Source organism: Acinetobacter johnsonii ANC 3681, assembly GCF_000368805.1.
In the GTDB taxonomy this organism is placed as follows: Bacteria; Pseudomonadota; Gammaproteobacteria; order Pseudomonadales; family Moraxellaceae; genus Acinetobacter; species Acinetobacter johnsonii.
This window is the reverse complement of the sequence record NZ_KB849709.1, coordinates 1-115,343: the sequence shown is the minus strand read 5'-3', so window position 1 is coordinate 115,343 and position 115,343 is coordinate 1. Positions and strand designations below refer to the sequence as shown.

Annotated in this window: 108 protein-coding genes, 2 tRNA genes, 2 rRNA genes and 2 pseudogenes (1 of these 114 running past the window's edge); 65 read left to right on the top strand and 49 right to left on the bottom strand. The window is 40.8% G+C overall.

Annotated features, from left to right (window positions below; translation table 11 throughout):
- Positions 1–1,008, bottom strand: partial view of a flavin-containing monooxygenase gene (locus tag F946_RS16350; RefSeq protein ID WP_004984811.1) — the 5' portion only. The gene continues 498 nt to the left of window position 1, outside the view; 1,008 of the gene's 1,506 nt are visible here — the first part of the coding sequence; it begins with the start codon at positions 1,006–1,008; its stop codon lies off the left edge, out of view.
- Positions 1,009–1,156: 148 nt separating this feature from the next.
- Here F946_RS16350 and F946_RS16345 point away from each other — a divergent pair, with 148 nt between their 5' ends.
- From F946_RS16345 to F946_RS16330, 4 genes are all read left to right on the top strand, one after another.
- Entirely contained in the window at positions 1,157–2,164 is a 1,008-nt protein-coding gene (locus F946_RS16345) for an AraC family transcriptional regulator (RefSeq protein ID WP_004984809.1), read from the top strand.
- Positions 2,165–2,249: 85 nt separating this feature from the next.
- A complete protein-coding gene (zapE, locus tag F946_RS16340; RefSeq protein WP_004984806.1) occupies positions 2,250–3,401 on the top strand; it encodes a cell division protein ZapE in 1,152 nt (383 codons plus the stop codon).
- Between the two features lie 362 nt (positions 3,402–3,763).
- On the top strand, positions 3,764–5,926 hold the full coding sequence (locus F946_RS16335; RefSeq protein ID WP_004984804.1) for a malate synthase G: 2,163 nt from the start codon (positions 3,764–3,766) through the stop codon (positions 5,924–5,926).
- Between the two features lie 260 nt (positions 5,927–6,186).
- Positions 6,187–6,849 (top strand): SOS response-associated peptidase family protein, encoded by a 663-nt coding sequence (locus F946_RS16330; protein WP_004984802.1) that lies wholly within the window; start codon positions 6,187–6,189, stop codon positions 6,847–6,849.
- A 5-nt stretch (positions 6,850–6,854) separates the two neighbouring features.
- Here F946_RS16330 and F946_RS16325 read toward each other — a convergent pair whose 3' ends face one another.
- Both F946_RS16325 and F946_RS16320 read right to left on the bottom strand, forming a co-directional pair.
- Positions 6,855–7,319, bottom strand: coding sequence for a MarR family winged helix-turn-helix transcriptional regulator (locus F946_RS16325; RefSeq protein ID WP_004696885.1), 465 nt, complete (start codon positions 7,317–7,319; stop codon positions 6,855–6,857).
- Between the two features lie 153 nt (positions 7,320–7,472).
- Positions 7,473–7,790 (bottom strand): hypothetical protein, encoded by a 318-nt coding sequence (locus tag F946_RS16320; protein ID WP_004984800.1) that lies wholly within the window; start codon positions 7,788–7,790, stop codon positions 7,473–7,475.
- 539 nt (positions 7,791–8,329) lie between these two features.
- Here F946_RS16320 and F946_RS16315 point away from each other — a divergent pair.
- Positions 8,330–9,856, top strand: a complete 1,527-nt coding sequence (locus F946_RS16315) for a TerC family protein (protein WP_004984799.1) — start codon at positions 8,330–8,332, stop codon at positions 9,854–9,856.
- A gap of 246 nt (positions 9,857–10,102) precedes the next feature.
- Positions 10,103–10,834 (top strand): hypothetical protein, encoded by a 732-nt coding sequence (locus tag F946_RS16310; RefSeq protein ID WP_004984797.1) that lies wholly within the window; start codon positions 10,103–10,105, stop codon positions 10,832–10,834.
- A 24-nt stretch (positions 10,835–10,858) separates the two neighbouring features.
- On the opposite strand, the gene thiM is transcribed toward F946_RS16310, so the two are convergent.
- From thiM to F946_RS16295, 3 genes are all read right to left on the bottom strand, one after another.
- Positions 10,859–11,734 (bottom strand): hydroxyethylthiazole kinase, encoded by an 876-nt coding sequence (gene thiM / locus F946_RS16305; RefSeq protein WP_004984795.1) that lies wholly within the window; start codon positions 11,732–11,734, stop codon positions 10,859–10,861.
- Positions 11,735–11,745: 11 nt separating this feature from the next.
- The gene (locus F946_RS16300; protein WP_035327309.1) at positions 11,746–12,903 is read right to left on the bottom strand and encodes a hypothetical protein; all 1,158 of its coding nucleotides are present in this window, start codon (positions 12,901–12,903) and stop codon (positions 11,746–11,748) included.
- Between the two features lie 186 nt (positions 12,904–13,089).
- Positions 13,090–13,347: a hypothetical protein gene (locus tag F946_RS16295; protein WP_004984791.1), complete on the bottom strand. Its 258-nt coding sequence runs from the start codon at positions 13,345–13,347 to the stop codon at positions 13,090–13,092.
- A gap of 424 nt (positions 13,348–13,771) precedes the next feature.
- Here F946_RS16295 and pepN point away from each other — a divergent pair, with 424 nt between their 5' ends.
- On the top strand, positions 13,772–16,381 hold the full coding sequence (pepN, locus tag F946_RS16290) for an aminopeptidase N (RefSeq protein ID WP_004984789.1): 2,610 nt from the start codon (positions 13,772–13,774) through the stop codon (positions 16,379–16,381).
- A 247-nt stretch (positions 16,382–16,628) separates the two neighbouring features.
- On the top strand, positions 16,629–16,844 hold the full coding sequence (locus tag F946_RS16285) for a hypothetical protein (RefSeq protein ID WP_004696898.1): 216 nt from the start codon (positions 16,629–16,631) through the stop codon (positions 16,842–16,844).
- A 66-nt stretch (positions 16,845–16,910) separates the two neighbouring features.
- On the opposite strand, the gene F946_RS16280 is transcribed toward F946_RS16285, so the two are convergent.
- Both F946_RS16280 and F946_RS16275 read right to left on the bottom strand, forming a co-directional pair.
- Positions 16,911–17,354, bottom strand: a complete 444-nt coding sequence (locus tag F946_RS16280) for a universal stress protein (RefSeq protein ID WP_004696899.1) — start codon at positions 17,352–17,354, stop codon at positions 16,911–16,913.
- Positions 17,355–17,439: 85 nt separating this feature from the next.
- Complete coding sequence (locus F946_RS16275; RefSeq protein WP_004696902.1) at positions 17,440–17,883, bottom strand: universal stress protein; 444 nt, start codon at positions 17,881–17,883, stop codon at positions 17,440–17,442.
- Positions 17,884–18,185: 302 nt separating this feature from the next.
- On the opposite strand from F946_RS16275, the gene F946_RS16270 reads away from it, so the two are divergent.
- From F946_RS16270 to F946_RS16260, 3 genes are all read left to right on the top strand, one after another.
- Entirely contained in the window at positions 18,186–19,199 is a 1,014-nt protein-coding gene (locus F946_RS16270; RefSeq protein WP_004984787.1) for an alpha/beta hydrolase, read from the top strand.
- An 82-nt stretch (positions 19,200–19,281) separates the two neighbouring features.
- Positions 19,282–19,626, top strand: coding sequence for a DMT family transporter (locus tag F946_RS16265; RefSeq protein WP_026056386.1), 345 nt, complete (start codon positions 19,282–19,284; stop codon positions 19,624–19,626).
- Positions 19,627–19,631: 5 nt separating this feature from the next.
- Positions 19,632–20,189 (top strand): TetR/AcrR family transcriptional regulator, encoded by a 558-nt coding sequence (locus F946_RS16260; protein ID WP_004696906.1) that lies wholly within the window; start codon positions 19,632–19,634, stop codon positions 20,187–20,189.
- A 67-nt stretch (positions 20,190–20,256) separates the two neighbouring features.
- On the opposite strand, the gene F946_RS16255 is transcribed toward F946_RS16260, so the two are convergent.
- The 4 genes from F946_RS16255 to aceR all read right to left on the bottom strand — a co-directional run bounded on the left by F946_RS16255 (position 20,257) and on the right by aceR (position 24,245).
- Positions 20,257–21,432 carry a benzoate/H(+) symporter BenE family transporter gene (locus F946_RS16255; protein ID WP_004984784.1) on the bottom strand — a complete coding sequence of 392 codons (1,176 nt, stop codon included), beginning with the start codon at positions 21,430–21,432 and terminating at the stop codon, positions 20,257–20,259.
- A 125-nt stretch (positions 21,433–21,557) separates the two neighbouring features.
- A complete protein-coding gene (leuE, locus tag F946_RS16250; RefSeq protein WP_004696909.1) occupies positions 21,558–22,208 on the bottom strand; it encodes a leucine efflux protein LeuE in 651 nt (216 codons plus the stop codon).
- A gap of 70 nt (positions 22,209–22,278) precedes the next feature.
- Positions 22,279–23,265: a transaldolase gene (gene tal, locus F946_RS16245; RefSeq protein ID WP_004984782.1), complete on the bottom strand. Its 987-nt coding sequence runs from the start codon at positions 23,263–23,265 to the stop codon at positions 22,279–22,281.
- A gap of 92 nt (positions 23,266–23,357) precedes the next feature.
- Positions 23,358–24,245, bottom strand: coding sequence for an HTH-type transcriptional regulator AceR (aceR, locus tag F946_RS16240; RefSeq protein WP_004984780.1), 888 nt, complete (start codon positions 24,243–24,245; stop codon positions 23,358–23,360).
- A gap of 99 nt (positions 24,246–24,344) precedes the next feature.
- Here aceR and aceI point away from each other — a divergent pair, with 99 nt between their 5' ends.
- Entirely contained in the window at positions 24,345–24,770 is a 426-nt protein-coding gene (aceI, locus tag F946_RS16235) for a chlorhexidine efflux PACE transporter AceI (RefSeq protein WP_004984778.1), read from the top strand.
- A gap of 217 nt (positions 24,771–24,987) precedes the next feature.
- Positions 24,988–26,103, top strand: coding sequence for an OmpW/AlkL family protein (locus F946_RS16230; RefSeq protein WP_004984775.1), 1,116 nt, complete (start codon positions 24,988–24,990; stop codon positions 26,101–26,103).
- Between the two features lie 129 nt (positions 26,104–26,232).
- On the opposite strand, the gene F946_RS16225 is transcribed toward F946_RS16230, so the two are convergent.
- Positions 26,233–27,750, bottom strand: coding sequence for an acetyl-CoA C-acetyltransferase (locus tag F946_RS16225; RefSeq protein ID WP_004984773.1), 1,518 nt, complete (start codon positions 27,748–27,750; stop codon positions 26,233–26,235).
- 240 nt (positions 27,751–27,990) lie between these two features.
- On the opposite strand from F946_RS16225, the gene F946_RS16220 reads away from it, so the two are divergent.
- The 5 genes from F946_RS16220 (at position 27,991) to dnaX (ending at position 34,587) form a co-directional block, all read left to right on the top strand.
- Entirely contained in the window at positions 27,991–29,382 is a 1,392-nt protein-coding gene (locus F946_RS16220; RefSeq protein ID WP_004984771.1) for a 3-oxoacyl-ACP reductase, read from the top strand.
- A 147-nt stretch (positions 29,383–29,529) separates the two neighbouring features.
- The gene (locus F946_RS16215; protein WP_004984769.1) at positions 29,530–30,384 is read left to right on the top strand and encodes a MaoC family dehydratase; all 855 of its coding nucleotides are present in this window, start codon (positions 29,530–29,532) and stop codon (positions 30,382–30,384) included.
- A gap of 68 nt (positions 30,385–30,452) precedes the next feature.
- Entirely contained in the window at positions 30,453–31,703 is a 1,251-nt protein-coding gene (locus F946_RS16210) for a serine hydrolase domain-containing protein (RefSeq protein WP_004984767.1), read from the top strand.
- Positions 31,704–31,774: 71 nt separating this feature from the next.
- The gene (locus F946_RS16205; protein ID WP_004984759.1) at positions 31,775–32,230 is read left to right on the top strand and encodes a copper resistance protein NlpE N-terminal domain-containing protein; all 456 of its coding nucleotides are present in this window, start codon (positions 31,775–31,777) and stop codon (positions 32,228–32,230) included.
- Between the two features lie 260 nt (positions 32,231–32,490).
- On the top strand, positions 32,491–34,587 hold the full coding sequence (dnaX, locus tag F946_RS16200; RefSeq protein ID WP_004984758.1) for a DNA polymerase III subunit gamma/tau: 2,097 nt from the start codon (positions 32,491–32,493) through the stop codon (positions 34,585–34,587).
- Here the strand turns inward: dnaX and F946_RS16195 are convergent.
- A pseudogene (locus F946_RS16195) lies at positions 34,580–35,117 on the bottom strand (acyl-CoA thioesterase). The gene dnaX and the pseudogene F946_RS16195 sit on opposite strands and share 8 nt — an antisense overlap.
- A gap of 51 nt (positions 35,118–35,168) precedes the next feature.
- Complete coding sequence (locus F946_RS16190; protein WP_004984750.1) at positions 35,169–36,329, bottom strand: iron-containing alcohol dehydrogenase; 1,161 nt, start codon at positions 36,327–36,329, stop codon at positions 35,169–35,171.
- 114 nt (positions 36,330–36,443) lie between these two features.
- Here F946_RS16190 and F946_RS16185 point away from each other — a divergent pair, with 114 nt between their 5' ends.
- From F946_RS16185 to F946_RS16170, 4 genes are read left to right on the top strand one after another with little or no spacing between them, the layout of a single operon-like run.
- Positions 36,444–36,953, top strand: coding sequence for a low molecular weight protein-tyrosine-phosphatase (locus F946_RS16185; protein WP_004984748.1), 510 nt, complete (start codon positions 36,444–36,446; stop codon positions 36,951–36,953).
- Positions 36,954–36,966: 13 nt separating this feature from the next.
- Entirely contained in the window at positions 36,967–38,004 is a 1,038-nt protein-coding gene (gene murB, locus F946_RS16180; RefSeq protein ID WP_004984745.1) for a UDP-N-acetylmuramate dehydrogenase, read from the top strand.
- 4 nt (positions 38,005–38,008) lie between these two features.
- Positions 38,009–39,121 carry a YdcF family protein gene (locus F946_RS16175; RefSeq protein ID WP_004984741.1) on the top strand — a complete coding sequence of 371 codons (1,113 nt, stop codon included), beginning with the start codon at positions 38,009–38,011 and terminating at the stop codon, positions 39,119–39,121.
- Complete coding sequence (locus tag F946_RS16170) at positions 39,121–40,152, top strand: alpha/beta hydrolase (protein ID WP_004696940.1); 1,032 nt, start codon at positions 39,121–39,123, stop codon at positions 40,150–40,152. The genes F946_RS16175 and F946_RS16170 overlap by 1 nt, the downstream gene beginning before the upstream one ends.
- A gap of 57 nt (positions 40,153–40,209) precedes the next feature.
- Here F946_RS16170 and F946_RS16165 read toward each other — a convergent pair whose 3' ends face one another.
- On the bottom strand, positions 40,210–41,880 hold the full coding sequence (locus F946_RS16165) for an FMN-binding glutamate synthase family protein (protein WP_004984739.1): 1,671 nt from the start codon (positions 41,878–41,880) through the stop codon (positions 40,210–40,212).
- Between the two features lie 298 nt (positions 41,881–42,178).
- On the opposite strand from F946_RS16165, the gene F946_RS16160 reads away from it, so the two are divergent.
- Positions 42,179–42,865: a LuxR C-terminal-related transcriptional regulator gene (locus tag F946_RS16160; RefSeq protein ID WP_004696942.1), complete on the top strand. Its 687-nt coding sequence runs from the start codon at positions 42,179–42,181 to the stop codon at positions 42,863–42,865.
- Positions 42,862–44,760: a sensor histidine kinase gene (locus F946_RS16155; protein WP_004984734.1), complete on the top strand. Its 1,899-nt coding sequence runs from the start codon at positions 42,862–42,864 to the stop codon at positions 44,758–44,760. Before F946_RS16160 ends, F946_RS16155 begins: the two co-directional genes overlap by 4 nt.
- 25 nt (positions 44,761–44,785) lie before the next feature.
- Here F946_RS16155 and F946_RS16150 read toward each other — a convergent pair whose 3' ends face one another.
- Positions 44,786–45,952 carry a ribosomal protein uL16 3-hydroxylase gene (locus F946_RS16150; protein ID WP_004984732.1) on the bottom strand — a complete coding sequence of 389 codons (1,167 nt, stop codon included), beginning with the start codon at positions 45,950–45,952 and terminating at the stop codon, positions 44,786–44,788.
- Between the two features lie 193 nt (positions 45,953–46,145).
- Between F946_RS16150 and F946_RS16145 the strand changes: the two genes are divergently transcribed.
- Positions 46,146–46,568 carry a hypothetical protein gene (locus F946_RS16145; protein WP_004984730.1) on the top strand — a complete coding sequence of 141 codons (423 nt, stop codon included), beginning with the start codon at positions 46,146–46,148 and terminating at the stop codon, positions 46,566–46,568.
- A 115-nt stretch (positions 46,569–46,683) separates the two neighbouring features.
- Here F946_RS16145 and F946_RS16140 read toward each other — a convergent pair whose 3' ends face one another.
- Both F946_RS16140 and F946_RS16135 read right to left on the bottom strand, forming a co-directional pair.
- Complete coding sequence (locus tag F946_RS16140; protein ID WP_004984727.1) at positions 46,684–47,277, bottom strand: Maf family protein; 594 nt, start codon at positions 47,275–47,277, stop codon at positions 46,684–46,686.
- On the bottom strand, positions 47,274–47,660 hold the full coding sequence (locus F946_RS16135) for a DUF2237 family protein (protein ID WP_004984725.1): 387 nt from the start codon (positions 47,658–47,660) through the stop codon (positions 47,274–47,276). Before F946_RS16135 ends, F946_RS16140 begins: the two co-directional genes overlap by 4 nt.
- 139 nt (positions 47,661–47,799) lie before the next feature.
- On the opposite strand from F946_RS16135, the gene F946_RS16130 reads away from it, so the two are divergent.
- The 4 genes from F946_RS16130 to F946_RS16115 all read left to right on the top strand — a co-directional run bounded on the left by F946_RS16130 (position 47,800) and on the right by F946_RS16115 (position 51,525).
- Entirely contained in the window at positions 47,800–48,990 is a 1,191-nt protein-coding gene (locus tag F946_RS16130) for a phosphoglycerate kinase (RefSeq protein WP_004984721.1), read from the top strand.
- A 149-nt stretch (positions 48,991–49,139) separates the two neighbouring features.
- Positions 49,140–49,415, top strand: coding sequence for a hypothetical protein (locus tag F946_RS16125; RefSeq protein WP_004696954.1), 276 nt, complete (start codon positions 49,140–49,142; stop codon positions 49,413–49,415).
- Between the two features lie 121 nt (positions 49,416–49,536).
- Positions 49,537–50,574 carry a class II fructose-bisphosphate aldolase gene (gene fba, locus F946_RS16120; RefSeq protein ID WP_004984718.1) on the top strand — a complete coding sequence of 346 codons (1,038 nt, stop codon included), beginning with the start codon at positions 49,537–49,539 and terminating at the stop codon, positions 50,572–50,574.
- A gap of 93 nt (positions 50,575–50,667) precedes the next feature.
- Complete coding sequence (locus F946_RS16115; RefSeq protein ID WP_004984717.1) at positions 50,668–51,525, top strand: DMT family transporter; 858 nt, start codon at positions 50,668–50,670, stop codon at positions 51,523–51,525.
- On the opposite strand, the gene F946_RS17465 is transcribed toward F946_RS16115, so the two are convergent.
- Positions 51,485–51,718: a hypothetical protein gene (locus F946_RS17465; protein WP_004984716.1), complete on the bottom strand. Its 234-nt coding sequence runs from the start codon at positions 51,716–51,718 to the stop codon at positions 51,485–51,487. The genes F946_RS16115 and F946_RS17465 overlap by 41 nt on opposite strands.
- Before the next feature lie 100 nt (positions 51,719–51,818).
- Positions 51,819–52,472 carry an oxygen-insensitive NAD(P)H nitroreductase gene (gene nfsB / locus F946_RS16105; RefSeq protein WP_004984715.1) on the bottom strand — a complete coding sequence of 218 codons (654 nt, stop codon included), beginning with the start codon at positions 52,470–52,472 and terminating at the stop codon, positions 51,819–51,821.
- Between the two features lie 417 nt (positions 52,473–52,889).
- Between nfsB and F946_RS16100 the strand changes: the two genes are divergently transcribed.
- On the top strand, positions 52,890–53,117 hold the full coding sequence (locus F946_RS16100) for a hypothetical protein (RefSeq protein WP_004696967.1): 228 nt from the start codon (positions 52,890–52,892) through the stop codon (positions 53,115–53,117).
- Positions 53,118–53,178: 61 nt separating this feature from the next.
- Here the strand turns inward: F946_RS16100 and F946_RS16095 are convergent, their stop codons facing one another.
- Together F946_RS16095 and F946_RS16090 are read right to left on the bottom strand one after the other, a co-directional pair.
- On the bottom strand, positions 53,179–53,898 hold the full coding sequence (locus F946_RS16095; protein WP_004984713.1) for a UDP-2,3-diacylglucosamine diphosphatase: 720 nt from the start codon (positions 53,896–53,898) through the stop codon (positions 53,179–53,181).
- 118 nt (positions 53,899–54,016) lie between these two features.
- Positions 54,017–54,526, bottom strand: coding sequence for a peptidylprolyl isomerase (locus F946_RS16090; protein WP_004696971.1), 510 nt, complete (start codon positions 54,524–54,526; stop codon positions 54,017–54,019).
- Positions 54,527–54,761: 235 nt separating this feature from the next.
- Here F946_RS16090 and F946_RS16085 point away from each other — a divergent pair, with 235 nt between their 5' ends.
- The 3 genes from F946_RS16085 (at position 54,762) to F946_RS16075 (ending at position 58,054) form a co-directional block, all read left to right on the top strand.
- Positions 54,762–56,480: a glutamine--tRNA ligase/YqeY domain fusion protein gene (locus tag F946_RS16085; RefSeq protein ID WP_004984711.1), complete on the top strand. Its 1,719-nt coding sequence runs from the start codon at positions 54,762–54,764 to the stop codon at positions 56,478–56,480.
- An 80-nt stretch (positions 56,481–56,560) separates the two neighbouring features.
- Complete coding sequence (locus F946_RS16080; RefSeq protein ID WP_004984708.1) at positions 56,561–57,472, top strand: bestrophin family protein; 912 nt, start codon at positions 56,561–56,563, stop codon at positions 57,470–57,472.
- Between the two features lie 120 nt (positions 57,473–57,592).
- On the top strand, positions 57,593–58,054 hold the full coding sequence (locus F946_RS16075) for an SRPBCC domain-containing protein (protein WP_004696977.1): 462 nt from the start codon (positions 57,593–57,595) through the stop codon (positions 58,052–58,054).
- Here F946_RS16075 and F946_RS16070 read toward each other — a convergent pair.
- From F946_RS16070 to putA, 5 genes are all read right to left on the bottom strand, one after another.
- Positions 58,048–58,587 carry a lecithin retinol acyltransferase family protein gene (locus F946_RS16070; RefSeq protein WP_004984706.1) on the bottom strand — a complete coding sequence of 180 codons (540 nt, stop codon included), beginning with the start codon at positions 58,585–58,587 and terminating at the stop codon, positions 58,048–58,050. The two genes, F946_RS16075 and F946_RS16070, sit on opposite strands and share 7 nt — an antisense overlap.
- Positions 58,588–58,788: 201 nt before the next feature.
- Positions 58,789–59,037 carry a hypothetical protein gene (locus F946_RS16065; protein WP_004696981.1) on the bottom strand — a complete coding sequence of 83 codons (249 nt, stop codon included), beginning with the start codon at positions 59,035–59,037 and terminating at the stop codon, positions 58,789–58,791.
- A 207-nt stretch (positions 59,038–59,244) separates the two neighbouring features.
- Complete coding sequence (locus tag F946_RS16060) at positions 59,245–59,469, bottom strand: hypothetical protein (RefSeq protein WP_004984703.1); 225 nt, start codon at positions 59,467–59,469, stop codon at positions 59,245–59,247.
- 242 nt (positions 59,470–59,711) lie between these two features.
- Positions 59,712–60,794: a tRNA (uridine(54)-C5)-methyltransferase TrmA gene (trmA, locus tag F946_RS16050; protein WP_004984701.1), complete on the bottom strand. Its 1,083-nt coding sequence runs from the start codon at positions 60,792–60,794 to the stop codon at positions 59,712–59,714.
- Between the two features lie 267 nt (positions 60,795–61,061).
- Positions 61,062–64,817 carry a trifunctional transcriptional regulator/proline dehydrogenase/L-glutamate gamma-semialdehyde dehydrogenase gene (putA, locus tag F946_RS16045; protein WP_004984699.1) on the bottom strand — a complete coding sequence of 1,252 codons (3,756 nt, stop codon included), beginning with the start codon at positions 64,815–64,817 and terminating at the stop codon, positions 61,062–61,064.
- A gap of 117 nt (positions 64,818–64,934) precedes the next feature.
- Between putA and F946_RS16040 the strand changes: the two genes are divergently transcribed.
- Positions 64,935–65,429 carry an Lrp/AsnC ligand binding domain-containing protein gene (locus tag F946_RS16040; protein WP_004984696.1) on the top strand — a complete coding sequence of 165 codons (495 nt, stop codon included), beginning with the start codon at positions 64,935–64,937 and terminating at the stop codon, positions 65,427–65,429.
- 66 nt (positions 65,430–65,495) lie between these two features.
- On the opposite strand, the gene putP is transcribed toward F946_RS16040, so the two are convergent.
- Positions 65,496–67,019, bottom strand: coding sequence for a sodium/proline symporter PutP (putP, locus tag F946_RS16035; protein WP_004984695.1), 1,524 nt, complete (start codon positions 67,017–67,019; stop codon positions 65,496–65,498).
- Positions 67,020–67,578: 559 nt separating this feature from the next.
- On the opposite strand from putP, the pseudogene aspA reads away from it, so the two are divergent.
- The 5 genes and pseudogenes from aspA to F946_RS16015 form a co-directional block, all read left to right on the top strand.
- Positions 67,579–67,831 (top strand): annotated as a pseudogene (aspA, locus tag F946_RS17585) (aspartate ammonia-lyase); the annotation flags it as partial.
- A 352-nt stretch (positions 67,832–68,183) separates the two neighbouring features.
- Positions 68,184–68,549 carry a hypothetical protein gene (locus F946_RS16030; protein WP_004984693.1) on the top strand — a complete coding sequence of 122 codons (366 nt, stop codon included), beginning with the start codon at positions 68,184–68,186 and terminating at the stop codon, positions 68,547–68,549.
- A gap of 140 nt (positions 68,550–68,689) precedes the next feature.
- Positions 68,690–72,148 (top strand): transcription-repair coupling factor, encoded by a 3,459-nt coding sequence (gene mfd / locus F946_RS16025; protein WP_035327350.1) that lies wholly within the window; start codon positions 68,690–68,692, stop codon positions 72,146–72,148.
- Between the two features lie 231 nt (positions 72,149–72,379).
- On the top strand, positions 72,380–72,814 hold the full coding sequence (locus F946_RS16020) for an HIT domain-containing protein (protein ID WP_004696995.1): 435 nt from the start codon (positions 72,380–72,382) through the stop codon (positions 72,812–72,814).
- Between the two features lie 58 nt (positions 72,815–72,872).
- Entirely contained in the window at positions 72,873–74,336 is a 1,464-nt protein-coding gene (locus F946_RS16015) for an adenylate/guanylate cyclase domain-containing protein (protein ID WP_004984691.1), read from the top strand.
- A 75-nt stretch (positions 74,337–74,411) separates the two neighbouring features.
- On the opposite strand, the gene fdx is transcribed toward F946_RS16015, so the two are convergent.
- The 8 genes from fdx to F946_RS15975 form a co-directional block, all read right to left on the bottom strand.
- Complete coding sequence (gene fdx, locus F946_RS16010; protein ID WP_004697000.1) at positions 74,412–74,750, bottom strand: ISC system 2Fe-2S type ferredoxin; 339 nt, start codon at positions 74,748–74,750, stop codon at positions 74,412–74,414.
- 16 nt (positions 74,751–74,766) lie between these two features.
- Complete coding sequence (gene hscA / locus F946_RS16005) at positions 74,767–76,626, bottom strand: Fe-S protein assembly chaperone HscA (RefSeq protein WP_004984687.1); 1,860 nt, start codon at positions 76,624–76,626, stop codon at positions 74,767–74,769.
- A gap of 37 nt (positions 76,627–76,663) precedes the next feature.
- Entirely contained in the window at positions 76,664–77,179 is a 516-nt protein-coding gene (hscB, locus tag F946_RS16000) for a Fe-S protein assembly co-chaperone HscB (protein ID WP_004697004.1), read from the bottom strand.
- A gap of 119 nt (positions 77,180–77,298) precedes the next feature.
- Positions 77,299–77,619, bottom strand: coding sequence for an iron-sulfur cluster assembly protein IscA (iscA, locus tag F946_RS15995; protein ID WP_004697006.1), 321 nt, complete (start codon positions 77,617–77,619; stop codon positions 77,299–77,301).
- A gap of 36 nt (positions 77,620–77,655) precedes the next feature.
- The gene (iscU, locus tag F946_RS15990; RefSeq protein WP_004697007.1) at positions 77,656–78,042 is read right to left on the bottom strand and encodes a Fe-S cluster assembly scaffold IscU; all 387 of its coding nucleotides are present in this window, start codon (positions 78,040–78,042) and stop codon (positions 77,656–77,658) included.
- 104 nt (positions 78,043–78,146) lie between these two features.
- Positions 78,147–79,364, bottom strand: coding sequence for an IscS subfamily cysteine desulfurase (locus F946_RS15985; RefSeq protein ID WP_004697009.1), 1,218 nt, complete (start codon positions 79,362–79,364; stop codon positions 78,147–78,149).
- Between the two features lies 1 nt (position 79,365).
- Positions 79,366–79,839: an Rrf2 family transcriptional regulator gene (locus tag F946_RS15980; protein ID WP_004697011.1), complete on the bottom strand. Its 474-nt coding sequence runs from the start codon at positions 79,837–79,839 to the stop codon at positions 79,366–79,368.
- Between the two features lie 113 nt (positions 79,840–79,952).
- Entirely contained in the window at positions 79,953–80,600 is a 648-nt protein-coding gene (locus F946_RS15975; protein ID WP_004984680.1) for a hypothetical protein, read from the bottom strand.
- 193 nt (positions 80,601–80,793) lie between these two features.
- On the opposite strand from F946_RS15975, the gene F946_RS15970 reads away from it, so the two are divergent.
- From F946_RS15970 to F946_RS15960, 3 genes are all read left to right on the top strand, one after another.
- Positions 80,794–81,261: a phasin family protein gene (locus tag F946_RS15970; RefSeq protein ID WP_004984677.1), complete on the top strand. Its 468-nt coding sequence runs from the start codon at positions 80,794–80,796 to the stop codon at positions 81,259–81,261.
- A 168-nt stretch (positions 81,262–81,429) separates the two neighbouring features.
- The gene (locus tag F946_RS15965; protein ID WP_004697018.1) at positions 81,430–81,702 is read left to right on the top strand and encodes an HU family DNA-binding protein; all 273 of its coding nucleotides are present in this window, start codon (positions 81,430–81,432) and stop codon (positions 81,700–81,702) included.
- 131 nt (positions 81,703–81,833) lie between these two features.
- Positions 81,834–83,699: a SurA N-terminal domain-containing protein gene (locus F946_RS15960; RefSeq protein ID WP_004984675.1), complete on the top strand. Its 1,866-nt coding sequence runs from the start codon at positions 81,834–81,836 to the stop codon at positions 83,697–83,699.
- Positions 83,700–83,782: 83 nt separating this feature from the next.
- Here F946_RS15960 and F946_RS15955 read toward each other — a convergent pair whose 3' ends face one another.
- Entirely contained in the window at positions 83,783–84,652 is an 870-nt protein-coding gene (locus tag F946_RS15955; protein WP_004984674.1) for a DUF2797 domain-containing protein, read from the bottom strand.
- 34 nt (positions 84,653–84,686) lie between these two features.
- Between F946_RS15955 and F946_RS15950 the strand changes: the two genes are divergently transcribed.
- On the top strand, positions 84,687–85,154 hold the full coding sequence (locus tag F946_RS15950) for a DUF6231 family protein (protein ID WP_004697025.1): 468 nt from the start codon (positions 84,687–84,689) through the stop codon (positions 85,152–85,154).
- Positions 85,155–85,262: 108 nt separating this feature from the next.
- Positions 85,263–85,883 (top strand): YidB family protein, encoded by a 621-nt coding sequence (locus F946_RS15945; RefSeq protein WP_004984672.1) that lies wholly within the window; start codon positions 85,263–85,265, stop codon positions 85,881–85,883.
- Between the two features lie 103 nt (positions 85,884–85,986).
- On the opposite strand, the gene F946_RS15940 is transcribed toward F946_RS15945, so the two are convergent.
- From F946_RS15940 to F946_RS15930, 3 genes are all read right to left on the bottom strand, one after another.
- A complete protein-coding gene (locus F946_RS15940) occupies positions 85,987–87,027 on the bottom strand; it encodes a porin (protein ID WP_004984671.1) in 1,041 nt (346 codons plus the stop codon).
- 270 nt (positions 87,028–87,297) lie between these two features.
- Positions 87,298–87,711 carry an HIT family protein gene (locus F946_RS15935; RefSeq protein WP_004984663.1) on the bottom strand — a complete coding sequence of 138 codons (414 nt, stop codon included), beginning with the start codon at positions 87,709–87,711 and terminating at the stop codon, positions 87,298–87,300.
- Positions 87,712–87,741: 30 nt separating this feature from the next.
- Positions 87,742–88,011, bottom strand: a complete 270-nt coding sequence (locus F946_RS15930; protein WP_004697032.1) for a YARHG domain-containing protein — start codon at positions 88,009–88,011, stop codon at positions 87,742–87,744.
- Positions 88,012–88,681: 670 nt separating this feature from the next.
- Here F946_RS15930 and F946_RS15925 point away from each other — a divergent pair.
- Positions 88,682–89,401: an SDR family NAD(P)-dependent oxidoreductase gene (locus F946_RS15925; RefSeq protein WP_004984660.1), complete on the top strand. Its 720-nt coding sequence runs from the start codon at positions 88,682–88,684 to the stop codon at positions 89,399–89,401.
- Between the two features lie 73 nt (positions 89,402–89,474).
- Here F946_RS15925 and F946_RS15920 read toward each other — a convergent pair whose 3' ends face one another.
- Positions 89,475–89,780 carry a putative quinol monooxygenase gene (locus F946_RS15920; protein WP_004984659.1) on the bottom strand — a complete coding sequence of 102 codons (306 nt, stop codon included), beginning with the start codon at positions 89,778–89,780 and terminating at the stop codon, positions 89,475–89,477.
- Positions 89,781–89,982: 202 nt separating this feature from the next.
- Here F946_RS15920 and F946_RS15915 point away from each other — a divergent pair, with 202 nt between their 5' ends.
- Entirely contained in the window at positions 89,983–90,696 is a 714-nt protein-coding gene (locus F946_RS15915) for a transglutaminase-like domain-containing protein (protein ID WP_004984658.1), read from the top strand.
- Between the two features lie 71 nt (positions 90,697–90,767).
- On the opposite strand, the gene F946_RS15910 is transcribed toward F946_RS15915, so the two are convergent.
- Together F946_RS15910 and F946_RS15905 are read right to left on the bottom strand one after the other, a co-directional pair.
- On the bottom strand, positions 90,768–91,640 hold the full coding sequence (locus F946_RS15910; RefSeq protein WP_004984654.1) for an NAD(P)-dependent oxidoreductase: 873 nt from the start codon (positions 91,638–91,640) through the stop codon (positions 90,768–90,770).
- Between the two features lie 15 nt (positions 91,641–91,655).
- Positions 91,656–92,747 (bottom strand): alpha/beta fold hydrolase, encoded by a 1,092-nt coding sequence (locus F946_RS15905; protein WP_004984651.1) that lies wholly within the window; start codon positions 92,745–92,747, stop codon positions 91,656–91,658.
- Between the two features lie 142 nt (positions 92,748–92,889).
- Between F946_RS15905 and F946_RS15900 the strand changes: the two genes are divergently transcribed.
- The 9 genes from F946_RS15900 (at position 92,890) to trpB (ending at position 100,568) form a co-directional block, all read left to right on the top strand.
- Positions 92,890–94,077, top strand: a complete 1,188-nt coding sequence (locus F946_RS15900; protein ID WP_004697048.1) for an O-succinylhomoserine sulfhydrylase — start codon at positions 92,890–92,892, stop codon at positions 94,075–94,077.
- Positions 94,078–94,105: 28 nt separating this feature from the next.
- Positions 94,106–94,435, top strand: coding sequence for a YbaB/EbfC family nucleoid-associated protein (locus F946_RS15895; RefSeq protein WP_004984648.1), 330 nt, complete (start codon positions 94,106–94,108; stop codon positions 94,433–94,435).
- A gap of 16 nt (positions 94,436–94,451) precedes the next feature.
- Positions 94,452–95,048 carry a recombination mediator RecR gene (recR, locus tag F946_RS15890; RefSeq protein WP_004697052.1) on the top strand — a complete coding sequence of 199 codons (597 nt, stop codon included), beginning with the start codon at positions 94,452–94,454 and terminating at the stop codon, positions 95,046–95,048.
- Between the two features lie 207 nt (positions 95,049–95,255).
- Positions 95,256–96,398 carry a ribonuclease D gene (locus F946_RS15885; protein ID WP_004984645.1) on the top strand — a complete coding sequence of 381 codons (1,143 nt, stop codon included), beginning with the start codon at positions 95,256–95,258 and terminating at the stop codon, positions 96,396–96,398.
- Between the two features lie 129 nt (positions 96,399–96,527).
- Positions 96,528–96,836: a YcgL domain-containing protein gene (locus tag F946_RS15880; RefSeq protein ID WP_004984643.1), complete on the top strand. Its 309-nt coding sequence runs from the start codon at positions 96,528–96,530 to the stop codon at positions 96,834–96,836.
- Positions 96,837–96,858: 22 nt separating this feature from the next.
- Positions 96,859–97,242 (top strand): hypothetical protein, encoded by a 384-nt coding sequence (locus tag F946_RS15875; RefSeq protein WP_004697064.1) that lies wholly within the window; start codon positions 96,859–96,861, stop codon positions 97,240–97,242.
- 22 nt (positions 97,243–97,264) lie between these two features.
- Complete coding sequence (locus F946_RS15870) at positions 97,265–98,116, top strand: AAA family ATPase (protein WP_004697065.1); 852 nt, start codon at positions 97,265–97,267, stop codon at positions 98,114–98,116.
- A 13-nt stretch (positions 98,117–98,129) separates the two neighbouring features.
- Positions 98,130–99,317, top strand: coding sequence for a vWA domain-containing protein (locus tag F946_RS15865; RefSeq protein ID WP_004984640.1), 1,188 nt, complete (start codon positions 98,130–98,132; stop codon positions 99,315–99,317).
- Positions 99,318–99,359: 42 nt separating this feature from the next.
- A complete protein-coding gene (trpB, locus tag F946_RS15860) occupies positions 99,360–100,568 on the top strand; it encodes a tryptophan synthase subunit beta (protein ID WP_004984639.1) in 1,209 nt (402 codons plus the stop codon).
- 136 nt (positions 100,569–100,704) lie between these two features.
- Here trpB and F946_RS15855 read toward each other — a convergent pair whose 3' ends face one another.
- From F946_RS15855 to F946_RS15845, 3 genes are all read right to left on the bottom strand, one after another.
- Positions 100,705–101,136, bottom strand: a complete 432-nt coding sequence (locus F946_RS15855; protein ID WP_004984637.1) for a CBS domain-containing protein — start codon at positions 101,134–101,136, stop codon at positions 100,705–100,707.
- A gap of 131 nt (positions 101,137–101,267) precedes the next feature.
- Positions 101,268–101,648, bottom strand: coding sequence for a DUF2750 domain-containing protein (locus tag F946_RS15850; protein WP_004984635.1), 381 nt, complete (start codon positions 101,646–101,648; stop codon positions 101,268–101,270).
- Positions 101,649–101,787: 139 nt separating this feature from the next.
- Positions 101,788–102,021 (bottom strand): SEL1-like repeat protein, encoded by a 234-nt coding sequence (locus tag F946_RS15845; protein ID WP_004697075.1) that lies wholly within the window; start codon positions 102,019–102,021, stop codon positions 101,788–101,790.
- A 217-nt stretch (positions 102,022–102,238) separates the two neighbouring features.
- Here F946_RS15845 and F946_RS15840 point away from each other — a divergent pair, with 217 nt between their 5' ends.
- Positions 102,239–102,598: a hypothetical protein gene (locus F946_RS15840; protein ID WP_004984633.1), complete on the top strand. Its 360-nt coding sequence runs from the start codon at positions 102,239–102,241 to the stop codon at positions 102,596–102,598.
- A gap of 129 nt (positions 102,599–102,727) precedes the next feature.
- Positions 102,728–103,051, top strand: coding sequence for a hypothetical protein (locus F946_RS17130; RefSeq protein ID WP_004697080.1), 324 nt, complete (start codon positions 102,728–102,730; stop codon positions 103,049–103,051).
- Here F946_RS17130 and F946_RS15835 read toward each other — a convergent pair.
- Positions 102,975–104,567 carry a M16 family metallopeptidase gene (locus F946_RS15835; RefSeq protein WP_004984630.1) on the bottom strand — a complete coding sequence of 531 codons (1,593 nt, stop codon included), beginning with the start codon at positions 104,565–104,567 and terminating at the stop codon, positions 102,975–102,977. The two genes, F946_RS17130 and F946_RS15835, sit on opposite strands and share 77 nt — an antisense overlap.
- A complete protein-coding gene (locus F946_RS15830) occupies positions 104,567–105,946 on the bottom strand; it encodes a M16 family metallopeptidase (protein WP_004984628.1) in 1,380 nt (459 codons plus the stop codon). Before F946_RS15830 ends, F946_RS15835 begins: the two co-directional genes overlap by 1 nt.
- 190 nt (positions 105,947–106,136) lie before the next feature.
- On the opposite strand from F946_RS15830, the gene ftsY reads away from it, so the two are divergent.
- The 8 genes from ftsY to F946_RS15790 all read left to right on the top strand — a co-directional run bounded on the left by ftsY (position 106,137) and on the right by F946_RS15790 (position 115,272).
- Positions 106,137–107,243, top strand: a complete 1,107-nt coding sequence (ftsY, locus tag F946_RS15825) for a signal recognition particle-docking protein FtsY (protein ID WP_004984626.1) — start codon at positions 106,137–106,139, stop codon at positions 107,241–107,243.
- Between the two features lie 193 nt (positions 107,244–107,436).
- Positions 107,437–108,123: a nitroreductase family protein gene (locus F946_RS15820; RefSeq protein ID WP_035327290.1), complete on the top strand. Its 687-nt coding sequence runs from the start codon at positions 107,437–107,439 to the stop codon at positions 108,121–108,123.
- 173 nt (positions 108,124–108,296) lie between these two features.
- Positions 108,297–108,890 carry a nitroreductase family protein gene (locus F946_RS15815; protein ID WP_004984621.1) on the top strand — a complete coding sequence of 198 codons (594 nt, stop codon included), beginning with the start codon at positions 108,297–108,299 and terminating at the stop codon, positions 108,888–108,890.
- A gap of 198 nt (positions 108,891–109,088) precedes the next feature.
- Complete coding sequence (locus tag F946_RS15810; protein WP_004984618.1) at positions 109,089–109,751, top strand: DUF2057 family protein; 663 nt, start codon at positions 109,089–109,091, stop codon at positions 109,749–109,751.
- A 425-nt stretch (positions 109,752–110,176) separates the two neighbouring features.
- Positions 110,177–111,714 (top strand): 16S ribosomal RNA (locus F946_RS15805).
- A 61-nt stretch (positions 111,715–111,775) separates the two neighbouring features.
- Positions 111,776–111,852, top strand: a tRNA-Ile gene (locus F946_RS15800).
- A 68-nt stretch (positions 111,853–111,920) separates the two neighbouring features.
- Positions 111,921–111,996 (top strand) — tRNA-Ala (locus tag F946_RS15795).
- A 382-nt stretch (positions 111,997–112,378) separates the two neighbouring features.
- Positions 112,379–115,272 (top strand): 23S ribosomal RNA (locus tag F946_RS15790).
- The 16S and 23S rRNA genes sit together here with 2 tRNA genes alongside, the layout of an rRNA operon.
- Positions 115,273–115,343: the final 71 nt, after the last annotated feature.

Below are 115,343 nucleotides of genomic sequence, written 5' to 3'. Positions count from 1 at the left end.
GCAGTCAATTGCACGCTTTTTCCCATCTTTGGTGATGATACTGTCCTCAGTTAATTCCAAAATATCATCGGTAACCAATTCAACATTTTTACGGTTAAAGCTTGGGTAATACTTGTTGGAGACCAAAATGCGTTTACAACCCATAATATAGTTGGGAATTAACTTATCTGCGGTTACAGGGTCTTTGACTTGATGGCGAATATAGGCTTCTGCTAGTTTTTGTGCATATTTCATGACCTGTGGTTTCATAATGGGAACTACACGAGATTCATTTGTCCAATACAGACGAGCTCGATGAATTTTTCGAAACCAATCAAATCGATTAAACAGTGTTTTTTCAATGGGTAAATAACGACGTTCATCCCGAGGAATAACCCATGCAGCTGTCCTTTGTATTACGTAGAGTTGCTTCATTTTTTCTGCAATTTCAGGAATATATTGAATCGCGCTCCCCCCAGTGCCAATAGAGGCAACATTTTTATTGCGGAGGTCATAGTCATGATTCCACTGTGATGAATGGAAAACTTTGCCTTTAAACTTCTCGATACCCGCAATATGTGGAGTTTGCGGTACATGCAGGGGACCAGATGCAAAAATGACAAATTGAGCGGTCAGAGTTTCATTTTGATTAAGGGTGAGTTGCCATAAACACTGATTGTCTAAGTAATGTGCAGCACACACTTCGGTGTTAAAGCGGATATAAGGCTGCAATTGATGTTCAGCGGTAAGTGTTTGCATGTATTGATAAATTTCAGGTGCTTCAGCATAACGTTTAGACCAGTCGGTCTTGGGTGAAAAAGACAAGGAGTAGAGATGTGACTGTACATCACAAGCAGCGCCCGGATATTGGTTTTCACGCCATGTGCCACCTATTTCACTGGCTTTTTCCAAAATTACAAAATCACGAATATTATTTTGCAAAAGGCGAATAGCCATAGCTAAACCACCAAAGCCTGCACCAATAATGGCGATTTTTACCTGCGGGGGTGTTGAATTTGCTGCCTGCATTTGTTTTTCCTTTTTGTTTTACTTTATTGTAGAGCAACTATCCAGAAGGTCTATGATAGCCCTGACAAGAAAATTGATAGATTCGGCAATTGTTGTACGCTAGGTGACTGTAGTAAAACATAGGCCAATATTTTGCTTTTAATTGATTATGAAACGTTCTGTACTTGGCTTGATGTATTTGATTCAAGGAATGCGTAAAGCAGGAGTCGCAGTCGATCAAAAGTTACAAAGCATTGGCTTACGTGTGGAGTCGCTTGATCCGAATGCGATCATTCATCCTGCTCTAGAGTGGGATATTTTGAAAATCATTGCAGAGGATATTGAGCCTGAGCAAGGCTTGTTCATTGGTCAGCATTATGTCTTGGCAGGATATGGCCCCTTACTGATGTTATTGATGACCAGTCCAACGACGCACACCGCGTTAGAACAGGGTATTCGCTATCAAAGTTTGACGCATTTGAGTGGCTTATTGGGTTTAAAAAAACAAAATGATCAGGTCGCACTGTGTTATTTGCCGAGAGACTTGCAAACACCTGTGGGACAATTGCGTGCACATTCTGAAATAGCGGGAACCTATAAGTTTTTACAAGATATTTATAAGATGATTGGGCTGGAAATGCCTGAGATTCGAATTACTTTACCTGTTGCACGACCTGAAGATGCGAAAAAACTGGCGCTCTATCAGCAGGTTTATGGTCAACAAGTGAGTTTTGGTACGCAGCAAGCTGAATTTTGGTTTGATGAATGGGTTTTAAATGTACCAATTCCTTCAGCAGATTTGATGACATTTAACGTTTATGCAGGCAAATGTCAGGCGGAATTGCAGCGTTTGGAAGAAACGGCAGAACAGCCGAGTCTGATTCAGCGGGTACAGGATTATTTGGAGTTGCAACGAGGTTTACTGCCGACCATGGCTGAAACCGCGCAAGCGTTGAATTTGCCAGAGCGAACCTTAAGACATCAGTTGCAACAGTTAAATAGCAGTTATAAACAAATTCGTGAGCAATTAATGAAAGACCGTGCACTTCATTTGATGGAATATCAGGAATATTCCATTGAAATGATTGCAGAGTTATTGGGTTACTCGGAGCCTGCAGCCTTTAATCATGCATTTAAACGGTGGTTTGGTTACAGTCCACGACAATATGGGAAATAGCCTAAGCATAATTATGCCAAAGTGTTATATATTAACTTTTCCACTCCGCTATAATTGATATAGCCTAAAAACAGTATTAAATGATATGTCAGATTTTAATTCACCTACCGCATTCAGTCCTTTATCTCCTGCAGAGCGCTATGCGCAAGCCTTAGCATCCGGGCAGTTCATGTCTGATGAGGCACAAGCTCAGGCCGTTCATGAGTTGGATCGCGTTTGGCATGAATTAATTCAACGTTTTAAGGCATCTAAAAAAGCATTCCGTCGTTTCCGCCGTCAAACTTCTCCACGTGGTGTATATATGTGGGGCGGTGTAGGCCGTGGTAAAACATGGCTGATGGATCAGTTTTATGACTCAATTCCATTTCGTCGTAAAACACGGATGCACTTTCACCATTTTATGCAACATGTACATCGTGAGCTCAACAAGCTTTCAGGTCAGCGTAACCCTTTAGATGCGGTTGCGGATCAAATTTATAAAGAAGCAGTGGTTATTTGTTTCGATGAGTTCTTCGTCTCGAATGTGACGGATGCCATGATTCTTAGTGATTTGTTCCAAAAGCTTTTTGCACGTGGCATTACCTTGGTGGCAACCTCAAACATTGCGCCAGATGGTTTATATAAAAACGGCATTCACCGCGATCGTTTCATTCCAACCATTGAAATGGTGAAACAGCAGTGTGTGATTTTAAATGTAGATGCAGGCGTGGACTATCGTTTACGTGTTTTAAAGCAAGCGCAACTCTTTAAATCTCCTTTAACACATGAGCACCAACGCTGGATCGCACAGCGTTTTAGCGCATTGACTCAGACCCAAAGCATTTCAGATGAGCCGATTATTATTAATAATCGTATTGTAGAAACGGTCGGGCATACTGAAGATGTTTTATGGTGTGAGTATTCAGAGCTGTGTTTAAAACCACGTAGTCCTGCTGACTTTATCGAAATTGCAAATATTTATAATACGGTGTTGGTGAGTAATGTTCCGCATTTGACCGATTATCTTTCTGAAGGGACGCGTCGTTTTATTTATCTGGTCGATGAGTTTTATGACCGTGGGGTAAAACTGATTTTAACCTCAGAAGATACAATTATCGATTTGTACTCTGGTGATAAATTAGCCTTTGAAATTGAACGTACGCGTTCACGTTTATTGGAAATGCAATCAGATGATTACTTGAATGAAGCGCATCGACAAATACAAGCTGAAGCAAGTAAACAACAAGAAGAAATTTAAAAATATAAGCACCCAAAAGGGTGCTTTTTTTATGTGCATTTTCATCGATTAATTTATCGACTTTTTTGAATAATCATGGCTTAATCAGGATTGAAAATAGGGAGAATATTGGTTTTAAGTGTAAAAAATATACAAAACTGCACTTAAGTCTAATTTCGGCATTTCAAAAACTTAATAAACTACTAAAGAGCATTTTGTAAATTGATAATGCTTGTGCCTTGAGCAGTATTTTATTTGGTAGTTTGTATACTTTATTAAATAAAAAATGATCACTATTTCGCACGGTGATATTACTATTCAGCCAAGTTTAAATCGGTATACTAGAATCTCTTGTATAAAAAGTAGCAATATCAGGAAAGACAATGACTGCACGTATTCAAAAAGGCAAGTTAGCGATTGCTAAAGAACTTTACGATTTCATCGAAAATGAAGCACTTCCAGGTTCAGGTTTGGACAGTGAAACTTACTGGAAAAACTTTGAACAAGTCGTTGTCGATCTTAGCCCAAAGAACAAAGCACTATTGGCTAAGCGTGACGACATTCAAGCGAAGATCGATGAATGGCACCGCAACAACAAATTTGAACTTGGAGCTTACAAAGCTTTCCTTACTGAAATTGGCTACTTAGTACCAGAAGTAGAAGATTTCCAAATCAGCACAGAAAATGTAGATGAAGAAATCGCATTATTGGCTGGTGCGCAATTGGTGGTACCTGTGCGTAATGCACGTTACTGCTTAAATGCTGCAAACGCACGTTGGGGCTCTTTATATGACGCACTTTACGGTTTTGACGTGATCCCAGAAGACGGTGGCGCGGAAAAGGGTAAAGGTTATAACCCTGTACGTGGCGGCAAAGTTATTGCATTTGCTAAAAACTTCTTAAATGAAACCTTCCCATTAGCAAATGGTTCGCATGCTGATGCGACAAAATATGCAGTTGAAGGCAAAAAGTTAGTTGTGACGTTAAATGATGGTTCAACATCGACTTTGGCTAAAGAAGCACAATTTGTTGGTTTCAATGGTGATGAAGCTGCACCAACAGAAATCGTACTTTTAAACAACGGCTTACACGTTGTGATTGAAATTGATGCGAACAGCCCAATTGGTAAAACAGATGCCGCTGGCGTAAAAGATTTAGTTCTTGAAGCTGCTGTAACGACTATTCAGGATTTAGAAGATTCGATCGCTGCTGTAGATGCAGAAGAGAAAGTTGAAGGCTACCGTAACTGGTTAGGTTTGATGAAGGGTACGCTTTCAGAGTCTATCGAGAAAAATGGTAAAACTGTTACGCGTACTTTGAATAAAGACCGTACACACAAAAACTTGATCGGTGGTGAAACGAAACTTCATGGCCGTTCATTGATGCTTCTTCGTAACGTGGGTCATCTCATGACCAACCCTGCGATTCTTGTAGATGGTGCTGAAATCTACGAAGGTATCATGGATGCATTAATCACTCCGCTCTTGTCTTTTGCAGACATTAAAGGTGAAAACGAAAACAAGAACTCTCGTAAAGGTTCAATGTACATCGTAAAACCTAAAATGCATGGTCCTGAAGAAGTTGCTTTTGCGGTTGAGTTGTTTGAGCGTTCAGAACAAGCGCTTGGCCTGCCTGCAAAAACGTTAAAAATCGGTATCATGGATGAAGAGCGTCGTACTTCTGTAAACTTGAAAAACTGTATTGCTCAAGCGAAAGACCGTACGATCTTCATTAATACAGGTTTTATGGACCGTACAGGTGATGAAATCCATACCTTTATGGAAGCAGGTCCATTCGTTCGTAAGGGCGAAGTGAAATCACAAATTTGGTTCCCAGCATATGAAAACCGTAACGTGATGATCGGTCTTCAAGCGGGCTTACGTGGTAAAGCACAAATTGGTAAAGGCATGTGGCCAAAACCAGACATGCTTTTAGACATGTATAAAACCAAGATTGAACATCCAGAAGCGGGCGCAAGCTGTGCATGGGTTCCATCTCCATCTGGTGCTGTCATTCACGCGATTCACTACCACCAGTGCAACGTGTCTGAGCGTCAAAAAGAATTATTGAATACAGAGCCTTTATCTTTAGATGATTTGTTAACACCGCCTTTAGCAACAGATACCAACTGGACTGAAGAAGAGAAAACCAAAGAGCTTGAAAATAACCTTCAAGGGATCTTGGGTTATGTTGTACGTTGGGTTGACTTGGGTGTAGGTTGTTCGAAAGTTCCAGACATCAACAACGTTGGTTTAATGGAAGACCGTGCAACTTTACGTATTTCATCTCAACACGTTGCAAACTGGTTGCGTCACGGCATCGTATCTGCAGCGCAAGTTGAAGAAGTGATGCAGCGTATGGCGAAAATCGTTGATGAGCAAAATGCAAACGATCCGCTTTACACACCTATGGCGCCAAGCTTCGATGGTTATGCATACAAAGCAGCTTATGACCTTGTGTTTAAAGGTGGTGAGCAGCCATCAGGTTATACAGAACCACTTCTGCATGCTGCACGTTTGAAGTTAAAAGGTTATACAGGTGACTAATCTGTAAAGCTAAAAAGCCTCTTCGGAGGCTTTTTTTATTGGCTGGAACAAGTCGTACACTGTCTATAGGGGAAAACAATAAGACTGATTTAATTTTGGGTAATAGTGTTCTATAGATTAGCGCTTACTCAGAGCTATGAATGGGTTTAAGCGTAGGGCTAAACAATTATCTCAGCTAGACGCTGCAGATAAAAGCCTTATACAATTCGCTATATAAATCTCATCATACTATTGTTAACCATCAAGTTGGATGAAAATCCATGTGCGCTAATTTTAAGCCTTTAACCCTTGCTCAAGTACAACAGTTTGGTCTACCTGAAATTCCGTTTGATTATGTCGAAGAAGTCTATCCTGGTTATGAGCTACCTTTATTGTTCAAATCAAATATAGGTTTTGAGTGGCGAAAGGTACATTTTGGTTTAATACCAAAATGGGCAGAAGATAAGAGTATTGCAACGAAAACCTATAATGCTCGAAGTGAGACACTTCTGCAAAAGGCCAGTTTTATTGAGGCCACTTCCAAATATCAGTTTGGGGTGATTCCCGTTTTTGAATTTTATGAGTCCAAATATATAGAGCAAAAGCCGCAGAGATGGGGTGTTAGACGACAGGATGGGCAGGTTATTTTTGTTGCTGCACTTTATGAAATCTGTCGTATAGCAGGCGAGGTAGTGCGTTCAGCAACGATGCTTACGATGGATGCCATAGACCATCCAATGATGCGGGAGTTTCATGAGCCGGGTGATGTGAAGCGCTCAGTAATCGTGATTCCACATGAACGCTTAGAGGAGTGGCTCAGCTGGAAATCACCAAATATTCAATCCTTTGTACAAGGCTTTCCTGTTGAAGAGTTTGAATGTTCACATGTGCCTAAAATAAAAGTCGAAAAAGAGAGTCCCCAACTCAACTTTTTCGACTTTTAAACGGTTTAGCGAGCTAAATTTTTAAAAACGTGTTTTAAGCTTTCCATCATTTTTTCAATTTGCAAAGGTGTTAAGCCTTCAAATGATTGCTCAAGTACAACACTGGTGAGATCATTGATCTTATTGGTCATTTCAACACCTTTTTCGGTGAGAAGGACGCGGGTGATACGAGCATCGTCTTCACAAGAATAAGTTTCAACCAATCCTTCGTCCTTTAAGCGATAAACAATTTTGGTGGTTGTCGACATTTTAGAGACCACCATGTCAGATAAATCAGAAACACTGGCATGTGGCTTTGAGTCTAGAGCCAGTAAAATACGACGACGTGAGTTATCTAAACCATACTTTTTTAAAGCGTGATCGACATTGAGTACATACTGTGCATGTACTTGAGTTACCCAGTAAAATGGAAAACTTTCTAAAGAAAAATCTTCAGAACCTGGTAGGAACTTACTGTACTTTTTGGTCATGTGACGGATTCCCCGTGAATCGTATTTTTATTTTATAGATCATTTGAACACATTTTATGTGAACACTCATACACTTATCAATACAAAATTACTGGATTTATCACCATAAACGAAATTTGTTAATGGATAACCTTGGCCAGTAATCAAGAAAAGTTAAGCGTGGCTGTTTAGATGAGACAGGGTATAGCCGTCTTTATCTTGATGGAAGCTCACAATGCTTTGTGCAAATTGTACAACTTCATCTTCGACTTCAGCATTCTGGTGAGAATCTAAAGAGAGTTTAGCCATGGGAACACCGTCCTGTAGAACGATAGGCAAGTGCATTTCAAACTTTTGGTTATTATGCGAAACCACAACTTTAACTTGATGCTGATCAAATGAGGAGTCTAAATGCAGATATGCGCCTTCATAGCTAGTATTGGCAAGCATTTTTGACGTCTTATTGAAGGTCAATGCTTTTTCATTGTTCATAGCGATGAATCCTGTCTTCGATTACTTTGATCGGATTGTCAATCCGCGCATCCTTGGTTTGGGTGATTGACCACTTTTACAACAATGCTGGTCGTGTTTCATTTTAGTGAAAAAAATGGATTTGTGAACTAGTGTTTTTAACAAAAAGTGTCATTTGTGGAAATCATAAATGTAGTGAATTGATATTTTTTAACTATTATTAAAATAAATAATTAAATAAAAACAATTATTTGGTTTTTATTTGAGATGGGTTTAATTAGAAAAACTAAAAAATGACCGTGGCGTCTAATCTTTATAGAATGCGACAATTGGCATTAAGTGACAAAATTTCGAACAGTGATTTCGATATTTTTATGTATTTTTTGCATAATAAGTGGTCGAATATTAAAATTTTGTTAAAAACCATAAAAAAATTATTACAAGCCAAACATCTCAGGCATAATTATTTCATCTTTAGTTGAACAGGTCACAAATATGGATCCGTCGCCGTGCAGGTCTATGCTTTTAAAACAGAAACATAATTCTGGGGTAATGAAATAATGGAATTTTTATTAGATCCGGGAATATGGGTAAGTTTACTTACGCTTATTATATTAGAAATTGTTTTAGGTATTGATAACCTAGTCTTTATTGCCATTTTGGCTGAAAAACTTCCTCCTGAGCAACGCGATAAAGCGCGTGTCATTGGTCTGTCGCTTGCACTTTTAATGCGTTTGGGCTTGTTGTTTATCATCACTTGGTTAGTCACGTTGACCCGACCTCTGATTACTGTCTTAGATTGGACATTCTCTGGGCGAGATCTGATTCTTTTATTTGGTGGCTTGTTCCTAGTCTATAAAGCCGTTACCGAATTGCATGAAAAAATTGAAGGTAAGCCCGAAGTTAAGTTGACCACCAATGTGGTCTACGCAGGTTTCACCGCAGTTGTGGCACAGATTGTGATCCTTGACGCGGTGTTCTCACTGGATTCGGTGATTACCGCGATTGGTATGGTCGACAACATTAATGTGATGATGGTGGCTATGGTCGTTGCCATGGTGGTCATGCTGTTGGCGTCAAAACCATTAATGACTTTTGTAAATCGTCATCCGACTGTGGTCATATTGTGTTTAAGCTTCTTACTGTTGATTGGTATCAGCCTGATTGCGGAAGGTTTCGGCTTCCACATTCCTAAAGGTTATATCTATTCGGGTATTGGTGTTGCCATTGCGATTGAAGCCTTTAACCAGTTTGGTGAGCGTAATGCGGCAAAACATGAAGCGAAAATTCCACTGCGTCATCGTACTGCGGATTCTATTTTAAAACTCATGGGTGGCAAACTCCAAGCTGAAGACCCTGATCAGCTTCAAGCACAAGAAACTTTTGCGGATGAAGAACGTTATATGATTGGCGGTGTACTGACATTGGCTGAACGTTCAGTCGCGTCGATCATGACACCGCGTAGTCAAATTTCGTGGGTCAATCTTGATGATTCACCTGAGAAAATTCGTGAACAGGTATTGTCTGTACCGCACAGTTTATTTCCAGTGTGCCGCGGTAGCTTGGATAAAGTGATCAGTATTGCGCGCGCCAAAGAATTGCTCGATGTCTTAGATGATGAAGAGCAATTGAAAGACCTGATCAAACGTCATCGTCCAATTTACATTTTTGAAAAAATGAAAGTCATTGATGCGATAAATACGCTAAGAACGTCTAAAGGTTCATTGGTTTTGGTGAGCGATGAGTTTGGCAATGTGCAAGGGCTCGTTTCACCGCTTGACGTATTTGAAGCGATTGCTGGTGAATTCCCCGATGCCGATGAGCAACTTGATTTGGTGAAGATAGATGATCAGACGTGGAAGGCGACAGGCATGCTGGATTTATATCAGCTTGAACTGGAACTAGGGATGATCGATTTGGTTGAAGAAGATGCAGGCTATATCAGTGTTGCTGGTTTAATCCTGGATAAAACCCACGGTGATGTACACGTTGGGACTCAACTGGACTACCGTGGTGTTCACTTTGAAGTACTTGAATTAGATTCAAACCGAATTAAGACAGTCAATATCACCTATCGTACTGCTTAATCATTACAAAAATAGATTGTGATAAAAAAATGTCAGTTTCGCGCTGGCATTTTTTCTGCTTATAAAATAAGCGCTATGCACCTAAATAAAAAGCAGTTATTCTATGCTCGCAATTGGGCTGTCGTATTTGGTCCTTGAAATTACCTGTTTGGTGAAGACAGTTTTTTCTATCCCTGTGATCATCAAAGCATTGCATTTAGACTATAGCAGTAAAACAAGTGATCAAAATAAGAACGGAAACACTTCATGCAACTTATGGAAAAGGTCGTTGATTTTAAAAAGCTTTCAGTAGAGAAAAAACAAGTACTATTTGAAGAGCTTGAAAATTTTGATCGACAAATTTTCCCAAATGCAATCCCAGCAGAACTGCATCAATTGTTGTATAACCCTGATGTAGTGGCATTACCAATTATTCGTTTTTATCATCGCGGAAAAGTAGTTGGGCAAAATATTATTGCCATCTTGAAGCTTAAGACAGCGCATCAACCTTTATATATTCTTAGCTCGCGTGCCGCTTTTTTAACTGATTACCGAAATCAAAACAGAACACTTTTATCTGCAATTCGAGTAACTTTAGGTTATCGTTTAAAATATCCCACGCGTCAGTTATGGTTTGTTTCGAGTTTGATGCAGCCAAAAGTATATCGGCTTTTTGCTTCACGTTCAAAACGCTTTTATCCACGTGCAGAAGTGCCAATGCCTGAGGATTATTTACAGGTACTTGATCTAATGCAAAACCGTCATGTGAATGTGCAACAGCGCAGTGATGATGTGTTTGTGCATCCTTGTGTACTGCCACAGACCACGCCTGAACAATTGATTCGGCTTCGAAATCGAGCCAGTCGTCATATCAACTTTTATATGCAACATACGCCTGATTATTTTATTGGTATGGGCTTAATATGTATCTGTAAATTAGATGTGCTGACTCTGCTGGAAGCAGCGATGAACGTGTTTTTAGGGCGAGAAGTTGCCTAAGCAGAAACTCTCGCCATACTTTATTTAGGCTGAGGTACGGATAAGTTGTATATCCGTATATTCATAAATGGTTTCAGCTTTCATTTGATGAATGTGATCCATAAACGCTACATTAAAACTGCCTGTGCTTTGGCTTTGGGTATAAGCAAGTTGCCCAGCAATGGCAAAGTGGACATGGGCAGACAGCGCTGCAATGACAGGATTAGTGACTGCGCTATAGGCTGCGATCAATGCACCAAGGGCGCAACCCGTAGCAGTAACTTTAGGTTGTAAATGTGAACCACCATTGACTTGGATCACAGCATCAAGCTGTTTCGAGAGAATGTAGTCAGACTCACCAGAAATAGCAATGACTTCAGCCTGCGCTAAAAGTGTTTTTGCTTGATGGTAAACATCAGCACTGCTTGCAGTACTATCAACGCCTTTGGTTTCGATCTGGTTTCCCGCAAGTGTGCTGATTTCCGATGCATTGCCACGAATAACGGTGGGTTGAAAAGCTAAAAGCTGATCTACCATTTCAGAGCGCCATTTTAAAAATGGCCCATATCCTACAGGGTCTAATACCCAAGGTATGTTTTGCTGCTGCGCGGTTTGTGCCGAGATTTGCATGGCTTGCATTTGTTCAGAGGTTGGCGTACCTAGGTTAATACTGAGTGCTGCACTAATGCGTGTGAAACTTTCCGCTTCAAAGGGATTATCAATCATCGCAGGAGAGGCCCCCGCAGCCAATAAAACGTTGGCTGTATAGTTGGCAGCAACACTGTTGGTGATACATTGCACCAAAGGTTGTTGCGTTTGCAGGGCAGTCCAAGCTTCAGCAACATATGCCACCAAGACATCGGTTTGGTCTTGAATCGATTGTTTTGTGTTAAGCAAGGACAGGTCTAAAAGCTGGGTCATAGTGGGTGCCCTTATTTGGTGAAATAGTGGTCTTGATGCTTACATTTACGACAAAATAAAGTCACATATTGGTCAGCATCATAATCTACTGTGAGCTCATTTGACCCACAGTACATACAGCGTTTTTGTGAATAGAAGCTTAAACGCGGCTCAATTTTTTGCCATGAACGAGAGACAGGCTGGAAGAAAATAGCTTCGTCATAGCCTAAAAAGCGGAAAAATAAGACTTCGCTCATTTTGCTGAATGGTAGGTTATGCGGTCGAGGCAGCGTTGAAGTTTCCCATTTTTCAGCCACACTGCGTTCACGGTATTGTTGTAAAGTTTTTTTCAACAAATTGGTGTTGATGAAGTTTTCATTTCTGGGTTGTAAGGCTTTACGTTCATATAAATACTCCAATGCAGTTTGGATTAAATAATAAATTTGTCCGACCGCGAGTACATCGAGTAAACGATAACAAAACACTTGGAAACTATTATTTCCTGCAATTTGAATGCCCCAAGTACGGCAGTAAAACTGCATAAATTGGATAATTTCCTGATAGAGCAATTGGTACAAGGCATTTTTGACTTCATCCGCAGTCTTAAAAGGCACACCAAGGCTAAGATTTTCATAAAACCAATAACGTAACTGCTGCGTCACACTAAATAGGCTGGGTTCAGAATAGCCGTCCAAACGCACATTAATATAATACTGGTGGGCTTCACTGGCAAAATCTTTGGCAACGAGGATCTGTTCTTTTACCAGTTGTTTGACGAGGCTATTTTGAAACAGATAATTGGGGGTGATGCTAAAATATTTGATCTGTTCCCAATCAATAAACTCTTGATGTTGGGTATGTTCTTGTGCGTAGTCATCTAACAGGGACAATAAAAATAATTTATGCATAAAACTGAGTTGACCCAGTTCAAACTCATAAATGTCCTTGGTTTTGGATTTACGCTGTTCTTGCTGACGAGTTTCTTTCAATATTTTTTTGCGCTGTGCTAAGCAACTGTCGCAGTGGCAATTTAGATTTGAATTGCTAAAAACACGATGTTGGCAGTGGCTACATTCATGAAAGTTAATTTCTTTGTCGTATTGTTCAGCATCCACCCAAAACATGGCCGCCTGACAAAGTGGACAAGGCGTGCTTTCATCAAGTTGTTTGTGCAAAATTTGAAGCGACATAAGATGAATTTGAGACTCAGGATTTTCTCAAATTATACACGCTAAAATTTCAGAAAGGCGTTGTAAATTGCAGTGTAATTGAACAAGCAGAGGTGCTTTGTAAACGCTAGACGGGTGAAGCAACGCAGTGGCGAATATAGGGCAAAAAAAATACGGCATGCACCGTATTTTTTGTAGAAGTAGAATTTAAACGGGGCAAGGTAGAGAGTCATCTTCCATACCTAATTTTTTAGCTTCAATCATGGCTTGAACTTTTTTGCTCGGCAACTTTTTACTCCCTAGTGTGTCGTAGTGATTTAAAATGCTACTGACATCGTGTGCTTGTAAAGGCATTCCTTCACAGCTCATGAACAGGGCAATGACTTTATGATCAATTTTTGCAGCATGCATTGCTTGCAGCATTTTTATATTTTCGACGCGGACGGTATGGTCTTTTAAGTACATCTCACACCTCTATTTGTTTTGCTTAGGTTTTATCATGCGCTATGCATATCTAGATACAAGCAAAAACTGTGCACAAAATGTAGCCGATTTGAAAATTAAGTTAGATATTTGAAAAGAGCTGGCTTTATATCTTATCGATGTCTTTAAGTTTCTCAGCGTTTGAATGGTAGAGAGCTAATGGCACTGTGCAAGTCTAAAGGCTGGTGCAAATATTGCTAGACAAGCACGGCACGATGTGAGGAGTTGTTTGTTTATTATTCACTTGGTGCAGTCATATGCGCGGGATAAGAACAATAGAATTGAAAAGCCTGTTCAACGTGCCCATATAAATATCATTCAACATACACAGACAGTACGGCAAACTTGTCGTATGATCAAAACATACACAATATAAAGCTGTAGACCAATAGCATTAGGACATGACATGAATATTGCGGCAAATCCAATTATTGAAGCAGATCAAACCGTCTATTTAAAAGACTATCAAAAACCATCTTTTTTAGTAGATAGCATTCACCTCGATATTCAAGTCTATGATGAGCATAGCAAAGTTGATGCTGTACTGGAGCTGACGCGCCAAACTGAGGGTGATTTGGTTTTACTCGGTCGTGATTTAGAGCTGAAAAGTTTAGTGCTGAATGGTCAGCAACTTAGCCAAGAGCAATATGTGCTTGATGCAGAGCAGTTGGTGATTCGTAATGCACCAAATCAGATCAAGCTTGAGACATCGGTGATCATTCATCCTGAGTCAAATACACAACTTGAAGGCTTATACCAAGCCGCATCAGATTTGTTTGTTACCCAAAATGAGCCTGAAGGATTCCGTAAAATTACCTTTTACCCGGACCGTCCTGATGTCCTTTCAGTCTTTACCACACGTGTAGAAGCTGACAAAAAATATCCAGTGCTCCTTGCCAATGGTAACTTGATTGAAGCGGGCGAGGCAGGCGAAGGTCGTCACTATACCATTTGGCAAGATCCAACCAAAAAACCAGCGTATTTGTTTGCTTGTGTGATTGGTGATTTGGCTGTTTTAAAAGACCGTTATGTGACCTCTGAAGGCCGTGATGTGGCTTTGGAAATATATGCCGAAGAAAAAGATATTCCGAAATGTCATATTGCGATGGAAGCCTTAAAGCATTCAATGCGTTGGGATGAAGAACACTATGGTCGTCCCTATGATTTAGACAACTATATGATTGTGGCTACCAGTGCTTTCAACATGGGTGCGATGGAAAATAAAGGTCTCAACATTTTTAATACGTCATGTGTTTTGGCAGATGAAGAATATACGACAGATGCCGCGATCATGCGTGTACAGTCGGTCATTGCCCATGAATACTTCCATAACTGGACAGGTAACCGCATTACTTGCCGTGATTGGTTCCAATTGTGTTTAAAAGAAGGCTTAACGGTTTTCCGTGATCAATCTTTCTCAGAAGATTTGCAGTCGGCTGCGGTTCAACGTATTGACGACGTTGCGGTACTCAAAGCGCATCAGTTCCCAGAAGATTCAGGCCCATTGTCTCATCCACCGCGTCCAGACCATTTTGTGGAAATCAATAACTTCTATACTGCAACGGTCTATGAAAAAGGTGCGGAAATTAACCGCATGATGGCAACCTTATTAGGCAAAGAAAAATTCCGTAAAGGAACCGATGAATACTTTGAACGCCATGATGGTCAAGCTGTGACAGTTGAAGACTGGGTAGCCGCTTTAACCGCAGGTTCAGGCATAGATTTGTCCAACTTCTTAACATGGTATAACCAACCGGGTACACCAAAGTTAGAAGCTGAAGGTCATTATAATGCTGCTGCGCAAACCTATACTTTAAACTTTAAGCAAAGTTTAAAAGCACATCCTAAGTATCCGAACCTAAAAGCTGTTCCAATCCCTGTCGCTTTAGCGCTGTTCGATGCTGCAACAGGTGAGCAATTGGTTTTAAACTCAGACAGTTTATTTGAAAATGCAGTCAAAGACGGCGTGTATCTTTTTGATCAAGACCAAGCCAGCATTGTGTTTAGCGGTTTAAGTGCGAAACCTGTCGTGTCATTACTGCGTAATTTTTCTGCGCCCGTCAATTTAGAATTTAACTATACCGATGAAGATTTGGCGTTCCTGATTCAATACGAAACCAATGGTTTTAACCAATGGCAAGCGACGCAAACCTTACTTGAGCGTATTTTACTCAATGGTCATGATGCGCATATTTATATTCAAGCCATTAAAAACACGCTACCAGATCTCGTTGAACAAGATCCACTCTTGGCATCACGTTTATTTGATGTACCAAGCGAAGGTTATTTGGGTAGTCGTATCGACACTGACTACGAACCAGCGAAGATTAAAGAACAGCGTAATGCTTTAATTGAAAAACTGGCACGTGAGTTAGGTGATTTCTGTAAAGACACGTATTTGGCTTTAGACCCAGATTTGCAAAAAGAGTTCTCACAAGCCATGGGAGTCCGTGCGCTAAAAAACATCATGCTCAGTATGATGGCACGTCAAGGTGATGAAACCGCTTTTGAACTGGCATATCAGCAATATGAAGCTACAGCCAATATGTCTGAACGTTTAGGTGCCCTACGTGTCTTGGTTTGGAATGATGCACCGCAAGCAGAAGCGGCTTTACATGATTTTTATCAACGTTTTAAAGATGAGGCTTTGTCACTAGATCAGTGGTTCACACTTCAAGCGGCACATCCTTGTGCTACGACGGAAACCATTCAATACCTCACTTCACATGCCGATTATGATTTGGGCGTGCCGAACCGTATTCGTTCAGTGAGCGGTGGCTTAAATGCAAACCCAGTGAACACATGGAGTTTTGGTGTGGATCATTTTATTGGACTAGCAAAATATTTAGATGAGAAAAACCCAATAGTTGGTTCTCGTTTACTTCAGGTTTTGTCACGTTGGTACACATTGGCAGAGCCACAGCGTAGCGAAGTGAAAGCAAAGCTTGAGGCTTTAAAACCACAAGTGAAATCTAAAAATGTCAGTGAGACTTTGAGTAGCATGTTAAGTATTTAAGTGATCTACGCATAAAAAAAGCCAGTCTACTGACTGGCTTTTTTTATGCAAACTGAAGAATGACAGCATGAAGAGCTCACATTGGTATTTTTCTAAATAATGAACATTCATGTGAATAGTGTGAAATGAATCGCATTTTATGGGTATAATGTTATGGCATAACAGATGATTAGCTCAATATTCTGTATTTTTTTCGGCTTATGTATACAGGCTATTGGGCAGACAAACATGTAGAGTGTAAACAGATATGTTAGTTAAAATTGAAGATGGGTTTTATTTAAATACCGTTCATATTATTGCTATTCGTATTGCGAAAAGTGCTGAACTGGGAACATTTCAAGTCAATGTTGAGTATAGCCCGCATAACCATCAGGCTTCGGGTTTATTTCAAAAAACTTTTATGCAACAGTCGGCAGCAGAGCATTATTTGCAAAATTTGCATCAGCAGATTAGTAAAAGCTAATGAAGTGAACGAGTTCTGCTAAACAAAAAAGACTGCTTTGGCAGTCTTTTTTGTTTAAAACAATACTTAAACTTTTACGATCAGCACAGGTATCGGAGACTGTGTGAGAACATTTTGCGCCACACTACCTAACATCATCTTTTTAAAGCCTGTACGGCCATGTGAGCCCATCAAAATCAGGTCTGCACCGACTTCATCGGCCACATGAATAATACCTTCAGAAGGAGAGATGCCGCGAATCACTTTGGTATCCACCTCAATTTCATCACGGTCAAATGAGAGCTTTACTTCGGCTAAACGGTCTTGAGCGACTTTTTCAGCATGTAGGAAATAGTCGGTGATGGCTGGTGCAACTTTATAGAAGTCGACACCGACAAATGGATCGACCGCAATCACACTCATGAGCGTTACACGACTATTTAAATCTTTGGCTAACTCAAGTGCTTGTTCAACAGCAGCATAAGACATCGGGGATTCATCGACGGCAACCAAAATGTGTTTGTAGCTCATTATTTTCTCCTTAAGGGTACGTCTTTTTGCGGATCATTTTGCAGTACATGCGAAATCAGCTCACATAAAGACGCGTTATGGTTGATTAAGCTTTAACAATGAGAACTGGGAGCTCAGTAGACTTGAGAACATCTTGAGCAAAGCTGCCTAATAGGAATTTTTGAAAGCCTTTACGGCCATGTGAACCCATCACAATCAAGTCATTTTTTAGTGAAGCAGCCGCTTCGACCACAGCATCCTCAGAGACTTCACCTTTGATGATTTTAGACTGAGCTGTCACACCTTGTTCTTGTGCAATTTGAACTGCATCCTGAAGGGCTTTCTCAGCATTGTTATAGGCTTGTATGAAATAGTCTTTCATGATTGGAGACGTATAGTAAAAATCAGCATCTTTGAGAGGGTCTTCAGCAACTAAGCTAATCAATGTGAGTTGACTGCCAAAAACTTTGGCAATTTCAGCCGCTTGTTTCACCGCAGAAAAAGAAATTTGTGAACCGTCAACAGGGACTAAAATATGTTGGTAAGCCATCAGAGGGACTCCTTTTTGTATAAGATTTAGTTCTTAATTTATTGATAACACACTGCCATTAAATGTTCAATTTTGATCGGGCTAAAAATTGAAAATTCATGAAATTTAAAGAAAATAATTCAAAAAAAAGCCAATTTACGTGTCCAAAATCTTGAGTAAAAAACTCAAGTTTCAGATTTAAAGCGATATTCTTTAAAAGATACTTCTGGTGTTTAAATGAGGCTGAAATGAGATCTGTTTAATCATGCGGTGTGATAAAGATTGTATTAGAATCATTTGAAAAAAGGGTGGAGCCGAACAGTATGATTTTTCAACCAATAATAAAAGTACTTAGTACTGTTTTCATGATTGTGCTATTGAGCGCGTGTCAAAGTGTAGAAAAGAACACCAAACTGATTGCGGGTACATTTAACACAGCAACCAGTATTCAAATGAAAATGCTGGATCGTTTTGCTCCTCCCGATGTCATCGTACATAATAATATTCCATATCAAGCTAGTCCTGAGCTGAATGTTGACATCTATCAACCCAAAAATATTGAACAATTAAATGCAGTGCCCACGGTGGTTTGGATTCATGGCGGCGGATGGGTTTCGGGCTCAAAAGAGCATGCGCGAGGTTATTTCAAACTTTTGGCCAATCAAGGCTTTAACGTGGTCTCTGTACAGTATCAGTTTGCACCTGAGGCTATTTATCCCACTCAGTTACAGCAAGTCGATCATGCACTGAATTTCTTACAATTGAATGCTGCTCAGTATCATATTAACCCGAACCAACTGTATCTAGCAGGAGACTCTGCTGGAGCCAATATTGCCAGTCATTATGCTGCGCTTTTGACGAATCCAACATTTGCTCAAGCATCCAATTTTAAGCCGAGTATTCAGCCGAAGCAGCTTAAAGGGCTAATTTTGCACTGTGGTATTTATGACTTATATCGCTTTGTGAATACAGCACCTGAGGAACTTAGGCTTATTGAATGGGGCGTCTATAACCTGGTTCAAGCTTATACGGGGGAGCGTAAAGAGGATGCAGCTTTTTTAAAGTCAATTTCAACCAGTGAACATATTACGTCACAGTATCCACCTGTATTTATCAGTGGGGGAAATAAAGACTTTTTAACCAAGAGCCAGTCTTTACCTTTCGTCGAGGTGTTGAAGCAGCATCAGGTTGCAGTGACGGAGGCTTTTTATCCAGACTCTAAGGAGTTTTTGGTGCATGAATATCAGTTCATGATGAGCAAACAAGCGAGTCAGATCACCTTTGATCGAACCATTGATTTTATAAAACAGACCTCAAGGTCGGCCGAAACAAAATAAAAAAGTATACAGAAAGACTTGTTTAGTTTTTGCTATTTTAATAACATACCGACCGTTCGGTATGTTTATTATTGAGTTCCTGATGAATCCTATATTAATGGCTTATGCTTTGCTGGCGATGGCAATTATTTCTGAAGTGATTGGTTCGACTTTTTTGGTAAAGTCGGAAGGTTTTACCAAGCTATTGCCTTCACTGGCGGTGGTGGTTTTATTTTCGTTGGCATTTTATTTATTGTCTCAAGTGATTAAAGTGATTCCATTGGGTATTGCTTATGCGATTTGGGCTGGTGTTGGTATTGTTTTAACCGCTCTGATTGGTTACTTTGTTTTCCGACAAAGCCTAGATTTCGCAGTAATGATCGGTATTGCACTGATTGTTTCTGGTGTGGTCGTAATTAACTTATTTTCAAACTCAACAGGGCATTAAGTTCGATGCAACAAGCAAGTCCACGTAAAAAGGCACCAGAACAGGTTCGCCAAAGTATCCTACAACATGCGATCTGTTTGGCTGCTGAAAAAGGTGTGACTGGGGTTTCCATACAAGCTGTGGCTGATTTGGTTGGTGTGAGTAAGGGCGGGGTTTTTCATCATTTTCCAAACAAACAAAAGCTACTTGAAGCGATGGTTGTGGAACAGCTTGAACAATTAGATCGTGTTGTTGATGAGTTGATTAGCCAAGACCGAGATCGTTTTGGTTGCTTTACCCGAGCCTATATCGAGATTACTTTGGAAAAGCAGGTACTAGGTTTAGAGCATTCTTGGTCAGCTATTTCGATGATTATGCTGACGGATCGTACCTTTAATGAGTATTGGATTGAGTGGCTAGAAAAACGTTTAGCGCGACATCAGGATACAGACAATGATTTGGAGCTTAAAATTCTACGCTATGCTGCGGATGGCATTTGGCTCACAGCATTTACTGAGGTGGAAAATTTGTCTGAGACGATGCAGCTTAAGCAAGAATTGATTCAACGAAGTTATCAGCATTAATTTTTCAAGTTAGCAATATTTGAAAATAAAAAAAGCACCCTCGATGGGTGCTTTTTTATATGAGGGCTTAAACTTTTTTGGCTTTAAACTTAAATATAAGCATAACTGCAAAACCAAAGAGTAGTCCCCAAAAGGCAGAACCAATGCCAAAGAACTGTACCCCAGATGCGCTGAATAAGAATGTCATGAGGGCTGCCTCACGGTCTGATACCGCTTCAAATGCAATCGCGATGTTATGACTAATCGTGCCAAACAAAGCAATACCAGCCAAAGCGGTAATAAAGATTGCAGGGAAAGACAGTAAAAGGCTGGTCAGGGTGGCTGCGAATAGTCCCATTAAGATGTAGAAGAAACCGCAGCTCATGCCCGCAATATAACGTTTTGATGGATCAGGGTGAACTTGTTCATCTAAACTGACAGCTGCACTAATTGCTGCGGTATTGACACTATAACAGCCAAAGGGTGCGAGTAAGGCTTGAGCGGTGCCCGTCCATCCAATCAGTTGATTGACGTGGGGGTTATAGCCATAGCTTTTAATCATGGCAATACCCGGTAAGTACTGCGATGCCATATTGATCACAAATAAAGGCAGCGCTAAACCTAAAATAGCAGACATACTGAACTCAGGTGCCATCCAAACAGGTTGCGCTAGGCTCCATGTGATTTGAGGAGTATGGAAGTCTAAGAACAATGGGCAGAGTAACAAGCCTGCAATCACTGTAATGACAATGCAATAACGTGGGGTAAGTCGCTTAGAAACAATATAAGCCGCCAGCATGGATAAAATAAAACCCCAATGGTCTTGCATACTGGCGAACAATGAAATACCAAACTTCAATAACACACCTGCCAGCATGGCATTGGTTAGGCTTTGCGGGATATACGTCAGTACTTTTTCAAAGATACCGAAAAAGCCCAAAATGGCAGTAACTAAACCACAGACCAAAAATGCGCCAATCGCTTCATGCAAACTATAACCACTGCCTGTCGCAATAATTAAGGCCAATGCTGCCGTAGACCATGAGGTCGATACAGGATATTTAAGTTTCCAAGATAAAAGCAGGCCACTCAAACCAATACCCAGACCTAAAGCCCAAAACCATGAGTTGATTTGCGCGGTATTTGCACCTAAGACTTGGGCGGACTGAATGACCAAGACTGAAGACACACTAATGCCAATGAGGAAGGTAATAAAACCTGCGAATACTGCTGGAACTGAGAAATCTTGAAATAATTTTTGCATGAAGATCAAAACATAATTTGAATGAGTGAAAATTACTATTGTTCAAGGATCATACGCTGGTTCTTGAAAAAGAAAACAGCACATGATGGGTTTTTTATCGAAAATAATGAGATTATTCACGAAAATTACAGTGTAGAAAGCGCCAGTTTTAAGCCGAAGCCACAAAACAGCAGACCGACAGTCGCCACCGCAACGGCTGCAACTTTAAACTGTCGGTTGAAATAGCTCGCCAACTTAATACCTGAAAAAATCAGGATACTAAGATAGGCCATACTGATGATTTGTAGAATAATGGAAAGTAAGGCAAAGCTCAGTGCTGGGTAAGCATAATTTGGGTCGACAAACTGTACAAAAAAAGACAGATAAAACAAAATGGCTTTTGGGTTTAAAAGGCTAATGGTCAGTGCTGAACGAAAAGGATGTAAGGTTTGTAATGTGCTCTGGTCTGTACTTGCTGCAAGCTGTTGTGGGCTGGAGTTCCACGTTTTGACTCCTGCAATCAAGAGTTTTATACCTAAGTATGACAGGTACAGCGCACCAACAATTTTTAATAAAATAAACAGCCAAGGAAAAGCATGTAAAAGAGATGCTGCACCCAGCACGGTACATAGAATGAGAATCAAATCGCCTGTGAAAACACCTAATGCACCCCAGTAACCTGTCTTAATACCAAATCGTGAGGCAATGGACATCACATAAAGAGAATTTGGGCCTGGCAAAATCACAATTAGAATTGTACCGATGATATAAGTACCGATGTCGATAATACCAAACACAACGTATTCTCAATAAAAAAGCCGATGTTGCATGATAACAAAATCGGCTTTTAAAAGAAGAAAAATCAAGTTAAGCTGAAATTTCTTCATCTAAACCAAAAGACTGACGTAACAGTGTGTTCAGTTGTTGACGAGCTTTAATAAATCCATCAATCCCCCCTTGTAGCAGTTGCGTTGCCATGAGGTCATGTTCAATTTGATCTCTAAACTCAGTTTCACCGAGTGCGTTAAGTGCAGTTGTCGCTGGTGCAATATCACTTGCTGACAGTTGTGCTTTGACTTCACGCGTGTCTTGTTCAAGTGCAGCCAATAAATTAGGTGCAACAGTCAGCAGGTCACAGCCAGCTAGTCCCAACACTTGGTCAATACTACGGAAGCTTGCGCCCATAATTTCTGTTTTAACCCCATGTGCTTTATAGAACTGGTAAATTTGCTTCACAGACAGTACGCCAGGGTCTTTTTCAACGGGATAGCTGTCCACGCCTTCGGCCTTTTTGTACCAATCTAAAATACGTCCAACAAAAGGTGAGATTAAAGTGACATTCGCTTCCGCACAAGCATGTGCTTGATGCACACCAAACAAAAGCGTTAAGTTGGTATGGATACCTTCAGCTTCCAGCACTTTCGCTGCTTGAATACCTGCCCATGTCGAAGCAATTTTAATTAAAATACGATCTTGATCTACGCCGTAGTTTTTATATAACGCCAGCAGCTCTTTGGCTTTTTCAATGGTGGCATTGGTATCATAAGACAGCGCGGCATCCACTTCTGTGGAAACACGACCCTCAATCAACTTGAGAATTTCAACACCAAATTTGACGGTAAGAATGTCGATTGTGCGTTCAATAAGTAAGTCATCTTCAAAGCCTTCCGCTTTGGCTTGAGCGAAAGCATCTTCAATCAACTCTTTATTTTCAGGTTGACTTGCAGCTGCTGTAATTAGAGAAGGATTGGTGGTTGCATCGAGCGGGCGAAATTGGTTAATCGCCGCTAAATCGCTACTGTCGGCAACAATGGTGGTTAAGCTTTTTAATTGGTTTAATGCGGTTTGTGTCATTGATCGTTCGTTCTTAAAGTTATTACCCGTAAATTATTTATAACACAAACTGCTTTTAACCCAAGTGGATTCGGACGTTTTAACAGCAGTAATTATACTTTTTTACGCTGATTTCGGATGTGTTGGATTAAAAAACGTGCAGCCGCGCCCAATTCACTTTCACGACTCCAGACCAAGTCCACAAAATATTCAAACTTTGGTGTGAAATCCAGCAAATCTAATATTTTGAGCTGCTTTTTGAGCTGAGGGTTTTCATTCAACATTTCTAAGGGTAAAACGCCCCAACCAAAGTTTTGCATGATTAAGGCGCAAGCAGAGTGATGGTTGTCTGTCCGCCAATACTGCTTGGAATACAGCAACTCTGGCTTAATGCTTTTATCACGACTGGCAACCACGATTTGACGGCTGTGTTGAATTTGTTCAAAACTGACTTGTGGAAATTGCGCCAGAATAAAATCTTTATTGGCGACGGGAACTAAAGTCTCGAGTTTTAATTCTACAAACTGTTCGCTGCTTTCCAGTTGCTCACGTTCAAACATCAGTGCCAGTTGTGCTGTGCCATTGAGTAACATTTTCTGCGCATCTTCTTGAGGTGCAGAAAAAATATTGATTTGTAGACTGGGAAATTCGGCTTCTAATATTGCGATGTAGTCGATCCATTGCATATGTAGAAGCTCAGATACCACTACAATGTTGAGCGAGGACTCCAAACCGTGGCTTAGGGCATAGGCATGTTGCTTCCATTGATTCATTTCGGTCAGCAGTTGCTCGGTCTTTTCATACAAGGTCAGGGCTTGCGCTGTTGCTGTGGGCTCACGTCCTTCGCGTAAGAAGAGTTGTAAGTTTAAGTCTATTTCTAAGTTAGCAATTGACATACTCACGGCCGATGGTACTTTACCCAACTTGCGTGCAGCAGCTGAAAATGAGCCTGACTCAATTACGGTTTTAAAAATAATAAGTTGCTCTTGATTGATATTCATAATTTCCTATCTTTCAGTTTTATTGAAAGAACCTAACTCGATTAATCAATATTATAAAAATAAAATAGCCAACATCCAATCATGAAAGAGTAATTAAAAATGTTGATTTCCAAAAGAAGGATTATTCATGCGCTCAGCTATGAAATCATCCTATTGGTGATCATTGCTGTTGCCTTAAGTTTCATATTCCATATGCCTTTAGAAGTCACAGGTGTACTCGGTATTGCCATGGCTGTCACTTCGGTCATATGGAATATGGTGTTTAACCATTTTTTTGAAAAGTTTGAAGCGAAAAGAAAGCTAAAAAGAACCATCGGTGTGCGTGTTCTTCACGCGATTGGTTTTGAAGGTGGTTTGATGTTTGCAACCATCCCAATGGTCGCATATGCAATGCAAATGAGTATTTGGCAAGCCATCGTGCTCGACTTTAGTTTAACCATGTGTATTTTGGTTTATACCTTTATTTTCCAGTGGTGTTATGACTGCCTAGAAGAACAGTTAGGCTACAAACCAAAATATCATTAATAATTAATTAAAAAATCCATTAATTAGTCATAAAGGCCTTATCTGATAAAGTAAGGCCTTTATTGATATTAAATACTTTATATTTTAACAAAAGATAAAAATTGATCACAATTTGATCATATAAATAACTCCATTTATTACATAACTTCTAAATATAAAAACAAAGAAGTGTTTTTATAAAACTTAATAAAAAATATATCGTACAAGGAGTTAGACGATGAAAATAGGCGCTTTAGTTGTATCTATAGCTTTACTGAGTGTTACACAGTCAGGCTTTTCAGCTACAGGTGGAAGTTTTAAACGGTTTTCTGTTTCTGCGGGGTGGTTACATGCTATGCCTCAAGGAAAGGCCAATCCATTTAATATTTCGACTCCAATTGCAAATGGTAGGAATGCAAATATTGGATCGGTCTCATTGAATGCTGTTGTTAATTCAATTGATCCTTCGGATGTAAATGCAGATGCTATGAAAAGTATTCTTAATATGCTTGGAGATATGTATAAAGAAAATCCGAACGAACCTGAATTGAGCCAGTTCTTTGAGTTAAAAAATGTGAATGGCACAGATGAGGTCTATTTAAAAGATGCTTTGTCAGGTAGTGCAGACTTATACGGTTTAGAACAATGGACAGCAGGGGGGAGTGGCCTTGAAGTTCAAGATGCAGATACGCTCGGTTTAATGATGAATTATTATGTAAATGATAATGTTTCATTACAGCTGATTGGAGGAATACCGCCAAAAGTCGATATTAAAGGAAAAGGAGAAATATTAGCGCCTATGTCAGGTATAGGCCATACAGGTATAGGTCTTGATTTGCCTTTAGCACAAGATATTCCAATTACAAATTTAGGAAGTAAGTCTAAAGTTGCGACAGTCCGTGCTTGGACTCCTGCATTTGAAGCACAATATCAGTTTGGTAAGTCTGGGATAAATAAATTCCGCCCATATGTTGGCTTAGGCATCATGTATGCACATTTTGGTAGCATTAAAGTGAATGGAGAAACCAAGGCTGACTTAGTGGCAGCAGGCCATATGATTCAAAATATTCTAGATGGGAAAGCTGGAGCCGCTCTAGATCGGGGGCAATCAAGTGCATCTCCTTATGTAAAAGTAAAATCTGAAGATGCCTTTGCTCCAATCGTAAGTCTTGGTGCAACATATGACATAACTTCTAATTGGTACGGCGTGGCGTCTGTTTCATATTCAAAATTAAATAATAAAACGACGATCGATGTTATAGATAGAAATACAGGAAATCGTTTAATTCATTCTTCTACTAAAATCGATATCGATCCTTTAATTACTTACCTTGGCGTAGGTTATCGTTTTTAATCTAATCAGCGAAAAAGCATTTAGGAATGCTTTTTCTAACCATCATGTTTCATTTCAGCTATAAAAAATAAAAAGACCCTTGGAAGTACAATTTCCAAGGGTCTTTTTTTCAAAAGTGAAAACAGTTAATTATTTTTCAATAATTGCCGTTACACCTTGGCCACCAGCAGCACAAATTGAAACCAGTACGCGACCTGAACCTTTTTGGTTGATCAGCTTCGCAGCAGTAGCAATGATACGGCCACCCGTTGCGGCAAATGGGTGACCTGCTGCAAGTGAAGAACCTTTTACGTTGAGTTTAGTACGGTCAACTGAACCGAGTGGAGCATCTAAACCTAAACGGTCTTTACAGAATTTTGGATCTTCCCAAGCTTTCAACGTTGAAAGAACTTGCGATGCAAATGCTTCATGAATTTCGTAGTAGTCGAAGTCTTGAAGTTTAATGCCAGCGCGCTCAAGCATACGTGGAACTGCATAAGCAGGTGCCATCAATAAGCCTTCTTTTTTCTCAACGAAATCAACAGCAGCCGTTTCTTGGAAGGTTAAGTAAGCAAGCACTTCGTGACCGTTTGCTTTGGCCCATTCTTCTGACGCTAAAAGCACACAAGATGCACCATCCGTAAGTGGGGTTGAGTTACCCGCGGTCATGGTACGCGCATCGCCTTTACCAAAAGCTGGTTTGAGCTTAGCAAGTTTTTCAACAGTAGAGTCAGCACGTAAGTTGTTGTCACGCTCTAAACCTAAGAATGGTGTGATTAGGTCATCGAAGAAACCTTCTTCGTAAGCCGCAGCCATTTTTTGGTGTGAAGATGCAGCAAGTTCGTCTTGTGCTTCACGTGCAATACCCCATTCAAGCGCAGTAATCGCTTGGTGATCACCCATAGAAAGACCTGTGCGTGGCTCACCATTTTTTGGCGCATCCATCAAGTCTTTTAGGTTGATTTTAGTTAAAGCTTTTAAACGGTCTTTACCCGTTTTTGCAATGTTGAGTTCAAGCAATGCTTTACGTAAACCATCACCAAATGCAATTGGTGCATCAGAAGTCGTGTCTACACCACCAGCCACACCCACTTCAATTTGGCCCAGTGCGATTTTGTTGGCAACTAAGAAAGCTGCTTGTAAGCCAGTACCACATGCTTGTTGAATATCGTAAGCAGGTGTTTCTGGTGCAAGTGCAGTGTTTAGTACACATTCACGGGTCATGTTAAAGTCACGGCTGTGCTTAAGAACAGCACCAGCAACAACTTCACCAAGACGTTGACCTTGAAGGTTAAAACGTTCAACAAGACCGTTTAGCGCTGCTGTGAACATATCTGTATTCGAAGCGGTGAAATATGCGCCATTTGAGCGAGCGAAAGGAATACGGTTACCACCGATAATAGCCACGCGGCGAACAGTGTTTTGACTCATGGTTTGATCCTGTTGAACAGCAGTTTGAGTTTTTGGTTTTGAAGCATTTGTAGAAGAAGCGGGGCTTTTACTACGAGTTGACGCAGCACGGGTGCGAGTCGGCTTAGTCGTATTATTTACTGATTGGGTTGTTGTGCCAGTACTTTTAGTTCTACGCGGTGTACTTTTTGATGTATTTGACACAGTTTCCGTAGCAGAATTTTCCACTGCTGGATTTTCTTGAGTTGTTTTGCTCATAAGGCTTTTCCAAGCATGTTAATCTATTCTTAGGGTGTACATTAGCATATTATAAAAAGGGCTGAATTGACTAGAATGACATTGCAACAGGCTTTCAGGTCAAGACATATCATCTATAACTCAAGTATGATTCTATAGAAACCGATGGAACTATTGAAATATAAGACTCTAGACATCACTTTGAAGTTAAAAGGATATCTTTGAATCCATCAACAATTAATTTGTATGAGAGATAAAAACATGACTGATCAATACCAAACTTTTGCAAAATCTCCGATTGGTAAATTTGTCATTAAAAATTTGGGTTTACCTGCACCAACTTTTTTAGACCGTTTTGAGTCGGCAACGCCTGTGATTAAAGGTGCTGTTTTACTGGGTGCAGCAGCAAACAGTTCATTATCAGGTGCAATTGCGCAAGTGTTGGCAAATGTTCATGCCAATAGCTATGCAGGTAACAATGCACAGTTACAACAAGTTGCGGCTCAAGTGGGCTTAAACTTAAGCGCATTTAATGCAGGCGACAAAGAGTCTAAATTCAAAGTTGTTATTTTTGATGCATCTGGCATTGAGTCATCAGAACAACTCAATGAGTTATATAACTTCTTTAACCCTATCGCACGTCAAGTGGCTGCTTCTGGTCGTGTGATTGTGGTAGGTACTACTCCTGAAACTGCGGGTAGCGTGAAAAAAGCGATTGCACAACGCGCGCTTGAAGGCTTCGTGAAGTCTGTCGGTAAAGAATTTAAAAAGGGGATTGCAGCACATTTGATTTATGTGGATGCAGGTGCAGAAGCAAATCTTGAGTCAAGTTTACGTTTTGCAGCATCTCCACGTTCTGCTTATGTCTCTGGTCAAGTGATTCGCGTATCTAAAGCTGATGTTGTAGATGTAGACTGGGCTAAACCATTGGCCGGTAAAACTGCTGTAGTGACAGGTGCGAGCCGTGGTATTGGTGAAGCGATTGCACATGTCTTGGCACGTGATGGTGCGCATGTGATTTGTTTAGATGTACCACAGCAGCAAGCAGATCTTGACCGTGTTGCAGGTGAGATCGGTGGTTCAACACTGGCGATTGATATCACTGCAAATGATGCTGGTGAGAAAATTAAAGCTGCGGCAGCTGCTCAAGGTGGTTTAGACATCATCGTGCATAACGCAGGTATTACTCGTGACAAAACTTTGGCAAATATGAAGCCTGAGCTTTGGGACTTGGTGATTAACATTAACTTGTCTGCAATTGAACGTGTAAATGATTATTTACTTGCGAATGATGGTTTAAATGCCAATGGTCGTATTGTTTGTGTATCATCTATTTCAGGTATTGCGGGTAACCTAGGTCAAACCAACTATGCTGTGTCGAAAGCAGGTGTCATTGGTGTAGTTAAATTTACTGCTCCAACGTTGACGAATGGCATTACTATCAATGCGGTTGCACCAGGTTTCATTGAAACGCAAATGACTGCTGCGATTCCATTTGCAATCCGCGAAGCGGGTCGCCGTATGAACTCGATGAGCCAAGGTGGCTTGCCTGTAGATGTTGCTGAAACTATTGCTTTATTTGCAGCGACAGCATCGACTGGTTTAAACGGCAACGTGGTACGCGTTTGTGGTCAAAGCTTGTTGGGTGCTTAATTTAAAAGCTTGAATTTATCTCTCCTTTAGAGGGGGATAGATTCTTTATATTATAAATGGGATGGCATTTCCCTCATCCCAACCTTCTCCCTGGGGGGAGAAGGAGCTTTCAAAAATATTGAAATAAAAACTTCTCAAAGGTTCAGTATGAAGACTCGCCATTTTAGTCAACTTCCAAAACCATATATGGCTTATCCAAAAGTCATTCAAGGTTTGATCTTTAAAAAACCAAAAGGTGAAAAATTCTTACCGCAGGTTGAGTATGTGGTAGATTCTTTTAACGTCGATCAAAAACATTTGAAAGCTTATAACCAAGTGTGTGGCTTTAAAAATAATGGTTATATTCCTGCGATTTATTTGGCTGTATTATCGCAAAGCTTACAAATGCACATGATGGGGCAAGAGCCGTTTCCATTTCCAGTCTTAGGTTTGGTGCATATTCGCAATCAAGTTAAACAAATGCGTAAAGTTGGCGTCAATGAAACCCTCACTTTATCATGTAAATATGGTGCGCTTGAACCACATGATAAAGGTGTTCAGTTCGATTTCATTACCACGGTGAAAGTTGGCAATGAAGTGGTGGTTGAAGCCTTAACCACGTATTTAGCACGTCAAAAGACCGATGGTAAAACAGCACCAAAATTAGTTGAACCAACGACTCCAGATTATCAGCCAAATGCAGTCTGGGAAGTCTCTGAAAACACAGGCCGTCGTTATGCAATGACCTCGGGCGACTTCAACCTGATCCACATTCATGCGGTGACAGCAAAAGCTTTTGGTTTCAAACAGGCCATTGCGCATGGCATGTGGAGTAAGGCCCGAGTGTTGGCTTCGATCACATTGCCTGATGCTTATGAAGCAGATGTTTGGTTTAAACTGCCGATGTATTTACCGTCAACAGTCGATTTTATGACTGCGACAGAAGGTGTAAATACAGCTTTCTTCATTCGAAATAGTAAGAATCAAAAACCGCATGTGACGGGACAGGTCAAAGCACTATAATTTTAAAAAGCCCAGTTTAGATTACACTGGGCTTTTTTATGTCCGCTTAAAAATACAAGGATGTGTAAATGAAAATTTTAAAACAATATTTACAAGCGAATCCGAACCATTATCAAGGCTATGTTGACCCACGTTTTCAAAGTATTGCCCATCTCTTTAGCTGCTTACAGGATGCTCGTTCAGCATATGGTGGTGCAGCCTGTGTTTTATATTTTCAAGGTGAAAAAGTTGTCGATATCTATACTGGTTTAGCAGCGGTAGATTCTCCTTGGCAGGCCAATACCATGTCGGTGTGTTATTCGACAGGCAAAGGTGTGCTCGCAACCTTGGCGCATATTTTAGTCAGTCGAGGTGTGCTGAGCTACGATCAACCAATTGCGGATTATTGGCCTGAATTTGCCCAAAATGGCAAAGGGAAGATGACGCTAAGACATGTGCTAAGTCATCAAAGCGGATTATTTGATATTCGTAATAACATTGCCGATGCAACAGAGATGTTGGATTGGGCACATATGTTAGACGTATTTGAAAAGGCACAACCTCGTTTTGCAATTGGTGAAGATGCTGCCTATCAACCTTTGTCATTTGGTTGGCTAGTCGGTGGTGCTTTGGAAAAAGCAACAGGGAAACCTTTAACTGAACTCTTTCAAACCTATTTAGTTAAGCCACTTGAACTTGATGGGGCTTACTTTGGTGCACCCAGTGCTGAATTAAAACGTATCGCGAGACCTATTACTCGTCCTGTACCTGTCCAACCAAATCAGAAAAGTCCAACGAAGGTGCGTAAAGTTTCATTGCTGGATAAAGCGATGCAGTGGTCAGGGCAAGATCCACAAGACTTTCAAGATGGCATGATACCCAAAGGCATGAAAAAGGTCAGTTTTTATCATGATGATGCGATTCAGGCGATCATTCCTGCTGCAAATGGTGTATTTACAGCCAATAGTTTAGCCAAAGTGTATGCGATGCTATCTCAAAAAGGGATTTGGGAAGGTCAGCAGCTGATTTGCCCTGATGTGTTTTCTGAATTGAGTCGAGTGCAATATACCTATCGAGATCGCGTGATGCCGATACCTATGCATTGGCGCTTGGGATATCACCGTATATTAACTTTAGGAAAAACCGCAGAGCAGGGTTTTGGTCATATGGGCTTTAATGGTTCAGGGGCTTGGGGCGATAGTGAGCGAGGCTTAAGTTTTGCCTATACACATAACTTTGCTACAGGTTCTTTAACTGGGGATTATCGACTTTGGGCTTTGAGCCAAGAAAGTTTACGCTGCGCAGATGCGGTCTTAACAGGCAAAAAAGGCTGGTTTTGACAAGTCTGAGATTTAGTCATCGTCTAAAATATGTTATGTTCGTCGCGGTTTAGGTTTTGAATATTTGTGACATGAAGACTCCCATTCTTATCCCGCTGGTTGCTACAGGATTATTGTTAGGTTGTTCCGAGGCGAATCAAACGCAACATGATCAGTCTAAACTTCAAGTGGCAGAACAAAAGCAGATTATTCCTGCGTGGGTTGGGAGTTATCAGGGGACAACGCCGTGTATGGGGTGTTTGTCCCGTTGTGAAGACTGTCCGGGTATGGCAGTAGCACTAGAGCTGCATGAAAACATGACCTATACCCTAAAACGAGAAAGTTTGAGTGGGCATAACGAAATCGAAACTTTGACTGGAGCACTTCGTTTTAATGCTCAAGATCAGCACAAGGTAGAGTTAGTGAACGTGACAACGCGAAACTTGCTTTATGTCGATTTAGAAGATCGTATTTTAGAAATACGTGAAGATGTGACTGGAAAAAAATATCAAATGCAGAGTGATTTTGTTTTGGTGAAACCAACTTAATTTTCTAAATATCTGTATTTTAGAAATTCATTTTAATATTTACATCTTTTTATTTTTCCAAAGCTCTCACTTTATTTCAAATCTATAATCTAAATACATAAATAGCTTGAGATAGGGAGTGGGATAAAAATGGAGCTAATGGTTTTTGAATTATTGATCTAAATCAGCTTTATAGCTTAGAAATGCGAGAACGGAGTGAAGTAATTCATTCACTCTTTGGCAAAAAAACAGTATGCTTAGGCCTATAAAAAGGAGCATACATGTATCAAGTACTTGCACGGAAATATCGTCCTCGCAATTTTAATGAGCTAGTGGGTCAAAACCACGTTTCTCGAGCACTAACCAGTGCTTTAGAGCGCGGGCGTTTGCACCATGCTTATTTATTTACAGGAACGCGTGGGGTCGGAAAAACCACCATTGCCCGTATTTTGGCGAAGTGCTTGAACTGTGAAACAGGTGTGACTTCGACACCATGTGAAGTTTGCCCAACCTGTACCGCCGTGAATGAAGGCCGTTTTATTGACTTGATTGAAATTGATGCGGCATCGCGGACTAAAGTTGAAGATACGCGAGAGCTTTTAGACAATGTGCCTTATGCGCCAACACAAGGTCGTTTTAAGGTCTATTTGATCGATGAAGTACATATGCTGTCTACGCATTCTTTTAATGCTTTACTCAAAACATTGGAAGAACCACCTGAACATGTGAAATTCCTTTTTGCAACCACAGATCCTCAAAAGCTCCCAATTACTGTGATTTCGCGTTGTTTGCAATTTACACTACGCCCGTTGGCTGTAGATGAAATTACCGAGCATCTGGGGAATATTTTAAATAAAGAAAGCATCCAAGCTGAACAAGATGCGATTTGGCAAATTGCAGAGTCTGCCCAAGGCTCATTACGAGATGCACTTTCTTTGACAGACCAAGCGATTGCTTACGGTCAGGGAGCCATCCAGCACCAAGATGTCAAAGAAATGTTGGGTTTAATCGACCGTACTATTATTTATGATTTGATACTTGCGATACATCAAAACCAAAAACAACGGGTGAGTGAGTTGCTGATGCAATTCCGCCAGCAAGCACTGGATGTATCTTTAGTTTTGGATCAGCTGATTTCGACTTTACATGAGTTGGCGCTATTACAATATTTGCCTGAACTTAGTCTCAAATATAGTGCTGAAATTAATAAAAAAATCATGCAATTGTCTCAGCAAATTGCTGCGCAAGACTTGCAACTTTATTACCAAATTGCATGTAAAGGGCGTGCTGAATTACAGCTAGCAGTCACCCAAGAGCAAGGCTTTGAAATGTCAGTGCTGCGCATGTTGGCGTTCCGTCCATTACAACCAAATGAAGTGTTGGTGGCTCATGCCAATAGTGCTGTAGTTGAATCTGTACAACAAACGGCAATACCGAGTGCTGCTCCAGAAACGGCTTTGCAGCAAGATGCTCAAACTGTAGATGTTGATGCGGCATTTGAAGACGCTGCAATAACTCAGAATGCAGAACCTGAGTTTAAACCTGAACTTGATGATGTCGATCTTTCAGAAAGCGCCGAAGATAATAAACCACCAGTGGACTCATCTCAGCAATCTGATCAAATCGTATTCGACCCTTCAAGCGATGAAGTGTTGTTCGATTTAGATGAAGCAGACGAATTTAATGCTCGAAGCAATGACGATGAGCCAAATAGTGATGATTTCTTATTTGATGAAATTGTACCGCTAGACCTAGAAAGTCAAAATGATGCGTCCCTTGAAGATGTCGTAGCAATAGCTGAACCTGCTGTGCAAGCGGAGTCTTCTGATTTAGCAAATGAAGTGCTTTCAGCAGATAGCGTACAGGACACCCAAGTTGTAGAAAATGAAAGCCTGCAAACTGTTGCCGCTATTGTAGAGCCTGTTCAACCTGAACAGGTTTCAACTGCATCAGCCGATTTAATGCCGCAAGATATTTTACAACTTCAACCGCAGCAGTTAGTCGGTGAGTGGACGGTGGAGAAGTGGGAGTACTGGTTCAGAAGCAGTGGCTTATCACCCGCGGTACAAGAGTTGGCTCAGCAAGGTTTAATGGCTGGGCAAATTAATGCCGAGTCTGTATTTATGATTCCGCAGCGTTATGAGCAACTCCTCACCCAGTTACGTCATGTCTTGGAAGATGCGCTCAAAGCTGAATGGCCTCAGACGCGTTTTGATGTGAAATATGCAGAAGTTGAAACAATTACCCCGTACACCATGCAGGCGCAGCGCAAGCAAAGAGCATTTCAACGTGCGCATGAATTACTGCAAAACGAAGATACGGTCAAAGGCCTTGTACAAACTTTTGATGGTGAATTGCAGAATATCCAACTTAAGTAATGCCATGGCTTAAGTAGTGGCGCAAAGCACTCCGCATTTCAGATGGAATCGGGGTGCTTTTGCGTGTTTCACGGTCTACAAAGACATGAACAAAATGTCCTTGAGCTGAAGCAGTTTCTTGACCAAATTTGAAAATGGCAAGTTCGTAAGTGAGTGAAGAGTTTCCTATTCTAGAAATAGTCACACCAATATCAATAATCTCAGGATAAGACAACTCATGTAAAAAACTGCATGCTGAGTCGACCACTAAACCAATAATAGGGGATTGGTGAATATCAAAATTTGCTTTTTCAATCAGTAAGGCATTTGCGGCAGTATCAAAATAACTATATAGTCAAATTATTATAAAACCAATACAAATCAGTCGATGAATTATTTCTATTTTTTTTCGAATCCTGTATGGATAATAAAGTAGTTTGACTATAGTAGGTGACGTTGTTGACATGGCCATAGAGGTCATTGTCTGACCAACGTGTTTGAATCGGTAGAAAATAATGAAATTGGTCACGTGTCTTTGCAGCTTGTCTCATCGATATCATCCTTAAAATCGTCTTATAAATAGCCTAAGCTAATTATATGGCTTAGCTGTAAATGGCTTGATAAATTTCCCGTGCCTGTTGCCACTCTAGTTCTCTTGGGTTGTTTTGTAGTAGGCGTGTTTGTAACATGGCATCGGTTGCAAGCTGGTCTAGACTATGTTCAGAAATATTCAATTCTTTGAGTTTTAAGGTTAAACCGCTACGGTCCAAATGGTTTTGCATATGATCGACGAAAAGATCAGAAAGACCATCGGTACAGCCTGTACTTTTTGGGTCGAGCCAGCAGATCAGTTCCGCATAATGTTGCTTGGCTTGGGGGAGGTTAAACTTTAAAACCTCTGTCAGTACTAAGGCATTACTGTGTCCATGAGAAATATGAAAATGCCCACCCAATGGATAAGCAAGCGCATGAACAGCACCTACAGGGGCATTGGCAAATGCTTGTCCTGCCAACATCGAACCGACCAACATATTTTGTCGAGCTTCTAAATTTTGACCATCTTCTAGCACCAAACTGAGGTTTTGATTCAGCAGTTTTAAAGCCTGTTTCGCCAACATGTCAGCATAGGGATTTTTCTTGATTTTAGAAGTATAGGCTTCAATCGCATGTACCATCGCATCAATGCCTGTAGCAGCACTAATATGACGCGGCAGGTTTTCAGTAAATGTCGCATCCAAAATCGCGACATCGGCAAAAAGAACGGGTGCTACGATTCCAGTCTTTGTCGTTTCACCTGTGGTGACGATCGAAATTGGTGTGACTTCAGAGCCTGTCCCTGCAGTGGTAGGGACTAAAATTAAGGGTAGACGAGGTGCTTGGGCATTATTCATCCCATAAAGATCTGATAACTTTTGCTGCTGTGCGGGATGGCTGAGGATGGCAATAATTTTTGCAACATCCATAGAGCTGCCGCCACCAAAGCCTAAAACGATATCTACCTTTTGCTGTTTGGCATAATCAACCGCATTTAAAACAATTTGTTCACTCGGATCCGCTTCAACCTCACTGTAAATACTATAAGTGAGCAAGAGATCTTCTAAAATTTCTAAGATGGGAAGATGAAGCTGATGCTTTAACATGCCTGCATCTGTAACCAATAACAGATGCTGATAAGGACGTGCTGTTAAAATGCCTCTGAGCTGTTGAATGCTGCCTAAGCCAGAAATAATATTCGGCACAGTTTGAAATTGAAATTGGTTCATATCAGCATCCTTTTTTATATCTTATCCAACAATATTGTTTTGTACTTCTATAGGATTCATCCTCTAAATAACTTAACATAAGACACTTGAAAATAAAGCTGTTTCGAGGTGGTTATGTCATTCACAGCGCCCTATAAGGTGTTATGTGTCTGTTTAGGAAATATTTGTCGTTCTCCCACGGCAGAAGTGGTTCTCAGACATTTTTGTGATGCACATCAGCTCAATATCGAAATCGATTCAGCGGGAACCAGTAACTACCATCCCAACAAAGCACCTGACTTACGTAGTCAAGAACATGCTTTAAAACGGGGCTATGATTTATCCAGCTTACGCGCACGACAGTTACAGACCCATGATTTTGTTCATTTCGATTTAATTTTGGCGATGGATCATCTTAATTTTGATGATATTCAAGCCTTGTATCAAACAGCGCAAACTGAATTTGGTACTCAGCCTCTCCGCGCTAAAATTGCACTGATGTCTGAACATGACGCGCAGTATCCGCAGCAAGCATTACCTGATCCTTACTATGGTGGCTCTGATGGTTTTGAACGTGTTCTTGACCAATGTGAGTCGAGCAGCCAAGCGTGGGTCAGTATTTTTAAACAACACTTTGAACAGTAATTAAGGTTCGTGCATGCAAATCGAAACACAAAAACAGCTTAAACCTTTTAATACGTTAAGCTTAAATGCGATAGCCTCTCATTATGTTCAAATTCACAGTCCAGATGAGCTTGTAGAAGCATTGGACTATGCACAGCAACACGCTTTGAATGTCATGATTTTATCTGGTGGAAGTAATATGCTGCTTCCTGCACAAATTGATGCTCTAGTTGTGCATATGAACATTCTAGGCGTAGAAAACCTGTCTGAAGATGTGAATACCAAAACTATACGAGTCGGCGCGGGACAAGTTTGGCATGACTTTGTGCTTTGGACGACAGAACATCATTTATTTGGCTTGCAGAATTTGGCGTTGATTCCAGGGCTCGTGGGCGCATCTCCTGTACAAAATATTGGCGCTTATGGTGTAGAGGCCGGCGAGTTCATTGAAAGTGTACAAGTCTATGACCGACAGTTGAAAACGTTTAGCGATATTCAAGCCAAAGACTGTGCATTTAGTTATCGTCATAGTATTTTTAAAGATGATCCAACTCGCTATGTGATTACGCATGTGACTTTCAAGTTGTTGAAAAAAGAAGATTTGAAAATTAGCTATGGTGACTTAAAACAAGCCGTGGGTGATGAGCTAACAGCTTTTAATTTACAACAACAAGTGATTCAGATTCGTCAAAGTAAACTGCCTGACCCGAAAGAATTTCCAAACGTAGGCAGTTTTTTTAAGAATCCAATTATTAGTCAGCAAGCTTATGACCTTTTAGCCCAACAATTTGAAAAATTGCCACATTATCCGCAGTTGAATGGTGATGTTAAAATTGCAGCAGGTTGGCTGATAGATCAATCGGGCTGGAAAGGTAAGAAGCTCGGTGTGGTAGGGATGTTTGCCAAACAAGCCTTGGTTTTAGTGAATTATGCCAATGCAGATTTGAACGATGTACAGAGCACATACCGTGCAGTACAGCAGGATGTGTATAATAAATTTAAAGTTTTGTTGGAACCTGAGCCTGTGCTTTTTAATTCGGCGGGTCTCATCCAATCTCATCAGGATCGTTAAAAGTATGAGTAAAACCCATAAAATGGTGCGTTTAATGCAAATCACTTCGGTGCTGTTTGCATTTTTCGGCTGTTTAATGATTTTTATTTATACGCCTTTTTATTCTAAACTGATTGTGGCGACATTGAATGCCTTTGTCCCTGCAGATGTCAATGAAGTTGCAGCACAAAGTCAAAAAATGGCAGCACTCAGTGAGCAAGAAAGCTTAGAACCGGGTTCTGATTTGTGGATTGCTCGTCAAGCGTACTTACAGTTGATGGAAGAGCAAATCAAAGAACATAATTCGCAAAACCTAACCACGATTCAGGCACGTTATAAAGCACTGCAACAGTTAATTATTTCTGAACAGCGTGAAGAGCAAGAAAAAGAGCAAAAGCCTCAAATTCCTTTGGTGGTTGAGACGGCAAGTTCTGAGGTTGACCCGACTGAAAATGTCAAAGAACTGCTAGAGCTGAATAGCAAAGAAAATAAAGCCCTGATGGAACATTATCTCGACTTTTTAAAAACGCATAAAGTTGAGACTGTAGAGGAAGAGCCGATAGATGAACAAATCTATCAGGACATTGCACAAATACATGCACAAAATGAAGAGAGAAAAGCGGCATTAAACATGCCGAATGCCATAGTTGTTTTGGGTGGCGGATTAACTTTAGATAAAAATCGTAAAGATATTGTGGTGAATGAATATACGCGATTACGTCTTGAAACCACATTGCAGGTCGAACAACAGTTCAAGCTCCCCATTGTGCTTAGCGGTGTCGAAGCCCCGTATATGCAAAGATGGTTAAAGGCACGTGGAGTCGATGCGAAACTATTGGAAGATCGTAGTATGAACACCTGCGAAAACTCGCGCTTTAGCTCTTTGCTGTTGCAGAAAAAAGGTGGTGCACCACGAGTGATTTTAATTACAGATCAATATCATATGCCACGTACACGTCGTTTATTTGCTTTAAATGGTATAGAAACACAGCCGATTGAAGCACCTATGCCGACCCAATTAACCCAATGGCGCCCAAGTGAACAAAATTATGACCATAGTCGCCGTGCCAATTATGAAATGCTTGCGACAATTCGTGATGTTCTGGTGGGTTCGAGTGACTGTCGGGAGATTCCATAATGCCTGAACTTCCTTTTTTAAATCCTTCCGTACTCAAACAACTTGAACTTCCTGTGCCGAGCCGTGAGACGACACCACAGCTTTTAATGCCTTTGAATCTAAACCAGCCGTATGAAGCATCGGTGGAGATGGTGTCTTATCGTCGTTTATATGGTTTAGATGCGTTGGACTGTGATCACTGGCAAGGTTATGTTCAAATGCCTTTGTTTAAGTTGCATGTCCAAGTTTTTGCACCAAAAATTGAAAAAATCAAAGGTTCAGTCTGTCTGTTGCATGGTTATTTAGAGCATAGCGGAATTTATCAACCCATTATTAAAGAGTTGCTTGAACAAGGTTTTAGTGTACTGACCTATGATCTTCCAGGGCATGGACTCAGTGATGGATCACCTGCGAATATCCAAAATTTTGATCATTATCAAGATGTGTTACATGCGGTGGTGCGTTATGTTAAACATGCTGAGCAGTTGCCGCAACCGTGGTTAGGTATAGGGCAGAGCACGGGTGGTGCAATTTTGATGCATCATTTGCTTGAATTTGCCGAACGCCGTGAAAACCCTTATGTGCAACGTGTTTTGTTGTTGTCGCCACTCATTCGACCTGCAAAATCCGCTTGGTGGCATAACTCGGTTGGACTAGGCATTATTCGTCGGATTAAACGTCAAGTGCCGCGTCATTTTAGGCGGAATAACCATAACCCTGAGTTCTTACGTTTTGTTCGTTTAAAAGATCCACTACAACCTCGCATGATGGGTATGGATTGGATTTTGGCTATGTCTAAATGGATGTTGGAAATGGAGCAGCGCCCAGCTTGTCGTATTCCAGTTTGGTTAGCTCAAGGTGCCTTGGATCAGACGGTAGACTGGCGTTATAACATTGAGTTTATTCGTGAAAAGTTCCGCCTACAGACCTTATTGATGTTGGAGGAGGGTTCACATCAATTGATCAATGAGCGTTCGGATATTCGTGCGGCATTAACAGGTCTAATCCCAGCCTTTTTACATGCACAGGGTTCATCGAGTGGATATTACTAACACTCTGTGATTTCTGTTATCGAAAATAAAAAGGAGGCTGATAGAGCCTCCTTTTATTTAGAAGTGTTCTAATTTGGACATATTCCACATACGGAAATAGAAGTTCTCTTCATCTTTATTTTCACAAGACAGCAGCTCACCATCTTTTAACCAAAAATGTAGCTGCGCATAGTTTCGAATTTCTCGGTCATTAATACGCTGTGCTAAATGGCGTGCTTTAATTTCTGCTGGGTGTTTTAAGCCCGCTGAAGCAATCATTTCCGAAAGTGCCTTTAATGTGTTGTCATGAAAATGCAGCACACGTTCGGCTTTGGTGGGCACATGTATTGCTTTTTGACGCTCTTTGTCTTGCGTTGCAACACCGACAGGGCATTGGTTGGTATGACAACTTTGCGCTTGAATGCAGCCCACCGCAAACATAAACCCTCGTGCAGAGTTCACCCAATCTGCACCAATTGCCATTGTACTGGCAATATCAAAGGCACTAACCAATTTGCCACTGGCACCAATTTTGATCTGATCACGTAAACCCGCACCGACCAGTGTGTTGTGTACGAAAAGTAAGCCTTCACGTAGTGGTACGCCCATATTGTCTATCAGTTCGATAGGTGCTGCACCAGTCCCGCCTTCGGAGCCGTCTACGACAATAAAATCAGGAATAATTTGAGTATGCAGCATGGCTTTGACAATGCTCATAAATTGCCAAGGTTGACCAATACACAGCTTGAAACCGACAGGTTTGCCTTCAGATAACTCACGCAGTTTTTGAATAAAATGCATCATCTGAATTGGAGTTTTGAAGGCAGAATGACTTGAGGGAGAAACACAGTCATGATCGCGACTGACGCCCCGTATTTCGGCAATCTCTTCAGAAATTTTATCTTTCGGTAGAATCCCGCCATGACCAGGTTTTGCTCCCTGAGAGAGCTTGATTTCGATCATTTTGACTTGAGGTCGTTTGGCTTGAACGGCAAATTTTTCAGGGTCAAATTGGCCATCTAGAGTACGGCAGCCAAAATAACCACTGCCTAACTCCCAAACAATATCGCCTCCATACTCAAGATGGTACGGACTTAAACTGCCTTCGCCAGTATCATGGTAAAAACCACCCATTTGCGCTCCTTTGTTTAAAGCGCGAATGGCATTGGCACTCAGGCTGCCAAAACTCATGGCTGAAATATTGAAAATAGAAGCACTATAAGGTTGTGAACATTGCGAATTGCCCACTAGAATACGGAAGGTTTTAGGGTCAGCAGGTGTGCATGGGCTCAGTGAATGAGTCATGAAGCGGTAGTTGTCTGCATAGACATCGATAATGGAGCCGAAGGGTTTATCCGCATTTTGGTTTTTTGCACGTTGATAGACCAAACTACGTTGCATTCGTGAAAAAGGCAGTGCATCTTGATCGGCCTCAATAAAATATTGGCGAATTTCGGGGCGGAAATCTTCAAAAATAAAACGAAAGTGCCCCATGATCGGGTAGTTCTTTAAGATCGAATGTTTATTCTGTAAAACATCATGCAAGCCAACAAGACTTAGTAAACCTGTGATCAGCCAAATACTGTTCAGTAAAGTGTCCGAAATAAAATAATTAATATAGATGGGCGTATGGCTATAATGAAAAAAAGAAATGCTCAAGAAAATAAAAATACACAGTAGCCAAATGGAGTGCCGGGAAAAAAAAGTATTGAGTAATTTATGACGTATGGATTGAGCAGGGCTAGACATATGGCTGGGCATCCTTCCTGGTTGTTTAGACCTAATGTGCCAAGTCTCTATTTCATCTACAAGTAATAAATTGTTGTTACGCCCGTTATTATTTGCAGGAGGAATCCAATATTAAAATTGCGGATAAATTTTATACAGATTGATATCTTTCAGAATTTAAAGTATATAAAATGAATATGAACAAGCGCTTATTGTTCAAAAGAAAAAATTATAAATTACTTACTTCTAGGGATAGGTTAGGCCAAGCTTGCATCGGTATAGTGTGCTTGAAGAATGATAAGAAAAAGGGGAAGCTTCAGTGAAAAATAAGGAAACTGTTTTGCCTGCACCTGTTTTAATCGTGGAAGATGAAGCCATGATTCGCTCGCGCCTAGATCTGATCCTGTCGGAGCTGGGCTATAGTCAAGATATGCTGATTTTTGCTAAAAATTTAGCTGAAGCCATGCAAATCATTGCATCACAACCGATTTCTTTAGCTTTAGTTGATTTAGGGTTGCCTGATGGAAATGGCATCACCTTAATTGAAAAACTTAGAGAGATAGACGAAAGCGCCTTAATTTTGGTGATTTCGGCATGGAGTACACAGCAAAGTTTATTTGCCTCGATTAAAGCGGGAGCGAATGGCTATGTATTGAAAGAACGTGATGATGCCGAAGTGCTAATGTCGATACGGAGTATTTTGCGCGGCGGAGCGCCGATTGATCCCTTTATTGCCCGAGAGATTTTAAATCAAATCTCAACCTCAAATACCCCCCAAACTGAGCGTGTAGAGCAGTTGGATGGTCAGGACTATGATCAACTGACCAATCGAGAAACTGAAATTCTCAATTTGGTGGCACAAGGCCTGAGTAACCGCGAAATTGCTGAGCAATTATTTGTTTCGCGCTATACCGTTGAAAGCCATATTAAGCATATTTACCGCAAGCTTTCTGTTTCAAAAAGAACCAAAGCAGTCAGCACTGCGCGTTCTTTAGGTATTTTATGAGAAATGGCTGGCTGAGCATTTTTGTCACACTGTGTTTGTGTGTGCTTAGTTTTGCCAGTTCCGCACAAACCAACTTTGCTGTTAGTCCAACTTGTAAAGTGAATGTCGATAAAATTTCTGCGGTGAAAACAAGTTCTATCGATGTTGTTCCGAAGACGGGATGGGTAGAGGTCAAAAACCCTGATGTGTGGACAGAACGCTGGCCACATTACGATGGCGGCGTTTGGTACCATTTTAATTGGCATTGGAGTTGTAACGACAGTAATGAACTGAATCAGCCTTTAGCATTTTCTGTGGAAGGCATGAGTAGCGCAGGCGCTGTTTTTTTTAATCGAAATTTACTTTGGAAAGATAAGCATTTAGTTGAACCCTTGTCCAAAAGTTGGAATACCCCACGTTTTTGGATCCTTCCTGTCGAAAGCTTAAAACAAAAAAACAATGACATTTGGGTGTACGTGGTTGGTAATAGTTATGAAAGTCCGGGTTTAGGTAATCTAGAATTTTCTGATATCACAACAGCATATGATAAACAACAAAAAAGAATTTGGAACAAGAGAGCACTGTTTCAAGTCAATTTAGTCATTTCCACCACCTTAGGTTTGGTGTGCTTTGTCATTTGGTTTTTTAGACGCAATGAAACGACATTTCTGTGGTTTTCTGTTAGCTGTTTGTTTTGGGTCTTGTTTATTTGGAATGTCATCAACCGAGAAGTGTTTCCATATCCAAACTCCTTGTGGGTCATGAAAACTAACCTGACTTTTTTTGTTTTATACAATGTTTGCTTTTGCATTTACTTGCTGCGTTTTGTGAAGACAAAATTTGCTGAGTTAGAGAAAACCTTATTTTTAGTGGCTGCAGTGTGTATTGTCACCATCTTGTTTATCCCGAGCTTGATGGTCAATATCGTATTTGCTGTGATTTTCCTGTTATGTATTGCATTATTTATCGCATCATTCTGCTTTGTGATTTATCGTGCTTATAAGACCAAGCGCCGTGATTATATCTTGTTGGTGGTTTGTTTAAGTGTGATTCTTATCGTCATGCTTTACGATATTTCACTACTTTTTGATGGGCATATTAATGACCATCAGCCTTTGTCGCCGTATACCTCACCGGTGATCACTTTTTTTATTGTGATTATTCTCGCAACACGATTAGATAAAAATATTAAAAAAATACAAAGATTTAATAGTGAGCTTGAGCAACGAGTGAGCTTTGTGACCAGTAACCTGTCCTCTAGTTTATATGCTCGACACCAATTAGAGCTTGAAAATGTCCGCTTACAAGAGCGTATTCATTTAGCACATGATTTGCACGATGGTTTGGGTGCATCTTTGGTTCGTTCCATGATTTTGGTGGATCAGAGCTCCAGCACCATGTCGAATCAACAATTTTTATCCATCCTCAAATTGCTTCGAGATGATTTAAGACAAATTATTGACAGCGGTTCTTTAACCAATAACAAAACGCCAGATAATCCTGTGTTATGGATTGCTCCTGTTCGGCATCGGTTTAGTCAGATCATGGATGAGTTGGATATTGAAGCGACTTGGAGCATTCCAGAGGCATGGGAAATACAACCGACAGCACTACAATGTTTGACTTTAATTCGTGTGCTTGAAGAAAGTTTGACCAATATTATGAAGCACAGCCAAGCACGGCATATTGATGTAAAAATGTATTATCCAAGTACAACTCACTTGGTCATGATTATTCAGGATGATGGCGTAGGTTTTAATGTGGAGTGTGTGCTTAACCACGGGATGGGCATTGGTATGCGCAGTATGAAAATGCGTTTAGAAAAAATTGGTGCTGAGCTCAATATCGAATCTGAAAAAGGCTGTACCAAAATTATTGCCAGTTTAAGGTTTGGTGAGGGAGAAAGTGCTGAGTAGTTAGATTCCTCAGCACTTGGTTTGCTTAAGCTTCGTCAGGTGGGAGTAGCATTAAGACGGATTCGTTCATCAGCATTGCAATGTCTTCTAGAATATCGGCATCATATAAGCTTTCATCAAGCAAGAGTGCTTCACCATCTGCTAAATTCTTGAGTAATGGTGCAAATTGCTCTGAAATGCATAGCCCTTCACCATTGGCCCAAAATAAGAATTCATCTTCATCGTGTGTATAAAGTAGGCGAGAAGCGGGTTCTAAGATCAGCTGATAGCCTTGGTCTAAAATACCTTCTAAATCTCCTGTGCCAATTTCTTCAGCTTCAGGAATATTTTCAGGGTATTTCGGCTCTGACATCAAGGTCATAATAGCATCTTCAAGCAAAGTTGAATTTTGTAGCTGAGCCAAAATTTCTGCTTTTAAATAATCCAATTCGTTTTGTGTTAATTGACCGATCGGGCTTTGTTGATCACGGACAATATCGAGCAAAGGATTACGCAGTAGCGCGTTATCAGATAGTTTATCGCCTACACGGTCTACCATGTCGGTGACGTTTGGCATACGGAAGCCAAAAGAGAAGGTCAGACAGTCATCTTCAGCTACACCAAAATGTGATAAACCTGGTGGTACATAAAGTAGATCACCTGGCGCTAATACTTCGTCAAAATGTACGTCAATTTCAGGCAGTAATTTTAAAGGTTGGCCTGCAACAATCTCAGAGTCAGCATCGCACATTTGACCCAACTGCCAACGACGATGACCATAACCTTGAACTAAAAAGACATCGTAAAAGTCAAAATGCTTTCCGACAGAGCCACCCTTAGGCGCATAGGACACCATGATGTCATCACGGCGCCACTGCGGAATAAAAGGAAATTTTTTCCACAGTGCAGCTAAGTCAAAAGAGTAGTGATCTACGGCTTGAACCAATAAAGTCCAGAGTTTTGGCATCTTTTGGAAATCAGCTTTTAACAGCGGTGAAGACTTTACCGACCACTGATTTGGGTCACGGTCTTTTTGTTTGATGAGACGAGCTGTGACATTTTCATCTAAAGCCAGTTCCATAATATCGCTAGGTTCTAAAATATTGATAATTTCAGGCAGCGCGTTGCGGACCAATAATGGTTTTTTTTGCCAATATTCGGCAAGGAATTGTTCAGCTGTAATACCGCCAAGAACATCAAGAGATTGGGACATGAAAATAGCCTAAGCAAATTTAAAACAATATTGTGACTATTGTCTTATGATCGAAGGCCTATGTGCAAGTATCGTTAGATTTATTTAAATGCGCTTGGTTGATTTAAATAAATTAAGTTTGTCTGAGTCGTTATGATTGCAGGCATCAAAATTTTTACAGCATAATAGGTCTAAAATATAGTGAAGAAAAATAATGTTAAGTAAAGAAGACGCCGAGAAAATGGCGAATGAGATATTGCAAAAAGAAAGAGAGAAAAGTCAGTCCAAATTAGCGGAAAAATCATGCTCAATCGATAGGATATATAAAACAAAAAATTTGGCTAAGGTGCCCCAATATCAGCATATCTTACTTTTTAGACAAGCCAAAAGTCTTGCTGAAGATCATCCGCTATATAATAAAATGTGGTATGGCTATTTGGTATTGGCATTGTTATTTGTCAAATATCTCTTTAGACAGAGGGAAAGTGTGAGTAGCTTTGACCCTAATAATATTGGTCTATTTTCCTTTCTTATTCTTTTTATGCTGATTACGCTGTACCGTAGTCTATTAATTCGAATGTATTTTAAACGACTCATTCAAGCTTATCTCTCAGCAAATTTGTCTAAAAATCTTTGAGCGATTGGCTATATATTTTATTCATGCTGTTGTTACATTTAATGCTCAAAATTGAACAGCAACATCTGCAGCTGTTCAATTTGTTGAGGAACCAACTAAAAATACTTCTACATAATTATGGCACAAGCACTTTTAATTCACGCAGAATATGACACAGCTGAATCATAGGCATACCCATCAACGTGGTTTGATCTTGTCCTATCATTTGTTCAAATAAGCTGATACCAAGACTTTCACACTTGAAGCTTCCAGCACACATCAGTGGTTGTTCAACTTCAACATAACGCTGAATTTCAGGCAGTCCCAGTTTACGGAATTTGACTTTATAGTGTTCAACCAGACTACGTTCAAAGCCAGTTGAGTGTTGCTGCACGCTGAGTGCGGTACTGAAGTAGACAATTTTGTCCGAATTGGCCTGTAGCTGTTTAATGGCTTTTTCAGTACTCAATGGCTTACCAATAAAAATATCGGGTGCACCTTCACGCCATGCCACTTGATCTGAACCAATCACGATTGCTTCAGGGTTTTGTGACGCAATGACATGCGCTTTTTCATAAGCCAATCGTTTGGCTAAATCATCGGCATGGCTTTCACCACGAGGCGATTCGTCTATATCAGGCACAACGCAGCGGTAGTCTAGACGTAAACGATTCATGAGGTCTTTACGAGTTTGACTGCTTGATGCCAAGATAATTTCTGAAGTATTCATTCGACTGCATATTCCATAAGCACATTCAGCGGGACATAGGACAGTACAGCTTGATGGCAAGCTTGAACTTTAACAGGAGGCGCAAAACCGGCCTGATAAGCTTCTACCCAACGGGTCACACAGATACACCAAAAATCACCAGGTTGTAGACCTGGAAAGTCAACTTCAGGCACAGGGGTAATGAGATCATTACCTACACGCTGCGAAAAATTTAAAAACTCAGAGGTCATTTCAACACAGATCGTGTGTTGTCCCAAATCAGATGGTGCTGTATGACAAAAACCATTACGGAAATAACCCGTGATCGGGGAGTAACAACAGCTGGCTAAAGGTTCACCCAAAACGTTTAAACGGTTTAGATTTGGATCAGGATGAATAGACATAAATGCTAAATCTAGTGAGACTTTTCACTATGATAGCAAAACTTTGCCTTTCGTTTGCTTTTCTGCAAAAGAAGCTAACCTTTTTCTGCATAATCATTTAAAATCGACGCGATTTTTATATATAGAAAGAGAGCTCTACATGAATTTTCAGCGTATGACTGACCTCGATTTAACAGGTAAACGTGTTCTTATTCGCGAAGATTTAAACGTTCCTGTTAAAAATGGTGTGATTACAAGTGATGCACGTTTACGTGCCGCTTTACCAACAATTAAAGCAGCGTTAGCACAAGGCGCAGCCCTAATGGTTTATTCTCACCTTGGTCGTCCAGTTGAAGGTGAGCCAAAACCAGAACAATCACTAGCACCTGTTGCTGCGTATTTGACTGAAGCATTGGGTCAAGACGTTCAATTAGTGACGGATTACCTTGATGGTGTTGACGTTGCCGCAGGTCAAGTGGTACTCCTTGAAAACTGCCGTTTTAACGCGGGTGAAAAGAAAAACAACCCAGAACTTGCGGCAAAATATGCAGCACTTTGTGATGTATTTGTGATGGATGCATTCGGCACAGCGCACCGTGCAGAAGCATCAACTGAAGGCGTGGCACGTTTAGCGAAAGTTGCAGCGGCTGGTCCTTTATTGGCGGCTGAGTTAGATGCACTTGGCCGTGCATTACAAACCCCTGAAAAACCAATGGTTGCTATTGTTGCGGGTTCTAAAGTATCGACTAAGTTAGATGTGTTGACATCACTTTCTGATATTTGCGATCAATTGATTGTGGGTGGTGGTATTGCCAATACGTTCTTGGCAGCAGCAGGCTTCAATGTCGGTAAATCATTGTGTGAAAATGATTTGATCGCTACAGCAAAAGCAATTGCTGCGAAAGTTTCTGTACCGCTTCCAACGGATGTCGTAGTAGCTGATGCTTCTGAAATCGATTTTGCAGACTTCTTGGGTTCATTGGCTGCTGCTAAAGCAGTCGTGAAAAAAGTTGAAGATGTGACTGACAATGACATGATTTTGGATGTAGGTCCAGAAACAGCAAAAGCATTTGCAGACATTTTAAAAACGTCAAAAACGATTCTTTGGAATGGCCCAGTGGGCGTATTTGAGGTTGATCAATTCGGCGAAGGCACAAAAACTTTATCTTTAGCGATTGCTGAATCTGCTGGCTTCTCTATTGCAGGTGGTGGTGACACTTTAGCTGCTATTGATAAATACGAAGTTGCAGACAAAATTGGTTATATCTCAACGGGTGGTGGTGCTTTCCTTGAGTTTGTCGAAGGCAAAACACTTCCTGCAGTTGCAGCGCTGATCGAGCGTGCACAATAATTGTTGTGTGCTCATGCTGTTGTAAAAAGGTTGACTTCGGTCAACCTTTTTTTATGGGCTTAACAAATCTATTCATCATTCAGTCATGAAAATGAAATAATGCTGAAATAAACTACAGGGCATTAAATCATCTGTTCTAGGAAAACATTATGAATTTAAAAATGACCCTTGCTGCACTTTTGTTAGCACCATTGGCACTGACTGCTTGTAAGAAAAATGAAGCACCAGAGCAAACTGCTGCAGCATCTGAAACAGCAGCAGTTGAAGAAGCTGTAACGGCTGAACAACAAGCGGCAATTGATGCGATTGATCAGCCAGAGTTGGATGAAAAGAACAAAGACATTCCTGCTGAAGTTGCAAATGCACCTGCAGATGCTGCAACTGCGGATCCTGCGGTAGAGGCTTCGGCTGCTACAGCACACTAAATACACGCGAATTTCGTAAAAAGTCCCTGCAATTGCGGGGATTTTTTTTAAATAGTGTTATTTGTTGCTGAATTGAAACCTTTGAGCATGTAGAATATGTCGCATCAACTGGGAGGACATTATGGCTCTTATTTCATTGCGCCAGCTCTTGGATCACGCCGGCGAACATGCTTACGGCGTACCAGCATTCAACGTAAACAACTTAGAACAAATGCGCGCAATCATGCTTGCAGCAGATGCGACAAATTCACCTGTTATCGTACAAGCATCAGCGGGTGCGCGTAAATATGCAGGTGCTCCATTCTTACGTCATCTTATTTTGGCTGCAATTGAAGAATGGCCACACATTCCAGTGGTAATGCATCAAGACCATGGTACAGATCCAGACGTTTGCCAACGTTCAATTCAATTGGGCTTCTCATCTGTGATGATGGATGGTTCATTGGGTGCAGACGGTAAAACACCAACAACGTATGAATACAACGTTGATGTAACTCGTCGTACAGTACAAATGGCGCATGCATGTGGTGTTTCAGTTGAAGGTGAAATCGGTTGTTTAGGTAGCCTTGAAACTGGTATGGCGGGTGAAGAAGATGGTGTAGGCGCTGAAGGTGTTCTTGATCATTCTCAACTTCTCACTTCAGTTGAAGAAGCACGTCAGTTCGTTGCAGATACCAATGTAGATGCACTTGCAATTGCAGTGGGTACTTCTCACGGTGCGTACAAATTTACGCGTCCACCTACAGGCGATATTTTGGCAATTGACCGCATTAAAGAAATTCATGCGGCGCTTCCAAATACCCACCTTGTGATGCACGGTTCAAGCTCTGTTCCTCAAGAATGGTTAGCGATCATTAACCAGTACGGCGGCGACATCAAAGAAACTTATGGTGTTCCTGTTGAGCAATTGGTTGAAGCAATCAAGCACGGTGTTCGTAAAATCAACATCGATACAGACTTGCGTTTAGCATCGACTGGTGCAATGCGTCGTATGATGGCTGAACAACCAAGCGAATTTGACCCTCGTAAATTCTTCGCGAAAACTGTAGATGCAATGAAACAAATTTGTGTTGACCGTTATGAAGCATTTGGTACTGCGGGTAATGCCGATAAGATTCGTCCAATTTCTTTAGAGAAAATGGTTGATCGTTATAAATAATTCTTTTTGAATAATTTATATTGGAAAAGCCCACCCTGATGTGGGCTTTTCTATGTGTGTTTATATTCGAGGCGACAATAATAAGAGTGTGCTATGGAACTGATATTTGCTGCGGCCTGTTGTAGTGTGGTGGTCTCCATTCTTTTAAAATGGGGCAAAAACAAAGGATTTGATCCGATCCAGATGATTAGCTGGAACTATGCTTCAGCCAGTTTACTGTGTTACTTCTGGTTTAAACCTGATCTAAGCCATGTTTCTATTTCAAATACTCCGTGGTGGCTGATTGTCGCGCTTGGTGTTTTGTTGCCGAGTGTATTTTTATTTTTAGCTAAATCTTTACAATATGCAGGCATTGTCAAAACAGAAATCGCACAGCGTTTGTCGGTGATTTTATCTTTATTGGCGGCTTATTTTATTTTTCAAGAACAGTTTAATCAGCTCAAAATTGTCGGGGTAGTCTTGGGGCTTGCCGCCGTGATGTGCATTTTATTTACCCATGCTTCAGGTGGGGGTGAAAGTCAAAAACAGGCTGTGTGGTATTTAGCACTAGTCTGGTTTGGTTATGCGCTGATTGATGTCCTACTCAAATATACAACAGGGCTGGGTGTGCAGTTTTCCGTTGCGTTAAACCTGATGTTTATTTGCGCGTTTTTATTGTCAGTCGGTTATGTTGCTGTGACCACGAAAAATATCGGCTTAACCAAGAACGTCTTGGCAGGTTTATGTCTTGGCGTATTGAACTTTGCCAATATCGCACTTTATGTCAAAGCTCATCTGCTACTCAAGGACAGCCCAGCAGTGGTCTTTGCGGGCATGAATATTATGGTGGTGCTGTTAGGCGTATTCAGCGGACTACTTTTCTTTAAAGAGAAGCTCAAACTCCCAACAGCCATCGGATTGGTGTTGGGTATCACAAGCGTGGCTTGTTTAGCTTATGAAATGTCTGTTTAAAATAGTTCTGCACAAAGGAAAAAGGGTGTTTGAGCAGATCTTCAATTACTGCAATCCCTAATAACAGCCCTGGTTGCTCACAACTGGGGCAATCGGGATAGTGAGGGCGCATAATATGTTGATACTGACCTAAATAGATTTTATTGCAATGTGCACATTCAAATTTCATCGGCATATTGGGCTTAACAGACATCAGCAACCTCACTATTTTTGTTTTGACATTGAACATGATGAAGCAATTTTCAGGCCCAAAATATAAAAGGGACTGAAGTCCCTTTTATATACAAATAGCATTACAGCTGCGTGAAAATATCTTGTTTGCTTAGACGAGACTTGGGTAATTTGGCATTGAAGTCGGCATCACTCCGATAGCCTAGTGTGAGCAATACAGAAGGGACTAGACCTTGTTCGGTTAAACCTAGCTCTTCACTAATAATGGATTCATCAAAACCACCAATTGGCGTCGCATCAATTTTTTCAATACCTGCAGCCAATAGAATTTGACCTAAAGCAATAAAGGTTTGGTTTTCCGCCCAGCGCTGTATATCACCTTTTTCATTGCGGTAATAGTTGACATAACCTGAACGACTGTCTTTTTGGCCTTGCTTAGCTGCCTTATCTTTAAAACGACCATGTAGGTCATCTTGATGCAATAAATTTTCCAAATGTTGCTCAGAAATATCGGCTTTGGTGCAAAATAAAATTGTATGTGATGAATCTAGTACTTTGGGGGCATTGTATGCGCATTTACCCACCAGTGCTTTTGCAATGCGTTCTTTGGCGTTTGTGTTTTCTGCAATGAAAAAATGCCAAGGCTGGATGTTGATAGACGATGGTGTTAAGCGGAGAATTTCTAATAATCGAGTAAACTGTTCATGAGGGATCTTTCTATTTGGGTCATAAGCTTTGGTGGTATAACGACTTTTTGAAATATTTAGCAGATCCATAATCGCACTCGATTTATTGTTGATGTCTCATTCTAACCGATGAAAGGAGACTTGTGATCACGCTACAACTCGAACAGACTTAGATTTTAGTTGAATATGTGTGCCGGATGAACACGCATTTAAGTGCCTGTGAATAAAGTATTTATATGAAAAGTTTTTTATTTCAAACAGATAAAATAATAAAAAAGTCATTCTATTAAAAAATGGGCTACTTTTGCTTAAATCTTGACAACCTAGTATAATGCAGACTACGAGTAGGTATTGTTCCTACTTTTCTATGATATAGCTGATTGTGATCTATCTGAGTTCAGGCATTTGACTTGAATATCATCATTGTAACTACAGAATTATTATTCAAAACCCGTTTTATTAATCTCTTTGTTCCATCACAAAAAGCTCACTTAGTGAGTTAAAATTTTGACAACTTTAAATACATGGCGTGTTGCTACAGCCGTAAATGGTAGTGAAATCAATGTAAAATTGGTGCCACTTAAACGTCAACAGAATACAAATCACGGTTTAATCTGGGTTGAAGTCGGGCATATGATTCAACTTGAATCTGGCGAAACTCTTCCAATGAACTTAGATGGTTTGAGCTTTTATACCGGTGTTAATCAATTGTACCGTCTAAATGAGTTGAACTAAGGCGATAAGTACTTGAGTTAGCATTATGTATAATATTGATTGGTATAGTAAAAAAATGGCATTAATACTGCCATTTTTTTAATGCCAAATTTTGTAGATGACCATTCGCATTAATTTCTAAAATCTGAGCGGAATCTTCTTTCCAGTCACCGAGTACAATTCTCTTTTTCCCATCGACATCATGAATGTTGGCACGATGCGTGTGTCCGTGAATCAGTAAATCGACATTTTTTAGTGCTGCTTGAACAGCATCTTGATTCACATCCATGACTTCATAGCTTTTAAACTGTTGTGCTTGACGGCTTTTTTTACGGAACCCATTGGCCAGTTTTTGTCTAAAGCCAAGCGGTGTACTTTTTAAAAATTTTAGTAGAAGTGGATTACGGATGATTTTACGAAAACGCTGATAGGATACGTCGTCCGTGCAGAGCAAATCACCATGTTCAATACGAATGGTGTGATCTGAAAGTTTGAGTGTGCAAACTTCAGCTAACAGTTGACCATTAAATTGGTCGAGGAACTGTTGTCCTAGGGCAAAATCACGGTTACCTGTTAAGAAATAGATGTGATTGCCTGCATTTGAAAATTGCTTTAAAGCGCGAATGATTTCATTTAGCCAAGGGGCTGTGTAGTCGTCGCCAATCCATGCATTGAACCAGTCGCCTAAAATATATAGCTGGGTATTCTTGTTTTTATAAGCCTCTAATAAATCTAAAAACCCCCGAACGAGTCGAGGGTGATCTGGTGACAAGTGTAAATCAGCGATAAACAAATAGGTCACGGAAGTTTCCTTTTAAAAATCCCTCCCGACCTCCCTTTAAAAAGGGAGGAGAATCTCATATTCGAATGAGAGTCTAGCTCCCTCCTTTATCAAAGGAGGGTTGGGGAGGATTTAAAAATTACTCAGAAATGATCTTAGCAGATTCAATAACAACGTTTTCAAGTGGAACGTCAGCGTGGTAGCCACGGTTGCCAGTACGAACGCCTTTAATTTCGTTTACTACGTCTAGGCCTTCAGTTACTTTACCGAAAACTGCATAACCCCAACCTTGTGCATTTTTGCCAGAGTGGTTAAGGAACGAGTTGTTACCCACGTTAATAAAGAACTGAGCAGATGCAGAGTGAGGTGCTTGTGTACGCGCCATTGCAATTGTACCAAGGTCATTGGTTAAGCCGTTATCAGCTTCGTTTTCAATTGCATCACGTGTTGCTTTTTCTTTGAAGTTTTCATCCATACCACCACCTTGGATCATGAAGCCATCGATCACGCGGTGGAAAATTACGCCGTCATAGAAACCGTCACGTACGTATTCTAAGAAGTTAGCAACAGTAATCGGTGCTTTTTCGTTGTTAAGTTCAAGAACAATACGACCTTTATTGGTGTTTAATTCGACTTGAGGAAAACTCATTGTGTAATCTCCTAATCATGGACATCAAAGCCATGGGTTTTTTGGTTGTGAGAAGCATAAGCAAACTGTAAACTACAAGGCAAGCAAAAACGTTATTTTCTTTGTAAAATAGATCAAATATCGTTTAAGGGGCTGTAAAATATTCATAAATCGACTGATAGATCAGTTAGAATTATGCTCGTATAGCAGGACCCTATTTTTCCTTAATTTTTTTCATCAAAGTGATTTTTAAACTATGAAGCCGAATGATGTTGTTTCAACACTGCCAAATAACCCGACACCAAGTAACAATGCCTCTGTCGCAGCGCAGCAAGAACAACAGCCAGGCTTAGACTTTGTTCGCCAAGTGATTACCGATGATTTGGCTGAAGGTCGTACGCAAAAAGTAGTCACGCGTTTCCCGCCAGAGCCGAATGGTTATTTACACATTGGTCACGTGAAAGCGATTTGCTTAAACTTTGGTATTGCCAACGAGTTTGATGGTTTTTGCAACCTACGTTTTGATGACACCAACCCAGATGCTGAAGAACAAGAATATGTAGATGGGATCGCCAACGATGTTAAATGGTTGGGTTTTGAATGGAATGGCGAACCGCGCTATGCATCAAGCTATTTCGATCAACTCCATGCATGGGCGATTCAACTGATTAAACAGGGTGATGCTTATGTGGATTTGCAGTCACCTGAAGAAATTCGTTTGAACCGTGGTAACTTTATTGAGCCGGGTAAAAACTCGCCTTACCGTGATACTTCAGTTGAAGAAAACCTTGCGCGTTTTGAAAAAATGAACAATGGTGAGTTTGCAGAAGGTGAAGCTGTTCTGCGTGCCAAAATTGATATGGCATCTCCAAATGTGCATATGCGTGATCCTATTTTGTATCGTGTACTCCATTCAGAGCATCACCAAACAGGTGATAAATGGAAAATGTACCCAATGTACGACTATGCGCATCCATTATCAGATGCAATTGAAGGCATTACTCATTCATTATGTACTTTGGAATTCCAAGACCACCGTCCGTTTTATGACTGGGTGGTTGAGAAAGTTCACTCGGAAGCAGTGCCGCGTCAGTATGAGTCTAGCCGTTTAAATATTGACTACACCATTACCTCTAAGCGTAAATTACGTAAATTGGTTGAAGGTGGTTATGTCAATGGATGGGATGACCCACGTATGCCAACAGTTGTAGGTATGCGTCGTCGTGGTTTTACCCCAGAAGGTCTACGTGACTTCTGTAAGCGTGTTGGTGTGTCGAAGTCAGACGGTATTGTTGATGTTGCAATGCTTGAATATTGCATCCGTCAGTCTCTAGAAAATGTTGCGGCACGTGGTATGGCGGTGTTGAACCCACTTAAAGTTACGCTCACCAACTTGCCTAACGATATGGATTTAACCCATTCACGTCATCCAAATGTAGACATGGGTGAGCGTGTGATTCCGTTAACCTCTGAAATTTACATTGACCGTAAAGACTTTGAAGAAGAACCACCAAAAGGCTTCAAGCGTTTAATTCCGGGTGGTGAAGTTCGTTTGCGCCATGCTTATGTCATTAAGTGTGATGAAGTGATTAAAGATGAAAACGGTGAAGTTGTTGAGTTGAAATGTTCAATCGACCCTGAAACTTTGGGCAAAAATCCAGAAGGGCGTAAAGTTAAAGGGGTGATTCACTGGGTATCTGCAAGCAAGGGCATTCCTGCTGAAGTGCGTATTTATGATCGCCTCTTTACAGAGTCGGACCCTGAAGTGGGTGATGATTTCTTAGCGAACTTGAATCCTGATTCATTGAAAATTGTACGCGCGGTGATTGAGCCTGCATTAGCGCAAGCACAGCCTGAAGACCGTTTCCAATTTGAGCGTGAAGGTTATTTTGTTGCAGATCAGTATGACCATACAGCAGAGAAACCTGTGTTTAACCGTATTTTAGACTTAAAAGACAGCTTTAAGCCTAAATAAGCGCTGTTTGCTTGATGTGGATAGATATAAGGCTCAACTTCGGTTGAGCCTTTTCGTAGCGAAACCAATAGGAATACACTGTGATTGTTCGAGATAAAACCAATAGCTTTGCATTACTATTTGCTTGGCGCGGCACTATTTTGCCGAAAGTGTTTCCGGCACTGATGGTAGGTGTTTTAATTTCAACACTGTTGGTTTATCTAGCGACTCAACATTACGTGACTGCTCCTGCAGTGCCTGTCATTGGTTTTACTGTATTTGGCGTAATTCTTTCTATTTTCTTAAGCTTTCGAAATACAGCGTGTTATGACCGCTGGTGGGAAGGGCGTAAGCTATGGGGCGCACTGATTGCGAACGCACGGCATATAATCCGTGATAGTTATGTCTTAAATGATGCAGAGCGTACAGTTTTGATGTATCGCGTGATGTTATTTAGTCATTTGCTTCGAGATCGTTTACGGCAGCAAAGTCATACCTATGACCACTATCAAGCCAAAGTACAACTGACAGTAGAGCAGTGGCAGGTATTGGCTACGCATATTAATCCACCGCAATATCTATTAGAGCTTACGCAGAAAGATCTGGCGGTGTTGTATAAGCGTGGTGAGATTAGCGATATTATTTACAGTATGCTGACTAAGCATACAGTGGCAATGGGCGATATTCACGCTGGTTGTGACCGTATTTCATCTACGCCGTTGCCATTTTCTTATTCGGTTTTGTTACACCGTGCTGTGTACTCTTTCTGTCTCATTTTACCTTTTAGTTTAAGTTCCAGTCTTGGTTTTTGGTCACCTGTGATCGTGGCCTTAATTGCCTATCTCTTATTGGGTTTAGATGCACTAAGTGCAGAGTTAGAAGAACCTTTCGGGCTTCAGGAAAATGACTTGCCTTTAGATGCTATTGTACGGGGCATAGAGCGTGAAATGCTGAGTTCTTTAAATGAATCCTTGCCAGAACCAGTAAGTGCGCATAAAGCCAATTTAAGTTAAAGCCGTGAACAAATCCATAACAGAAAATGAGTGGATTGCCTGAGCCATAACAAATTTTCGATATGATTGGTTTGTTGAGATGTGCTATCACTAAGTTTAAAAGTGATAGGGGATATAACAATGACTACCGTGATCGAAACTCAGATGTTGATTCGGCGTTCTGTCAATATTGTGTTTAACGCTTTTGTTGATCCACTTATAACCACCAAGTTTTGGTTTAGTCAGTCTTCGGGCTATTTAGAAAAAGGCGCAATGGTCGATTGGACATGGGATAAATACCAAATTACACATTCGACTCATGTCCTACAAGTCGTTGAAAATGAGCTGATCTGCATCGAATGGGGCACGCCTAAAACTAAAGTTGATTTTGTATTTGAAAAAATCGACAGCATGAATACCTATGTGATCATTCGAAACTATGACATTGAGTTACAAGGTAATGAGCTGATTCATTACGTGATGGATGCAACAGGTGGCTTTACTACAGTGTTAGATGGTGCCAAGGCATGGCTTGAATACGATATCCAGCTCAACTTGGTTGAAGATAAATTTCCGCCTTTTCAACTGCGTTCACATCAGTGATCTTTTTTAGAGCGTTCCTCTTTAAACTCAAAATAGTTCCCAAGCTGCTGTTTGGCCTTATCACGTAATTTCTTTTTGATGTAGAGCACCAAGGCAAAACAGGTGGTGGTCAGCGTTAACATCAGGCTGTTCATGAAACTCATCATAGAGCTGACATAGCCAATAGTAGTAAGTCTGTTCATCATTTTGATGACTTGTGGGCTACTTTCAACGCCTGTAATGGCCCATGTGCATAAGTGTTCACAGTTATTGATAATAAGATGGTAGTTGTTTTCATGCATGCGTGAGCGCATACGGCGAACCACTTTACGGCCTTTATATTTGGGGGCTTGGTACTGATTAACTGTAATTTTACGTCCGTGGCTAAAGTTCTCGATGGAGGTTATTTCAATCGGATGCTTTTTAAAAAGATGTGCAAAACCTGAATAATGAATCACACGTCCACGCCCCGCATATATGCCGTGATGCGTATAGCCAAAATGTTTGACTATGAGATGAGCCCCCAAGGGGTAGTGGACTTTTTGTTGTTGCATGCCTAATACGTGCTAATTCATTACAGTTGTCTTTTATCTGTATTTTAAAGCTTCTGCTGTGAATTAGCGACTGTTTAGTGGGTTTCGGTTATTTGAGTTTACGATGATAGAAATAAAAGAGACCGATTGGAAAGGAGTATCTAGCTTTTGTGATCGCATTAAAAGAGGATGCAAGCATCCTCTTTTAAGATGAAGTAGTGTTTATTGATCCACTAGACCTAAAAGTGAGTTTTGGGTACTGCACATGCGTGTTGCTTCTTCAGTGTTCATCGCTTTCACGTCTTCTTCAAATTTCTTTTTTTGTTCTTTGAGTTGTTCTTCAGGCAAACCCATCTGCTCGGCAAGTTTTTCCATTTTTTCCCAAGACTCAACACAAGCTTTCGGCATCTTGCTACATGCTGTTAAAGATAAAAGGGTAATACATGTGCTGATTATGAGTAGTTTTTTCATTACTTAACCTTTTAATTTCAAACATTATTGATTTTTATATTGAGCCTGTAAGGTAACAAAAATTTAATGCTTTGTATAATATTTAAACGTGCAAAGTGTGCTGTGCTTCATATACCGTGGTTTTTTATACGCAGAATGATGTACAGCCATTAAAAAAGGCACTTAGATCAATCTAAGTGCCTTTTTGATGAATATTCAGTGACTCTACTACTGTAGAGGTCGATGCTGAAGTTCATTTAACTCCTTACGGCCATAGCCACGAGAAGCTAATACTTTTTTAATCCCAACAATCACGTCTTCATCGGTCGCTGTTTTAAGCTTTTCGATGAGCTGTTCATTGGTTTTACAAGAGCAGTCATTTTCAACACAAGCAATTTGATTTTTATGCTCGTTTTGCTGTTCATTTGAAAACAGCTTTTGCCAAAAACTCATATAGACTTCATTTACAACCTAACATAGGGTGAAATATAACCAATCTGTAAAATAATGCAAGTCAGTGTGAGAGATAAAAGCAGCGATCGATGTCGAAAAATTCCGATTATAGCGCAAGGTATTAACGTTATTATGACAGTTGAAATACTTGCATTTTATATAAGCTTATCTTTTTTCATGAAAATTAAAAAAGAAGCTCATTCGTGCTTCTTTTTTATACGGTTTAAGTTGCAACAAATTGTTTAAATTTTTTCCAGCAAAACCCCAGATTCGACATGATGGGTATAGGGGAATTGATCAAACAATGCAAACTGTGAAATTTTATGGGTTTGGCTGAGTGTTTTTAAGTTGTCATGCAAGGTGTCAGGATTACACGAGATATAGATGATTCGTTCAAAACGCTGAATCAATTTCAAGGTTTCATCATCAATACCTGCACGCGGTGGGTCAACAAACACCGTATCGAACTCATAGCTGCTCATATCGATATTTGCTTCTTGTAAGCGACGGAATTCGCGCTCGCCGTTATAGGCTTCTGTGAAGTCTTCTGCCGATAAACGCGCGACTTGAATATTATCGATGTGGTTTTGTTCGATGTTCCACTGTGCTGCATACACTGAAGACTTAGCCAGCTCAGTGGCTAAAACACGGTTAAAACGGGTGGAAAGCGGTAGGGTGAAGTTACCATTACCACAGTAAAGTTCTAACAAATCTTTATTTGACTGCTGTGCAGCATTGCAGGCCCATTCGAGCATTTTTTGGCAGACTTGCGCATTGGGCTGCGTAAAGCTGCTTTCAATTTGTTTGTACTGATATTTACGCTCAAAAACTTGAAGTTCTTCCACTACAAATTCATCGGTGAGTACCACTTTTTGACCACGGCTACGGCCAATCAACTTAATATTTAATTTGTCTGAAAGTTGTTTGGCTAAAACCTGCCACTGTTCATCGAGTGGGCAACGATAAATCAGCGAAACTAGCATTTCACCTTTTAAGGTCGCCAAGAAATGCACTTCAAATAAGCGTTTTGACAGGAGATCATTGCTTTTTAATTCTGCCAATAAAACAGGCATGAGTTGATTAATACTGGCATCAGCGATTGGGAAGTCATCAATACGAATGACTTTTTTCTGATTGTCTTCATCGCGTTCAAACATGGCATAAAACATATCATCTTCGGTATGCCAAATACGGAATTCTGCACGCATGCGAAAGTTTTTTTCAGGAGATTGAAAAACTTCAAGCGAAGGTGGAGTGAATTCAGCAAATTGAGCTGTAATTCGTTCAATTTTGGCGTCAAGTTGTTGTTGATAAGAAGAAGTCATATGCAGTAAAAATCGCAAACATATTGAAAAAAGAGATGGTAACAAAGTTTGCCGAATTAGCCTAAAGATATTCAGCAAAAGCGTGGGGTTTATTCATGTTACAGATGGTTTGATACTTTGCTATATCGAATATTTTCGAGCAGATTAAGTCAAACCGAGTCGCATAAAAAATGCCAATTAAACAGACAAGGAGATGTTGACTTGGCAATAGAGGAAAGATAGTAATAAACCTGCAGTCCTGATGAGGACTGCAGGTTTAAATTGGGCTTAATTCAAAGTCATGAGACTTGCATTACCACCAGCAGCTGCAGTGTTAACACTAATAGCACGCTCAATCACAAAACGTTCCAAAGGAATGGCAGTTTGTGATGGGCTAAGATGAGTAATACCCACAATCGCACCTTGACGCTCAGCAATCTGCTGTTGCAACGCTAAAAGCTGCGCCGTTGTACCATGGTGCAGTACTGCATCAAAAGCATCAGCTTTGATGTCTTTGATGACATGGAATGCTTGAGCCAATGCTTTAGGCATACTTGGCATGTGTTTTAACACAAAGCTGTTATCTGCAAGCACCGCTGGACGGCTACCAACTGCAAAAATCGCATTCAACTGTTGTAGCTGATCCGCTTCTTGTTCAGCTAATGACAAGACTGCATGACGCGGAATCACCATGTATTGGTTGCTTTCACCTGTCGGACCTTGCAGCTCGTAATGATGACCTGAACAGAAGTTCTCAATTTTTGCCAATTTCACTGCTGGGAAGATTTTAGCTGCCCACTCAATGAACAATGCAGAGTTGCTGAACTCGACTTGAGGGTTCAAATCAGCACCTGTTGCAAATGGTTTATTCAACTTTTTCGCAGAACAGTTTTGCATTAGGCGATACAGATAAATTGGACCACCCGCTTTAGGACCTGTACCTGATAAACCTTCGCCACCAAAAGGTTGTACACCGACAACTGCACCTACGATGTTACGGTTGATGTAGAGGTTACCTACTTCAGCATGGGTCATGACAGTTTGAATAGTTTCATCAATACGGGTATGTAGACCCATCGTCAGACCATAGCCTTTGCTGTTAATGTGCTGAAGTAACTGTTTGAGTGAACCTTGGTTAAAGCGAATCACGTGCAGCACAGGACCAAACACTTCGCGCTCTAAATCATTGAGATTTGGCAGTTCAATTAATGTTGGTGTAATGAACGTGCCTGCATCTAGTTCAGAGTCTTGAGCATCATTACGCATCAACTGGTGTACGCGATGACCTTTTTGGCGCATCTTGTCGATGTGCTTTTGAATGTTTTCTTGCGCTTCAGCATCAATGACTGGACCAATATCTGTTTTAAGTAGATATGGGTTGCCCACTTGAAGTTGCTGCATTGCACCTTTAAGCATTTGAATCACAGCATCGGCATTGTCTTCTTGTACACACAGTACGCGAAGAGCAGAACAGCGTTGACCTGCGCTGTCATAAGCTGAACTGACGACGTCAAGTACAACTTGCTCAGTCAGTGCTGATGAGTCAACGATCATGGCATTTTGACCGCCTGTTTCAGCAATCAGGGGAATGCTTTCACCATTTTTGCTTAGACGCTTCGCCACAGTTTTTTGCAAAATCTTAGCAACTTCAGTAGAACCTGTGAACATGATGCCTTGAACTTGCTCGGCTGCACTGAGTTGTGCACCCACAGTTTCACCGCGACCCGGCATCAGCTGTACAGCAGCTTGAGGCACACCTGCTTGCCATAAGATTTGAATTGCTTGCGCTGCAATCAATGGCGTTTGTTCAGCTGGTTTAGCAATCACGGTATTACCCGCAACCAATGCAGCAGCAACCTGACCTGTGAAGATGGCCAATGGGAAGTTCCATGGGCTAATGCATAGCATAGTGCCTAAAGGCTCAACTTCTGCGTTTGCATCTAGATCTATCATTTGCGTTGCGTAGTAGCGTAAGAAATCTACAGCTTCACGAACTTCTGCAATGGCATTGGCATACGTTTTACCACTTTCACGACAAAGTAAAACCATCAGTTCTTCTAAGCGAGCTTCCATTAAGTCAGCAGCGCGAAGTAGGTAACTTGCACGGGTGTCTTTAGCCGTACGTGCCCAAATGTCTTGAACAGCCTGTGCATTGTTTAATGCTTGCTCAACTTGTTCAGTTGTTGCTTCTTGTACATAACCGACAACATCTGTGTGACGTGCTGGGTTGATAATGCTTTGCGGAGCAACGGCGTCATTGGTCTGGATGTGCTCACCCATTGGTGCAGCAGACCATTGATGCTTAGCAAACTGTTGAGCTGTTTGGTTCAACTGAACTAATGCAGAGTCATTTGCAAGGTCTAAACCTTTAGAGTTTGCACGTAGCTGCCCATAAAGCTCAGCAGGAAGTGGAATCGAAAGGTGCTTTTGACCCACGATATTTTCACGTTTTGCACTGCTTAAAATGGTTTGAGTTGGGTTTTCAATCAAATCATCAATTGCGAGTGACTTGTCTGCAATACGGTTGACAAAAGAGGTGTTTGCACCATTTTCAAGTAAACGACGTACAAGATAAGCCAATAGTGTTTCATGGTTGCCCACAGGTGCATAAATACGGCAAGGTACACCCAGTTTTTTATCTAGTTTTTCGCCGACTACTTGTTCATACAGTGGCTCGCCCATGCCGTGTAAGCATTGGAACTCATACTGACCTACGTAGTATTTCTCTGGGTTGGCCATTTCATAAATGGTCGCCAAGGTTTGCGCATTGTGCGTTGCAAACTGTGGGTAGATTTGTTCTGGTGCAGCCAATAATTTTTTTGCACATGCGATATACGACAAGTCTGTATGTACTTTACGAGTAAATACAGGGTAGTCAGTCATCCCTTCAATTTGCGCTTTCTTGATTTCGCTGTCCCAGTACGCGCCTTTCACTAAACGGATCATTAAGCGTTTTTCGCTACGTTTAGCCAAGTCTACGATGTAGTCAACCACGTAGAAACAACGTTTTTGATATGCTTGGATAACGAAACCAATGCCTTTCCAGTCTTTCAGTTCTGGTTCAAAGCATAGACGTTCAAGCATTTCTAAAGAAATTTCTAAACGCTCAGATTCTTCAGCATCGATATTTAAACCGATGTTATAGCCGCGTGCTAATTTAGCAAGGGTAAAGACTTTGCCGTACAACTCTTCATGCATACGTGCAACTTGTGCGCGTTGGTAGCGAGGGTGTAGAGCAGATAATTTAATTGAAATACCCGGACCGTCGTAAACATCTTTGTCTTTTGACGCTTGACCAATGGCATGAATGGCATCGGTATAGTCTTTCATATAACGATCAGCATCATGATCGGTCAGTGCCGCTTCACCCAGCATGTCGTATGAATAGCGGAAGCCTTTTTCTTCAAGACGTTCAGCGTGTTGTAATGCTTCACCAATGGTTTCGCCAGTCACAAACTGTTCGCCCATCATACGCATAGCTACATCAACTGCTTTACGGATGATGCCACGACCACTACGTGCCAATAAGCCTGTTAAAGTGCCTGATAAGCTATTTTGCTTTGGCGTTTCCATCAGCTTGCCAGTCAACATGAGACCCCATGCTGCCGCATTGACAAACATCAAGTTACTTTGACCAACGTGTTCTTTCCAGTTGCCTTGGTTGATTTTGTCTTTAATCAATAGGTCACGTGTCGCCATATCTGGAATACGAAGCAATGCTTCAGCTAAACACATCAGCGCGATGCCTTCTTGAGAAGACAGTGCAAATTCTTGTAAGAGCCCTTGTACAATACCTGCTTTACCGCTGCCGCTTTTACGTTCACGTAAAGTATGAGCCAAATCAAACGCAAGTTCATGAATGCGTTGATTCATCTCGTCAGAGATTTTGCTGTGGTCTAATAAGTTTTGAACACAGTCAGTTTCGGCACGTCGCCAAGCGGTATTGATTTCAACTTCAAGCTCACTTTTTTCTTTGAATTCGGTAATATATTCAAATTGAGTTTGAGCGTCGTTGAAATGCGTATTGCTTTCCATCATATTCATGCCTACATCCTGTGCATACAATAATGTGTTGAGAGATCTATAGTAATTAATTTATGATTACAGAAAGAATGCCGAATAACTCACTATAATTTGTATCCTATTTAGAGATTAATTCAGATGACGAGCCCAATTTTTAGCTTGGACCGAACAGATATCAAAATATTAGATATTCTTCAAAGAGATGGAAAAATATCGAATATTAAACTTGCCGAAGAAGTGAACTTATCAGCGACGGCTGCTTTGGCTCGGGTGCAAAAATTAACCAAGGAAGGCTTTATTCTGAGTTATGAAGCACGCTTAAATCCAAACATGCTGAATTCCAGTTTTGTGGTTTTTGTTGAGATACTTTTGGATAAAACCACGCCACATGTCTTGGATGACTTTCGCCATGCCGTACTACAGCATGATGAAATTGTGGAATGTCATATGACCAGTGGGGGCTTTGATTTTGTGGTGAAGATTCGTTGTGCCAGTATGGATGAGTTCCGAAAAATCTCAGGCCAAGTCTTGTGGCAACTACCGGGCGTTAAAGAAACGCGCAGTTATCCTGTGATGGAAGTCATCAAAGAAAGCTCACGTATTCAACTTAAGTACAAACCTTTGTCGAAATAATTGAGTGCATGAGATGCAAAAAAAAGGGGCTTAAAAGCCCCTTTTTTTGTTGGTCTACACGTTCAATTAACGTTGTGTAGATTCTTCTTTCATTTCAGCCATGGCTTGTTTGTACATGCTATCTGCTTGTTCAAAGCGTTGTACTACTTCAGCTTCAGGGGCTTTACCCATTAAGCTTACAACTACAATGCTGATCCAAGAGAAGATGAAGCCTGGAATAATTTCATATAGACCTAAGTGTCCTAATGCATTTTTCCATACAATCACAGTTACCGCACCAACAATAATACCTGCAATAGCACCATTCAAGGTCATGCGCTTCCAGAACAAAGACAAGATAATCAGTGGACCAAATGCCGCACCAAAACCTGCCCATGCATAAGCTACAAGGCCTAGAACTTTACTGTCAGGGTTGCTTGCTAAGCAAATTGCAAGAACAGCAACTGCAAGAACCATGAAACGACCCACCCAGACCAATTCTTTTTGAGAAGCGGTTTTACGGATGAATGTTTTGTACATGTCTTCTGTCAATGTTGTAGAGCAAACCAGTAACTGACAGCTTAATGTACTCATCACCGCAGCTAAAATTGCAGCTAAAACAATGCCTGCAATCCATGGGTTGAATAATATTTTAGTCAGTTCCATGAACACAGTTTCAGGGTTTTGAGAAACCACAGCCGCCAGTTCAGGGTGTTGTTGGAAATATGCGATAGCAATAAAACCTGCACCTACCGCACCACCTAGACATAAAATCATCCATGTCATACCAATGCGACGCGCAGCAGGAATTGTTTTCACAGAGTCTGCAGCCATGAAGCGCACTAAAATGTGTGGCTGACCAAAATAGCCTAAGCCCCATGCCAATGATGACAGGATGGCAACAGTACTGAGCTCAGAGACAATGTGCATTGCTTGTGGGCGAGCCGTTTCAAGTAGGACTGTGAACTGTGCAGCATTACCATCAATCGCAAGATAAGTCATGATTGGGGTAAGCAGCAGAGCAAAAATCATTAAGCCTGCTTGAAAGGTATCTGTCCAGCTAATTGCAAGGAAGCCGCCGATACATACATAACTGATAGTTGCAATTGCGCTAATCCAAAGAGCAGTGGTGTAGTCCCAGCCAAAGATGCTTTCAAATAAACGTGAGCCAGCGACCATGCCTGAAGCACAGTAAATCGCGAAGAATACTAAAATAACGATCGCTGAGATCATACGCAAGATACGTTTACGATCTGCGAAACGACCTGTGAAATAATCAGGCAGGGTGAGGGCATTGTTTTGGACTTCAGTATGCACACGTAAACGTCCTGCAACCAATAACCAGTTGAGCCATGCACCAATGATCAGACCTACAGCAATCCACGCTTCAGACAAACCAGACAAATAAATTGCGCCCGGTAAGCCCATCAGTAACCAGCCACTCATGTCTGATGCACCTGCAGAAAGCGCAGTAACCACACTTCCTAAACTACGACCACCTAAGATGTAATCATCAAAGTTGTTTGTGGACTTGTATGCATACAAACCGATGCCAACCATGGCAATGATATAAACTAAAAATGTGACGAGGGTGGGGTTAATTTGACTCATAGGCATTCCTTGGCAAAATCCGACTTGGGAGATTTTTTAATCGCTTTGTTTGAGACGGCGATTCAAGCATAAAAATAAAATTACACTCTGTAACAGTTGTGAGGTGTTTTTGTATATTTTGTGTAATTGTTAATTGTTTTTTAAAATTAAACAATAAGTTGTTGAAAATATGTTGTTTATTGGTCAATTATTATTCTTTTTTTATAGGCTGGATGCAATTCTAAGCTTTTATTTCGTAAAATCAGCAGGCTAATTATAATTTTTGATTTTTTATTGCTTACGAAAAATTACATTACCTACAAAATAGGCGCATTTACATATAAAGTGTTTCATTTATGGAATGTATTTACAGCCATGAAATGGGTGAAAAAGGCGAATATTTCACTATTTAACTAACTTTCTTAGGGCATTCATACTTTGGGTGCATAAGAAAACTTTCAAATTTCTAATTAGAAAATAGGAATTCAATGGCATTTTCTGCATGCTTTGGCGCAAGTGAAAAAAGAGTCGGCATAAATTAACTGCACATTTGGCAAAAATCTCTCCTGAAATTATGTAGGCCATTGCAGTGGCATGTGAACAATTGATCCAACCACCTGAAAGTTGGTCACACGCTTTTCCCTTGCATCTAACCATAGATGTCTATCAAGGTGTAGCGGGCACTTCAATTAATATGAATAGCAACGAAGTGCTGGCTGGCCAATCTTGCATTGGAGCATCTATCCCTTACTAAAGGTAAATATGATTTTATTTTCAAAAACGATCATATCAATAAATATCAATCGACCAATACTTTCTACAGTGGCGCTATGTTTAGCAATTAATTGGTGTTGGTATTCTCACTTTGTTTAATCGAATCTTAGGTCATGCGAAATGTGATGAAATGGGTAAACAGTGTATTGCGGAAAACAAAACAGTTCAGTGAGTGGTATTGGAGAAAGGGTTGTTGACTTAATAACCCTTAGGTCGCATTTTCTCATTTGAAACTTGGCTGCTGAGGTGACGCCTAAGGTTGTATCTTTAGCATACGCTAGCTAGAACATTTATAACTATATATAGGTATAAAAGTAGTCAATGCGCTGCTTTTATACTTTTTAGCCGATACAAACTAACAAAAGGTAGCAGTTAGAACTACAATAAGCTTGAGTGAAGAACCATGATTAGATGTCTATGCTGAGTAAATTAAGCCAATTATTTAAATTAAAGAAAGATGCGCCAGAACAACTTTTTTTGCAGCAGCATCAGATTGAATATGATGATGAAAAAGGCTTTATCATTGAAGGTATTGTGCTAAATGCCATACATGCTGAACGTTTGGTCTATTTTTCAAATCGTAGAATTAGTCAGTTTGATGACCTCAATGCACTTTTTTATAGTGCTATGTTAATCAATGAGAAACTCGACTTGGAAATTGCCAATGAACGATTTGTCGCACGTTTAGGTAATAATCTAGAAAACTTAACTGAACTAAAGCGAATGATTAAGCTACTCAATGACTATTATTACCAGTTTATACGCGACAAAAAATAAGTCTTTTAAAAGCCATAAATTTGAGTTGTAAAAAGGACTTAGCGCTAGATTGATGTTGTTCTTGTCGTGAAAAATAACATGCAACGAGAGGACATCATGCTAGTATATGACGCATGTTTTTAAACGCTAAAGCCATGTCCATGTTCCAAGAAAAAATCTCCCAACTGAATGTGCAACAACTAAAAGCAGGCGAAAAACGTTGGCTGGGAAATTTGCTCGGCTCTTCAGCTGCATTATTCATTCATACGTTAAGTACACAAAATAAAAAGCTCTTTGTAGTTGTGGCAAAAAATAATCAACACTTAGCACAACTCGAAAGTGAGTTTGAATTTTACGGTATTCGACCGACCATTTTTCCAGACTGGGAAATTCTGCCTTATGACCGTTTATCTCCTCATCAAGATATTGTGTCTGAGCGTCTCGCGATTTTATCCAATATGCCGCAAACAGGTGTCTTGCTGATTTCGGCTTCGACCTTGGCGCAGCGTGTAGCGCCGACTTCGTGGGTGTTGGGAGAGCACTTTGATATTCACGTCGGTCAAAAGTTTGAATTGGAACAGCAAAAGAAGCGTTTGATTCAAGCAGGCTATCATTTGGTCGACACAGTATATGACCATGGTGAATTTGCGGTTCGGGGTAGCATTATGGATATCTATGCCTCAGGTCAAGCCGCACCAATTCGCATAGACTTGTTTGATGATGAAATTGAAACCCTCAAATTTTTTGATCCTGAAACACAGCGCACTACGCAAAACTTACAACAATTTTCCGTATTACCGGCTAAAGAGTTTCCGCTGAAAGAGGCACGCAGCATATTTCGTGATCGCTATGCAGAAATGTTTCCGACGGCAAATCCAAAGAAAAATCCAATTTATCAGGATGTGTTAGAAGGGATTGCATCACCAGGGATTGAGTTCTATTTCCCGCTCTTTTTCAGTGCAGCGCAGATGGAAACCCAAAGTACACTGCTTTCGTACTTACCAGGTCATTCCATTGTCATTACAGATAAGCAAGTTGATGATGGTTTAGATAGTTTTTGGAAAGAAATCGATCGCCGTTATGAAGACCGCCGCCATAATGTTGACCAGCCAATTTTAGCCCCTAACCATCTTTTTATTTCGACCAATCAAGTTTTAGAACAACTCAATACCTTTCCACGTATTATTGCTTCAGTCGAGGCTTTTGATCTAAAAGCGGGTGTGACCAATTTAAACACTGAACTTCCACCACGTTTAGCGGTCGATCCTAAAAATGAAAAGCCCTTTCACGCGGTTAAACAGTATATTGATGCTGCTAACCATCCAGTATTACTGGTTGCTGAAAGCGCGGGGCGTCGCGAAACTTTAAAAGATGCATTGCGTGCAACACTGGGAGAGATTCCTAATGTTGAGAATTTTGCTGAATTTCAAAAATCCTTACATGCCATTGCAATTACCAGTGCACCATTAGAGCGTGGCTTGGTATTAAAAGACAGTATTAGCATCATTTCTGAAAATCAGTTGTATGAGCATCGTGTTGTACAGCGTCGTCGTAAACGCCAGCAAGAGGTTTCGGAAGAGTTTCTCATCCGCAGTTTGACTGAACTGAGTATGGGCGCTCCGGTGGTGCATATCGACTATGGTGTGGGGCGTTATGCGGGCTTAGTTACTTTAAGCATTGATGATCAAGACTATGAGTTCTTGCAGCTCGATTATGCCGATGCGGCCAAAGTTTATGTTCCTGTCACCAATTTACATTTGATCAGCCGCTATAGTGGCGGTGACCCGGACTTGGCACCCTTGCATAAGCTGGGTACTGACGCTTGGAGCAAAGCAAAGCGTAAAGCATTGGAGCAAATCCATGATGTAGCAGCGGAGTTATTGCATATTCAAGCCCGTCGTCAAGCCAAACCAGGTTTTGGTTTTGAGTTAGATCAAGGTCAATATATGCAGTTTACTAGTGGCTTTGCCTATGAAGAAACACTCGATCAAGCCAATGCGATTGAGGCAACTTTGTATGATATGCAACTGGCTAAACCGATGGATCGCTTGGTCTGTGGCGATGTGGGCTTTGGTAAAACCGAAGTTGCGATGCGCGCAGCATTTTTAGCGGTACAGAACAACAAACAAGTGGCTGTTTTGGTGCCGACGACGTTGCTGGCTCAACAGCATTATGAGTCTTTTAAAGACCGTTTTGCAGACTGGCCTATTCGTATCGAAGTTTTATCACGTTTTGGCAGCAGTAAATCACATACCAAAACGATTGAAGACTTAGCTGAGGGCAAAGTCGACATCGTGATTGGTACGCATAAAATTCTACAAGAAAGTGTCCAGTTTAAAGACTTGGGCCTGATGATTGTGGATGAGGAACACCGCTTCGGTGTACGTGATAAAGAGCGGATTAAAGCGATGCGTGCAGATGTGGACATGTTGACTCTGACTGCAACTCCAATTCCACGGACTTTAAATATGGCCTTTAGTGGCATGCGTGATTTATCGATTATTGCCACACCACCTGCACGACGTTTAGCGGTAAAAACTTTTGTGCAAGAACATACGGGTGATTCAGTTAAGGAAGCCATCTTGCGTGAGTTACTGCGTGGTGGACAAGTTTATTTCCTGCATAATGAAGTAGAAACCATTGAGCGTGCAGCGGAGAGTCTTCGAGAGCTGGTCCCTGAGGCACGTGTAGCTGTTGCACATGGTCAAATGCGTGAACGCGAGTTAGAACAAGTCATGCAGCAGTTCTACCATAAAGAATATAACGTCCTGGTTTGTTCAACCATTATTGAAACAGGGATTGACGTTCCCAATGCCAATACCATTTTAATTGAACGGGCAGATAAACTGGGTTTAGCGCAGTTACATCAACTACGTGGGCGTGTGGGGCGCTCGCATCACCAAGCCTATGCCTATCTGTTGGTGCCATCCATCAAAGGGTTGAAAGGTGATGCTGAAAAACGTCTGGATGCGATTCAGCGGGCATCGACATTAGGCGCGGGCTTTATGTTGGCTACGGAGGACTTGGAAATTCGAGGAGCGGGTGAGCTACTCGGCGAGCAACAAAGTGGATCCATGCAAGCCATTGGCTATAGCTTGTATATGGAGATGCTTGAAAAGGCGACCAAAGCCATTCAAAAGGGCAAAACCCCAAACTTCGATGCGCCACTCTCACTGACCGCAGAAATCAATTTACATATGCCAGCCTTGATTCCAGATGAATATCTGGGAGATGTCCATCAGCGTTTATTGTTCTATAAGCGCATTAGTAATACGGACAGTCAGGAAAAACTCGATAACATTCGTATGGAGTTGATTGACCGTTTTGGGATACCACCACAACCTGTGAAACAGCTTTTTGCTGTGCATCAGATGCGTTTGAAAGCAGAAATACTGGGTATTACCAAAGTGGATATTGCTGCCAATGGCGGTGCGATTGAATTTTCACCAGATACTCCTGTTCAGGCTATTAGTATTATTCAGATGATGCAAAAACATCCGACCTTTTTTAGGATGGAGGGTGGTCAGCGCTTAAAGGTCATGGTGATGCTAGAGGAATATGAAAAACGGATTCAATTTATCAATGACTTATTGGAAAGTTTGTTGAAAGAATTGCATTAAAATTTAGGTTTAATTTGCTGTGATTTCATACAGATATCAGGTCTTTCTTGTGGACTTGCGCTATAAAAAGAAAGACTTGATTTTTTGATGAAATTTATTAAAGTAATAAATGTGATGTAGTTCAAAGTAAAACGCAGTTTATTTGTGTTGAAACACATTGCTTGCAATATTCACCTCTGATTGGATGTGATAGTATTAGCCATTATTCTAATTTGCATCATTTATAAAGATATGTTTAGTTTGCATCCACAACTTGCTCAAGATACGTTTTTTGTAGGCGACTTTCCACTTTCAACATGTCGCTTAATGAATGATATGCAATTCCCGTGGCTAATTTTAATTCCACGCGTGCCAGGCATCACTGAGTTATATGAACTCAGTCAAGCCGACCAAGAACAGTTTTTACGTGAGTCAAGCTGGTTATCAAGCCAATTGGCTCGTGTATTCCGTGCTGACAAAATGAATGTTGCTGCTTTAGGTAACATGGTTCCGCAGCTCCATTTTCACCATGTTGTACGTTATCAAAACGACGTCGCATGGCCAAAACCAGTTTGGGGTACACCCGCTGTTCCTTATAGCAATGAAGTACTTGCGCATATGCGTCAAACTTTAATGCTTGCACTACGTGGTCAAGGTGATATGCCATTCGATTGGCGTATGGACTAATACACGTGAGAAATCAAATCAGGGATGATTTGATCGTGCGCATAGTGGGGAACGAGCAGTGCCATTAGACGATTGGTTATCTAAAGAGCCCAAACAATTTGAGTATTTCCATCGCGTGATGGGATATGGAATGCTGTCTTTAATAACCATCGTCTATCATTATACGATGGCAGATACGCAATATCAGATTTATGTGCCGCTGTTGTTGCTCATTGTGTTATTGATCACACCACCATTTTCAAGGTGGTTAGGTTATCGCTTCAATAATACGATGCGACGCGGTGTGATGTTTGTTATTGATATTGTCATTACAGCAATCATTTTAGCCGCTGTACATCTCAGTATCGTACTCACATTTTTAACCATTTTTGCTATGCTTTACACGGCTATTAGCAATAAAATTTCTTTTTTGATGGTGTCTTTGGCCAGCCTGATTGGGGTGGTTGTCTTTTATATATCAATTATCTTTGTCTTTGGTTTTGGTGAGTATTTCGAGGCTACCAGTACAGAACTGATCGTATTGGGCTTTTTATGCCTCACCACTTATTTTGGCGTGGGTAGCTATTATCAGCGCAACCAAATGCAAGACATATACCGCCGCAAAAATCACTATTTTGATCAGATGAACCGTTATATGGAGTTTGCCAATCAGCTGAGTCGCTATGCACCTGTTCAGTTGTGGCAATCGATCATGAAAGGTGAGTCTGAAGCGAAAATTGAATACAAACGTAAAAAACTTACAGTTTTCTTTTCAGATATTCAGGGTTTCACCGAGCTTTCTGAAAGCTTAATTCCAGATGATTTAGCATTCCTACTTAATGATTATTTAAAACACATGACCGAAATTGCGAAGCAATATGAAGGTACTGTTGATAAATTCATGGGGGATGCAATTTTAGTGTTCTTTGGTGACCCTAATTCTGAAGGTGTAGAGCGTGATGCTCAAAACTGTTTGGAAATGGCTATGGCGATGCGTCAGCAAATGAAAATCCTGCGCGAGCGTTGGGTAAAAATGGGTTATCCGCCATTACATATTCGTATGGGGATTTCTACAGGGTATTGTCACGTAGGGAATTATGGCGCGTCGCACCGTATGGCTTATACTATTGTTGGTCGTGATGCAAACCTTGCTGCACGCTTACAAAGTGCAGCGCAAGTGGATGAAATCTTAATTTCGGACGATACACATAATTTAGTAAAAAATGATTATCTTTGTGCGCCGAAAGCGCCAATTTTCCTCAAAGGGATTAAAGGTGCTGTGAAGACGTGGCAAGTCGTTGAAAAATATACCTCGCAAAAATCAGACTATCAACGCTGGTTTGATTATGAATATAAAGGATTTCATTTACTGCTGAACTTAGATGAAGTACAAAATTTTGAATATCCGCAGTTAATTCAAGTCTTAGAAAAAATGATTCAACGCATTCAAACCCAACAAAAGATGACCAACTCGCAAGGTATCGTCAAACTCAATCTTGAAGATGAAGTCATAGAGCCTGTTCAGAAAAATGAATATCATTAACTTGATGGTGTGAGATACAAAAGTAAGAGTCGTAAAAAAGCCACTACAATGAGTGGCTTTTTTATGCTTTGAAAATTAGTGATTTTCAGACGCGTGGTTAATTGTGTATTTAGGAATTTCAACTTCTAAGTCTTCATCCACTAACTTCACTTGGCATGATAAACGAGAGTCAGGTTCTAAACCCCAAGCACGATCCAGTAGATCGGCTTCAACATCATTCATTTCTTCTAAGCTGTCAAAGCCTTTACGTACCACAACGTGGCAGGTTGTACATGCAGCGGACATATCGCACGCATGTTCAATCTTGATTCCATTTTTCAGTAAGCTTTCACAAAGATTTGCATTCTGTTCAACTTCAAACTCAGCACCTTCTGGGCAGATTTGCGCATGTGGGAGAACTTTAATACGTGGCATAGTCTTTACCTATAAATTAGTTTGAGTTTGACCAGTCGTCGAGTTTTGTGCCTTTCAGCGCTGCATCGATATGCTGATTCATACGTGCTGCTGCAAAAGCATCACTGTGTATTTTAAGCTGTTCAACAGCAGATTCAATTGCTTTGATTTCTGTTGTTTCAAGTGTTGCTTCTAATGAAGTTTTGGCCGCATTTAAGGTAGCTTGTTGTTCATTCGTGAGTAGGTGAGCATCTGCTTTTAGGGCTTGATCTAAAGCTTCGAGTTCGCGTTTTGCTTCAACTTTGGTTTCTTGTAAGTGACGAAGATTTTTATCTTCTTCAGCAAACTTATAACCATCAAGCAGTAAGCGTTCCATGTCACTATCAGCCAAACCATATGATGGTTTGATGTCAATTTGTGCATGTACGCCAGAGGTTGTTTCTTTAGCTGAAACCGTCAGTAGGCCATCGGCATCCACTTGGAAGGTCACTTCAATACGCGCTTGACCCGCAGTCATGGGTGGAATACCGCGAAGGACAAAACGACCTAAGCTACGGCAATGCTCAACCAAATCACGCTCACCTTGAACCACATGAATCAGCATCGCGGTTTGGCCATCTTGGTAGGTGGTGAACTCTTGGCGACGTGCAACTGGGATTGCGGTATTACGTGAAATAAGACGTTCAACCAAGCCGCCCATGGTTTCTAGACCAAGAGAAAGCGGTGTTACATCAAGCAGTAATGCGCCATCGGCTGTGTTTCCAATCAACTGATTGGCTGTAATCGATGCACCAATAGCAACAACTTCGTCTGGGTTGATGGTACACAATGGCTCTTGAGCAAATACATCACGTACAGCGTTTTGTACAGCATAAGAGCGAGTTGAGCCACCGACCAAAACCACATTCTGAATGTCACTGAGTTCAAGCTTCGCATCACGGAGGACGCGTTTACACACACTAATTGTTTTATCTAAAGCAACTTTGATAATGCTTTCAAATGTCGCACGATCAAGAGTTAAGCTATACTCTAGGACTTGTAAATGAGCGCTTTCTGCATCGGTTAAAGCTTCTTTGGCTTTACGTGCAGCAACTAAAACGTGTGCATATTCAGTGTCATCGAACTGCTCAATGTTGAGTTCTTTTTTTGACCATTTTACGATTAAACGGTCGAGATCATCGCCACCTAATGCGGTATGTCCACCCGTCGCTAACACTTCAAATACGCCTTGAGAAAAGCGTAAAATTGAAACGTCAAAAGTACCGCCACCCAAGTCATAAATCACATAGTTGTGATCATGTGCAAGATTGGTTTCTTGGTCGAGACCATATGCAACCGCAGCAGCAGTAGGCTCATTTAAAAGACGTAATACGTTTAAACCCGCAAGTTGTGCGGCATCACGTGTCGCTTGACGCTGAGCTTCATCGAAGTATGCAGGAACAGTAATCACTGCACCATTGACTTCATTTTTTAAGCTCGCTTCAGCACGATCTTTCAGTTGCTTTAAGATTTCAGCGGACACTTCGACAGGGGTTTTGCGGCCCTGAGCAGTTTCAAAAGCAGGCATTTGATTATCTTCACCCACTAAAGTGTAGGGGTGTTGAAACTTAATGTCGGCTTTAGAGCGCCCCATAAAACGTTTGACTGAAACGATGGTGTTTTTCGGATCGGCAGTCAAAAATGGTTTTGCTTCGTCGCCATATTGGGTTTGGTTTACACCATAATGCGCGATCGATGGGAGTAAGACACGACCTTGTTCATCATGCAAAACCTTTGCTTTGCCTGAAAGTATAGTTGCAACTAGAGAGTGAGTTGTACCTAAGTCGATACCAATGGCAATACGGTGTTCATGTGGCGCACTTGATTGTCCAGGTTCTGCAATTTGCAAGAGAGCCATGCGTTACATCCTTTGAGCGTCAAAAATTAAAAATAAGTTAAAATTCATCATCTAAATCAAAGCTATCGTCATCTTCAAAACGATCTTCAGCTTTATCTATGTCATGCATGACTTTTACAAAGAAGCGAAGTTTGCGGACATCATCACGTGCCTCGGCCCAATCTTCCTCTTCAAAATCAATTTTGAATTCGCGGACTAAACCATCAATCCATTGTTGAACGTCTAATTTGAGTGATTGTAATTCATCTGCTGAACGTGCTTCATCAAGTTGTTCACGGATTTCTAAGGCGGACTGGAGAAATTCAAAATCATTGATGGATTGATCAAGATGATAATCTTGTTTTTTTAATCCTAATAAATATCCTGCACGGCTATCAACCTGAGATAAAACTTTGAATGCTTGATTGATCTCACTTGATTTTATGAGGGCTTGATCTTTATCGAGAGCTTTATCTGGGTGATATTGTTGCTGCAACTTTAAAAATTCTGATTTTAAGGTTGCTAAATCAATATCGAGTGCTACTGGGAGGTTAAACAACTCAAAATGATTCATAGGAGAGGGATTCCGCGCTAAATTGGGGGTCATTGCGAAAGCAAAAACACTCTATGTAAATGCAATTAAAACAGTGTGATACACACTGTTTTAATGTTGAAAAGCAAGTTAATGAACTGTTATACGGTGAAAGATTCGCCACAGCCACATTCGCCTTTTTTGTTTGGGTTGTTAAACTCGAAGCCTTCATTTAAACCATTTTTCACGTAGTCCATCTCCATACCATCGAGATAAACTAAGCTTTTTGGGTCTACAAATACCTTCACCCCAAACTGCTCAAAGGTGGTGTCATGTGCATCAATTGAATCGACAAATTCAAGCACATAAGCCAAACCAGAACAGCCTGAAGTTTTCACGCCAACGCGAATACCTTCACCCTTACCGCGATTTTTTAAATAATTGCTGATATGAGTTGCAGCATTTTCAGTTAAGTTGATCATGAAAACTCCCTAATCTTTCTTTAAAATGCGAAGCAATTAAGCTTTAGATTTTTTGCTGCGGTAGTCTTCAACAGCAGCTTTAATAGCATCTTCAGCCAGTACAGAGCAGTGTACTTTTACTGGAGGAAGCGCAAGTTCAGTTGCGATATCAATGTTTTTGATCGCTTGAGCTTGATCTAAAGTTTTGCCTTTTAGCCATTCAGTCACTAAAGAGCTTGATGCAATAGCAGAGCCACAACCATAAGTTTTGAAACGTGCTTCTTCAATCACACCGTTGTCATCTACTTGAATCTGTAAACGCATAACGTCGCCACATGCAGGTGCTCCGACCATACCTGTACCTACGTTTTCAGCATTTTTGTCTAATACACCTACATTACGAGGGTTTTCGTAATGGTCAATTACTTTTTCGCTATAAGCCATGATGCGTCTCCAAACCTCGGGGTCAGCGTTAATATTAAATATGGGGTCAAAACTTGATTTTTCAATGAAGCCATCCAGTATGTGAATGACTTCAATGGGAAAAATTAGTGTTCAGCCCACTCAACTGTAGAAAGGTCGATACCGTCTTTGTACATGTCCCAAAGTGGAGAAAGTTCACGAAGTTTTTCAACCGCGGAACGCGTCACTGTAAGTACATGGTCAATGTCTGCTTCAGTGGTGTATTTACCAAAACTGAAACGAATTGAACTGTGCGCAAGTTCGTCAGACAAACCTAGTGCACGTAATACATAAGAAGGTTCTAATGTTGCTGAAGTACAAGCTGAACCCGAAGATACAGCAGCGTCTTTCAACGACATCATTAACGATTCACCTTCAACAAAGTTGAAACTTACGTTTAAGTAGTTCGCAACGTTTTGTGTTGGGTGGCCGTTTAAGAAAATTTGTTCTAAGTCTTGTAAGCCATTCCAAAGCTTGTCACGAAGTACGCGAATGCGTGCTTGTTCAGAAGCTAAGTTTTTACCTGCAAGTTCAAATGCTTCACCCATACCAACGATTTGGTGTGTTGCAAGTGTACCAGAACGCATACCGCGTTCATGACCACCACCATGCATTTGCGCTTTTAAACGAACACGTGGAGTACGACGTACATAGAGTGCGCCAATACCTTTAGGGCCATAAATTTTATGAGCAGAGAAGCTCATAAGGTCAACTTTCATAGTTGAAAGGTCAATTTCAACTTTACCTGCAGCTTGCGCCGCATCGACATGGAAGAAGATCTTGTGTGCACGAGTAATTTCACCAATTGCCGCAACATCAGTCACAGAACCAATTTCGTTGTTTACCATCATAAGTGAAACAAGAATAGTGTCTGGACGAATAGCTGCTTCAACCATTTCAGGGGTAATTAAACCCGTGTTTGGAAGTGGCTCAAGGTAAGTGATTTCAAAACCTTCAGACTCAAGCTCACGGCAAGTGTCTAAAATAGCTTTGTGTTCAATTTTACTTGTAATAATGTGCTTGCCTTTAGACGCATAGAATTGTGCTACTCCTTTAAGAGCTAAGTTGTCTGATTCAGTTGCACCTGAAGTCCAAACGATTTCGCGTGGATCTGCTTTGATCAAGTTCGCAACTTGTTCACGTGCATATTCGACTTTTTCTTCTGCCTGCCAACCGTAAGCATGAGAACGAGATGCTGGGTTGCCAAATGTGCCGTCAAATGTCAGACATTCCATCATGCGTTCAGCGACTTGCGGGTCTACAGGAGTTGTTGCTGCATAATCAAGATAAATTGGACGTTTCATGTCAAATACCTGTTACCGATAAAAGGGCTGAATCTGAAGGTGCTGTGTTTTGGCGAATGGCAACTTTTTGAACGTTGTCACGTGCTACAAGGTCAGCAAGAGTGATTTTAGCGAGATAGTCGGCAATGTGATGGGAGAGTTCTTGCCATAAATCGTGAGTTAAGCACATTGCGCCATTTTGGCAGTTGCCTTTATGGTCACAGCGAGTGGCATCAACTGTTTCGTTTACAGCTTCAATAACTGCTAATACCGTGATTTCATCAGCGCGACGAGCTAAATGGTAACCACCGTTGGCACCACGAATACTAGAAACTAAGCCGTGGCGCTTTAATTTCGCAAATAACTGCTCAAGATAAGCAACAGAGATAGTTTGACGAGCTGCAATTTCTGCAAGCGTGATCGTTTGTTCAGTTGGCTGCAAAGCTAAATCAAGTAGAGCAGTCACTGCGTAGCGTCCGCGAGTTGTTAAGCGCATGATTCGATACACATGATTAGACTAGATGTGCCGATTTTAAGAATCCTGACTAAAATAGTCAAGTTTTTTTAATAGGGATTGTGCGTATTTAATTTGCTTGAAATATTATGTAGTTATGCAAGCCAAATATTATATACCAATAAGCTAATCAAAAGTATAGAAAACACAAAAAATGTGGCATTTATACGTTTTTGACGTTGCTCGATACGGCGGATACGATTTTTGTATTGTTTCACTTCAACCTGTAGGGTGTTGATTTTTGAACGTTGTTCTTCTATTTTCTCTAAAAGTGGCGCAATGCGCTTTTTAGATGCAACCACATTTTGTGGATCAGTTGGTTCAGTTAACCAGTTTTTCCAATCGGCAAGAACTTTAGGTGCACTAAAATGTAAAATTAAATCTCGGAACTCATCTTTTAAGGTGATGTCACCATCAATACGCATGGTTTTAATACTACGACGGTTTCCAAAGACGAAAATTTTAATTAAATCCATCAATGTGGTGCGTACATCTAGGTCGACCGGTTTTTCAGGTGCTTTGGCGTCAAATAAAACACCTTGAGCGGTAAAGGTGATATAGAAGTCAAAATAAGGCAGGTAGCTATTTATTTTAATCGCAATATTTTGCTCAACAAACTTTTTACAGTGAAGTGCAACCACGCGGTCGTGTTTTAAAATAAGAGAAAAGATCGTCTCAAGAACAATCATCACCATAGTGAGTAGCATATGTGTTTGATTGTGTTCTTTTTGAGAATCACTCATAAGTAGTAACCTAAATCCTGACCTGAAATGAGCATCCTGCTCGCAAAAACTTCAGACTTAAAAATAAAAATGTAATAAAGATGCTTTGTAGAACAGTTTTACAAATCGATCAAGTCTAATATTTGCTAGTATAGTGCAATCTATAAGATTTTTTGGATGTTTTTGCACATAAATCATGCAGGAGATGGTGCTAATGGAAAAAGCAGATATAGAGTTAGATGATATTTCGCAAGAAGATGAAACACTAAAAAAAACAAAAACTAAGCATCATTTTCACCGTAAAAATAGTTTGGATTTTAGAAAGTATACCAAACAAATCTGGTTAGCCGGTTTGGGTGCTTTTTCACGTGCAGAGGAAGAGGGGAATAAATTATTTGACTCGTTGGTCCAAGTCGGCGAAGAGTTAGAATCTAAAACCACTGAGATTGCTGACCAAACGGTTGAAAAGGTATCTGAAAAAGCGCGTGAATCGGTGACGGATACTAAAGACAAGGTTGAGAAGATTGTAGATCGCGGGGTAAATCACTCTTTAAACCGGATTGGATTGGTCACAGTTAAAGATATTCAGTACTTAGAAAACCTGATTCTTCAACTGAATGATAAAATCGATGTTTTGATTGAAGAAAATAAGAAGTTAAACGAAAAAGTGAATAAAAAGTGATCTGGTTGTGCTTTTGTACCTTTTTCAACGTTTTTTTGTGATTTATTTTCCAAAAAAGCATATACAGAGTATTGCGTTTTCACCTAAAGCATTGCTATAAAGGCGTTACGGTAATTTATACTAAATTTTTGGACCTTAAATAAACGATATTAAGAGGACGCGATCCACATGAATAAATCAGAATTAATTGATGCAATTGCAGAGAAAGGGGGATTGTCTAAGACTGATGCTGGTAAGGCCTTAGACGCTACAATTGCTTCAATCACTGAAGCGCTTAAGTCTGGTGATACAGTTACACTTGTTGGTTTTGGTACTTTCAACGTGAAAGAACGTGCTGCACGTACTGGCCGTAACCCACAAACTGGTGCTACTTTAGAAATTAAAGCAAGCAAAGTACCAAGCTTCAAAGCTGGTAAAGGTTTAAAAGATTCTGTTGCTTAATCTTTTAAATAAATACTAAACGCGCCTTTTCGGCGCGTTTTTTATTAAACATTAGAAAATGTGTCGATAACACATTCATTCATTGCTGCTTTTCAGTTAAAATCTCGGGCAAATAAAATATTGGAATACTTATGGAATCTTTTCGTAAAGTTATTAAGGGTTGGTTGGGCAAAGCTTTGCTCATTTTGTTTTTGACCCCTTTAGCACTTGTAGGTATTGAAGGATATTTTAGTAGCGGATCAAAAGACGCTGTAAAATCAGTCAATGGCCAAGATATTTCTGAAAAGGAATTAGAGACCTTAACCGCTTCCTTTAAAGAACAATTCTTAGCTTATGCCAATGGGGATGAAACTTTACTCAACCAAAGCTTTATTAAAGATAAAGCGATGGACCAACTGATCGCAAATACTTTGTTATTACAACAGGCTGAAAAGCTGGGCATTTCACTCAGTGATACTCAAATTGAACAGATGATTGCTCAACAGCCAAGTTTTCAAGAAAATGGAAAATTTTCAGAAACGCGTTATTCAAGCTATTTGCAGTCTGTGGGTATGAGTAGTGATGCGCTCGTTGCAAACTTACGTCAAGACCATGCATTAAAAATGATGCGTTCGACTTTTGTTGATTATGCATTGGTGAGTAAACTAGATATTCAACAAATTGCTAACTTACAAACAGAACAGCGTACTGTGCAGTTTGCCAATGTAAATCTTGATGAATATAAAAAGAACGTCAAGGTTTCAGCACAAGAGATTGAAAACTATTACAAGCAACACCCAGCTATGTTTAAACAAGTGGCAAGTGTAGATGTTGACTATGTGTTGTTAACACCAGCCAATGTACCTGCTGCTGCTTTACCTGTAACAGAGGCCGAGTTGCAGCAAGCCTATACACAGTTTGTTGAAGCACAAAAAGAGAATATTGCGCCTTTGGTTAAACATATTCTGATTACGACTGATGCACGTACAGATGCTGAAGCGAAAAAACGTGCAGAAGAAGTTGTTGCGAAAATTAAAGCAGGAACAAGCTTTGCAGCAGCTGCGGCTCAATACTCTGAAGATACTGCATCTAAAGCGAATGGTGGTGCTTTAGCAGTTTATAACAAAGGCACTTTTGGTGATGCTTTTGACCAAGCTGTAGCATCACTTAAATCGGGCCAAGTGTCAGCGCCTGTAAAAACTGAATTTGGTTACCATGTCATTGAAACTGATGCGCCAGCTGTGAAGTTGCCATCTTTTGAAAATGAAAAAGTACGTTTGACGGCGGAAGTTCAAAAGAATAAAACAGCCAATGCATTCTCTGATACTGTAAACAGTTTAAATGAACTGGTTGTAGACTCAGATGCTTTAGACGTGGTGTCTCAAGAAGTTAAAGGTGTACAAGTTCAAACAGTAAAAGGCATGACCTTATCTACACAGCATCCTGTATTAAGTAATGCTGCGGTGAAAGTGAAACTGTTTAACGATGACGTTAAAAATGGTGATCGTAACGCGACCAGCAGCATCCAACTTCCAAATGGGGATGTAGTTTGGGCAAAAGTACGTGATTATCATGCGGCAGGTGTCCAAACGCTTCAAGAAGCAACACCACGTGTGAAAGCAAAATTGGTTGAACAAAAAGCTTATGATGCTGCTAAAGCTAAAATTGCTCAAAGCTTAAAAGACTTTAAAACTCAACCAGCAGCATCAGTTGTTGCCAAGAGCGGTTTGACCTTTACTGCACCGCAAGTGTTTATTCGTTCACAAGGCTTACCACGTGCAGTTGAGCGTGCGGCATTTAGCCAAGCGGCACCAAAAACAGGACAGTGGTCTGTAACAACAGCATTATTGCCAACAGAAATGGTGGTAGTCGCAGTATCAAACGTAAACAAGACGACGTCTAGTGCATTGACGGATGAGCAGTTGGCTGAGCTTTCGAAGTTATATCAACAACTTCGTGGTCAGCAAGAAGCTGAAGATTATGTGCAATACTTAAAAGCACATGCGAAAATTAAATAATCGCATGCTATAAAAAAACCTGCATTCGTGCAGGTTTTTTTTATGTGTGTAGATAAACAAATTTTATTTAAGGATAAACAAGCTTAGGCACGAATTTTGAGCTCATAACCTGAATATTTACGAATATTAATCACGCCTGTATCTAAAATCAGGTACTGACCTTTAATCCCTTGTAACTTACCGCGAATAACTGGGGTTTTATCCAGATTGTGGGATTTAATTTTCTCAGGATATTGCTCAACTGGATAAACAAACTCGCGTGGTAGTTCAGTTTCCAAAAGGTCAACCGTTTCATTGAATTCAAGATTTTGACTAAATTCCTCACGAATGGTTTGGATTTTAGGTGCAAATTCTTCGATGAGTTGTTCGCGAACTTCAATCAAGTCGAGTGGTTCAGCTTCGCCTTTGAGTAATTTACGCCAATCGGTTTTGTCTGCCACTTGTGTGCCAAACATAATTTCGAGCTGGCCTGAAAGACGACGCGAACCGACTTTCATAATTGGAAGGGCTTGGGTTGCACCTTGATCAAGCCAACGGGTTGGCATTTGGCTAATCCGTGTAATCCCAACTTTTAGGGCACTTGAGTTGGCTAAATAAACAATATGTGGCTGGAAACAAACTTCATGCGCGAAGCTGTCTTCTCGGCAGGTACCTAGATGGTAGTGACAGGTTTCAGGTTTCATAATACACATGTCACAAGAGGCTTTGGTTTTAAAGCACTTAAAGCAATGGCCTTGCGAAAATGATTTAGAAGTCTTCGTACCACATGAAACACAAAAGATTTTACCAGTCCATTCAATCTCGATTTCTTGACCCAAGTTAAAAGGAAGGTCAACTTCTGAACGATCTAGGATAAATTTATATTCAACATTTGCCTTGTGTGTATGTTGATCAGTTACACTAAGGTCCTTAAGACCTGCATGCATTTTATGGCAAATGCCTTGAAGTTCCATACAGAATTACTCACTCAATATTAAGGATGCGGTTATGGCTGAACTGAACGTCATTACTTCTATGCTAGACGATTTATCTCAAGAACAGCCTATTTCAACTGCATTGTGCATTGGGCAGGATCTCAGCCCAAATCATCATCAATCTATTCAATGGCAATATTTTAGCGTATCTGACTTTTTAAGTCTGCCTTTTACCCAGCGCTATGATTTAGGTTTTGTGCTTTTTGACACGGCAGAAATGCAAAATATAAGCTCACAACAAAAATCACAACTATTGGTGCGTTTAAGAGATTTGATGGCAAAGCGTATTGTGGTGGTCAGTCAATTGCAGGATGAACAACTGCTTCGTGCTTTAGGTTTTACTCAACTGATCGATAAAACGACGCATGGTAAAGACTTTGCTTTATGGCAATTTAATATTTTGACCTATAAGCATGTGCCTGACTGGTTCAATTCAAAATTTTGGGCGAATCCTGAAAACTGGAATAAATTCCGTTGGTGATTTGACTGCGACTGTATTTTTCCATTCATAGCAAAAATTAACAATTTATCTCTATAGGGCTTTTTTAAACATCGTATGCTGTTTAAAAAACCTAGAAAGGATAAAGTGATGACGAACCTGAATAATATTATAGAAATTTTAGCAAAGCAGGCCATGGGCGGTCAGCAACAGTCAAACCAACAAAGTGGTTTGGGTGGAATTTTGGGTTCGGTGCTTGGACAACTCGGAGCGGGTGGTGCAGGCCAAACACAACAGGGTGGTCTGGGTGATATTTTAGGCTCGGTGTTGGGTGGTTTGACTGGTGGGCAGTCGCAGCAGGCGCCAAACTCGCAGAATTCAGGATTCGCAGGCGGTGGAAAAAGTTTATTGATTGCGGTATTGCCTTTGATTTTGGCATGGATTCAACAGCAAGGTGGTTTGCAGGCAGCTTTAGATAAACTCAAAGGGCAAGGTTTAAGCAGTCAGGTTGAAGACTGGGTTTCAACAGGACCAGGGGAGAATGCCAGTGTAAATCCAGAACAAGTGCAAAACTTGTTTGATGATGCCGCGGTGGAGCAAGTTGCAGAGCAAGCCAATGCGCCTAAACAAGATGTATATAGTGCTATTTCACAAGTATTACCGCAAATTATTGACTCACTCACCCCGCAAGCCGGACAAACCAACCCTCAAGAAGCCAACGCGGATATTCAACAGGTATTGAACTTAGTTTCGGGCTTCTTAAAACGCTAAATTCACAATAAAAAAGCTATTCTAGAATGGCTTTTTTATTACTTAAAATTCTAAATTAAAAAACACGCCGAAGCGTGTTTTTTAATTTTTAGGGGAGCACAACTTAGAAGTCGTAACGCATACCTAGAGAAAGACCAAGGCTATTTTCACCCGCTGTACCACCTACGCTGTTTGAGCGACCTTGTGACCACGGTGTTAAGTTAGATTGGTCATCGTTAAGTACAGTGGCTAAGTTGCCGTATAAGCGCACAGCTTTATCTAAGCGGTGTTCTAGGCCAATTGCAAGCAATGTTGCATTGGCATCATCTGCATCAACATCGCGGTAGAAGACTTCACCACGTACCAATGTTTTAGGTGCAAATTTATATTCACCTGCAACACCAAAGACTTGTGCATCTGGGTTTGCATCCGAGTTGTCATGTTGAAGGAATTGGTATAAACCGCCTAAGTTAAAGTCAGGAGTGATTTTATAGGCACCCGCAATACGGAAACCGTCACGCTCTCCGCGGCTTGCATCTTCTTCATAGTGTTCATATGCAGCAGCAAAGTCCATCGGGCCTTCTTTGTAGGTTAAGGCTAAGTCATAAGCTTTGTCTTTGCTTTCTTCATTATCAACGGTATTCGCTTCGTGTAATGAAAGTGCACCAATCACGTTAAAGCCGCCACCAAATTTTGGTGATTTATATTCGATGGTATTTGCGTTACGTTCATCAAAACGTAAGTTGCCTGCACGAGTTAAGTTACGTACATCACCAACCATGTCACCAAAGAAGTTTACTGGACCGCGCGCTGCTTTGAATGGGCTGTCGAAACGACCGACACGTGCTTGACCAAAGTTACCTTTTAAACCTACGAAAGTATCGCGAGTTGCAAACTCAACCTCATCGTTTGCAGAACCACTTGCGAAGTTAATTTCTTGTTCGATTTGACCGAATACAGTCATGCCATTTTCTAGTTCTTGTTCAGCTTTGAAGCCTAGGCGTGAAGAATTTGAAGAAAGACCGACTTCGTTGTAGTCAGCACCATCATCAAGATAGTCTAAAGAAACATGCGCACGGCCATAAATTTTTACGTCAGCAGCCATTGCCAAAGCTGGTGTAAGTAATGTTGCCCCAACTGCTAATGCGCAAAGTGTTTTTTTCATGTGTAGCTCCAAGAAAGACTTTTGTTGATTCGTCTATAAAAGGTTATTCAGTCGTCTTTTTATTCATCAGACTTCTGTCTCTTGGCGCTCATTATTGATTACAAATAAGTCATTAATATTAAGGTAATATTACAAAAATATTAAACAACTCAATGTCAAATGCATTTCCGCGATAAATTGTTAAGCTTGATTTTGAGAACTTAGATTATTGATTCTATTTACTTTTAGACCTAAAAAAGGAGCCGAAGCTCCTTGATTGAATAGGTGGAATTACAAAGCAGCACGAATTTTTTCTGCTTGTGCTTTGATTTTTTCTTGATCACCCATTTGTAAGGCATGCTTACCTAGCTCATGTACCGAACTCGGAATGAGGTGGAAATGTACATGGGGAACGGTTTGGCCAGCAGCCGCTCCAGACAATTGCATGAGGACAATGCCTTGGGCATCCAAACCGACTTCAATGGCTTTTGCTACTTTTTGTACCACTTGAATGGTGTAGGCAGCAGCATCGGTAGGGAGGTCGAGTAAAGTCACCGCAGGTGTTTTGGGTATGACTAAAGTATGACCGTCTGCTTGAGGCATAATATCCATGAATGCAAGAACTTGGTCATCTTCATATACTTTAATGGCTGGAAGTTCACCACGTAAAATTCGTGCAAAAATGTTTTGCTCATCGTAAGCCATGTCTATTCCTTAAGTTTCGCTTAAACTGATTTACTTACAGTTTAATTCTTTTTGACGTTCTTTAATCGCGTCAAGACGTTGTTGCTCTTTTTCAGAGAATTTCGGTTTAGTGGTGTAGCAATTATCATTGCCAAATTTTGCTTTCGCTTCAGGGTCCTTAAAACAGAAACCTTTAGATGCATAAATGACATCATGATCATCTTTTAATTTTTGACACTCTTGCTCAGGTGATGCCGCAAAACTTTGCGCCCCGATTAGTGTTGCAAGACTGGCAAAAACCGCTACAGTCAACTTTTTCATGAGAATTTCCTCAGTTTGTAACATTGTATGTAGTCACGCTATTACTTTATAGGGGTTTGTTATGTTTATTCAATGGTGAGTTCTTACTCAATTGTAATTTTACTTCATAATTGCTGCATATAATACATAAAATTTATATATATCAATTGCTTTCTAAATAGCAGATAGAAATGGATATTTAATTTTTTTATGTAATTTAGCCTATTTTTGCAACTTTTTTTAGGCTCTAACATTTTTAAATTTCATTGAGAGGGTCACAGTGCTTCGGTACTTCTGCATTTTAACCTTTAATGTTCGCCTCATCTCAAATGCTATTTCAGGCATTTCTTTCTATACGATTAGCAATGAATTTTATTAAGTTATTCATTTCTTTCTGAATTAAGTACTTATGTATCATTATCGCTTAATGTTATTTTTTTGTCTTAAATGGACTCTTTTGCATGCTTATTTTAGACAGTCTAAAAGCTTTATTTATTATTGAATGCCTTGTGCTGGGGATTTACTTGAAATAAGTGGGTGGAAAATAAATTATGGAAATATAAATTATTGTCTGTGACTTAGGTAATTATAATCTTTAATGGCTAAATATAAAATGATGAATAAAACTTGATTTAAACTTAACTTAAGTTTAAATCATTATGCAGTTGGTTATGAAGGGATGAATTAAAATATGAATGGTTTAGGTCGAACATTTCTAATTTATGGCGCAAGTAGAGGCTTAGGCAAAGCGATTGTAAACTTAGTGCCTGAAGCTCAGGATAAAGTTTATGGTGTCTCTCGTTCTATTCCTAAAAATAATGCTCAATTGAATTGGATTTGTGCAGATTTATCTACTCCTAACGATGCGGTGGATAAGGTAAAAGAAACAGTCAAAGATGAGAAAATAGATGTTCTTATTTATAATGTTGGAATTTGGGAAAATAATGCTTTTACAGAGAATTATAACTTTGAAGAGGTTTCATCTACTGAGTTAAATACCATTCTAAATACAAATATTAATACCTGTATTCAGTCTCTTCAGTCCTTGATAGAAAATTTAAAGTTATCGGATAACGCTAAAGTCATATTGATTGGTTCTACATGGGGTGTAGATAATCATAATGGCAAAGAGTTGGTCTTTTCTGCAACGAAATATGCTTTGCGTGGAATTGCTCAATCATTGCGTGAGATTTTGCGTAACGACCTGATTGGGGTGAGTGTTTTAAATCTAGGGTATTTGGCGACAGAATATGAAGCAGATGTTCCAACCGCAACTGTATTGGCAGAGACCAATCATGCTTTAATTCCTTTATCTGATGTCATTCTAGCCATAAAATTTATCATCTCCACCAGTAATGCATCTTGTGTTAAAGAAATCCTTATGCCTGCAATGAAAGATGAAAATATTTAAATCAAGATGTTTGGTTGCAATTATACAGGGACGTATTTATCGGATAGTTTTATTTTTCGATACCATATTCGATCTAGGTGAAGCTACTTTGGTGTGAAAACTCATCCATTAATATATAGGTTCCTGCAGCTCTTTGGTATTGGTCAATCAACGGCACTAGTCTTTTAAAATGCTCCGTTTCGCAATGCGCATCTAGCGCTGCGCGATCAGGCCATGCTTCAATAAATATAAAATGCCCAGTATCTTTCTGATCAATAAATAGGTCGTAGGATATACATCTTGGTTCAGCTTTTGTTTTTTCTACAAGTTCACGATATAAAGGCATGACTCTATCAATATGTTCTAATTTAATAAAATCCTGAGCAATGACTTTGAGCATAAATTGTTTATCCTAAATTTAATTCGGTTTTTTATACACAAGTATATGTGCTGAATTAATTGAGTATACAGAGCTCTACTATAAAATTAATCAAGCTCAAAACAATCTTTAGTCTTAATTCATTATAAAAGTGGCAGTAAAAATATTGACCTTGGACTAACTCCATAGTTTTAAATCAAATGACTAGACTGGAGAGCTGAGTATGCTAAGGCTATTAGAACAGACACCGATTTTAGATTATTACCATCCATCGATTCAAAATTTGATTGAACAACGCAAATGGAGAGATCTTGATGAAGTTAATAAGGTGAGAAATATTTATAACTTTGTTCGTGATGAAGTTCAATTTGGCTATAACACGGGAGATACGATACAGGCATCTCAAGTCTTAAGCGACGGTTATGGTCAGTGTAATACCAAAGCAACGTTATTGATGGCGTTACTCCGAGCAGTGGGTGTAGCCACGCGGATACATGGGTTTACCATCGATAAAGCCCTACAAAAAGGCGCAATCAAAGGCATTTGGTATAAGTTATCGCCCAAGAATATTTTACATAGTTGGGTCGAAGTTCATGTGAATGGACAATGGTATATTCAGGAGGGTGTAATTCTTGATCGACTCTATCTAGAAAAATTACAAAGTATAAATAAGCATCAAACAACAACCTTTTGTGGTTTTGGGGTATTTACCGAGAATTTTGAAAATCCACCTATTGATTGGAATTTGAATGATACTTTTATTCAAGACAAGGGGATTAATCAAGATTTCGGTTTATTTGATAGCCCAGATGATTTTTATAATCTACATCAACAAGAGCTCAGTCCGATACAGCGTATAATTTTTAAATATGTAGTTAGACATTTAATGAATCAAAACGTCAATAAAATTAGAAATATACAAAAAGCCTCTTTATGAGGCTTCTTGTTCGTTCATAGAAATAACTTAACTTATGATTAAAGTTAAAGTACGACTTATTGTGATAAACATTACTCTAAAGTAATTTTGCTCCATGACTCATATAGTTTAACTGCGGAAGAAAAATCGCTGTCTGCTTCAGATAAATCACTGGCACTTTGAATTAAACTTTGAGCCAGTCCAATCACAGGTGCGGATAGTTTTGCTTCGCGGACTAAATCAACGGCAATGCCCGTATCTTTTGCTAATAGAGGGAGTGCAAAAGTAAGCGGGAAGCTGCGGTTGAGAATGCGCTGGGGCAAAACAGTTTCAGTTACGCCACTTTTACCACTCGATGCATTAATGCAATCCAATGCTTCGTTTAAGTTTACGCCATGAGCCTTGAGTGTGGTAAACCCTTCGGCAACAGCACAGAGGTTCACAGCCAAAAGCATATTGTTTACGGCTTTAACTGCAAAACCAGCACCCGATTCACCCACGTGTTTAATCAGTTTACCAAACGCTTGAATAGCTGGTAGTGCGCGTTCAAAAGCTGCGGCATCACCACCGATCATAACCGTAAGGGTTGCATTATCAGCGCCAATGGTTTGACCACTCACAGGTGCATCTAAAAAGTCCACACCATGTTGTTTAAGCTGTTCAGCTACTTTTTTTGCAGAAGAAGGTACACCGCTGGTGCAATCGACCCAAATGCTGCCTGCTTTAAGCTCAACTTGTGCAAGTAAGTCTTCAATATCTTGACTGGTTGGAAGACAAGAGAAGACTACATCGGCCTGAACTGCTTGCGCAAGTTCGACCGCCTGCGTGCCATAGGCTTCTGCATGTTGTTTTGCTTTATCAAAATTGCGATTCCATACCCACACGTGTTCAAAGTGTTTAGGTAAGTGTGATGCCATGCGATAACCCATGGCGCCTAGACCGATAAATGCAACTGACTGAATCATGTCAAACCTTAGTATTTAAATTTTACTTGAACGTTCACTTAACCACTGAGCCAGTTGTGGCCAAAATTCATCGGCACTACGTTTACTCGACATCAGTCCTAAATGTCCCCCTGGGATAAGAGTAAACGTGACATCGGTGCTACTTGTCAATTGGGTTAATGGCTGAGCTGCCTCTGCTGTAACAAGTTGGTCTGTTGTCCCCGCAGCTACAAGCAATGAGCACTGTATATTTTTTAAAGCAATGCTTTTCTCATTTAATGTGATTAGTCCAGTTTTGAGTGGATTACGCAGCCAAACATTAAAAAGCATGTCTTGGTTAATGCCGCCGGGATAATCAATCATACGATTGAGAAAACCGCCAATGGTGGCATGTTCATACAAGGCTTCATGGTCATCTAAATTAAGCAGTAGGTTCTTATGACTTTGAAACCAACCGATAGGATCAATGATTTTAAAACCAAAAGTATTTAAGCCCCCAGAGGTATGAAGCAGACGTTTCGGTATCTTGCCCTGATAAATTTGCTGTTGTAATGCTTTGCTTTTTGAAATGATTCGATTGATATATGCAAATAACTGTCCATTTCGCCCAGATTTATAACTGTCAATTGGACTCCCCAAAACCATTAAATTTTTCACAAAATTAGGTTGATGCAGGGCGGTATACAAGGTCACGAAAATGCCAGCCATACTCCAGCCATGCAGAGAAATTTGCTCGCTATCACTATGTTTTAAAATGCTTTGTATACAGAGTGGAATATAATGATCAATAAACGTCAGAAAGTTAAAATGACGGTTATGAATATTTAATTTCCCCCAATCAATCACATATACGGCAAAGCCTTGCTGTTGGAAGTACTTCACCAGTGAGCGATAAGGATAAAGGTCGTAAATAGACATATTGATGGCTAGTGGGACCACAAAAACTAAGGGTTCTTTATACTTACGCACTTCAGGTGCGTAATAGCGAATTTGGGTCAGATCAAATGTTTCAATCACTTCATAAGCTGTGCTTTGTGACAAAATGAGTGACTTTCCATTAAAAATGCGCGTAGAAAGATTCTTTAATTTATTTTGATGCGTTGAAATTTTAGTTTTTAAAGAGTGCATATAGGTCTTAGATCTCAAATAAGCAGAAAGTTTGATCGAAGTCTAATCAATATTTGCGTATTTTACCTTGACCTTAAATAGCCTAGACGCTCAAAATGTTGGCAATTCTTTACAAAGGCAGTCTGTCGACTGAACCAGAGCCATGAGCCTACAAGACGAATTTGAATACCAATTAGATACCTTAGCCATTCGTACTGGGCATACGCGTAGTTTCGAGGGAGAACATGGCGAACCTATCTTTCTAACTTCATCATTTGTCTATGAAAATGCAGCAGAGGCCGCAGCAAAATTTTCAGGTCAAGAGCCAGGGAACATCTACTCACGTTTTACCAACCCAACTGTTGCAATGTTTGAAAAACGCCTTGCAGCTTTAGAAGGTGCAGAACGTGCAGTGGCAACCAGTTCAGGTATGGCCGCAATTATGGCCGTGGCAATGTCATTTTTAAAACTAGGCGATCATGTGATTTGTTCACGTGCGGTATTTGGTTCGACCGTCTCTTTGTTTGAAAAATATGTGGCTAAGTTTGGTGTAACTGTCGACTTTGTCGATTTAACAGATTTAGATGCATGGAAAAATGCCGTTAAGCCTGAAACTAAATTACTCTTTGTTGAGTCTCCATCGAATCCTTTGGCTGAAGTGGCAGACGTTCAAGCACTTGCTGATATCGCACATGCCAATGGCGCACTTTTAGCAATTGATAATAGTTTCTGTACGCCAGTATTACAGCGTCCAATTGAGTTTGGTGCGGACTTGGTGATTTATTCAGCGACGAAGTATTTGGATGGTCAAGGTCGTGCTCTTGGTGGTGCAGTAGTAGGTAGTCATAAACTACTCGAAGAAGTATTTGGTTATGTGCGTACCACGGGGCCTTCAATGAGTCCTTTCAATGCATGGGTATTCTTAAAAGGCTTAGAGACTTTACGTTTACGTATGCGCGAGCACTCAGCAAGTGCGCAAAAGCTGGCAGAATTCTTAAATACACACCCGAAAGTCGAAAAAGTGTATTACGCAGGCTTACCTGAGCATATTGGGCATGAACTTGCAGCGAAGCAACAAACAGGCTTTGGTGGGATCGTTTCTTTTGAAGTGAAAGGCGAGCGCGAAGGGGCATGGACTGTTATTGACAATACTCAGTTTATTTCAATTACAGGCAACTTGGGCGATGCCAAATCGACTATTACCCATCCTGCAACGACTACACATGGCAAACTTTCACCAGAAGCGAAACAAGCAGCAGGAATTCGTGAAGGTTTAATTCGTGTTTCTGTTGGTTTGGAAGATATTGATGATATTATTCGCGATATCACACGTGGTTTAGACTTAATCTAATTTTTTAATTTTATGTTCGGAGATTTTAATGAACATTAATATGTTAATGCAGCAAGCTCAACGCATGCAAAAAGACATGGAAAGCAACATTAAAAAAGCTAAAGAAGAGCTTGCGCAAACTGAAGTGCATGCTGAAGCTGGTGGTGGTTTGGTTAAAGTGACGATGACTTGCCGCAATGTGGTAAAACGTATCGAAATCAATCCTGAATTATTGCAAGATGATGCAGACATGATTGAAGACTTAATTGCTGCGGCAATGAATGATGCTGCACGTCAAGCAGAAGCAATCACTGAAGAGCGTATGAAAGCTGCGAACTCAGGTGCAGGCTTACCACCGGGTCTTGCTGGTTTATTCTAATTAAGGAATACGTATAGTGTTTAGCGATCGTTTTGATCAATTGGTACAAGCTTTACGTATTTTGCCAAGTGTTGGGCCAAAATCGGCTCAGCGCATGGCGCTTCATCTGATTATGAAAAATCGTGAAGGGGCTGTGGGCCTTGCACATGCTTTAAACGAAGCCACTAGCTATATTCACGAATGCAGTTTGTGTCACTCACTGACTGAAAACGAAGTTTGTGATATTTGCGTCTCGCATGAACGTGACGATCAACTACTTTGTGTGGTTGAGTCACCCGCAGATGTGATGGCGATTGAGCAAAGTGGCAGTTTCCGTGGTAAGTACCATGTATTGGGTGGGCATTTATCTCCACTTGATGGTATTGGGCCTGAAGAGATCGGCATTCCTTATCTAATCCAGCGTTTAGGCGATGGTAAAGTAACAGAAGTGATTTTGGCGACCAATGCAACGGTAGAAGGTCAGGCCACAGCGCACTATTTGGTCGAGGCAACGAAACATTTACCGATCCAAATGACGCGCATTGCACAAGGCGTACCACAGGGTGGTGAACTTGAATATGTCGATAGTCATACCTTAAGCCAAGCTGTACATAATAGAATGCGAATGAAATAAGTATTTCGATACTTGTTTCATTTTTTAGTTGAGCTACAAGATTGAAAATCTTGAGTAAGATAAAAAAAATATTAATTTGAATCTAGTTGTATAAAAAAATCACAAAAAACGGCAAATAATTAAAAAACCCTTAGAAATCTTGATAGCTAAATGATCTTATTCAGGTAAGATAGCCCAAAGAGCATCTAGCATTAGACGCAGTAGGATATGTTTCAGTTTATTCAGCAGCAACAAGACTTAACACCAGTCTTAGAAAAAATGGATCGTAACGAAGTCTATGGACTCGATACAGAATTCATCAAAGTCGATACCTTATGGCCGAAGTTAGGCGTATTTCAAATCAATGTCGAAAACAATGTCTATTTACTCGATGGTACGACACTCGATTTAACTGAATTTTGGAATAAACTTTTTCGCGCACAGCAAAATGTCTTTCATGCCTGTAGTGAAGATATCGACCTGATTTATCACTATGCACAGCATAAAACCTTAAACAATGTATTTGACACCCAAGTGGGGATGTCTTTTTTAGGACATGGCTTACAAGTGAGCTATCAAAATGCCCTGAAACAAATGTTGGATGTCGATATCGATAAAGGGGAAACGCGTTCAAACTGGTTGGCACGTCCATTAAGCCCTGCACAATTGAGCTATGCGGCAAACGATGTGCTGTACTTGATGAATCTTTCAGAAAAAGTTAAACAAGAATTAGATTCAAAGTCACTCCTAAATTTTGCTCTTGAAGACTGTCAGCATCTGACGCAAGAAATCGCGACAGAAACGCCTTTGCATTTGCTCTATCAAGATATTGGTAACTATCGACATTCACGACGTCAGTTGATGCAGTTGCAGCAGTTGGCTGTATGGCGTGAACACATGGTGAAAGCGCTAAATACACCACGTAGTTTCATTTTGAAAAACTCAAGCATGATTGATTTGGTTGAGAAAAATCCGAAAAATGCGTTTCAGTTATCGGGTGTAAAAGACATACGTCAAAATGTTGTCCGTGAGCACGGCAAAACCATTTTAGATTTGGTGAAGTTCTTGCCTGAGCAAGCAGATTGGCCACTACGTATGGCACGTCCGATCCGTCATTCTTCAAAAGATGTGGGAGAGAAGATTGATCACTTAATTCAAAATGTGGTCAATGAAACCAGTATTCCTAAAGAAGTATTGATGCGCAAAAAGTGGATGAACGCACTGCATCAACATGTGGTTTTTCATAATGATGAGCAAGACTTGCCTGATTATTTATTAGGTTGGCGCTATGATTTGTTAACCCAACCTTTAATTCAACTCCTACGCCGTGATGAAAGCTATCTTTCGACGCAAATGAAAGTCATGGATTAATAATTAGTCAATTGGTCTGAAGTTTGAATATTTATACAAAATCACGACTGATGCGTTAATCATGACTAATGTCAGCTGCTTTTATTTGATGTATCCTGTGGCTTGAGTTATTTGAGTGCTGTTTTAGATATGCAATGTTCTATTTATAAATCAAGTAAAAAAGATGAAATGTATCTTTATATTGCTTGTCCAACTGAAGCTGATCAAGCCGCTGAAGATTTTAGCCCATTGAATGTTTTGCCTGAAGCTGTTCGTGTTGCATTTGGTCGAGCGACTTTTGTGATGTCATTAGAGCTGAGTGAAGCGCGTAAATTGGCTCGTGTAAATGTATTGCATGTCATGGATTCGATTCAAACTCAGGGCTTCTTTCTACAAATGCCGCCAGAAGGATTAATCAATCCGAACGCTGCGGCACCAGAAGGCCTTCGTGGCGCATAAAGCATAATTCAGGAGTTGCACCGTGGATAGTTTTCTTTCAATGCTCGATTCAATTCCTGAAGATAGTATTGCTGTCACAGTTTATCTTTTGGGCAGTTTGCTGATTTTGTGGTGTTGGTATTCCATTGCTACACGCCTGCCGAAGCTGTTGGGTGGCATTACATGGATGATGATCTTTGCCATTTTATTGACACCAACGGTTTCCGAAGGGCCAAACTCATCGATTGCACCGGCTATTTTTGGCTTGCTTTTCGGTGTGTTAACGAAAGAATCAGCACTCATTTGGTCAAATTTGTCACTGATTCTCTTTGTCATGGGTGTGGGGCTTGTGATCGGTTTCTTTTGGTCAAAATATGTGGCTAATAAAACCAAAGCAGTTGTCAGTAACAATCATTCACCGCTGTAATTAATAAAAATAAGGTTTAATCATGTCTGTTGAAACACAACAATTTACGGGTACAGATCAGTACATCGCTACCGATAGTTTAAAACTTGCTGTAAAAGCTGCACGTAGCTTACAAAAGCCTTTATTGGTCAAAGGTGAGCCAGGTACGGGTAAAACTTTACTGGCTGAACAAGTGGCTGAAAGCTTAGGCTTAAAATTGTTGACTTGGCACATTAAGTCAACCACAAAAGCCCAGCAAGGTTTATATGAGTATGATGCGGTTTCGCGTTTGCGTGACAGCCAATTGGGTGATGACCGTGTTTATGACATTAAAAACTATATTAAACCGGGTAAATTGTGGGAAGCGTTCACCAGTGAAGAACGTTGTGTTTTATTGATTGATGAAATTGATAAGGCGGACATTGAGTTTCCAAACGACTTGTTGCATGAACTAGACAAGATGTCTTTTTATGTATATGAGACGGGCGAAACCATTACTGCATCACAACGTCCTATTGTGATTATTACTTCAAATAATGAAAAAGAACTTCCAGATGCATTCTTGCGTCGTTGTTTCTTTCACTATATTGAATTTCCAGACGACGCAACCATGCGTGAAATTATTGATGTTCATTTCCCGCAAATTTCAACGGCATTGGTCAATGAAGCATTACAAGTTTTCTTCAAATTACGTCAAGTTCCGGGTCTAAAAAAACCACCATCAACTTCTGAATTGATTGACTGGTTAAGCTTGCTCATGGCCGATGATATGCCAGAAGATGTACTGCGTAATCATGATAAGTCTAAAGCCATTCCACCTTTATATGGTGCACTCATTAAAAACGAACAAGATGTACAGTTGCTTGAACGTTTAGCCTTTATGTCACGTCGTTAAAGGAGAAACACGCATGTTTGTGCGCTTGTTTTATACCTTACGCAAATACGGTGTTCCCGTCTCGACGCGTGAACTGATCGATCTGAATGAAGCTGTTGCTTCAGGTTTGGTCTTTGCCGATCAAGAAGAATTTTATCAACTCGCCAAAACCATTATGGTTAAAGATGAGCGCTTCTTTGACAAATTTGACCGAGGTATGAAGGACTACTTTGATGGCATTTCAACTTTTGATTTAGATGATTTACTGAATAAAGTTCAAAAGTTACCGAAAGACTGGTTCGATTTAGAACTCTTAGAAAAGCATCTAACTCCTGAGCAGCGTGAAGAATTAAAGAAAGCAGGCTCATTAGAAGAACTTATGAAAATGCTGGAAGAACGCTTACGCGAGCAGCATAAGAAACATCAGGGTGGAAACAAGATGATCGGCACTGGAGGAACGTCTCCTTTTGGTGCTTATGGTGATCATCCTGAAGGGGTGCGTATTGGTGGGCCGGGACGTAAACGTTCTGCTGTAAAAGTTTGGGAACAACGTAAATATCAGAATTTGGATGATGATCAAATTCTCGGAACGCGCCAAATGCAAATGGCATTGCGTCGTTTACGTAAATTTGCCAGACAAGGTGCGGCTGAAGAGTTAGACATCGACGGTACAATTCGTGAAACCGCGAAGCAAGGCATACTCGATGTGCAGCTCGTGCCTGAACGTCGTAATCGCATTAAGGTGCTGATGTTGTTTGATGTGGGTGGATCGATGGATTCACACATTGCACAATGCGAAAAACTTTTTAGTGCGGCGAAAACTGAGTTTAAAACCTTAGAGTATTTCTATTTCCATAACTGTTTATATGACTATGTTTGGAAAGACAATGTACGTCGCTCAAGTACCCGTATGAATACATGGGATTTATTCAATACCTACGGACGCGACTATCGTGTAATTGTGGTTGGGGATGCTTCTATGGCACCTTATGAACTCAATTCTGTGGGTGGTTCGGTTGAATATATGAATGATGAAGCAGGAAATGTCTGGCTACAGCGTTTACGCAATCATTTTGAAAAAACAGCATGGTTGAATCCAGAAGAAGACCGTTATTGGCATTACACTCATACGATTGGTTTGATTAAGCAAATTTTTGAAGACCATATGTACCCAATGACCCTCAAAGGCGTTGAGGATATGACCAAGTATTTAGCACGATAAAGCTGGAAAGAAAGCGCATTTTAAGAATAAGGATCATAAAAAATGGATCATCAAATTAATGGTATTGCTTTGCCGAATGACGCGGGCTTTTTTGGCAACTATGGTGGTCAGTTTATCCCACCTCACTTAAAAGCGGCAATGGATGACATTAAAGTCGCCTATGAACAAATCCGTGAAACCGAAGCGTTTCAAACTGAACTTGCTGAACTGTTTGCGCACTATGTTGGTCGTCCAAGTCCGTTGTTTTATGCAAAACGGTTATCTGAACAGTTGGGCGGGGCACAGATCTATCTAAAGCGTGAAGACTTAAACCACACAGGCGCACATAAAATTAATCACTGTTTGGGTGAAGCGTTGCTTGCGAAATATATGGGTAAAACCAAAGTCATTGCAGAAACGGGTGCCGGCCAACACGGCGTTGCATTAGCAACAGCCTGTGCTTTGGTGGGGATTCCGTGTGAAATTCATATGGGGCAGGTCGATATTGAAAAAGAACATCCCAATGTCGTCAAAATGAAAATCCTTGGAGCAAAACTCATTTCAGTGACACGTGGTACTGCAACGTTGAAAGATGCTGTGGACAGTGCCTTTGAAGAGTATTTAAAAGATCCAACCAATTATATCTATGCTATTGGTTCGGTTGTTGGGCCACATCCATTTCCAATGATGGTCCGTGACTTTCAGTCGATTATTGGTAAAGAAATTAAAGAACAAACCTATGAGCGCTTTGGTGCGAACCCAGATTATGTGGTTGCATGTGTGGGTGGTGGTTCAAATGCTATGGGTGCTTTCACCGCATTTTTAAACGATGCAGATGTGAAACTAATTGGTGTAGAGCCTGCTGGTCATGGTTTAGATACCGACATGCACTCGGCAACCTTAACTTTAGGTAAACCAAGTCAGATTCATGGTATGGCGTGTTATGTACTTGAAGATGATCAGGGTGAACCGTTACCAGTACACTCGATTGCTTCAGGTCTAGATTATCCTGGCGTCGGGCCTCAGCACAGTCTGCTGAAAGACTTGGGTCGTGTCGAATATACCACTGCGACTGATCAAGAGTGCTTGGATGCGTTTATGCGGTTGTCACGTGTTGAAGGGATTGTCCCCGCACTTGAAAGTTCACATGCCGTAGCATGGGCACTTCGTGAAGCTCCAAAGTTGGCCAAAGATATTAAAATTGTGGTGAATGTATCTGGTCGTGGCGACAAAGATGCAGACTATGTCGCTGCAAAATTAGGTCTGAACTAAGTTTTAAGCCTTTCATATTTACATATAAAAATCCCTGCTTAGTGCAGGGATTTTTATATGGTTTCGGCTTTATTTTTTTATCATTAGTAGCCAATGCTTAGTATAAGTTCATTATTGAACACCTAAACATTAAAACTTAACCTGAAATATACTGTTGTAGTTGCTCAATCAGTTTCTTTTGGTCATCCATTGCCGCTTTCACCAAGTCACCAATAGAAATAAGTCCTAATAATTTATCTTGTTCAACCACGGGCAAATGACGTAGGTGGCGGTCTGTCATAAGGTCTAAACATTCTTCAACCGTAACTGCTGTTGTGACCGTTAGTACTTTGGCTGTCATAATTTCATTGACTGTGGTTTGCTTCGAACTACGTTCCATCAACATGACTTTGCGCATATAGTCACGTTCGGACAATATACCTACAACGAGTTCTTCGTGTGTGACCACAAGTGCACCAATGCCTTTATCTGCCATAAGTGAAATTGCTTCAAGAACAGTGGCTTCAGGGCTGATGGTGTAGATTGCTTGATGTACTTTATCTTTTAATACTTGAGCAACATTGGTCATAGGGCATATCCTTGGTTGTGGTTATTGTTTTATATTTAAATTAGCGCGATTTAAAAAAAAAGCAAATACTTTACAGTCATAGCTCTCAATAAAATAATAAGTTAATTACGTCTTATTGTTCTTAATGAGCCTTAAGCTGGCGACAGAATACGGTCATTGAAGAAAAAGTGACGCATTTGAGACGTGCTGAGCTTCATACGCTTTGTGCCATTACATAGCGCAGGGGTGACTTTTAAGCGTGACAGAGTAGGCAGTAATGCGCTTTGGAAATCTTGTGGCGTGATTTTTTTAGGAATATAGTTTGGCCAGTGCAATTGAGCATATTGGTGTGCGTGTAAACCATTGAGCCAAAAAGGGAAAACATAGTCATCATGATCTGAGGTCATCGCCCAGCCTTGCTGTTCAGCGTTGTAAAGCCCCCAAAGAATACCGCAGTACATCATGCCTCTTAGAATATTGATTTTTAAATATAAATGATTTGAAATCGGTTGTAGTTTCAAAATTTTGTACATAGCGTTATGTCATTAAGGAACATGACGCTATTTTAAATAATTAAGATGAAAGTTCAGTGTAAGCTTTGCATAACTATGTAAATAAATATGTCATATCAAAATGTTAGGCTCAAAAAAACGCCACCTAGGTGACGTTTTATTATGCTTTCATGGTGGCAAGCTGTTGCCAGTATTGTGCTTTCAGCGAGTCGCGTTCTACGCGGAAACCTTGATAATAAAGTTCTGCCAAAAACAGTGCTGCTTTACCGTGGCCAGCGCGTGCAACGCTTTCTAACTGTTGTACTGCTTCTACAAAGTTCATTTGTGATTGAATGGTGTTTACTGCATCCGCATACGCATGTTCTAAGTCATGATGAGAGATTTGTTGAATCATATTAAGCTCCTTATTCTAATTATGATCACTTAAAGGTATTTTTACCTTTAGATATAAATATCACGCTAATGTTAAATATTTATTACAAATTGCTGGAATTGTCAAATATATTATCGAGTATTCTTCATCTTATTTTGTTTACATGATTAAACAATGAACAATCAAAAGATTGAATATGATAATAAAACAGGAAACTGTATTTTATAAGGAGAATAACATGACAAATACATTAGACGGTTTTGATTTTGATATGCCTCCAACTGTTTCTCAAATTGTAGCGTTGGCGCAATATCACCGAACACTATTAGATGAAGCAGTTTTCCATCAAGAAATTCATCTTGGGGATTTTTGTTTGGCACAACGTAAACGAGTTTATGATTTCACACGTCAGCTTGATGAAAATCAACGGGTTGATTTTTATGAAACATACAATGGGGAGCTAAGACGTATTGCAGATGACGATCCTGCACACCCTGCAGATGCAGAAAATGGTGTTGGGGCTTTCGCCATTATGATTGCATTGGGGGTAATTGCCTTGGTGCTCTATTTTGCAGTTATTCGTAGCATTGTTGGTTAGACTTTTGCTTTACAAACAATCTGACTTGCTGAAATTATGTCCTCTTTAGCATTAATGGGGGCATTTTTCAGCATTTCAACTTGTGATTATGCAATTCGCTACTTACACTAGTTTCATTAGAGGTAGGTTATGCACATTGCGATCCAAAAAATTCTTAAATTAAAATCACAGATTACGCTTGTACAAATTTATAATGGTCTGATGGCGTCGATCATTATGCTCATTGTCATTTTATCGAGTATTGCTTTATCTCGGCCCATTTCTCCAAGCCAATTTGAAAATGTAAGTCGCTTATCTCATCAAGCGACTTTCCCAGAAACCCAAGAGATGGCACAAGATCTGGTTTTGGAAAACCAGATTTCCTATATTGATTACTTTAGATTAATGCAGGCTCATCAGTTTGAGCAGAATCGGGCGAAGCAGCTTCCGGCATTGGCTCCGGAGGTTCAATAATCGCAGGAATTTGATCAGGATGCGGTATGCTTTGCTTAATGTTCGGATCAAGATTCAATTCTAAAATATGTCGAAGTTGCTCTTTATCTAAGGCGTTACTGACAATCACAAGCGTAAGACTTTCAGGGTGAATGTGTTTACGTATTGCATTTTGGACATCTAAAGGTGTGATCTCAGCTAAACGTTTTGGGTAGTCTGCTAAATAATTCGCATCTTGCTGATAAAACCCTATAGATCCGAGTTGTGCATTGATGTTTGCATTGCTGCTATAGCTGTTAGGTAGGCTGCGTAACATACCAGCTTTAGTTTCTTCTAACTGCTGTGCATCAATTGGTTGATGGACAAAGTCAACTAGGGCTTTATGCGCCACTTGTATGCTGTCCATGAGCTGATCTTGCTGGGTTGAATAACTTAGACTAAAACTTCCAGCCGCTTGGCTAAATGTAAAAGCACTGTTTGCTCCATAGGTGTATCCACGTTTAACGCGTAGTTCTTTCATTAAAATGGAGCTAAATCCACCCCCACCCAACATACGGTTAGCCAGTTCGAGCGCTAAACGATCCGGATCATCCCGCGTGGTTGATACATGTCCCATGGTGACATGGGCTTGAGTTGAATTAAACAGAATGTGTTGAATATCAAAGTTAGGTTTATCTTGCGGTACAGCAAGTGGCTTTGCTGCTTCAGCTTGTGGGAGGGCTGCACTTATTCGTTCAGCCAGTTTCTGTGCTTGTTTCACACTGAGTTGGCCTGTCAGTGCAATATTCATATTTTGACTAACGAGGAATTCGTCTCTGAATTTTTTTAAGTGCTGAGTCGTAATTTTTTTAATACTGCCATTGGTTCCTGTAATTGGTTCAGCATAAGGGTGCGAACTGTAGAGCGCGCGATAAAAACGAATGCTCATCAATCGACTCGGGCTTTCTTTCAACTGCTTCTGGCCTACTTGGGTATTACTCACCATCAAACTAATACTGTTATTTTTAAAAGTAGAGTCTTTTAATACTTCAAGCATAGTACTCACTGCAGCATCTAATTTTTTAGGGTCAGACAACGAACGCAGTCGAACCACAAACATGTCTCGGTGTGCAGCTACACTAAAACGAGCTCCGACTTGTTCAAAGGCATTCGCGATTTCAACTGCATCATGTTGCGTAGTGCCTTCATCGATGAGTTGTGCCGCCATATTGGCAACGCCATATAGTCCTTTTTCTACTTCTATATCTCTTGCAGAGCCTGCATTAAAGGTAAGTTGAATATCCACCATAGGTAAGGCGGGTGACTCAACAAATAGACTTCGAACTTTGTATTTGTTCTTAAGTTCATGTACATGTGGTGCTGTATAAAGGTCGCTGGTTTGAACTTGTTTTAAGCTTTGTAGAGAAGCAATAGACTGTAATGTACGTGGGTCATCATTACTAATACTACTTGTACTTACATCTGCAATTACATTGGTAGTGCAAAAGGTAGACATGGTAATAAATAACAGGTGAAAGATGGTCTTTTGTTTTTTCATTATTTTGTGGCCTTCTTTTCTGGTTGAAGGTACAACGTACTTAAGTTATCTCTGACAAAAGCAGTTTGAGCAACGTGCTGAATCTCTTCACGTGTAACCGCTTCAAAATGCTGTGGAAGCTGATCCATTAGTCGATAATTCAAGCCATTTACGGCTAAGTTTCCAATCATCTTTGCTTGCCCGACTATGTCATCTTGACCATAAATTAAGTTTGCAACAAAGCGTGTGCTAATCCGTTCAAGCTCTTGTGGTTGAACAAGTTCTGTTTTGAGTCGCTCAATTTCATATTCAATGGCTTTTTGTAGCTCAGGAAGTTCCACGCCAGTGACTGGAAGTGCGGAGATACTAAATAGACTGTCTCCACGGTTATAAGGGTCATAACTGACACTCAGTGCGGTCGCTAATTTTTTGTCGCGTACAAGGCGCTGTTGTAATCGAGAGCTGATCCCGCTATCTAACAAGCTTCGAATAAGTGTGAGTGCATAAACATCTTCTGGATTGCTTGCTGTTGCAAGCGATTTCACATTCCAAGCCATATATAAATTTGGCACTTCAACATTGGTATTTTGTTCCATGTGACGGTAACCAATGTTCTCAAACTCAGTCACATCATTGCGTACAGGTGTTGGATGACTTTTGATGTCGCCAAAGTATTTTTGAACTTGTCTGAGGGCGGATTCTGCATTGACATCACCCACAATCACCAAGATCGCATTGTTTGGGCTATACCATTTTTGATACCACTGCTTCACGTCATCTAGACTTATGTTTTGCAAGTGTTTCATGTGGCCAATGACGGGTTGACGATAGTGACTTGTGGGATACGAAATCCATTTGAAGCGTTCGAAAGCAAGTGAGCGTGGGTTGTCGTCGGTACGCAGGCGTCGCTCCTCCATCACCACTTTAATTTCAGGGTCAAAGTCTTGTTTCCGTAGTAAGAGATTGCGCATACGATCTGCTTCAAGTTCTAGAGCCATGGGAAAGTAGGTTTTTGGATAAAGCTGATAGTAATTGGTGTAATTGGTAAATGTCGCGGCATTTACTGTACCGCCATAGATTCGACTTAAGCGACTGAATTCGTCATTGGGGACCTTGGATGTGCCTTTAAACATCATATGTTCCAGTACGTGCGAAATACCCGTTATATTTCCAGACTCATCAGTGCTACCGACTTTGTACCAAATTTGGGTCATGACCATCGGGGAGCGGTGATCTTCACGGATAATCACCTGTAAGCCATTGCTTAAAGTGGTTTCAAAACTACTGCGGGTAAGTTCACTGCGTATTTGTGCATGGGTGGTAATAGGTAAACAAAGTAGAGTTAAACCCAGTGCAACTAAACTTTTTTTATAAGAATGCGTGACTAATAAGTGATGCATATAAAATTTGGGCTCAGGTTGAAGTGAAAGCATTTCAATAAATAACCATTCTTAAGAAAAATACGAAGTAGATCAAGCGCCAGAAGTATTGATTTGTTAAGTGTTTACATAAAGTATTGTTGCTAAGCGAAAGCCTATCTTTTATGGTAGAATCCGTCTTTTTTAACGCAGTGCTTTTCAAGGATTCGGCATGCAACAGCAATCTAATGAGCAGAACAAATTTTTGATTGATGCTGATATCGGGGATGACGATGTCACACTACCAAGTTTACCTGTGGTCAATGTGCCAATCGTTGAAACAAAAGAGCAAACAGTTGTTAGTCCAGTTGTGGTTGCTGAAACAAGTGCAGAAGAAGCAGATGTATCTGCAAAAGGCGGTTTCTTTAGCCGCATGAAAGAAGGGTTAACCAAAACCCGTAAAAACCTTGCCGATGGTATGGTCAATATTTTGATCGGTGGTAAGGAAATTGATGACGAACTGCTTGAAGAAGTTGAAGAGCAGCTTCTCGTGGCCGACATTGGCGTTGATGCAACGAAAACCATCATTACCAACTTAACTGAACGTACTGCACGTGGCGATTTAATTTACTCGCACTCGCTCTATAAAGCGCTTCAAGAAGAGTTGGTGGCTTTACTTGCGCCACGTGTGAAACCTTTACACATCGATCCGAACAAAACGCCTTATGTGATTTTGGTGGTGGGCGTAAACGGTGTGGGTAAAACCACAACCATTGGTAAATTGGCAAAACGTTTACAAGGTGAAGGCAAGAAAGTGATGCTTGCTGCGGGGGATACTTTCCGTGCGGCAGCGACTGAGCAGCTTCAAATTTGGGGTGAACGTAATAATATTGCCGTAGTAGCCCAAGGCCATGGTGCTGATAGCGCTTCTGTCATTTTCGATGCGTTTGAAAGTGCACGCGCGAAAGGTGTTGATGTTTTGATCGCAGATACCGCAGGTCGTTTACATAATAAAGGTCATCTCATGCAAGAGTTGACTAAAGTAAAACGTGTCATGCAAAAAATCGATGCGACTGCACCACACGAAGTTATGTTGGTGGTCGATGCAGGAACAGGTCAAAATGCGATTAATCAAGTAGAAATGTTTGATGAGGCAGTTGGTTTGACAGGCCTGACGATTACCAAACTCGATGGCACTGCGAAAGGTGGTGTACTATTTAATATTGCCAGTCGTACGCATGTTCCAATTCGCTTTATTGGTGTTGGTGAGAAAATTGACGACTTACGTCCTTTCTCTGCAAAATCCTTTGTTGCTGCTTTGTTCGAAACAGAGAAATAATATTGTACAGCACAATTTTCAAGTGTTAGATCAGTCACATAAACTCCGCTAAATGCGGAGTTTATTTTTTGATTCAATTTGTTTGTTTTAAAAACAAGCATTTAGAAATCACGTAATGAATATAAGTGATTCTCCTGCGATTACACTAGCGCCTAACACAATAGGCATCACTGTACATTTTGGGGAACACGGTATGGCTTTATTACATAAAATTGGACAAGTTCTAACAACTGACTTAACCAAAGACTTAAAATTTAAAAAAAATCACGAAGAAGACCTAAAACAAAGCACATTTATCGATCAACTAAAAAAGCGACGTAGTATTTATGTTTTAGGGAAGCGTGTGCACTTAAGTCAGGTGTATTTAGCTGAATTGATCCAAGAGGCTGTGCGAAGTTGTCCTTCGGCACATAATTCACAAAGTACTTGTATTGTGATTTTAATGGGTGACGCGCATCATCACTTTTGGAATGTCGTAAAAGAAGTGCAGCGCAAGTTAGTCCCCGCGCATATTTTTGCTGGTGCAGAACTGAAGGTTGATCAATGCTCGGCAGGATTTGGTACAGTTCTATTCTATGAAGATCAGCAGATCATTCAACAATTACAAAAAAAAATTCCTTTTGATGCGGCAGAATTTCCAGTTTGGTCAGAGCAAGTTTCAGGTATGGCCCAATATGCTGTATGGACTTGTTTAGCAGATGCAGGTTTGGGTGCATCATTACAACATTATAACCCGAGTATTGATGCTGACATTTCAAAGGTTTTTGAGATTCCAAAACATTGGCTGTTACGCGCGCAATTGGTCTTTGGTTCGATAGAAGAAAAAGTCGCTGAAAAAGAACATTATAAAGATGAAGAGCGCTTTATGATTTATGCATAATAACATGAGATAATCTTTAGTGGTTTCTAGATCAAGTTTTGTAATGTTATGGCATATTGTTCTATTTTTAAGACACTATGTCGCTGAATTAAGCATGTTCAAATTTGAAATTATAGCTATGATGAATATGAATCTGCATATAACAAGATCGTGAGATCGCTGAGGAAAATAACATGTCATTTTTAGACCACATCAAACAACGTCGTACCATTTATGCTGTTGGTAAAAATGTAGCATTAACACCAGAACAAATTGAATCTGTAATTAAAGAAGCAGTAAATCACAGTCCTTCTGCATTTAACTCACAGACTTCTCGTATTGTGACTTTGTTTGGTGAGTCGCATTTACAGTTTTGGAATGTGGTGCGTGAAACTTTACGTAAAATTGTTCCAGACGCTGCTTTTGAAGGCACAAATGCAAAAATTAATAGCTTTGCTGCAGGCTATGGTACGGTTTTATTTTATGAAGACCAAGATGTTGTAAAATCATTGCAGGAACAATTTGCGCTTTATGCAGATAATTTCCCAGTTTGGTCTGAACATTCTTCTGCAATTGCTCAATTTGCCGTATGGACTGCGTTATCTGAGCAAAATATTGGTGCGTCATTACAGCATTACAATCCAATCGTAGATGCTGAGATTGCAGAAATCTTCGATATCCCTGCGAATTGGAAACTTCGCGCACAACTTGTTTTTGGTTCGATTGAAGCGCCTGCGGGTGAAAAAACATTTATGGCTGAAGCTGATCGCTTTAAAACATTTAATTAATCGCTAGTCATTAAAATGAAAAAGAGCAGAATAGATCTGCTCTTTTTTTTGTTTAAGGGTTTATCTTTAAAATATCAAAGCTTAGCAATATATATTGTAGTTGTGAGTTGGTTCTAAGCTCAGAAATTGTCATAAAGTTGTCATTTATACACTGCATAGTGCAACTAAACTTTAATAAACCATCGATAGAGTGTAAAAATGACCTTACGCATAACCCTTGCAACAGCAGCATTGATGTTGAGTACTTCAGTATTTTCAGCAGTGACTATTACTGCTCCAGAGGAAATAAAAATTGAAGGCTTAAATGGGCAGGAGGTTAAGAGTCGTTTATTCAGTTCTGACAATAAATATAATATTGATGCTGGTGAAAATATTATCAGTGTTCGCTACACTCAGTTTTTTGAAGAGCATCCGGGTATTGGCTCACACGATATCGTTCGCTCAGGGATTGTGAATATTAAGACCCCAATTTTACAAGACCAACAGTCTTACCGTTTGGCACTGATCAATCCTCCGAAAAACCATGATGATGCCAAAGCTTATGCCAAGCAGCCGATCTTTGGTCTATACAATGCCAAAAATCAGTTACTGGTTGAGCAAAAGGGTAGTAAAACTCAAAATGCAGGCATTCTTCAAAATCTATTTACTGATGCACCAACCGATCTAACTCAAAAAGCAACGACAGTGGTACAACCTGCACCGGTCTATACGTCACAAGCTGTTGTTGCGAAAGCTGGAACAGATAAACAAAAAGATTTAATAAGTTCTGGCAATGCTCAACAATTAATTAATACTTGGAAAAGTGCATCTAAATCTGAACGCCAAGCGTTTATGGCTTGGCTTGCTGAACAAGCACAGTAGCTGGTACATTCTAAAAAAACAGCGTTAGCTGTTTTTTTTATTTAGATAGCGCATTTATATGGTGGATAACTTGATAATATTGACTATAATTTAACCTAAAACGCATTTTTGCGTTAAAAATAACCAGTTGAATGGGTTTTTTGAATTATTTATTTAAATGCACTTGCGCTGCAAATAAAACTGTATAGAATACGCAGCACACCAACGCAATGTAGTGAATAACTTAAAGCGAAGGTCTTGCTGATGACGAATCAGCAAGAAGATCATTAAGAGATTATGAAGAACAACTTGTGTGGATTTTTACTGATTGATCGATCGAAAATATTTCATTGATTGAAGGTAAAAATTACTCGAAGTTTATTTGAGAAATATTTGTCAGAAAATTGATGAGCCAAGATTTGTAGCCATAAGCTACTAATGATTTTTAACTGAAGAGTTTGATCATGGCTCAGATTGAACGCTGGCGGCAGGCTTAACACATGCAAGTCGAGCGGGGAGATGTAGCTTGCTACATTTCCTAGCGGCGGACGGGTGAGTAATGCTTAGGAATCTGCCTATTAGTGGGGGACAACATTCCGAAAGGAATGCTAATACCGCATACGCCCTACGGGGGAAAGCAGGGGATCTTCGGACCTTGCGCTAATAGATGAGCCTAAGTCAGATTAGCTAGTTGGTGGGGTAAAGGCCTACCAAGGCGACGATCTGTAGCGGGTCTGAGAGGATGATCCGCCACACTGGGACTGAGACACGGCCCAGACTCCTACGGGAGGCAGCAGTGGGGAATATTGGACAATGGGCGAAAGCCTGATCCAGCCATGCCGCGTGTGTGAAGAAGGCCTTTTGGTTGTAAAGCACTTTAAGCGAGGAGGAGGCTACCGAGATTAATACTCTTGGATAGTGGACGTTACTCGCAGAATAAGCACCGGCTAACTCTGTGCCAGCAGCCGCGGTAATACAGAGGGTGCGAGCGTTAATCGGATTTACTGGGCGTAAAGCGTGCGTAGGCGGCTTTTTAAGTCGGATGTGAAATCCCTGAGCTTAACTTAGGAATTGCATTCGATACTGGGAAGCTAGAGTATGGGAGAGGATGGTAGAATTCCAGGTGTAGCGGTGAAATGCGTAGAGATCTGGAGGAATACCGATGGCGAAGGCAGCCATCTGGCCTAATACTGACGCTGAGGTACGAAAGCATGGGGAGCAAACAGGATTAGATACCCTGGTAGTCCATGCCGTAAACGATGTCTACTAGCCGTTGGGGCCTTTGAGGCTTTAGTGGCGCAGCTAACGCGATAAGTAGACCGCCTGGGGAGTACGGTCGCAAGACTAAAACTCAAATGAATTGACGGGGGCCCGCACAAGCGGTGGAGCATGTGGTTTAATTCGATGCAACGCGAAGAACCTTACCTGGTCTTGACATAGTAAGAACTTTCCAGAGATGGATTGGTGCCTTCGGGAACTTACATACAGGTGCTGCATGGCTGTCGTCAGCTCGTGTCGTGAGATGTTGGGTTAAGTCCCGCAACGAGCGCAACCCTTTTCCTTATTTGCCAGCGGGTTAAGCCGGGAACTTTAAGGATACTGCCAGTGACAAACTGGAGGAAGGCGGGGACGACGTCAAGTCATCATGGCCCTTACGACCAGGGCTACACACGTGCTACAATGGTCGGTACAAAGGGTTGCTACCTAGCGATAGGATGCTAATCTCAAAAAGCCGATCGTAGTCCGGATTGGAGTCTGCAACTCGACTCCATGAAGTCGGAATCGCTAGTAATCGCGGATCAGAATGCCGCGGTGAATACGTTCCCGGGCCTTGTACACACCGCCCGTCACACCATGGGAATTTGTTGCACCAGAAGTAGGTAGTCTAACCGCAAGGAGGACGCTTACCACGGTGTGGCCGATGACTGGGGTGAAGTCGTAACAAGGTAGCCGTAGGGGAACCTGCGGCTGGATCACCTCCTTAACGAAAGATTGACGATTGGTAAGAATCCACAACAAGTTGTTCTTCATGACGATGTATCTGAGGGTCTGTAGCTCAGTTGGTTAGAGCACACGCTTGATAAGCGTGGGGTCACAAGTTCAAGTCTTGTCAGACCCACCAAATCTGACTAACAAGCATTATTAAATGCTGAATACAGAAAAGCAGAGACATTGACTTATTGATAAGCTGGGGACTTAGCTTAGTTGGTAGAGCGCCTGCTTTGCACGCAGGAGGTCAGGAGTTCGACTCTCCTAGTCTCCACCAAATTTCAAGACAAGAAAAGCATGCTTTTCCTTGAAATTTAAGCAAGAAGCTATGCTTCGCGCAGATAGGTTGGATTACAGAAATTAGTAAGTAGATAACTTATTAACTTCTGTGATTTATCACAGTTTCCTGACCTGACGAAGGCTGGAAAAATCATTAACAGAATATATTTGAGTTGAAATAATTTGTTCATACTCGTTTTAGTTAACTTAACAAGCAATTGTTAACGTTGAATGAAATGAGTTACTAGCGAAATTAACTGAATCAAGCGTTTTGGTATGTGAATTGAATTGAAGCTGTACGGTGCTTAAGTGCACAGTACTTCAAACTGTAATGTTGAACGTTCTCACTTGTAGGAACGATCGACTGTTTGGGGTTGTATAGTCAAGTAATTAAGTGCATGTGGTGGATGCCTTGGCAGTCAGAGGCGATGAAAGACGTAATAGCCTGCGATAAGCTCCGGGGAGGCGGCAAATATCCTGTGATCCGGAGATTTCTGAATGGGGAAACCCACCTGTCATAAGGCAGGTATCGTATGATGAATACATAGTCATACGAGGCGAACGAGGGGAAGTGAAACATCTCAGTACCCTTAGGAAAAGAAATCAATTGAGATTCCCTCAGTAGCGGCGAGCGAACGGGGAAAAGCCCATTAAGTCATATAAGTTCTAGTGGAATGCTCTGGGAAGTGCAACCATAGTGGGTGATAGTCCTGTACACGAAAGGGCTTATATGATGATGTCGAGTAGGGCGGGGCACGTGAAACCTTGTCTGAATATGGGGGGACCATCCTCCAAGGCTAAATACTCCTGACTGACCGATAGTGAACCAGTACCGTGAGGGAAAGGCGAAAAGAACCCCTGTGAGGGGAGTGAAATAGATCCTGAAACCGCATGCATACAAGCAGTGGGAGCCGACTTGTTCGGTGACTGCGTACCTTTTGTATAATGGGTCAGCGACTTACATTCAGTAGCAAGGTTAACCGCATAGGGGAGCCGTAGAGAAATCGAGTCTTAATAGGGCGTTTAGTTGCTGGGTGTAGACCCGAAACCGGGTGATCTATCCATGAGCAGGTTGAAGGTTGGGTAACACTAACTGGAGGACCGAACCCACTGTCGTTGAAAAGCCAGGGGATGACTTGTGGATAGGGGTGAAAGGCTAATCAAACTCGGTGATAGCTGGTTCTCCCCGAAAGCTATTTAGGTAGCGCCTCGGACGAATACCATTGGGGGTAGAGCACTGTTTCGGCTAGGGGGTCATCCCGACTTACCAAACCGATGCAAACTCCGAATACCAATGAGTACTATCCGGGAGACAGACTGCGGGTGCTAACGTCCGTAGTCAAGAGGAAAACAATCCAGACCGCCAGCTAAGGCCCCAAAATTATAGTTAAGTGGGAAACGATGTGGGAAGGCATAGACAGCTAGGAGGTTGGCTTAGAAGCAGCCACCCTTTAAAGAAAGCGTAATAGCTCACTAGTCGAGTCGGCCTGCGCGGAAGATGTAACGGGGCTAAAACTATATGCCGAAGCTGCGGATTTGCAATTTATTGCAAGTGGTAGGGGAGCGTTCTGTAAGCCGATGAAGGTGTATTGAGAAGTATGCTGGAGGTATCAGAAGTGCGAATGCTGACGTGAGTAACGACAATGCGAGTGAAAAACTCGCACGCTGAAAGACCAAGGGTTCCAGTCCAACGTTAATCGGGGCTGGGTGAGTCGACCCCTAAGGCGAGGCCGAGAGGCGTAGTCGATGGGAAATTGGTTAATATTCCAATACTTCTATGTAATGCGATGAGAGGACGGAGAAGGTTAAGTCAGCCTGGCGTTGGTTGTCCAGGTGGAAGGTTGTAGGCATGTATCTTAGGCAAATCCGGGGTACTCTATGCTGAGAACTGATAGCAAGCTGTACTTGTACAGTGAAGTGGCTGATACCATGCTTCCAGGAAAAGTCTCTAAGCTTCAGTTACATAGGAATCGTACCCGAAACCGACACAGGTGGTCAGGTCGAGTAGACCAAAGCGCTTGAGAGAACTCTGCTGAAGGAACTAGGCAAAATGGTACCGTAACTTCGGGAGAAGGTACGCTGCCGACGGTGATAGGATTTACTCCTTGAGCTATTGGCAGCCACAGAAACCAGGCCCCTGCAACTGTTTATTAAAAACATAGCACTCTGCAAACACGAAAGTGGACGTATAGGGTGTGATGCCTGCCCGGTGCTGGAAGGTTAATTGATGGGGTTAGCGTAAGCGAAGCTCTTGATCGAAGCCCCAGTAAACGGCGGCCGTAACTATAACGGTCCTAAGGTAGCGAAATTCCTTGTCGGGTAAGTTCCGACCTGCACGAATGGCATAATGATGGGGGCGCTGTCTCCAGCAGAGACTCAGTGAAATCGAATTCGCCGTGAAGATGCGGTGTACCCGCGGCTAGACGGAAAGACCCCGTGAACCTTTACTGCAGCTTGACATTGAACTTTGATCTTACTTGTGTAGGATAGGTGGGAGGCTTTGAAACCGAGACGCTAGTTTCGGTGGAGCCAATCTTGAAATACCACCCTGGTAATATTGAGGTTCTAACTCTGTCCCGTTATCCGGGACGAGGACCATGTCTGGTGGGTAGTTTGACTGGGGCGGTCTCCTCCTAAAGAGTAACGGAGGAGTACGAAGGTGCGCTCAGCGTGGTCGGAAATCACGCGTAGAGTATAAAGGCAAAAGCGCGCTTAACTGCGAGACCCACAAGTCGAGCAGGTACGAAAGTAGGTCTTAGTGATCCGGTGGTTCTGTATGGAAGGGCCATCGCTCAACGGATAAAAGGTACTCTGGGGATAACAGGCTGATACCGCCCAAGAGTTCATATCGACGGCGGTGTTTGGCACCTCGATGTCGGCTCATCTCATCCTGGGGCTGAAGCAGGTCCCAAGGGTATGGCTGTTCGCCATTTAAAGAGGTACGCGAGCTGGGTTTAGAACGTCGTGAGACAGTTCGGTCCCTATCTACCGTGGGCGTTGGAAATTTGAGAGGATCTGCTCCTAGTACGAGAGGACCAGAGTGGACGAACCTCTGGTGTACCGGTTGTGACGCCAGTCGCATCGCCGGGTAGCTATGTTCGGAAGGGATAACCGCTGAAAGCATCTAAGCGGGAAGCCTACCTCAAGATAAGATTTCCCTAGGACTTTATGTCCTCTAAAGAGCCGTTGAAGACTACGACGTTGATAGGTTGGATGTGGAAGCATAGTGATATGTGAAGCTGACCAATACTAATTGCTCGTGAGGCTTGACTATACAACACCCAAACAGTTGGTGTTGTGGTTCAAATCACTGCAAACAACTTGATTTAGTTATAAAGCTAGATA

Coding starts and splice junctions, on each gene's coding strand:
- F946_RS16345 (WP_004984809.1), top strand. CDS start 1,157: ATGAAACGTTCTGTACTTGGCTTGATGTATTTGATTCAAGGAATGCGT.
- zapE (WP_004984806.1), top strand. CDS start 2,250: ATGTCAGATTTTAATTCACCTACCGCATTCAGTCCTTTATCTCCTGCA.
- F946_RS16335 (WP_004984804.1), top strand. CDS start 3,764: ATGACTGCACGTATTCAAAAAGGCAAGTTAGCGATTGCTAAAGAACTT.
- F946_RS16330 (WP_004984802.1), top strand. CDS start 6,187: ATGTGCGCTAATTTTAAGCCTTTAACCCTTGCTCAAGTACAACAGTTT.
- F946_RS16325 (WP_004696885.1), bottom strand. CDS start 7,319: ATGACCAAAAAGTACAGTAAGTTCCTACCAGGTTCTGAAGATTTTTCT.
- F946_RS16320 (WP_004984800.1), bottom strand. CDS start 7,790: ATGAACAATGAAAAAGCATTGACCTTCAATAAGACGTCAAAAATGCTT.
- F946_RS16315 (WP_004984799.1), top strand. CDS start 8,330: ATGGAATTTTTATTAGATCCGGGAATATGGGTAAGTTTACTTACGCTT.
- F946_RS16310 (WP_004984797.1), top strand. CDS start 10,103: ATGCAACTTATGGAAAAGGTCGTTGATTTTAAAAAGCTTTCAGTAGAG.
- thiM (WP_004984795.1), bottom strand. CDS start 11,734: ATGACCCAGCTTTTAGACCTGTCCTTGCTTAACACAAAACAATCGATT.
- F946_RS16300 (WP_035327309.1), bottom strand. CDS start 12,903: ATGTCGCTTCAAATTTTGCACAAACAACTTGATGAAAGCACGCCTTGT.
- F946_RS16295 (WP_004984791.1), bottom strand. CDS start 13,347: ATGTACTTAAAAGACCATACCGTCCGCGTCGAAAATATAAAAATGCTG.
- pepN (WP_004984789.1), top strand. CDS start 13,772: ATGAATATTGCGGCAAATCCAATTATTGAAGCAGATCAAACCGTCTAT.
- F946_RS16285 (WP_004696898.1), top strand. CDS start 16,629: ATGTTAGTTAAAATTGAAGATGGGTTTTATTTAAATACCGTTCATATT.
- F946_RS16280 (WP_004696899.1), bottom strand. CDS start 17,354: ATGAGCTACAAACACATTTTGGTTGCCGTCGATGAATCCCCGATGTCT.
- F946_RS16275 (WP_004696902.1), bottom strand. CDS start 17,883: ATGGCTTACCAACATATTTTAGTCCCTGTTGACGGTTCACAAATTTCT.
- F946_RS16270 (WP_004984787.1), top strand. CDS start 18,186: ATGATTTTTCAACCAATAATAAAAGTACTTAGTACTGTTTTCATGATT.
- F946_RS16265 (WP_026056386.1), top strand. CDS start 19,282: ATGAATCCTATATTAATGGCTTATGCTTTGCTGGCGATGGCAATTATT.
- F946_RS16260 (WP_004696906.1), top strand. CDS start 19,632: ATGCAACAAGCAAGTCCACGTAAAAAGGCACCAGAACAGGTTCGCCAA.
- F946_RS16255 (WP_004984784.1), bottom strand. CDS start 21,432: ATGCAAAAATTATTTCAAGATTTCTCAGTTCCAGCAGTATTCGCAGGT.
- tal (WP_004984782.1), bottom strand. CDS start 23,265: ATGACACAAACCGCATTAAACCAATTAAAAAGCTTAACCACCATTGTT.
- aceR (WP_004984780.1), bottom strand. CDS start 24,245: ATGAATATCAATCAAGAGCAACTTATTATTTTTAAAACCGTAATTGAG.
- aceI (WP_004984778.1), top strand. CDS start 24,345: ATGTTGATTTCCAAAAGAAGGATTATTCATGCGCTCAGCTATGAAATC.
- F946_RS16230 (WP_004984775.1), top strand. CDS start 24,988: ATGAAAATAGGCGCTTTAGTTGTATCTATAGCTTTACTGAGTGTTACA.
- F946_RS16225 (WP_004984773.1), bottom strand. CDS start 27,750: ATGAGCAAAACAACTCAAGAAAATCCAGCAGTGGAAAATTCTGCTACG.
- F946_RS16220 (WP_004984771.1), top strand. CDS start 27,991: ATGACTGATCAATACCAAACTTTTGCAAAATCTCCGATTGGTAAATTT.
- F946_RS16215 (WP_004984769.1), top strand. CDS start 29,530: ATGAAGACTCGCCATTTTAGTCAACTTCCAAAACCATATATGGCTTAT.
- F946_RS16210 (WP_004984767.1), top strand. CDS start 30,453: ATGAAAATTTTAAAACAATATTTACAAGCGAATCCGAACCATTATCAA.
- F946_RS16205 (WP_004984759.1), top strand. CDS start 31,775: ATGAAGACTCCCATTCTTATCCCGCTGGTTGCTACAGGATTATTGTTA.
- dnaX (WP_004984758.1), top strand. CDS start 32,491: ATGTATCAAGTACTTGCACGGAAATATCGTCCTCGCAATTTTAATGAG.
- F946_RS16190 (WP_004984750.1), bottom strand. CDS start 36,329: ATGAACCAATTTCAATTTCAAACTGTGCCGAATATTATTTCTGGCTTA.
- F946_RS16185 (WP_004984748.1), top strand. CDS start 36,444: ATGTCATTCACAGCGCCCTATAAGGTGTTATGTGTCTGTTTAGGAAAT.
- murB (WP_004984745.1), top strand. CDS start 36,967: ATGCAAATCGAAACACAAAAACAGCTTAAACCTTTTAATACGTTAAGC.
- F946_RS16175 (WP_004984741.1), top strand. CDS start 38,009: ATGAGTAAAACCCATAAAATGGTGCGTTTAATGCAAATCACTTCGGTG.
- F946_RS16170 (WP_004696940.1), top strand. CDS start 39,121: ATGCCTGAACTTCCTTTTTTAAATCCTTCCGTACTCAAACAACTTGAA.
- F946_RS16165 (WP_004984739.1), bottom strand. CDS start 41,880: ATGTCTAGCCCTGCTCAATCCATACGTCATAAATTACTCAATACTTTT.
- F946_RS16155 (WP_004984734.1), top strand. CDS start 42,862: ATGAGAAATGGCTGGCTGAGCATTTTTGTCACACTGTGTTTGTGTGTG.
- F946_RS16150 (WP_004984732.1), bottom strand. CDS start 45,952: ATGTCCCAATCTCTTGATGTTCTTGGCGGTATTACAGCTGAACAATTC.
- F946_RS16145 (WP_004984730.1), top strand. CDS start 46,146: ATGTTAAGTAAAGAAGACGCCGAGAAAATGGCGAATGAGATATTGCAA.
- F946_RS16140 (WP_004984727.1), bottom strand. CDS start 47,277: ATGAATACTTCAGAAATTATCTTGGCATCAAGCAGTCAAACTCGTAAA.
- F946_RS16135 (WP_004984725.1), bottom strand. CDS start 47,660: ATGTCTATTCATCCTGATCCAAATCTAAACCGTTTAAACGTTTTGGGT.
- F946_RS16130 (WP_004984721.1), top strand. CDS start 47,800: ATGAATTTTCAGCGTATGACTGACCTCGATTTAACAGGTAAACGTGTT.
- F946_RS16125 (WP_004696954.1), top strand. CDS start 49,140: ATGAATTTAAAAATGACCCTTGCTGCACTTTTGTTAGCACCATTGGCA.
- fba (WP_004984718.1), top strand. CDS start 49,537: ATGGCTCTTATTTCATTGCGCCAGCTCTTGGATCACGCCGGCGAACAT.
- F946_RS16115 (WP_004984717.1), top strand. CDS start 50,668: ATGGAACTGATATTTGCTGCGGCCTGTTGTAGTGTGGTGGTCTCCATT.
- F946_RS17465 (WP_004984716.1), bottom strand. CDS start 51,718: ATGTCTGTTAAGCCCAATATGCCGATGAAATTTGAATGTGCACATTGC.
- nfsB (WP_004984715.1), bottom strand. CDS start 52,472: ATGGATCTGCTAAATATTTCAAAAAGTCGTTATACCACCAAAGCTTAT.
- F946_RS16090 (WP_004696971.1), bottom strand. CDS start 54,526: ATGAGTTTTCCTCAAGTCGAATTAAACACCAATAAAGGTCGTATTGTT.
- F946_RS16085 (WP_004984711.1), top strand. CDS start 54,762: ATGAAGCCGAATGATGTTGTTTCAACACTGCCAAATAACCCGACACCA.
- F946_RS16075 (WP_004696977.1), top strand. CDS start 57,593: ATGACTACCGTGATCGAAACTCAGATGTTGATTCGGCGTTCTGTCAAT.
- F946_RS16070 (WP_004984706.1), bottom strand. CDS start 58,587: ATGCAACAACAAAAAGTCCACTACCCCTTGGGGGCTCATCTCATAGTC.
- F946_RS16065 (WP_004696981.1), bottom strand. CDS start 59,037: ATGAAAAAACTACTCATAATCAGCACATGTATTACCCTTTTATCTTTA.
- F946_RS16060 (WP_004984703.1), bottom strand. CDS start 59,469: ATGAGTTTTTGGCAAAAGCTGTTTTCAAATGAACAGCAAAACGAGCAT.
- trmA (WP_004984701.1), bottom strand. CDS start 60,794: ATGACTTCTTCTTATCAACAACAACTTGACGCCAAAATTGAACGAATT.
- putA (WP_004984699.1), bottom strand. CDS start 64,817: ATGAATATGATGGAAAGCAATACGCATTTCAACGACGCTCAAACTCAA.
- F946_RS16040 (WP_004984696.1), top strand. CDS start 64,935: ATGACGAGCCCAATTTTTAGCTTGGACCGAACAGATATCAAAATATTA.
- putP (WP_004984695.1), bottom strand. CDS start 67,019: ATGAGTCAAATTAACCCCACCCTCGTCACATTTTTAGTTTATATCATT.
- F946_RS16030 (WP_004984693.1), top strand. CDS start 68,184: ATGTCTATGCTGAGTAAATTAAGCCAATTATTTAAATTAAAGAAAGAT.
- mfd (WP_035327350.1), top strand. CDS start 68,690: ATGTTCCAAGAAAAAATCTCCCAACTGAATGTGCAACAACTAAAAGCA.
- F946_RS16020 (WP_004696995.1), top strand. CDS start 72,380: ATGTTTAGTTTGCATCCACAACTTGCTCAAGATACGTTTTTTGTAGGC.
- fdx (WP_004697000.1), bottom strand. CDS start 74,750: ATGCCACGTATTAAAGTTCTCCCACATGCGCAAATCTGCCCAGAAGGT.
- hscA (WP_004984687.1), bottom strand. CDS start 76,626: ATGGCTCTCTTGCAAATTGCAGAACCTGGACAATCAAGTGCGCCACAT.
- hscB (WP_004697004.1), bottom strand. CDS start 77,179: ATGAATCATTTTGAGTTGTTTAACCTCCCAGTAGCACTCGATATTGAT.
- iscA (WP_004697006.1), bottom strand. CDS start 77,619: ATGATCAACTTAACTGAAAATGCTGCAACTCATATCAGCAATTATTTA.
- iscU (WP_004697007.1), bottom strand. CDS start 78,042: ATGGCTTATAGCGAAAAAGTAATTGACCATTACGAAAACCCTCGTAAT.
- F946_RS15985 (WP_004697009.1), bottom strand. CDS start 79,364: ATGAAACGTCCAATTTATCTTGATTATGCAGCAACAACTCCTGTAGAC.
- F946_RS15980 (WP_004697011.1), bottom strand. CDS start 79,839: ATGCGCTTAACAACTCGCGGACGCTACGCAGTGACTGCTCTACTTGAT.
- F946_RS15975 (WP_004984680.1), bottom strand. CDS start 80,600: ATGAGTGATTCTCAAAAAGAACACAATCAAACACATATGCTACTCACT.
- F946_RS15970 (WP_004984677.1), top strand. CDS start 80,794: ATGGAAAAAGCAGATATAGAGTTAGATGATATTTCGCAAGAAGATGAA.
- F946_RS15965 (WP_004697018.1), top strand. CDS start 81,430: ATGAATAAATCAGAATTAATTGATGCAATTGCAGAGAAAGGGGGATTG.
- F946_RS15960 (WP_004984675.1), top strand. CDS start 81,834: ATGGAATCTTTTCGTAAAGTTATTAAGGGTTGGTTGGGCAAAGCTTTG.
- F946_RS15955 (WP_004984674.1), bottom strand. CDS start 84,652: ATGGAACTTCAAGGCATTTGCCATAAAATGCATGCAGGTCTTAAGGAC.
- F946_RS15950 (WP_004697025.1), top strand. CDS start 84,687: ATGGCTGAACTGAACGTCATTACTTCTATGCTAGACGATTTATCTCAA.
- F946_RS15945 (WP_004984672.1), top strand. CDS start 85,263: ATGACGAACCTGAATAATATTATAGAAATTTTAGCAAAGCAGGCCATG.
- F946_RS15940 (WP_004984671.1), bottom strand. CDS start 87,027: ATGAAAAAAACACTTTGCGCATTAGCAGTTGGGGCAACATTACTTACA.
- F946_RS15935 (WP_004984663.1), bottom strand. CDS start 87,711: ATGGCTTACGATGAGCAAAACATTTTTGCACGAATTTTACGTGGTGAA.
- F946_RS15930 (WP_004697032.1), bottom strand. CDS start 88,011: ATGAAAAAGTTGACTGTAGCGGTTTTTGCCAGTCTTGCAACACTAATC.
- F946_RS15925 (WP_004984660.1), top strand. CDS start 88,682: ATGAATGGTTTAGGTCGAACATTTCTAATTTATGGCGCAAGTAGAGGC.
- F946_RS15920 (WP_004984659.1), bottom strand. CDS start 89,780: ATGCTCAAAGTCATTGCTCAGGATTTTATTAAATTAGAACATATTGAT.
- F946_RS15915 (WP_004984658.1), top strand. CDS start 89,983: ATGCTAAGGCTATTAGAACAGACACCGATTTTAGATTATTACCATCCA.
- F946_RS15910 (WP_004984654.1), bottom strand. CDS start 91,640: ATGATTCAGTCAGTTGCATTTATCGGTCTAGGCGCCATGGGTTATCGC.
- F946_RS15905 (WP_004984651.1), bottom strand. CDS start 92,747: ATGCACTCTTTAAAAACTAAAATTTCAACGCATCAAAATAAATTAAAG.
- F946_RS15900 (WP_004697048.1), top strand. CDS start 92,890: ATGAGCCTACAAGACGAATTTGAATACCAATTAGATACCTTAGCCATT.
- F946_RS15895 (WP_004984648.1), top strand. CDS start 94,106: ATGAACATTAATATGTTAATGCAGCAAGCTCAACGCATGCAAAAAGAC.
- F946_RS15885 (WP_004984645.1), top strand. CDS start 95,256: ATGTTTCAGTTTATTCAGCAGCAACAAGACTTAACACCAGTCTTAGAA.
- F946_RS15880 (WP_004984643.1), top strand. CDS start 96,528: ATGCAATGTTCTATTTATAAATCAAGTAAAAAAGATGAAATGTATCTT.
- F946_RS15870 (WP_004697065.1), top strand. CDS start 97,265: ATGTCTGTTGAAACACAACAATTTACGGGTACAGATCAGTACATCGCT.
- F946_RS15865 (WP_004984640.1), top strand. CDS start 98,130: ATGTTTGTGCGCTTGTTTTATACCTTACGCAAATACGGTGTTCCCGTC.
- trpB (WP_004984639.1), top strand. CDS start 99,360: ATGGATCATCAAATTAATGGTATTGCTTTGCCGAATGACGCGGGCTTT.
- F946_RS15855 (WP_004984637.1), bottom strand. CDS start 101,136: ATGACCAATGTTGCTCAAGTATTAAAAGATAAAGTACATCAAGCAATC.
- F946_RS15850 (WP_004984635.1), bottom strand. CDS start 101,648: ATGTACAAAATTTTGAAACTACAACCGATTTCAAATCATTTATATTTA.
- F946_RS15845 (WP_004697075.1), bottom strand. CDS start 102,021: ATGATTCAACAAATCTCTCATCATGACTTAGAACATGCGTATGCGGAT.
- F946_RS15840 (WP_004984633.1), top strand. CDS start 102,239: ATGACAAATACATTAGACGGTTTTGATTTTGATATGCCTCCAACTGTT.
- F946_RS17130 (WP_004697080.1), top strand. CDS start 102,728: ATGCACATTGCGATCCAAAAAATTCTTAAATTAAAATCACAGATTACG.
- F946_RS15835 (WP_004984630.1), bottom strand. CDS start 104,567: ATGAAAAAACAAAAGACCATCTTTCACCTGTTATTTATTACCATGTCT.
- F946_RS15830 (WP_004984628.1), bottom strand. CDS start 105,946: ATGCATCACTTATTAGTCACGCATTCTTATAAAAAAAGTTTAGTTGCA.
- ftsY (WP_004984626.1), top strand. CDS start 106,137: ATGCAACAGCAATCTAATGAGCAGAACAAATTTTTGATTGATGCTGAT.
- F946_RS15820 (WP_035327290.1), top strand. CDS start 107,437: ATGGCTTTATTACATAAAATTGGACAAGTTCTAACAACTGACTTAACC.
- F946_RS15815 (WP_004984621.1), top strand. CDS start 108,297: ATGTCATTTTTAGACCACATCAAACAACGTCGTACCATTTATGCTGTT.
- F946_RS15810 (WP_004984618.1), top strand. CDS start 109,089: ATGACCTTACGCATAACCCTTGCAACAGCAGCATTGATGTTGAGTACT.